The organism is Nocardioides endophyticus (assembly GCF_039543845.1).
Classification (GTDB): domain Bacteria; phylum Actinomycetota; class Actinomycetes; order Propionibacteriales; family Nocardioidaceae; genus Nocardioides; species Nocardioides endophyticus.
The window spans coordinates 339,039-436,306 of sequence record NZ_BAABKN010000019.1; the positions used below are offsets into that span (position 1 = coordinate 339,039).

The window sequence follows — 97,268 nt, forward strand, 5'->3', positions numbered from 1 at the left end:
ACCCGTTCGAGTTCCAGCTGCTGCCGGAGGACTGGGAGCACTTCTCGGTGCTGATGGACCAGGCGCTGCTGCGGATCCCGGCGCTCGAGGAGACCGGGATCCGGAAGTTCTACAACGGGCCGGAGTCGTTCACGCCCGACAACCAGTTCCTGCTGGGCGAGGCGCCGGGGCTGCGCGGCTTCTTCGTCGGCGCCGGCTTCAACTCGGTCGGCATCGCGTCCGCCGGCGGTGCCGGTCGCGCGCTGGCCGAGTGGATCGTGGCGGGCGAGCCGCAGGACGACCTGGTCGCGGTCGACGTACGCCGGTTCGCGCCGCTGCACGCGGACAACGGGTGGCTGAGATCCCGGGTCGCCGAAGTCCTCGGGCTGCACTACGCGGTGCCGTGGCCCAACCGCGAGCTCGAGTCAGCGCGCCCGCAACGTGTGTCGCCCGTGCACGACCGGGTCGCAGCGGCCGGGGCGCTCTTCGGGACTCGGATGGGCTGGGAGCGGCCGAACGTCTTCGGCCCAGCCGGCGCGAGCCTCGACTACGCCTGGCGCAAGCCGGACTGGCTGGCATGGTCGGCGGCCGAGCAGCGCGCGTGCCGCGGTGACGTGGCCGTCTTCGACCAGACGTCGTTCTCGAAGCACGTCGTGGCCGGGCCGGATGCGCTCGCCGGGCTGCAGTGGATCTGCGCCGCCGACGTCGACGTCCCGGTCGGCCACTGCGTCTACACGCCGTTCCTCAACGCCCGCGGCACCTACGAGGCGGACCTCACCGTCACCCGCACCGGCACTCACGCGTTCCTGCTCGTCTCGAGCTCGGCGACGACGGTGCGCGACCTGGACTGGCTGGCCCGGCACGGCGTACCTGCTCGCGACGCCACCGAGGAGTACGCCGTGCTCGGGGTCATGGGTCCGCGTTCGCGAGCGCTGCTGACCGGTCTGTCCGAGGATGACTGGTCCGAGGAGGGGTTCCCGTTCGCGACCAGCCGCGAGGTCCTGGTCGCCGGTGTCTCGCTCCGGGCCACCCGGATGACCTACGTCGGCGAAGTCGGTTGGGAGCTGATGGTGCCCGTGGCGGACGCCGGTGCCGTGTACGACGCGATCGTCGCCGGCGGTGCGACCAACGCCGGCTACTACGCGATCGAGTCGCTGCGGCTGGAGAAGGGCTACCGCGCCTTCGGCCGCGAGCTCACGCCCGACTACGGACCGGTGGAGGCCGGTTTGGTCTTCGCAACCGCGCTCAAGGGTGGGAAGGACTTCCTCGGCCGCGCCGCGCTGGAGGCGCATCGGACGGCCCTCGCCGGTGGCGGCCCTCGCCGACGGCTGGTGTCCCTGGTCGTGGAGTCACCCGCCCCGATGCTCTGGGGCGGCGAGCTGCTGCTCCGCGACGGCGCTCCGGTGGGCCAGGTCACCAGCGCGGCCTGGGGCGAGACCGTCGGCTCCTGCGTCGGCCTCGGCTACCTGCGCCACGACGGCCCGGTCACGTCGGACTGGCTTGCCGCCGGTGGCTTCGAGGTGGACGTCGCGGGGGAGCGGTACGCCGTACGCGCGTCGTTGAGGGCTCCCCTGTCCTGACGGACGCGGGGCGTCATACCAATCGTGGGTCAGGGGCCACGATTTGGATGACGTCCCGCGCGCTTGCTCAACCAGCGTCGAGCACGCGCGACAGGAAGCGCTGAGTGCGCTCCTCGCGTGGATCGGTCAGCACCTCGGCGCCGCCACGCTCGGCGACGACTCCGCCGTCGAGGAAGAGCACCTGGTCGGCGACATCGCGCGCGAAGCGCACCTCGTGGGTGACGATGACCAGGGTCCAGTTCTCGGCGGCGAGGTCGCGGATCACCGCGAGCACCTCGCCGACGAGCTCGGGGTCGAGGGCCGAGGTCGGCTCGTCGAGAAGCAGCACCTCGGGCTTGAGCGCCAGCGCGCGGGCGATCCCGACCCGCTGCTGCTGCCCACCGGAGAGCTGTGAGGGGTAGGCGTCCTCGCGACCGGCCAGGCCGACCTGTTCGAGCAGCTGGCGTGCGGCGGCCGCTGCTTCGTCGCGGTCGCGGCCCTGCACCTGGACCGGTCCCTCGATCAGGTTGCCGAGGACGGTCTTGTGCGGGAAGAGATTGTGGGACTGGAAGACCATGCCGCTGCGGGCACGCAGGGCCTTCACCGCCCGGCGGTACGCCGACTTGTCCGTCGGGGGCGACCCGAAGTCGAGGCTGGCATCGCTGATCCGCACGAGCCCGGAATCCGGGGTCTCCAGGACGTTCAGGGAGCGCAGCACGGTGGTCTTGCCGGAACCCGACGGACCGAGCAGGACCGAGACGGTGCCCGACTCCGCGCTGAAGTCGACCCCCTTCAGGACCTGCTGGTCACCGAAGGACTTCTCCAGCCCGCGCACCTCGATCAGGTCGGTCAGGTGTGAGGTGCTCATGCGACGTACCTCCCCAGTCGACGTTCCAGCGGTCCCTGCACCACCGAGACCAGGTAGCAGACCACCCAGAAGTAGAGCGCGGCCATGGCGTAGAGCGGGAGGTACTCGGTGGTCGCCGCTGCCGTCACCTGCGCCTCCCGGAAGAGCTCGGGCACCAGGACGAGCGAGGCGAGCGCGGTGTCCTTGATCAGCGAGAGCAGGGTGTTGGAGAGAGGCGGTACGGCGATGCGCGCGGCCTGGGGCAGCACGATCCGTCGCATCGACTGCCAGTAGTCCATGCCGACGACCGTGGCCGCCTCGTACTGCCCGCGCGGCACCGAGAGGATCGACGCGCGCACGACCTCCGCGGCGTACCCGCCCACGTTGAGGCTCAGCGCCACGATGGCCGCGGGGTAGGGGTCGAGGTCGATGCCGATCTGCGGGAGGCCGTAGAAGACGATGAACAGCTGGACCAGCAACGGGGTGCCACGAATGACCGAGATGTACGCGCGAGCGATCCAGTCGAGGATCCGGCTCGACGACAGCCGGGCGAGCGCCGCACCGACGGCCAGCACCATGCCGATGACGAAGCTGGCCAGCGTGAGCGGGATGTTGCCCTTGATCAGGCCCACGAACATCGGCCACGCGGTGTCCTTGACCACCTCCCAGGTCGTGCGCGAGTCCGAGGCCTCGACGTCGACGTCCTCGGACCCGCTCTGCACGGTCACGTCGGCGCCGAAGTAGCCGTCGGAGATCTTCGCGAGGGTGCCGTCGTCGGTGAGCGCCTTCATGGCGTCGTTCGCCTGTTGTTGGAGGTCCGCGTCCGACTTCCGGAAGGTCAGCGCCTGCTCGAGGATCTCGTCACCGGCGTCACCCGCGATCTTCACCTCGTCGGTGCCCGAGGTGGCGAGGTAGTCGAGGACCGCGATGTTGTCGTTGACGATCGCGTCGACCCGGCCCTGGATCAGCAGCTCGACGCCAGGACCGAAGTCCTGGACGTACTGCACCTTCGCGCCCGCGTCCTTGGCGACCTGCGCCCAGTTGCTGCTGGCGGTCTGCGCTGTCGTCCGTCCCTTGAGGTCATCGAGCGTCGTGATGTCGTCGTTGTCGACTGCGGTGACGATGACGCCGTGGGAGTAGGTGTACGGCGTGCTGAACAGGTAGCGCGCCTTGCGCTCGGGGTTGATCGCCACCTGGTTGGCGATGACGTCGATGCGGTCGGAGTCGAGCGCGGGGAACAGGGAGTCGAAGGGCGCCTCGACGAACTTCAGGTCCCACCCCGCCTCCTCGGCGACCGCCTTCACCACGTCGATGTCGAAGCCGGTCAGCTCGTTGGTGTCCTGGTCTCGGTAGCTGAAGGGCGGGTAGACGCCCTCGGTACCGACCCGAACGACCGGCCTGTCGCCTTCGTCAGCGGACGCCGACCCCGCGAAACCCAGGAGCGCGGCCGAGATCACGGCGAGCAGGAGCAACGGCCGGGTCAGGCGCACCTGCCTCCCGTACCCGCACCGCCCCGCACTCAACCCTTCAACGTCCAGTGACTAAGAGTGGTTTCGAGCGGACGGTGCGAGGAGCACTAGTGACGAGCCTCGCCACCACCATCCGGCTCAGCGACCAGCGTGGCTGGCGGACTCGGCAGGGTCCTCCAGCGAGTGGCCCTGCTTCCGCTCGCGGCGGTGGAGCACGGTCTGCACCAGGAGCCCGGCGAGCAGCGCACCGAGCGTCCCGAGCGTCTCGTCACCCAGGGTGTCCTCATACGCCGTGTCGATCTCGGTGCCGTGCCGGATGAACGTGTACCACTCGCCGAGCTCCCAGCCGATCGCCAGGATGGCGCCGAGCCCGGCGATCAGCAGCACGCGGGCCCACCCGGGCCGCACCGGCCCGCCGATGAGCAGGCCGATGCCGGTCAGCAGGAAGCACCAGTTCGCGAAGTGGTTCAGGTCGTCCCACCAGACCAGCGAGTCGTAGAGGTCGAGGCTGTTGCCGGTGACGTCGACCAGGAAGCCCAGCATGATCAGCGAGAAGGCGCCGTACGGCGGGGGCTCGTCGGGGCGACGCCGCTTCACGACGAGCCACCACAGCGCCGGGATCAGCAGCATCATCAGTGGATAGGCGATGAGTCGCGCCCCGAACGCCTTGTCGGCGAACCGGTCGATGCCGGGCGCCCACTCGGCAATGGCGAGCTGGCTGACGGTCAGGACGAGGATCAGAGCGGGGACCCAGACGGGGCAGCCGCGTGGGGCTCGGGGCAGGGGCACGCGAGGATGGTGGCAGGAATACCGGGGTGCCGCGCGTCGTTGAGCGGTTAGTTCGCTATTCAACTAAATTGGCGGGCATCCAACTACCTTCAGGAGTGAGCGGACATGCAGTTCGGCATCTTCACCGTCGGCGACGTCACGGCGGACCCCACCACGGGTCGGACGCCGAGCGAGCACGAGCGGATCAAGGCCACCGTCGCGATCGCCAAGAAGGCGGAAGAGGTCGGCCTCGATGTCTTCGCGACCGGTGAGCACCACAACCCGCCGTTCATCGCGTCGAACCCCACTGCGACGCTCGCCTACATCGGCGCACAGACCGAGCGGATCATCCTCTCGACCGCGACCACGCTGATCACCACGACCGACCCTGTGCTGATCGCCGAGGACTACGCCAAGATCCAGCACCTCACCGACGGCCGCGTCGACCTGATGATGGGCCGCGGCAACACCGGGCCCGTCTACCCGTGGTTCGGGAAGGATATCCGCGACGGCATCAACCTGGCCGTGGAGAACTACGCCTTGCTCCGCCGGCTCTGGGATGAGGACATCGTCAGCTGGGAGGGCAAGTTCCGTACGCCGCTCCAGGGCTACACCTCCACCCCGCGGCCGCTCGACGGCGTGGCGCCGTTCGTCTGGCACGGGTCGATCCGCAGCCCCGAGATCGCCGAGCAGGCGGCGTACTACGGCGACGGCTTCTTCCACAACCACATCTTCTGGCCGGCCGGCCACACGAAGCAGATGGTCGACCTCTACCGCCGCCGGTTCGAGCACTACGGGCACGGCACCGCCGACCAGGCGATCGTCGGCCTCGGCGGGCAGTTCTTCATGCGGAAGAACAGCCAGGACGCGGTCGACGAGTTCCGGCCGTACTTCGACAACGCGCCGGTCTACGGCCACGGCCCGTCGCTGGAGGACTTCACCGAGGCGACGCCGCTGACCGTGGGGTCCCCGCAGCAGGTGCTCGAGCGCACGCTCGGCTTCCGTGACTACGTCGGCCATTACCAGCGTCAGCTCTTCCTGGTGGACCACGCAGGCCTGCCGCTGAAGACGGTGCTGGAGCAGCTCGACCTCCTCGGCGAGCTGCTGCCGGAGCTGCGCAAGGGCATGGCCGAGGGTCGTCCGGCCCACGTGCCGGACGCGCCCACCCACGCCTCACTGGTCGCCGCCGCCGGCGGCGCTCACGACTCGACCGTGCACGCGGTCGACGACGTCACCGGCACCACGGACCGAGCGGAAGTGGTGGCATGACGAAGCTCGTCGTCATCAGCGCCGGCCTGAGCATCCCCTCCTCCACGAAGCTCCTCGCCGACCGGCTCACGGCCGCCACGGTCGAGGCGCTGGAGGATGTGGAGGTCACCCACGTCGAGCTGCGCGACCTCGCCCACCAGGTCACCGACCAGCTGCTGACCGGGTTCCCCGGTGCCGAGCTGTCGGCGGCCCAGGAGGCGGTCCGCGCGGCCGACGGGCTGATCGTCGTCACGCCGGTCTTCTCGGCGTCGTACTCCGGCCTCTTCAAGTCGTTCTTCGACGTGCTGGAGATCGGGGCGCTCGACGGCAAGCCGGTGCTGGTCGCCGCGACGGCCGGCACCGCCCGGCACTCACTCGTTCTGGAGCATGCCCTGCGCCCGCTCTTCGCCTACCTGCACGCGGTCGTGGTGCCGACCGGCGTCTTCGCCGCGACCGAGGACTTCGCCGGGACCGACCTGGCCTCCCGGGTGGCCCGGGCCGCGGGGGAGCTGGCCCTGCTGATGGGCAAGGTTAGCCGGGTGGACAGTGCGAGCCCGGTCCGCAGGACCGTCGAGGACGAGTTCGCCGAGCCGACCCCGTTCGAGCAGCTGCTCCGCGAGGCGTCGGGCCGCTAATTGCCTGCGCCGCCGACTGGGTCTCGACACGCCGGTCGCGACCTCGCTAGTGCTGGTAGGTCCCGTGGAGGATCGCGCGCCCGGCGGTCTTGAACGCCAGGTTGAACGACACCACCGCTGGCGAGGCGTCGGAGTCGACGCCCAGGGACTCCTCCTTCACGGCGTGCACGACGAAGAAGTAGCGGTGCACCTGGTCGCCCGGCGGCGGGGCGGCGCCCATGAATGCCTTCGGGCCACCGTCGTTGCGACACATGAACGCGTTGCCGGGCAGGGACGTGCCCTCGGCTCCGGCGCCCGCGTCGAGCGACGCGACATCGGCCGGCAGGTCCACCAGGACCCAGTGCCAGAAGCCGCTCGGCGTCGGCGCGTCCGGATCGAAGCAGGTGACCGTGTAGCTCTTCGTGCCCTCAGGTGCGCCCTCCCAGGAGAGCTGCGGCGAGGTGTTGCCCGCTTCGGCGACCTGGTCGTCCTTCAACGGTGCGCCGTCAGTGATGTCTGCACTGGTCACCGTGAAGGACGGTACGGCGGGCAGCAGGTCGTACGGGTTCGGCGTGACCGGACGGTCGAGGGTCATGGCGCTCCTAACGGACGGTGACGGACAAGGCTCAACGTAGTCCGGTGGGTGAACCCGCGTCACCGGCCCGCGACGAGCAGCCGGGATGATGGTCCGATGGACGACTTCCCCATCTACCCATCGGGACTGCGGCTGACGGGACGACGCGTGGTCGTCGTCGGCGGCGGCCACGTGGCCCAGCGCCGGGTGCCGCAGCTGATCTCGGTCGGGGCCGACGTCCACCTGGTGTCTCCAGAGGTCACCCCGGCGATCGAGGGCATGGTCACGGCCGGGGAGATCGCCTGGCACCAGCGCGGCTTCGCGGCCGCCGACCTCGACGAGACCTGGTATGTCATCGCAGCGACCGACGACCACGACGTCAACGAGGAGGTCTCGGCCGCAGCAGACGCCAGGAGGATCTTCTGCGTGCGCTCGGACGACGCCACCCGGGCCACCGCGTGGACCCCGGCGGTCGGTCGGCACGCCGGGGTGACCGTCGCGGTGCTCGGTCAGCGCGAGCCGCAGCGCTCCGCCGCCGTACGCGACGAGATCCTGGAGGGACTGCGCGAGGGCACGATCGTGGCCCGGCACCAGCGCGACCGTACGCCGGGCGTGGTGCTCGTCGGCGGCGGCCCGGGCGACCCCGACCTGATCTCGGTCGCCGGCCGCAAGGCGCTGATGGAGGCCGACCTCGTGGTCGCCGACCGGCTCGCCCCGCGCGAGCTGCTCGGCGAGCTGCCGGCCGACGTCGAGCTCGTCGACGTGGCCAAGCTCCCGCGCGGGCGGTCGGCGCAGCAGGAGGAGATCAACCGGATCATCGTCGAGGGTGCCCTCGCCGGGAAGCGCGTCGTGCGGTTCAAGGGAGGCGACAACTTCGTCTTCGGTCGGGGTTACGAGGAAGTGCTCGCCTGCCGCGAGGCCGGCGTCCCGGTGACCGTCATCCCGGGGCTGTCGAGCTCGGTCTCCGTCCCGGCCGTGGCCGGCATCCCGGTCACGCACCGCGGCGTCACCCACGAGTTCACCGTGGTCTCCGGCCACCTGCCGCCCGGCCACGCCGAGTCGCTCGTCAACTGGCCCGCGATCGGCCAGCTCACCGGCACCGTCGTGCTGATGATGGCCGTCGAGAACGCGCCCGCGATCGCGGCGGCGCTGGTCGACGGCGGGCGCCCTGCCGCGACCCCGGTCGCCGTCGTCTGCGACGGGACGATGCCGGGGGAGCGGACGGTGCTGGCGACCCTCGGCACCCTCGCCGACGAGCTGGCCGCCCACGACGTACGCCCGCCGGCGATCATCGTCATCGGCGAGGTGGTCGCCGTCGCGCACCCGGCTGCTTTCGGGTTCTGATGGCCAACGTCGTCGAGATCGACGACCCGGCCGACCCGCGGCTGGGCGACTACCGCGACCTCCGCGACGTCGAGCTGCGCAAGCACGTCGAGGCGGAGCACGGACTCTTCCTCGCCGAGGGCGAGAAGGTGGTCCGGCGATCGGTCCAGGCCGGCTTCACGCCCCGGTCCTTCCTGATGGCGCCGCGCTGGGTGGCCGGCCTCGCTGACGTGCTCGAGACCACGGACGCACCCTGCTACCTCGTGGAGGAGGCGCTCGCCGAGCAGGTCACCGGCTTCCACGTGCACCGCGGAGCCCTCGCGTCCTTCGAGCGCCGCCCGCTGCCCAGCGTCGCGGCGGTGCTCGACGGCGCCCGGTCGGTGCTCGTCCTGGAGGACCTGGTCGACCACACCAACGTCGGCGCGATCTTCCGCTCCGGTGCGGCGTTCGGATTCGACGCCGTACTCCTTGCGCCGCGGTGCGCCGACCCGCTCTACCGCCGCTCGATCAAGGTCGGCATGGGGGCCGTCTTCAGCACGCCCTGGACCCGTCTGCCCGACTGGTACGACGCCCTGCCGTCGCTCTCCGCGGCCGGGTTCACCACCGTCGCCCTGACCCTGGCGGACGATGCCACCGCGATCGAGGACGCTGTGGCCGGCGTCGACAAGGTCGCCCTCGTGCTCGGCTCCGAGGGCCATGGACTGTCGCGCCGCTGGGAGCGGTCCGCCGACCGGCGCGCGATCATCCCGATGCGCGCCGGCATCGACTCCCTCAACGTCGCCGCCGCCACGGCCGTCGCCTGCTACATCACCGCTCGACGCTGAGCTCGTAGATGAGCTCGACGCCGTCCTCCTCGTCCCACTGCTCGCCGTTGTGGACGAAGGGGTACTGGCGGATCAGTCCCAGCGACGCCTTGTTGTCATGGGAGATCGTGGCGCGCACGATGCGTACGGCGCGGACCGTCACGCGGGCCACTCGGGCGGGAACTCGTCTGCGACCCTGTCGTGCGCCTTCTGGAGCCTCTTGCGGAGCTTGGTGGGGAGCCGGTCGCCGAAGACGGTGCCCAGGGTGTGGTCGGTCTCGTGCTGCAGGCAGCGGGCCAGCAGGCCGTCGCCGGAGTAGGTCACCAGCTCGCCGTCGAGGCCGGTGCCGGTGACGGTCGCGAAGTCGGGGCGAGCGCACTCGACGAACGCGCCCGGGAACGACAGGCAGCCCTCGTCGTCGGCGTCGAGGTTGCGGTCGCCGACCTCGGGGAGGGTGAGGACGGGGTTGCAGACGACCCCGACGGTCCGCTGACCGTCGGCGTCCGGGCAGTCGAAGACGAACATCGCGACGTCCTCGCCGATCTGACAGGCGGCCAGGCCGACCCCGTCGGCGGCGTACATCGTGGCGACCATGTCGGCGGCGAGGGCGCGGAGCGCATCGTCGTACGCCCGCACCTGCGCCTGGGCCCGGTGCATCACCGGGGTGCCCCAGCGGGTCATCGGGCGGACGGCGCCACCTGTGGGAAGAGGTCCGTGCGGGGCGAGGGGCTCGTCGGGCATGGGGCAGATCCTAGGTTCTCGATATCGTCGCTCGGATGTGCCGTTCCTGCCGGCGTGGGTCGAGGCCTGTGCTTCTGGAGGATCCGGCGCGACTTCTGACCGGTGTGACCGGGCCCACGAGTCAGGCCGTAGCGCTCGTTGTAACTCCAAGTTACATTCAGCGTATGTCAATCCTCCAGAGCCTGCGCCCCGGCGGCAGGCACGGTGTCGCCTCCACGGAGACCCGCGATCCGATCGGGTACGCCGTCGCCGCGCTGAGCCGACTCGCGCAGAGTGACATGCTCGACCGCCTCGGGCTCCGCAAGCAGACCGAGACCGCCGTCTACTCCGCCACTCGTGGCGGCTTCAAGACGACCGCGGCTGCCGGTCGGGCCTTCGCCAAGACCGGCAAGTCGGGGAGCCCCGGCACCCGACCGACCGCGACGGCGGCCCCGGGAGTCTTCGACCTCACGCCGAGCGAGGACGAGCAGCTGCTCGTCGACGTCGTCACCGAGCTCGCCGCCGAGGTGCTGCGCCCCGCCGCGGCCGAGGCCGACGAGACCTGCGTCGCGCCGGAAGCCGTCCTCAAGGCGGGCCTCGACGTCGGCCTACCCATCCTCGGCCTCCCCGAGTCGTTGGGCGGCATCACCGAGGAGCGTTCGGCCGTAGCCGGTGCGCTCGTCGCCGAGGCGCTCGCCCACGGGGACCTCGGCCTGGCCGTGGCCTCCCTGGCACCCGGGTCGGTCGCGACCGCCATCGGGCTGTGGGGGAGCGACGCCCAGCAGCAGACCTATCTGGCCGCCTTCGCCGATGGTGCCGTCCCGGCGGCCGCCATCGCGCTGAGCGAGCCGACCGTCCTCTTCGACGTCCTCGCACCTGGGACGACGGCCGTTCGGACCGAGGACGGCTACGTCCTCAACGGCCTCAAGTCCGCGGTGCCCCGGGGGTCCGACGCCGAGCTGTTCGTCGTCGGTGCCCTGCTCGACGGCGCCCCGGTGCTCTTCCTGGTGGAGTCCGGCACCGCCGGTCTCCACATCGAGGCCGACCCTGCGATGGGCGTGCGGGCGGCCGGCCTCACCCGCCTGCACCTGTGCGACGTCACCGTCCCTGCCGATGCGGTGCTCGGGGCGACCGACGGCACGACGTACGCCGAGTGCGTGCGCCTGTCGCGGCTGGCCTGGTGCGCACTGGGCGTGGGTGTCGGGCAGGCGGTGCTCGACTACGTGACGCCGTACGTCAAGGAGCGGGAGGCGTTCGGCGAACCCGTGGCGCACCGCCAGTCGGTGGCTTTCATGGTCGCCAACATCGCGATCGAGCTGCAGGCGATGCGGCTGCTGACCTGGAAGGCAGCGTCTCGGGCTGCTGCCGGCGAGGACTTCGCCCGCAACGTCGCGCTCGCCCGGCAGCTCTGCGCCGACAAGGGCATGCAGATCGGGCTGGACGGCGTCCAGCTGCTCGGCGGCCATGGCTTCGTCAAGGAACATCCGGTCGAGCGCTGGTACCGCGACCTCCGGTCCATCGGCATCATGGAAGGCGCGGTGCTCATCTGATGGCGATCAAGCTGGACGACCCGAGGAAGTTCCGGCAGCTGACCGGGCAGGCCCACCAGGTCGCGATGAACATGCTGCGACCGATCTCGCGCAAGTACGACAAGGCCGAGCACGCCTACCCCAAGGAGCTCGACATGCTCGCCGCGATGATCGACGGGCTCTCCGAGTCCGGCGCCAGCGAGGGGGCAGGAGCCGCCGGGGTGAAGCGGGACGACGCGCCCGCTGCCCAGGGCGGCGTCAGGAACGGCACCAACCTCGCCTCGGTGATGTCGATCGTGGAGATGTGCTGGGGCGACGTCGGGCTGCTGCTGTCGATGCCGCGCCAGGGGCTCGGCAACTCCGCCATCGCGTCCGTCGCCGACGATGAGCAGCAGGCGCGCTTCGAGGGTGTCTGGGCCGCCATGGCGATCACCGAGCCCGGAACCGGCTCCGACTCGGCGAACATCGCCACGACCGCCGTACTCGACGGCGATCACTACGTCATCAACGGCGAGAAGATCTTCGTGACCTCCGGTGAGCGGGCAGACGCGATCGTCGTCTGGGCGACGCTCGACAAGTCGCTCGGCCGGGCCGCGATCAAGTCGTTCGTGGTGCCGAAGGGCACTCCCGGCATGACCGTCGAGCGCCTCGAGCACAAGCTCGGCATCAAGGCGTCCGACACCGCGACCATCCGGTTCGAGGACTGCCGGGTGCCGGCCTCGAACCTGCTCGGGTCTGCCGACGTCGACACCAAGCAGGGCTTCGCGGGAGCGATGGCGACCTTCGACAACACGCGCCCGCTGGTGGCCGCGATGGCTGTCGGCTGCGCGCGGGCCTCGCTTGACCTCACCAGAGAGCTGCTGTCGCAGGCCGGGGTGTCGGTGGACTACGACCGACCGGCGCTCACCCAGTCGGCGGCAGCCGCCAAGTTCCTCCAGATGGAGGCGGACTGGGAGGCGGCGTACCTCTTGATGCTCCAGGCGGCCTGGATGGCCGACAACCGGCAGCCGAACTCGCTCGAGGCCTCGATGGCCAAGGCGAAGGCCGGCCGGATCGGCTCCGACATCACGCTGTCGTGCGTCCAGCTCGCTGGCCCGCTCGGCTACAGCGAGGCGGAGCTGCTCGAGAAGTGGGCCCGCGACTCGAAGATCCTCGACATCTTCGAAGGCACCCAGCAGATCCAGCAGCTGATCGTCGCGCGCCGAGTGCTCGGGCTGACCAGCGCTGAGCTCAAGTGAGGAGCAGGTGCCCGGCGTGGCACGAGGTCGGATCCGGCGGGTCGAGACCGGTGTGCCGACCGACTACGTCAACAGCGGCGACAGACGCTCCACGTCGTCTGGGCCGTCGAGGTCGCTGATGGCGAGGAACACCGCGTCGACGCCTCGTTCGGCGAGCCTGCCGTAGCGGTCGCGCTGCTCGGCCGGGGTGCCGGCGTGTGTGCGCTCGGCGTACGTCGATGCCTTCGTGCTCCCGCGGAGCCGCTCGACGCGTGTCCAGGTGTCGTCGCGGTCGCGGCCGACGATGGGCAGGTCCAGCACGCTGACCGTGGTGTCGGTGCCCTGGACGGCGGCCAGTGCCCGGTCGACCTGCTCGGTGCGGACGTTGACGGCATCCGCGAGCCGCGCTCCGATGCGGAGGGTGCGCTCACCGGCGCCGCCCAGGATGATCGGGATGTCGTGCGCAGGGCGGGGGTACGACGTGGTCTCCGGGAGTTCGGCAGCCGCTTTGGTCCCGGGAGCCCACAGCGCTCGCATCGTCTCGATGGCGACCTCGACCCGGTCGAGCCGCTGCCCGGCGGGCGGGAAGGGCACGCCGTACGCCGCGTGCTCGCGCTCCCACCAGCCGGCGCCGAGCCCGACGAACGCGCGGCCGCCGGTGACTGCGTCCAGGGTGGCCGCGGCCTTGGCCGTGATGCCCGGCGGTCGGAACGTCACCGGCGTGACGAGCGTGCCGAGCTCGAGGCGGGTGTCGAGGCCGGCGAGCAGTCCGAGCGTCACCCACGGCTCCGGGATCGGCTCCCACGCCCTCCCGACCTGCGGGATCTGGATCAGGTGGTCCATCAGTGCGAGCCCGGCGAACCCGGCGTCGTCGGCGGCGCGGGCGATCGCAGTGAGCCAGGCGGCCGGGTCCTCGCCCCACGGAAATCTTCCGACCTGGAGCACGAACCGCAGCCCCTGAGAGCTGCGTCGCTCCGCGGCTGACGGGGTCGTGAGTCCCAGCGGGCGCTGGGGCGCACTCTCAGGCACACGACCCCAGTCGGTGATGCGGAGCACGGCGTCCCAGCCCTCGAGGTCGAGAGCCGTGCTGGTGACACCGGCCTTGCGGAGCTGGCCGGCGAGGACCTGCGCGGGCACCGGGCGGTCGCGTTGCCTGTTCCGCTCGCGGCACAGCTCAGGGGGAGTGTCGAAGCGCATCACCACGGCCGGGAGGTGCGCGGCGCGGGCCGCTGCGAGCCACGCCGTACGCCGGGAGTCGTCGAGGCCGAGCGTGTCGACGACGGTCGTCAGGCCGCGGCCGAGACGGGCGGCGACGATGCGTTCGAGCAGGTCGAAGGCGTCGGCCGAGGCGTCCAGATCGCTCGGCCCGCTGCCGACCACCCCGCGCAACGCGTCGGAGGAGACGATCTCCTCCGATCGGTAGCGACTTGCCGCCCAGGTCGACTTACCCGCACCGGACGGCCCTACCAGCACCACCAGCGCCGGGTCGGGCAGCACGGGATCGGGCAGGTCGAGGTCCGTCAGTCCTCCGCCCCGGCGGCGGGTGCCTTCTTCGCCGGTGCCTTCTTGACCGGTGCCTTCTTGGCCGGGAGCTTGCCGCTCGGGGACTTCTTGGCGGGTGCCTTCTTGGCGGGTGCCTTCTTCGCCGGTGCCTTCTTGGCGGTGGCGGGCTTGAGCTCGACGACTCGGGCCACGTCTGCTGGGGTCGGAATCTCACCGTCGACAACCGGCGGCTTCGGTGCGGACGGCGGCGTCGGCGTTGGTGTCGGAGACTGCATCAGCCGGTCGGCAATCGTCTGGGCGACCTGCCCGACGACCATGAATCCCAGCGACAGCACCCCCCGGACCTGATCGGCGGCCTTCCTCGCGGCGGCCTCGGGATCGGCGACGGCGCCGCGGACCGTATCGGCCACGGCGTCCTGGATCTTCTCGATCGGTGACTTGTCAGGCATGCCAGGGATTCAAGCACGGCTGCGGGCGGCCCAAGGCATGCCGTTTGGTCACCAACCGCAGAAATCAGGCCGGAGATCTGCGGTGGGTGACCAAACGGCGTAGCTCAGGACACCACCACGGCCGCACCGCTCGGCTCGGCGAGCAGGTGCTGAGGGGCCCGGAAGGCCGCCGCAACGAAGGCGGTGTCGATGGTCCGCACGACCGCTTCGAGCCGCTCGGTGGGGACCAGCGCGATCGCGGAGCCGCCGAAGCCGCCTCCGGTCATCCGGGCGCCGATGGCGCCGGCCTCGACGGCGGTGGAGACGGTCAGGTCGAGCTCCGGACAGGAGATCTCGAAGTCGTCGCGCATCGAGGCGTGCGAGGCAGCGAAGATCCGCCCGACCGACGCCCAGTCGGCAGCCTCCAGAGCGGCTGCGGTCTGGGACACCCGCGTGATCTCCGTGACGATGTGCGTGGCGCGCCGGCGCACCCTCTCGTCGCCGATGCCGGCGACGGACTCGAGCGTTGCCTGACGGAGGCTGGGTACGCCGAGGGCGTCCGCGGCCGCCTCGCAGTCGGCCCGGCGGGCGGCGTAACCACCGTCGACCAGAGCGTGCTGCACCCGGGTGTCGGTCACCAGCAGCGCCAGGCCGGCATCGGCGAGGCCGAGGGGGACCGGCGACGAGGTATCGGAGTCGAAGTCGATCAGCAGCGCCGCATCAGCCGCCGCCAGCAGCGAGATCGTCTGGTCCATCCCGCCGGTCGGGGCGCCGGCGACCTCGGTCTCGGCGCGCATGCAGGCACGGACCAGTCGGTTCCGCAGGTCGTCGTCGACCTCGAGCCCGAGAAGCCCACACACAGCGAGCGCGACGCTGCACTCGAGGGCCGCCGAGCTCGACAGACCGGCGCCGAGCGGCACGGTGCCGTGCACGGCGATATCCAGGCCGGGCACGTCGATGCCGTCCTCGCGCAGCGCCCACAGCACGCCGGCGACGTACGTCGCCCACCCGTCGACCTCGCCCGGTCCGACCGCATCGATGGTGCCGGTCCACGGCTGGCCGTCGTCCCCGCTCGCGATCCGCACGACGCCGTCGTCACGGGCGGCGACCGCCGCGTACGTCGTGTGCGCCAGAGCCACGGGCAGCACCAGCCCGCGGTTGTAGTCGGTGTGCTCGCCGATCAGGTTCACCCGACCGGGCGCGCGGGCGACGACGGTCGCGTCGCCGGCGTACACCTCGCGGAACAACGCGCGCGTCGCCTCGGTCAGCGCCGACGGTTGGCCCGGCTCCACGAACGGCATGGGTTCACCCTAGAGACCGCCGTAGACTGCTGCGACGTGCGGTTCCTCGATGCGACAGCCCCCGGCCACGACCTGACCTACGACGACGTCTTCATGGTCCCGCGGCACTCCGCCGTGGCCAGCCGGTACGACGTCGACCTGGCCACCACCGACGGCACCGGTGCCACGCTCCCGCTGGTCGTCGCCAACATGACGGCGATCGCGGGCAAGCGGATGGCCGAGACGATCGCCCGCCGCGGCGGTCTCGCCGTGATCCCGCAGGACATCCCGACCTCCGTGGTCGCCGACGTCGTCGCGTTCGTGAAGACCCGTGACCTGGTCTTCGACACCCCGATCGAGCTGCGGCCGGACCAGACCGTCGCCGAGGCAGTGTCACTGATCCCCAAGCGCGCGCACCGGGCGGCCGTCGTGGTCGACGCGGGTCGCCCGATCGGGATCGTCTCGGAGGCCGACTGCGCCGAGGTCGACCGGTTCGCTCAGGTCCAGCACGTGATGCAGCCGGTGGCCGTGCGGCTGCGCGAGGACGCCGACCCGCGGGCCGCCTTCGACGCCCTCCACGCGGCGCACGCGCCGATGGCGGTCGCCGTCGACGAGGAGGGCGCGCTGGTCGGCGTTCTCACGCGCACCGGGGCGCTGCGTGCCACCCTCTACAACCCCGCGGTCGATGCGCACGGCGGGCTGCGGATCGCGGCAGCCGTGGGCGTCAACGGCGATGTCGCACTCAAGGCCAAGGAGCTGCTCGACGCCGGCGTCGACTGCCTCGTGGTCGACACCGCGCACGGCCACCAGGACCGGATGCTGGAGGCACTCGCCGCCGTACGCTCGCTCGACCCGCAGGTCCCGGTCGTGGCCGGCAACGTCGTCGATGCCGATGGCACCCGGGCGCTCATCGCCGCCGGCGCCGACATCGTCAAGGTGGGCGTCGGACCGGGCGCCATGTGCACGACGCGGATGATGACCGGGGTCGGTCGCCCGCAGTTCTCGGCCGTGGTCGAGTGCGCGGCCGCGGCTCGAGAACTCGGCAAGCACGTGTGGGCCGACGGGGGAGTGCGCCATCCGCGCGACGTCGCACTCGCGCTCGCCGCCGGTGCGTCCGCGGTCATGGTCGGCTCCTGGTTCGCCGGCACCCACGAGTCGCCCGGTGACCTGATGCACGACGCCGACGGCCGCGCGTTCAAGGTCTCCTTCGGGATGGCCTCGGCGCGCGCGGTCGCCAACCGGACGAGCACCGAGTCGGCGTACGACCGGGCCCGCAAGGGCCTCTACGAGGAGGGCATCTCGTCCTCGCGGATGTACCTCGACCCCGCCCGTCCCGGCGTGGAGGACCTCATCGACGAGATCTGCTCCGGGGTGCGCTCAGCCTGCACGTACGCCGGCGCGACCACGCTCGCCGAGCTCCACGAGCGGGCCGTCGTCGGCGTTCAGTCGGCAGCGGGCTTCCACGAGGGTCGCCCGCTGCCGACGGGGTGGTGAGGGACTAAGCGTCTGGGTCCTTGTCCACCGAGATGACGAAGTCGTCTCCGTGCTCGGTCACCCCAGCAACGACCGCCTGCTCGACGGCATCGGCGCCGTACCTGCGACGCACCATCAACGGATCGCTGCGCAGGTCCTTCATCAAGGAGACGCAGAGGCCGAGCATCACCACGACGAACGGTAGGGCCGCGACGATCGTGATCGACTGCAGCCCGGTGAGGGCGTTGGATCCTCCGACGAGCAGCATCACGGCCGCGACCGAGCCGGTCGCGACACCCCAGAAGATCACGGTACGGCGACGCGGCTCCTGGCTTCCCCGCTCGGACAGCGTCCCCATCACGATGGACGCGGCGTCGGCCCCGGACACGAAGAAGATCGCGACCAGGATCATCACGATGACCGTCGTGACCGTGGCGAGCGGATAGGCGTCGAGCGTGTTGAACAGCTGCGACTCGATCTTGCCGCCGCCGGCCCCCGCGATGTCGGTGCCGGTCTGCTGGAGCTTGATCGCGGCCCCGCCGAAGATGCAGAACCAGACCAGGCTGACCACGCTCGGCACGAGCAGCACCCCGGTGACGAACTGGCGGATCGTGCGACCCCGCGAGATCCGCGCGATGAACATGCCCACGAACGGCGTCCACGAGACCCACCAGGCCCAGTAGAAGATCGTCCACGACTCGAGCCAGGCGTTGACGTCGTCGCCCTCGGCCGCCGTGCGCGCGGACATCATCGGCAGGTCGCCGAGGTAGCTCCCGACCGAGGTCGGGACCAGGTTGAGCATGAAGATCGTCGGGCCGCCGATGAAGATGAAGAGTGCCAGCGCGAGGGCGAGCACCATGTTGATGTTGGACAGCCACTGGATGCCGCGGGCGACACCTGAGACCGCCGACAGGATGAAGGCGACAGTGAGGACGGCGATGATCGCGATCAGTACGGCGTTGCCGACCGTGCCGATCGAGGTGACGATCTCGAGGCCGGTCCCGATCTGGAGGGCTCCGAGGCCGAGCGACGCCGCCGAGCCGAAGAGGGTCGCGAAGATCGCCAGCATGTCGATGACCCGGCCCCAGCCGCCGTTGACCCGCTTGCCCAGGAGCGGCTCGAACGCCGCCGAGATCAGCTGCACCCTCCCCTTGCGATAGGTGCCGTAGGCGATGGCCAGCCCGACGACCGCATAGATGGCCCACGGGTGCAGCGTCCAGTGGAAGAGCGTGGTCGCCATCGCGGTCTGGACCGACCCGGCGTCACCCGTGCCTGGGGGTGCCGTCGTGAAGTGGCTGATCGGCTCGCCGACGCCGTAGAACATCAGCCCGATCCCCATGCCGGCGCTGAACATCATCGCGACCCACGAGACCGTCCGGAACTCCGGCGTCTCGTCGTCACGACCCAGCGGGATGTCGCCGTAGCGGCTGGCTGCCAACCAGACCACGAAGACGACGATCGCGCTCGCCGTGAGGACGAACAGCCAACCGGTGTCCTCCATCACCCACGTCAGGGCCCTGTCGGACGCCGACGCGAGACTGCTGGTGCTGATGAAGCCCCACGCCAGGAACGCGAGCGCGATGCCGGCGGTGACGCCGAACACGACGCGGTCGAGGCCACCCGGTCTGCTCGCGGCCTCCTCGACGGGCCGGTCGAGCGCCGGGTGCGGGATCGGGTCCGCCGCCGGCAGCTTCGCCGCGTCGAGGACCCGTTTGGTCGGACGTTGCTCTTGTGTGGTCACTGGATGCGCCTTCCACGAGATCGCCGGTCCCGAAACCGTGCGTCATCTCACGGTAGCCCTCCGCGACCGCGCTACCGGGAGCTGCGCTCCGAGCGTCCCCGCACGATCCCGATGAACCGCTGGACCCACGGGTCCTCGTTGTCGATCAGCCAGGTGAGCCCGACAGTGGTCGACGGCAGGTCGGTCACCACACGATGGGTGACGTCTTTTCGGTTGTGGAGTCGCGCGATCGACATCGGCACGATCACGACTCCGGTGCCGGAGGCCACGACCTCGACGGCGTCCTTCACGGTCATCGGAGGCCAGGCCAGCTGGTCCGCATCGGGGGTCCAGCCTGACCGATCGGGCAGCACGAGCTGCTCGTCGGCGAGGTCGGCCGTCGTGACCTCGTCGGCCAGGGTCAGCAGGTGCTCGGCGCCCATCACGGCGACGGGCAGCTCCTCGTACAACGGGATGAGGTGCAGCCCGTCGCGGTCGACCGGGAGCCGGACGAGGGCCATGTCGAGCGTGCCCTCCCGGATCCGGTCCTCCTGCTCCTCCTCGGTGAGGGGGACCAGCTCGAGTGGGTCCCGGGCGAAGCGATCGCGCCAGGTGCGCGCCCACTTGTCGGGCGTCGCTCCGCTGACGAAGCCGACCCGGAAGTGGCCGAACGCCTCGCTCACGAGGGCCTCAGGCGGTCTTGGACCGGCCCGCGTACCAGCGCCAGCCCGCCGTGATGATGAGCGCGCCGACGAGCGAGCCGATGATGCCGCTGGCGCGCAGCTCGATGCCGTCGTCGGCCAGCAGGCTGATCAGGAGGCCGCCTACGAACGACCCGACGAGGCCGGCCACGATCGCCATGGTCCAGTCGATGGCGCCGCCGTCACGACCGAGGATGAGCTGTGCGCCGGCGCCGATGAGCATGCCGAAGAGGATGAGACCCAGGATGAGCATGGCCTGATCCTAGGGGTCAGGACGTCTCGCCGAACTGCTCGACTCGGATCGTATCGTTGCGGACGCCGGATTCCCCGAGCAGCCGGGTGGCGTACGACGCGAACCCGACCGAGCCGCAGACGTAGGCGCGCTCGATGCCGGCGACCAGGTCTTCGACCTCGGAGGGGTACGGCGGGGCCGCGACCCGGTCGCCGAGGTTCTCCCGGGTGAGCGCGATGAACGCGCCGTACGTCTGCAGCTCGGCGGCGTACGGCAGGTCCTGCCAGGTGCGGGCGACCACGACCACCTTCAGCTTGTCCTGGAGGCCGAGCCGCCGCGCGTAGCGGGTCATCGCCACGACCGGCACGACCCCGGACCCACCGGCGACGCACACTGCGGGGACGTCGCCCTCCCACACGAACCAGCCCCCGATCGGACCGCGCAGCTCGAGGACGTCGCCGACCGCGGCCTCGTCGTGCAGGAAGCCCGAGACCTCGCCGCCGGGCAGGCACTCGACCATCAGCTCCAGGAGCGGGTCGTCCGGGTCGGACGCGATCGAGTACGACCGCTGTGCGGTGTAGCCGTCGGGCGCGCGGAGCCGTACGACGTAGTGCTGCCCGGGCAGGTGGTCGACCCGGTCCTCGACGTGGAAGCGCAGCCGGACCAGGCGGTCTGTCGGATGGTCGAGCTCGATGATCGTGCCGGTGGTCCACCCACCGGCGGGAGCGGGCTCTGTCACGGGTCGCCCTGGTAGCGCTGCTCGAGCCAGGGATCGCCGCGGTCGTGGTAGCCGTTCTGCTCCCAGAAGCCCGGCCGGTCCCGGTCCATCAGCTCGAGCCGGGTGATCCACTTCGCGGACTTCCAGAAGTAGAGGTGCGGCACCAGCAGCCGGACCGGACCGCCGTGTCCCTTGGCGAGCGGCTTGCCGTCGAACTCCCAGACCACCCACGCCTTGCCGCCGGTGATGTCCTCCAGCGGCAGGTTGGTCGTGTAGCCGGTCGTGGAGTGCGCCATCACGAACGTCGCCTCGGGCCGCGGCTGCGCCGCCTCGAGCAGCGTGTCCACGCTGACGCCGGTGAAGGTCGTGTCGAACTTGGACCAGGTCGTCACGCAGTGGATGTCGCCGAAGTAGGTCGACCCCGGCAGCGCATGCATCTCGCGCCAGGACCAGCTCTGCGGGCTGGCGACCAGGCCGTCGACCGACATCGACCACTTGTCGACATCGAGGTTGGGTGTGGCCTCGGCCGTGAGCGTCGGCCAGCCGCTGCCGGTGTCGTACTGACCCGGAGGCAGCCGGTCGGGACGGGCGGGGCGACGCTTGCCGAGGAAGCCGCGAGTGATGGGCACGGGCCAAGTATGTCGGGTGGGTGTTACATCCGCATGGCTCAGAGGACCGTGATCGGGATGGACTTCCGCGTCTCGAACTCGAACGTTGCTCCGGTGCTGAACCGCGTCACGGCTACCTCGCCGAACTCTGGCGCCGGCTCCGTCCGGCGCACCAGGGTCGCCGTCCACGACTCCGCGTCGCCGGCGACGTCCACGTCGAAGTGCGGGTCGACAGCGCGGACGGCGGCCTGCAGCGGCCGGGTCTCACCGGGGCCGCAGAGGCCGATCCAGGCTCCGTCGGCGGTCGCGTCCGACGGCTTGACCGCCAGCGTGCAGCCGTCGATCGAGGCAGCGACGTACGCCGCAGGGTTGAGCAGCGGGTGCAGCTCCAGCACGCGCAGCGCCCCCTCCGGCGTGTCCGGGAGGTCGAGCGCACGCAGGATCCGCTCAGCGGCGATGCCGGCGATCCCGACGAGCTGCCTGGTCGCGATCTCGGTGGCCTGCGTCTCGTCGGAGGACCGCGCCCGAACGGCGTGCACGAAGGACAGGTTGAGCAGGTGCATCTGGAGGCAGACCTCGTCGGCGATCCGGACCAGCGCCGATTGCGAGAAGGCGCCGAAGTCGACGTCCGCGACCAGGTCGCCGGAGTAGTCGGCGGCGCCCTCGTCGGTCGAGTCGATCGGGGCGAGCTCGACGACTGCGGCCCGGGTCTTCTCGATGACGTGGTACGGCGCGAGCGGGGTGACCTCGGGGTGGGATTCGTCGATGATCACCGTCCACGCACAGTGCGGGTGCTGGTCGGTCGACGCCCGTGGCGGTCGGTGTACCGGGCGGACCTGGGCCTTCGGGTTGGTCGCCACCGCGGTGGCGTCGAAGGTGGGATCCTCGATGTCGTGGCACATCGAGCGCACGTACGGCTCGCCCATCGGCTCGACGTCCATGAGGGCGCCGCAGTGGTCGAGGTGGAACGTGCCGTGCCAGCGGTCCTGCACGTCGTACCGGAAGTCCATGAACTGCGGGGGAGCGCCGATGTCGAGCTGGAGCCCCTTGAAGATCGTGAAGACGTCGGCGCCCTCGTACTTCAGCGCCTTCTGCATCCGCCGCGTGTAGATCGGGCTCGATCCGGCCCATTCCTCGATGGCGACCTGTGCCATCTCCTCGCGGCCCCACGCGGAGATGCACCACGCCATGCCGGACCGGTCGATGAGCTGGCCGATCAGCAGCAGCTCGGGCACCAGGGTCGCGAGCTCGGCCCGGTCGAGGCTGGAGAAGCGGCTGACGGGACGGCTGGTCATCGATCCTCCGGGAGGCGGCATGTCGGAACTAGAACGTGTTGCAGACTAGACGATCGTCGCCTAGTTTGACGCGTGTCAACTCAGTGTGTGATCCATAAGAGGAGGCGTCGTGGCCGAGACGGTCCAGCAGCTGCTGCGCGAGCGCGCGGAGGACGACAACACGGCGGTGCGGTACGGCGAGGAGAGCTGGACCTGGCGCGAGCACGTCGCCGAGGCGTCGGCGGTCGCCGCCGCCCTCCTCGGTGCCGCCGACGAGAGTCGGCCGATGCACGTCGGCACGCTGTTGGGCAACGGGCCCGAGATGCTGCGGGCGATGGCGGCCGCCGCGCTGGGCGGGTACACGCTCTGCGGCATCAACAACACCCGCCGCGGCGAAGGCCTGCTGAAGGATCTGCGACGTGCGGAGTGCCAGATCCTGGTGACCGACGCCGAGCACCGGCCGCTGCTCGACGGCCTCGACCTCGACGGAGTGCTGGTGCTCGACACGTCGACACCGGCATGGGCCGAGCTGGTGGCGGGCGCGGGACCGTTGACCCCGTTGCGCGAGGTCGAGGCGATGGACACGTTCATGATGATCTTCACCTCCGGCACCAGCGGTGAGCCCAAGGCCGTGCAGGTCAACCACCTCATGGTGCTCTTCTCGGGCCTGAACCTGCAGGGCCGGTTCGAGCTGGGCCCGGACGACGTCTGCTACGTCGCGATGCCTCTCTTCCACTCCAACGCGGTGGTGGCCGGTTGGAGCCCCGCGGTGTGCGCGGGCGCCACGATCGTGCCGGAGAAGTTCTCCGCGTCCCGGTTCCTCCCCGACGTCCGCAAGTACGGCGTCACCTACATGAACTACGTCGGCAAGCCGCTCGCCTACGTGCTTGCGACCCCGGAGCAGCCGGACGACGCGGACAACACGCTCCGGGTGGCCTTCGGCAACGAGGCCAGCGATCGCGACATCGACGAGTTCAAGCGCCGGTTCGCCTGTGACGTGTGGGACGGCTTCGGCTCGACGGAGCTCGCCGTCATCATCACCCGCGAGCCGGGCACGCCGAAGGGTTCGATCGGCAAGGGCTTCGACGGCGTCGCCATCTACAACTCCGAGACGATCACGGAGTGCGCTGTCGCCGTCTTCGACGAGAACGGCGCGCTCACCAACGCCGACGAGGCCACCGGCGAGCTGGTGAACACCCAGGGTTCCGGCTACTTCAACGGCTACTACAACGACAAGACCGCGAACGACGAGCGGATGCGGCACGGCATGTACTGGTCCGGCGACCTCGCCTACCGGGATGCCGACGGCTGGATCTACCTCGCCGGCCGTACGGCGGACTGGATGCGGGTCGACGGCGAGAACCTCGCGGCCGCTCCGATCGAGCGGGTGCTCCAGCGACTGGAGGCCATCAACCGGGTCGCGGTCTACGCCGTCCCGGACGAGAACGTCGGCGACCAGGTGATGGCCGCGATCGTCCTCCAGGACGACGCGACCCTGTCGCCCGACGAGCTCGAAGCGTTCCTGGGCGAGCAGGCCGACCTTGCCGCGAAGGCGTGGCCGCGCTACGTCCGGATCGCGACCGATCTGCCGAGCACGGCCACCAACAAGGTGCTCAAGCGAGAGCTGGCGGCAGAGGGTGCGAGTGCCGGCGCAGGCGGCGTGCTCTGGACCCGGGCGGCTCGCGGGACGTCGTACGCCGTCGGGCAGGGCGTGCCGGTCTGACCCGTCGCTACCCGGGAACGCTCCCGCGCGTTGATATCTTGCTCCGGGATCGACCGGAAGGGTGCGCATGGCGGTGACCGTGGGACCTCCTGTGCCCGCGCCCTCGTCGCCGCAGCGTGACCAGGCGGGCGGCGCTGGACGCCACCGTGCCCCCCGGACCCGTGACTTCCGGCGCACGCGGAGCCTCGGAGCTGCGCTCGGGGTCACATTGCTCGGCGCGGTGCTCCCGGGAGCCGGCTACATCTGGTCACGCCGTCGCCTGGGCTACGCCATCCTGCTGCCGTTCCTGGCGGGTCTCGGCCTGACGGCCTACTACGTCGGCGACCTGGGACGGGCCGCTGACCTCGCGTTCGACCCGACCCGGCTCGAGGTGGCCGCGATCGTGCTGGCCGCGGTCTTCCTGGTCTGGGTGTTCGTGGTGGCGACGACCTATCTGATGGTCCGGCCGATCGGGATGCCGCGCCTGGAGAAGGGGCTCGGGGCTCTCGTCGTCGTGCTCCTCTGCGTCCTCGGCGGCCTGCCGGCAGTCCAGAGCATCCGCATCGCGCACAGCCAGGCCGGCCTCGTCAGCGCCGTCTTCGACGGCGAGGAGACCGCCACGGCACCCGACGACGTCACGAAGGCAGACCCGTGGGGAGGCCGCCAGCAGGTCAACGTGCTGCTCCTCGGCGGTGACGGGGGAGTAGGCCGCACCGGCATCCGGACCGACTCGGTGATCCTGCTCAGCATGAACACCAAGACCGGCAAGTCGGTCATGTTCAGCCTGCCGCGCAACATGATGAACGCGCAGTTCCCGGAGGGGACACCGCTGCACGACGCCTTCCCGGACGGGTTCCGCAACGCCGACGGGGTCGGACCCCGGCAACTGGATGCTCAACGCCGTCTACAGCCAGGTCCCCGCGCTCTACCCGCACATCCTGGGCAAGTCCGAGAACGAGGGCGCCGACGCCGTCAAGCAGGCGGTCGCGGGCAGCCTCGGGACCCACGTCGACTACTACGTTCTGATCAACCTCCTCGGGTTCCAGCAGCTGGTCGACGCGATCGGCGGCGTCACGGTGAACATCAACGAGCCGATCGCGATCAACGGCAACACGGACGCGGGGATCCCGCCGACGGGCTACCTCGAGCCCGGACCGGACCAGCACCTCAACGGCTTCCACGCGCTCTGGTACTCGCGCGGCCGGTGGGGCTCCGACGACTACGAGCGGATGCTGCGCCAACGCTGCATGGTCGACGCGCTCGTCGAGGCGGCCGACCCGCTCACGGTCCTGCGGCGGTACCAGGATCTTGCGTCCGCCGGGAAGCAGATCATGCGCACCGACATCCCTCGCGAGCTGATGCCGGCCTTCGTCGACCTCGCCCTGCAGGTCAAGGAGCGTCCGATGAAGTCGATGGCGTTCGTCTCCTCCGACAAGTTCTACTCCGGCGACCCAGACTACGAGTGGATGCACTCGGTCGTCGACAAGGCGCTGGACCCGCGCAAGAAGCCGTCCGGGAACCGCGACGACGCCGGGACCCCGGTCAAGACCCAGGACGCCTGCGGCTACCACCCGGTGGAGTGAGGGTCAGGGCATCGACACGGTGCCGCGCTTGGCGACCCGGGCGACCGTCGGGCTGCCCAGGTAGACGATCTTCAGCGCGCGCTTGCCCTTCGGCAGGTCGCTCACCCGCAGGCGGGCCACGCCGTGGCGGAGCACCACCTTCTGGCGGAAGCCGCCCTGCACCCGGACCTGGACCGCGCCCTCGACTGTGGGCACCAGACGGGTCAGCACGGTGAGACGCAGCTTCACGCCGTGCTTCAGCCGGACCCGCTCGACCTTGATGCGCGGTGTCGCCTTGGCCCGCGCGGTCACCGGAGTGGTCAGTGCCGTGGTCGCGTAGCCGGCCCGGACGACCGTGATGCTCGAGGAGATCTTGGCGCCGAGGTCGGCGCCGCTGACCCGGTACGTCGTGCCCACGGCTCCTGGCACGGGCTGTCCGTCGCGCAGCCACTGGATCGCCGCGGTCGCGTCGGTCGGACGGTAGAGCCCGGGGTCGACCGTGAGCGTCTGGCCGGGCTTGGCCTTGCCCGTCATGGTCGGCTTGCGCTTCGCCTTGATCGTGCCCAGGGCGACGGGGGCGGTCGCGGCCGTCGCGACGGCGATCGGGTCGTAGTAGGCGCGGCTCGCGGTCACCGAGGCGGTGATGGCGCGGCCGGCGAGGTCCGGGGTGAGCTTGAGGGTGCCGGTGACGGCGCCCGCGATCGGCTGCCCGTCGGCGTACCACTGCACGGTCGTGCTGTCGGGTGCGACGTTCCAGGCACCCTGGTTGAGGGTGAGCGTCTTGTCGACCTTCACCACACCGCTCACGGCGGGTGCGGTCGTGCTCGTGAGGACCCCGGGCAGGACGGCTGCGGTAGCGGCGGAGGTGGCTGCCTTCTTGGCGAAGCCCGTCTTGCTCGCCGTGGTCTTGACCTTGATGCTCTGGCCGAGGAGGCCGCCGGTGATCGGGAGCGTTGACTTGGTGGCACTGGGGATCGCGGCGCCGTTGGCGTACCACTGGTAGGAGACCTTGGCGTCGGTCGGGTTCCACGTGCCCGCCGACGCGGTCAGGGTGGACCCCACCTTGGCGATGCCCGAGACGGTGGGTGCCGCCTTGTTGACCAGCTTGAGGTCGTTGAAGTGGATGAACCCGCTTGGCCAGTTGCCGCTCGCCTTGGTGACGGTCGCCCAGGAGAAGTCGCCGCCCCAGCTGTCCTGGGAGATCACGATCTCGGTGGCAGAGACGACCCGTTCGACGTACGCCACGTGGCCGGCGGAGCCGGCGGGACCGGCGTTGGCCTTCCACCAGGCGACGGCGCCGACGGTCGGGACCTTGTCGGTGAGCGACGGGACCGACGTGCCCCAGTAGGTCGCGTTGCCTCCTCCCGACCACGGCCGGGTGTTGGGCAGGCCGCTGCTGACCATCCGGTAGGCGGCGTAGTTGGTGCAGTTGTGGCCGGCGTACATGCGCCAGTACATCTTGTCGTTGACGGCCGCGTAGCCTCCCGAGCCCATCCCCGCCTGGTTGCAGGCCTTGTAGCCGACGCACAGGTAGGAGCTCCGGGCGAACTTCACGCGTGACCTGGTCAGGCCGTCCGCCTTGGCCCGCCGCTGCTCCCGGGCGAGCATCGCGGCCCTGGTGCCTGGGGCGGGAGTGTTGGCACCGGCGCTGGCGGGCCGCCGATCTGGCTTCGCAGCCGCCTCAGCGGCGGTGGGGGCGTAGGCCAGTAGGCCGCTGATCAACGTGGCCACGACGGCGGAGATCAGCGGCGCGCGGAGACGGTCCGGGAGCGACACGGGTGGGAGTCTAGGGACAATTGTCCCCTCGCGTGAATAGTGTGACTCAAAAAGTCAAGCGACACGCCGTAGCGCGATGGTCAAATTACAACCGTGTGATTCCGATTCGACCGGCTCTGAAATGAAGAAAAGGCCCCGTGGAGCCGGGGCCTTTCCAGTGTCCGAGGGGGGACTTGAACCCCCACGCCCTAATACGGGCACTAGCACCTCAAGCTAGCGCGTCTGCCAATTCCGCCACCCGGACGAGTGCGGTGGAACAGTAGCAAAGGCGCGCCCCGAATCTCACATCGGGAGGGTCCTCGAGCAGATGACATGCTGGGGCCATGGCTGACGTAACTGCTGGCACGCACCATGCGGTCCCCGATCCTGCAGGCGAGGTCGTCGACCTGTGCCGTGAGCTGATCCGAATCGACACCAGCAACTACGGCGACGACTCGGGCCCGGGGGAGCGAAAGGCCGCGGAGTACGTCGCCGCGCTGCTCGACGAGGTCGGCATCGAGTCGACCCTGGTCGAGGGCACTCCCGGCCGGACCTCGGTGGTGGCTCGGTGGGGCGGCACCGAGGGTGACGGACTGCTGCTGCACGGCCACCTCGACGTCGTACCCGCCGCCGCCGAGGACTGGCAGGTCGACCCGTTCTCCGGCGAGATCCAGGACGGCTACGTCTGGGGCCGCGGCGCGGTCGACATGAAGGACTTCGACGCGATGCTGCTCAGCATCGTGCGCGACCGGCAGCGGACCGGACGGGTCCCGTCACGTCCGATCACGCTGTGCTTCACGGCCGACGAGGAGGCCGGCGGTCACCAGGGAGCCCAGGAGCTCGTCGAGGACCACCCCGACCTGCTCGAAGGCTGCACCGAGGCCGTCGGCGAGGTCGGTGGCTTCAGCGCGACGGTGCGCGGTCGACGGGTCTACCTGATCGAGGCAGCGGAGAAGGGCATGGCCTGGATGCGGCTGACCGCCCGCGGGCGCGCGGGTCACGGCTCGATGATCAACCGCGAGAACGCCGTGACCTCCCTGGCCGGCGCCGTGGCGCGGATCGGGGCCTACGAGTGGCCGGTGCGCCTGACGCCCGCGATGCGGACCCTGCTGGCCGCCGTGGGCGAGCTGGCCGGCACGGAGGCCACGCCGGAGAACGCCGAGGCGCTGGTCGAGGAGTTCGGGGGAGCGGCCCGGATGATGGGCGCGGTCATCCGCAACACCTGCAACCCGACGATGCTCGGCGCCGGCTACAAGGTCAACGTCATCCCGACCGAGGCGACCGCCCACGTCGACGGACGCTTCCTGCCGGGCTACGAGGACGAGTTCTTCGCGACGCTGGCCACGCTGGTCGGTGATGACATCGAGATCGACTACCTCAGCCACCAGCAGCCGTGGGAGACGCCGTACGACGGGGACCTGGTGGACGCGATGACCCGCTCGATCCTGGCCGAGGACGACGATGCGATCGTGGCGCCGTACCTGATGAGCGGCGGCACCGACGCCAAGCACTTCCGCAAGCTCGGCATGCGGTCCTACGGCTTCGCGCCGCTGCGCCTGCCGGCCGAGCTCGACTTCACCGCGCTCTTCCACGGGGTGGACGAACGGGTCCCGGTTGATGCTCTGGAGTTCGGTGCGCGCGTCTTCGACCGGTTCCTCGACGACGTCTGAGCCGGGTCGGGGTCGCTCGGGCCTCGTCGGCAGTGATGTCAAGCGGTCCGAACGGCGCGGATGATCTTGCGCCGCAGCACGACCCTTCGAGTGCCGTCGGGCCCGATCCGGACGCGGTCGAGCTCCCAGCCGCCGTGCTCGGCCCGCTCCACGAGCAGCCTGGTGACCACGTTGCGGGAGAACTCACGCGAGAAGGAGACCTTGTCGAACTCCCACTCCACCCCAGGGGTGGGCGGGCGGCGTAGCGCACGGCTCAATGCAGGACCCCTATCAGTCGTCGGTCAGTCGCTGGACACGTCGTCCAGGGCGTCGATGATCTCGGCCGGCAGGGTCAGCTCCTCGACCCCGAGAGCTCCCCGCAGCTGCGCCGCGGTCCGGGCGCCGATGATCGGGGCGGTGACGCCGGGCCGGTCGCGCACCCACGTCAGTGCGACCTCGAGCGCGGACAGCCCGAGGCCGTCGGCGGCGCGGGCGACGGCCTCGACGATCCCGGCGCCCCGGTCGTCCAGATAGGGGTTCACGAAGTTCGCGAAGTGCGCCGACGCGGCGCGCGAGTCCGACGGCGTGCCGGTCCGGTACTTGCCGGTGAGCACACCACGACCCAGGGGAGACCACGGGAGCACACCGAGGCCGAGCGCGGCGGCTGCCGGCAGGACCTCCTGCTCGACAGCCCGGTTGAGCAGCGAGTACTCCACCTGCGTGCTCGCCAGCGGCGTCCGGCCGGGTACGGCGCGCTGCCAGGTCGCGGCCTGGGCGGTCTGCCAACCGGAGTAGTTCGAGATCCCGACGTACGACGCCCGCCCGCTGCTCACCGCGTGGTCCAGGGCCGCGAGCGTCTCCTCGAGCGGGGTGTCGTCCGACCAGATGTGGATCTGCCAGAGGTCGACGTGCTCGACGCCGAGCCGCCGCAGGGAGCTGTCGAGCGTGGCCAGCAGGTGGCCGCGGGAGGTGTTGTAGGAGCGGCCGCCCGGGCGGGCGCTGATGCCCGCCTTCGTGGCGAGCACCACCTCGTCGCGTGCGACGACGTCACCGATCAGCGTCCCGATCAGCTCCTCGGACGCGCCGTTGCCGTAGCCCGCGGCCGTGTCGACGAGGGTGCCGCCGGCCTCGGCGAACGCGATCAGCTGGTCGCGCGCCTCGTGCTCGTCGGTGTCCCGCCCCCACGTCATGGTGCCCAGGCCGAGCCGGGACACCGTCAGGCCGGTCGTGCCGACTCGCCGCTGCTGCATGCCGACAAATTAGTCGGAACACCCTCGCGGGACGTCAGCGGCACGCCAGGTGAACGCCCGTAGGGCGGTCACATTAGGCTTCGGCGTCGTGGTGGACTTCCTGCAGGCTGTGGTCCTCGGTGTCATTCAAGGGCTGACCGAGTTCCTACCGATCTCGAGCAGCGCGCACCTGCGGATCTTCCCGGAGCTGTTCGGCTGGGGCGACCCGGGTGCGGCGTTCACCGCGGTCGTGCAGATCGGCACCGAGCTCGCCGTACTCATCTACTTCTGGCGCGACATCTGGCGGATCGCCTCCACCTGGCTGAAGTCGCTGTTCCGGCCGGAGTACCGAGGCCAGCTCGACGCGCGGATGGGCTGGTTCATCATCCTCGGCTCCGTCCCGATCGTGATCCTCGGCATCGCCCTCAAGGACACGATCGAGACCGAGTTCCGCAGCCTCTGGATCATCGGGACGATGCTCATCGTGATGGGCATCGTCCTCGGGATCGCCGACAAGGTCGGCAGCACCGAGAAGACGCTCAAGCAGCTCACCCTCCGCGACGCGGTCTTCATGGGCCTCGCCCAGGCGCTCGCGCTGATCCCCGGCGTCTCTCGGTCCGGAGCGACGCTCTCGATGGGCCGCTTCCTGGGCTACGACCGCGAGACCGCGACGCGCTACGCCTTCCTGCTCGCGATCCCCGCCGTGATCGGCGCGGGAGTGTTCCAGCTCAAGGACGTCCCGAACGGTGAGAACCTCTACGGCTGGGGCCCGACGATCGTGGCGACGATCGTCTCGTTCATCGTGGGGTACGCCGCGATCGCGTGGCTGCTGCGCTACGTGACCACGCACTCCTACACGCCGTTCGTGATCTACCGCATCGCCCTCGGCGCGGCGACACTGGCGCTGGTCGCCACCGGCGTCATCGCCGCCTGAGTGATCCTCAGAGCCAGCCGGAGCGCTTGAACAGCACCCAGAGCCCGCCGGCGGCTGAGGCCATGAGCAGGATGGCGAACGGGTAGCCGTACGTCCAGCCGAGCTCGGGCATGTGTTCGAAGTTCATCCCGTAGATGCCGGCGATCAACGTCGGTACGACGATCAGTGCGGCTCCGGCGGAGATCTTGCGCATGTCGTCGTTCTGCTGCACCGAGATCTGCGCGAGGTGGGCGTCGAACGCGGTCGACAGGAGCGCGTCCAGCGAGTCCACCGTCTCCGCGACGCGGGCGAGGTGGTCGGCGACGTCGCGGAAGAACGGCGCAGCCTCCTCGCGCACCCCGTCCACGCTGCCGGCCACGAACCGGTTGAGCGGGTCGCGCAGGGGAAGCACGGCGCGTCGTACCTCGGCGATCTCCCGCTTGAGCACGTAGATCCGCGCGGAGTCGTTGGTGCGCTGGTCCGAGAAGACCGACGTCTCGATCTCGTCGACGTCGATGATCAGCTCCTCGACCACCGCGACGTACTCGTCCACGACGCGGTCCATCACGGCGTAGACGACGCCGCCCGGGCCGTGAGTGAGCGCCTGGTGGCCGGCCTCGAGATCGGTGCGTGCCGAGTGGAGCTCGTTGCCCAGGCCGTGGCGCACGCTCACCACGAAGTCGTGGCCGATGAACAGCGCGATCTCGCCGGTCTCGACCGCATCCTGCTCGTCGACGTACCAGAGCGTCTTGAGCACCAGGAAGAGCGTGTGCCCGTACCGCTCCAGCTTGGGCCGCTGGTGCGCCGTCACCGCGTCTTCCACCGCCAGCGGGTGCAGGTCGAAGGTGCGGGCGACGTCGGCGATCTCGTCCTCCGAGGGTTCGTGCATCCCCACCCAGACGAAGTCGCCCTCCTCGGTGGCCCGCTTGCGCAGCTCGCCGGGGTCGCCGTGCCCCTCGATGCGCGAGCCCTCGCGGTAGAGGGCGCAGTCGACGATCACGCGCCCACGGTAGTCCCACAGGTACGCCGATACAGTCGCCGACATGGCAACGGTGATCCTGGTCCGACACGGGCGTACGACGGCCAACGCGTCCGGCATGCTGGCGGGCCGGACCCCCGGGGTACGGCTCGACGACACCGGTGCCGAGCAGGCCGCCCGCACCGGCGAGCGGCTCGCCGTCGTACCGCTGGTCGCCGCCGTCACGAGCCCCCTGGAGCGCTGTCGGCAGACGACCAAGGCGATCGTCTCCGCGCAGGCGGGATCGCTGCGCCCGGCGACGGAGCGCGGTCTGACCGAGTGCGACTACGGCGAGTGGCAGGGGCGGTCCCTGAAGGACCTGGCGAAGGAGAAGCTCTGGGCGACCGTCCAGGCGCAGCCGTCCGCGGTGACCTTCCCGGGCGGGGAGTCGATGGTCGCGATGCAGGCGCGCGCGGTGTCCGCCGTACGCCGCCGGGACGCGCTCATCGAGGAGGAGCACGGAGCCGGGGCGGTCTGGGTGGCGGTCAGCCACGGCGACCTGATCAAGTCGATCCTCGCGGACGCCCTCGGCATGCACCTCGACCTCTTCCAGCGACTGCACGTCGACCCTGCGTCGGTGTCGATCATCCGCTACACAGCGACCCGGCCCTACGTGCTGGCGACCAACACCCACTCCGGCGACCTGTCCTGGCTGGCGCCCAAGCCCACGCGCAAGAGCGGGCGGCCGCGCCGGTCGGACGACGCTGCCGTTGGCGGGGGCGCGGGTCTTTCGGCCGCACCCTAGGGTGGTGTCATGGCTCCACTCGTCCACGGATTCGACCCGCCCGAGCGCTTCGTGGCCGGCACCGTCGGCCCTCCCGGACAGCGCACCTTCTTCCTCCAGGCGCGCGCCGGTGCCCGGCTCGTGAGCGTCGCGCTGGAGAAGCAGCAGGTCCAGGCGTTGGCCGAACGGATCGACGAGCTCCTCGACGAGGTCCTCGCGAGCACGCACGGCGACGCGGCGGTCCCCGCGATGGCGCCGCTCGGGCTCGACGACTCGGACCCCCTGGAGCAGCCGATCGAGGAGGAGTTCCGGGCGGGCACCATGACCCTGTCGTGGGACTCGTCCGACGAGCGTCTGGTGATCGAGGTCTTCCCCTACACCGAGGCCGCCGTCCTCACCCCGGAGCAGGTCGCGGACCTGGACGACGAGGACTTCGAGGAGCCGGAGCCCGACGAGGTCTTCCTGGTGCGGATCCCAGCCGGTACGGCGCGGGCGTTCGTGAAGCGGGCCGAGCAGGTGCTCGGCGCCGGCCGCCCCGACTGCCCCTTCTGCGGCAATCCGGTGGACCCCGAAGGACACCTGTGCGTCCGAGCGAACGGCTTCCGGCGGCGTGACCCGTGAGGGCGGCTTGACCGCGGAGTCGCTGCCCGACCTGGAGACGGGCGAGCTCGAGCTGCGCGGGCGGATCATGCCGGCGTCCAACGCGACCTTCCTCGGGGACATCGAGGGCGTCCAGGTCGTCTACAAGCCGGTCTCCGGCGAACGTCCGCTGTGGGACTTCCCCGACGGCACCCTCGCCGACCGCGAGCGCGCGGCGTACCTGCTCTCCGAGGCGACAGGCTGGAACGTCGTGCCCGAGACCTGGCTGCGTGACGGCCCCCACGGACCCGGGATGGTGCAGCGCTGGCAGGAGCCCGACCCCGATCAGGTCGCGGTCACCCTGGTCCGCGAGGGCGATGTGCCCGCCGGCTGGCGACACGTCTTCGACGGCATCGACGGCCAGGACCAGCCCGTCTCCCTGATCCACGAGGACACGGAGCCGCTACGGCGGATGGCCGTCTTCGACATCCTCGTCAACAACGCAGACCGCAAGGGCGGCCACGTCCTCGAGATGACCGACGGACACAGGTACGGCGTCGACCACGGCGTCACCTTCCACGCCGAGCACAAGCTGCGCACGGTCCTCTGGGGCTGGCTGGGGGAGGCGCTGACCGCCGAGGAGCTCGCCGGGGTGGAGCGGGTGCGCACCGCCGTGTGCGGTCACCTGGGCGACGCCCTGGCCGATCACCTCACCGACTTCGAGATCGACGCGCTCCACCGCCGCTGCGTCCGGCTGGGCGAACGTGCGGTGCTGCCCGCACCGCGCGGAGAGTGGCCGGCCATCCCGTGGCCGCCCTTCTGACATCGACTCGATAGGCTTCGCGACATGCGAGCCTGGCCAACCCCGGACATCCCGAACCTGCCCGTGGTCGGCCCGCCGGTGGTCATCCACGACACCCCGTCAGGTGGCTCGGTCACCACCACGCCGGACGGACCCGCGCGCATGTACGTCTGCGGCATCACGCCGTACGACGCCACGCACCTCGGCCACGCCAACACCTACGTCGCCTTCGACCTGCTCAACCGGGCCTGGCGCAACGCCGGCCATGAGGTCAACTACGTCCAGAACGTCACCGACGTCGACGACCCGCTCCTCGAGCGCGCCGAGAAGGTGCACGTCGACTGGCGGGAGCTGGCGGAGCGCGAGACCGAGCTGTTCCGCCAGGACATGACCGCCCTGCGGGTCCTGCCGCCGGCGCATTACATCGGCGCCGTCGAGTCGATCCCGCTCGTCATCCAGCTCATCCAGCGGCTCGAGGCCGCCGGGACCGTCTACCGCGTCGAGGACGACCTCTACTTCTCCGTGACCGCGGACCCGGCGTTCGGCGCCGAGTCGGGCTGGACTCGCGAGAAGATGCTCGAGATCTATCCCGAGCGCGGGGGAGACCCGGACCGAGACGGCAAGAAGGACCCGCTCGACTGCGTCGTGTGGCGTGGCCGTCGCGAGGGCGAACCGTCGTGGGACAGCCCGTGGGGACCCGGACGGCCCGGCTGGCACATCGAGTGCACCGCGATCGCCCAGGAGCACCTCGGCGGCGCGTTCGACGTCCAGGGTGGCGGCAGCGACCTGGTCTTCCCGCACCACGAGATGTGCGCCGGGCACGCGCAGGTCGCCGTCCCCGGGACACCGTTCGCGCAGGTCTACAGCCACGCCGGCATGGTCGGCTACGACGGCGAGAAGATGTCCAAGTCGCGGGGCAACCTGGTCTTCGTCTCGGCGCTGCGCAACAGCGACGTCGACCCCATGGCGATCCGGCTCGCGCTGATGCGCCACCACTACCGCGCCGACTGGGAGTGGGTGGACGCCGAGCTCTGGACCGCCGTCGACGATCTCGACCGCTGGCGCCGCGCGCTGTCCCTCGGTGCAGGTGCCCCGGCCGCGCCGGTGGTCGCCGAGGTCCTGGAGGCGCTGGCCGACGATCTGGACGCGCCCGGTGCCGCGGCCGCCGTCGATCGGTGGGTGGCCGCCACCCTCGGCACCGACGGTCTCGCGGACACGTCTGACCCGGAGGCCGCCGTACAGCTGCTGGCGGTGCTCGATGCCGGCCTCGGGCTCGCGCTCTAGTCGTCGTCCTGGCGGCGCTTGAGGTACCGCTCGAACTCGCGGGCGATCGCCTCGCCGGACGCCTCCGGCAGCTCCGTGGTGTCGCGAGTCTCCTCGAGCGACCGCACGTAGTCGGCGACATCCTCGTCATCCTCGGCGAGCTCGTCGACCCCGCGCTCCCACGCTCGGGCGTCCTCGGGCAGGTCGTCGAGCGGGATGCTCGCCTCCAGCAGGTCCTCGAGCTGACCGAGCAGTGCGAGGGTGGCCTTCGGGCAGGGCGGCTGTGCGACGTAGTGCGGCACGGCCGCCCAGTACGACACCGCCGGGATGTCGAGCTGCACACAGGCGTCCTGGAAGACACCGACGATCCCGGTGGGACCTTCGTACGTCGACTCCTCGAGCTTGAGGCGGTCGACCAGCTCGGCCTCGGTGGCGGTCCCCGTCACCGGGATCGGGCGCGTGTGCGGAGTGTCGGCGAGCAGGGCCCCGAGCGTCACGACCAGCTCGGCCCCGAGCTCGTCACACGCGGCCAGCAGTTCGGCACAGAACCGGCGCCACCGCATGTTGGGCTCGATCCCACGGACCAGGATGATGTCGCGGTCGAGCGTCGGCGGGGAGGCGATCGCGATCTGGGTGCTCGGCCAGCTGACTCGGCGGTGGCCGTTGTCGTCGACGCCGACCGAAGGCCTGTTGACCTGGAAGTCGTAGTAGTCCTCCGGGTCGATGGTGCCGACCACCCGGGCGTTCCACACGGTCATCAGGTGGTCGACGGTCGACGACGCGGCGTCGGCCGCGTCGTTCCAGCCCTCGAACGCCGCGATGACGATCGGATCCACCAGGCCCGACACACCCTCCAGCTCGATCACTCCACCAGCGTAGTCCGCGCGTGGATTTCTGCGGTCGGGACGCTCGGTGTCACGATCTGGGAATGCGGTCCACGTCGTGGACGCTGTTCCTACGCTTGATGCGTGGTCGCGGTCAGCGGCCCGAGAGGAGACCTGCGTGCCGACTGGGAAGCCCCCGTTGCTCGACCTGCGACCCGATGCCACCGAGGAGCTCACCCGCGCCCTCGAGACGCGGATCATGGTGCTCGACGGCGCGATGGGCACGGCGATCCAGCGGGACCGACCGGACGAGGCGGGCTACCGCGGCACCCGGTTCGCCGACTGGCCGAGCGACCTGATCGGCAACAACGACCTGCTCACGCTGACGCAGCCCGAGATCATCGCGGGCATCCACCGCGAGTACCTCGCTGCCGGCGCCGACATCATCGAGACCAACACGTTCAACGCCAACAGGGTGTCGCTGCGCGACTACGGCCTCGAGGAGCTCGGCTACGAGCTGAACTTCGAGTCTGCCCGCCTGGCGCGCGGCGAGGCCGACGCGGTCGCGACGACCGACAGGCCCCGGTACGTCGCCGGCGCGCTCGGTCCGACGACCCGGACCGCCTCCATCTCGCCCGACGTCAACGACCCCGGCGCCCGCAACGTCTCCTTCGACGAGCTCGTCGCGGCGTACCTCGAGGCCGCCCGCGGGCTCGTCGACGGTGGCTCCGACCTGCTGATGATCGAGACGATCTTCGACACCCTCAACGCCAAGGCCGCGATCTTCGCGGTCGAGACCCTCTTCGAGGAGCACGGCCGACGGTGGCCCGTCATCATCTCGGGCACCATCACCGACGCCTCCGGGCGCACCCTGTCCGGCCAGGTGACCGAGGCGTTCTGGGACTCCGTTCGGCACGTCCGTCCGCTCGCGGTCGGCCTCAACTGTGCCCTCGGCGCCAAGGAGATGCGCCCCTACGTCGCCGAGATGGCTCGCCTCGCCGACTCGTTCGTCTCGTGCTACCCCAACGCCGGGCTGCCCAACGCGTTCGGTGAGTACGACGAGGCGCCCGAGGAGACTGCCGCGATCATCGCGGAGTTCGCCGACAGCGGATTCGTCAACATCGTGGGCGGCTGCTGCGGCACCACCCCCGACCACATCGCGGCCATCGCCCGCGCGGTCGACGGCAAGGAGCGCCGTACGCCGGTCGAGGTCGCTCCCGGGATGCGCCTGTCCGGCCTCGAGCCGCTGACCATCACCGAGGACAGCCTCTTCGTCAACGTCGGTGAGCGCACCAACATCACCGGCTCGGCCAGGTTCCGCAACCTGATCAAGGCCGGCGACTACGACACCGCGCTGACCGTCGCCGCCCAGCAGGTCGAGAACGGCGCGCAGGTCATCGACGTCAACATGGACGAGGGGATGATCGACGGCGTCGCCGCGATGGATCGCTTCACCAAGCTGATCGCCAGCGAGCCCGACATCTCGCGGGTGCCGCTGATGGTCGACTCCTCGAAGTGGGAGGTCATCGAGGCCGGCCTGAAGAACGTCCAGGGCAAGGCCATCGTCAACTCGATCTCCATGAAGGAGGGCGAGGAGAGGTTCCGCGAGCAGGCCGCTCTGGTGCGCAAGTACGGCGCGGCCGCGGTCGTGATGGCCTTCGACGAGGACGGCCAGGCCGACAACCTCGAGCGGCGCAAGGCGATCTGCGAGCGCGCCTACCGGATCCTGGTCGACGAGGTCGGATTCCCGCCTGACGACATCATCTTCGACCCCAACGTCTTCGCTGTCGCCACAGGCATCGAGGAGCACGCGGCGTACGGCAAGGACTTCATCGAGGCCACCCGCTGGATCAAGGAGAACCTCCCCGGCGCCAAGGTGTCCGGCGGCATCTCCAACGTCAGCTTCTCCTTCCGCGGCAACAACCCGGTGCGTGAGGCGATCCACGCGGTCTTCCTCTTCCACGCGATCGAGGCTGGCCTCGACATGGGCATCGTCAACGCGGGCGCGCTGATCCCGTACTCCGAGGTGGAGCCCGAGCTCCGGGAGCGGATCGAGGACGTCGTACTCAACCGGCGTCCCGACGCCGCCGAGCGCCTGCTCGAGATCGCCGAGGAGCACAACAAGGCGGGAGAGGTCGTCGAGGCGGCTGCGGAGGAGTGGCGCTCGCTACCGGTCGGCGAGCGGATCACGCACGCTCTCGTGAAGGGCATCGACGCGTTCGTGGAGGCCGACACCGAGGAGCTCCGCAACGAGATCTCCGAGCGCGGCGGCCGACCGATCGAGGTCATCGAAGGTCCGCTGATGGACGGCATGAACGTCGTCGGCGACCTGTTCGGTGCCGGCAAGATGTTCCTTCCGCAGGTCGTGAAGTCGGCCCGCGTGATGAAGAAGGCGGTCGCCTACCTGATCCCGTTCATCGAGCAGGAGAAGGTCGACAACCCTGAGTACGCCACCGCCAAGGACACCAACGGCACCATCGTGATGGCGACGGTGAAGGGCGACGTCCACGACATCGGCAAGAACATCGTCGGAGTCGTCCTGCAGTGCAACAACTTCGAGGTGATCGACCTCGGCGTGATGGTGCCCGCGCAGAAGATCCTGGACAAGGCCGTCGAGATCGGGGCCGACGCGATCGGCCTCTCCGGCCTGATCACGCCGTCCCTCGACGAGATGGTCAACGTGGCCTCCGAGATGCAGCGGCAGGGCTTCACGATCCCGCTCCTGATCGGCGGCGCCACCACCTCGCGCGCGCACACCGCGGTCAAGGTCGATGGCAAGTACGACGCCCCCGTCGTCTGGGTCAAGGACGCCTCGAGGTCGGTGCCGATGCTCGCGGCACTGCTCAGCGACACCCAGCGACCGAAGGTGATGGCCGACGTCAAGGCCGACTACGACTCCCTGCGCGAGCGGCACGCGGCGAAGCACGACCGGCCGATGCTCTCCCTCGAGAAGGCGCGCGCCAACCGCACGCCGATCGACTGGACCGGCTACCAGCCGCCCGTGCCCCGGCAGCCGGGCACGCACGTGCTCAGTGACTACGACCTGGCCGAGCTGCGTGAGTACATCGACTGGCAGCCGTTCTTCAACGCGTGGGAGATGAAGGGCAAGTTCCCCGACATCCTCAACAACCCCACGACGGGGGAGACGGCGCGGGCGCTGTACGACGACGCGCAGGCGATGCTCGACCGGCTGATCGCCGAGAAGTGGCTGACGGCCAACGCCGTCTTCGGCTTCTTCCCCGCGAGCGCGGTCGGCGACGACATCGAGCTCTACACCGACGAGTCGCGCTCGACGGTCCGGACGACGCTGCACAACCTGCGCCAGCAGGGCGAGCACCGCGACGGCGTGCCCAACCGGTCCCTCGGCGACTTCGTCGCACCGCGGGAGACCGGTCTCGCCGACCACGTCGGAGCGTTCGCCGTGACCGCGGGACTGGGCTCGCAGGAGCACATCCAGAGCTTCAAGGACGCGAACGACGACTACTCCGCGATCATGCTGGAGGCGCTCGCCGACCGGCTCGCCGAGGCGTTCGCGGAGCGGCTGCACCAGCGGGTGCGCACGGAGTTCTGGGGCCACGTCACCGACGAGCAGCTGTCCAACGAGGACCTGATCGCCGAGAGGTACGCCGGCATCCGTCCCGCACCCGGGTACCCGGCGTGCCCCGAGCACACCGAGAAGCAGACGCTGTGGGAGCTGCTCGACGTCGAGGCCAGCGCGGGCATCCAGCTCACGGAGAGCATGGCGATGTGGCCGGGTGCGGCGGTCTCGGGCTGGTACTTCTCCCACCCCGACTCGCAGTACTTCGTGGTCGGACGGCTGGCCCGCGACCAGATCGCCGACTACGCGGAGCGCAAGGGCTGGACGGTCGAGGAGGCCGAGCGCTGGCTGTCGCCCAACCTGGGCTACGACCCGGACGACTGACTCGGGTTCAGAGGTCGAGGAACTCCAGCGTGCTCCCGGCCATCAGCACGACCCGGCCGTCGGCGAGCTCGAAGGTGCGCACTCGCGAGGGGTCCGTCACCGGGAGGTTCCGCAACTCGCCGGTCAACGTCGTGCCGGTGACCCGGTAGACGCCCAGGACCATGGTGCCCCGGTTCGTCGTGAACGTGGTCAGCGCCGTGTCCCGGTCCCGGAGCCAGGTGAACGCTCGCGGATCGGCCCCGGCGACCGGCCAGGTCCGTCGCCGCAGTGAGCTGACGTCGACCTGCTGGACGTCGGTGAGGTCGGAGATGTCGAAGAGACCCACCTGCGCGCCCGCTCGCCCACCGCCGGTGAAGGCGCCGGCCTCGCCGACCGCCAGGAGCAGCCCGTCACCGATCGGGTGGAGGTACGAGGTGAAACCGGGGATCTTCAGCGCTCCGAGCAGACGGGGCCGGTCGGGGTCGGAGAGGTCGACGGTGTAGAGCGGGTCGGTGGCGCGGGCGGTGGACAGGATCGCCAGGTCGTCGGTCCATCGGGCGGCGGTGAGCGTCTCGTCGACCCCGAGGCCGTCGAGGCGCCCGCTCTCGACCAGGCGGTCGCCGTCGGCCCGCATCGTGACCACGGAGCTCGACCGAGGAAGGACGCGGCGGGTCCGGTCCCGGGCCACCGTCCCCGGCATGGCTGCCAGCGCCTCGTCCCGGGTGACGGCGACGCGCAGGACGTCGTCGGCCTCGTCGACGGACCAGCGGTCGGCGATCGTGCCGTCGACATGTCCGGTCGCGACGTGGATGGCGCGCGTGCCGTCGAGATCGAGCTGGAAGATCGTGGAGCGCCACGCTGCGCCTTCGGTCCTGGCTGCCGCAGGAACGCACCAGCAAGAACCCCAGCCGCCCCAGCCGGGGGAGTCGACGAGGTACAGGTGGTCGGCCGACTCGTAGGCGATGCTCGTCTGACCGGCGACGCCGATCGTGGCCCGGTCGTTCGGGGCCTCCGCATCGAAGCCGACGACGCTGACGGTCCCGAGGGCGAGCCCCGCGGGTGGGGTCGCGACGTCGTCGCAGTCCAGGAGAGGCAAGGGGCCGTCGCCGTCGTCGTACGTCGGCATCCAGTCGGAGAGCGTCGTGCTGCGGACGAGCTCGCGGTTGTGCGCCAGCGCCTCGCTCCGCGTGACCTTCCCGTGCGGGTACACGAAGTCGAGCGTCGGCGCCGCCGCGGTGAGAACGAGCCGCACCACGGAGCCGTGCTGGCGCACCGACGTGATCGCAGCGGAGTAGGCGACGTCGGACACGATGGTCGGTTCGCTCGGGTCTGCGAGCGACACCGTCTGGACCCGGCTGCCCGGGGGGACGCTGGACCGACCGGAGGCCGGCGCACGGGTGTCGGCGCCGATCGCCACGACCGTGTCACCGGCGAGCAGGATCTCGCCGTTGAGCATCCGAGGGAGAGTGAGCTGTGCGGTAAGCCGGATGGTGTCGCCGGAGGTGTCGTACACGCTGAGGGTGCGGCGATCGACGCGGACGACGCGAGACCCGTCCGTCTTGACCTGGTCGGGCTCGTCGACGTCCACCTCCTGGACGTTCGTGCCGGTCCGCGAACTGTCCTGTGTGTTCAGGCTCAGGTCCCCGAGGTAGCCCATGCTCTGATTGCCTCGAGCGGGGATCGTGAAGGAGCGCGCGGACAAGGGGGCGCTCGAGACGAAGCCCCAGCCGTACGCCGTGACCGCGGCCCGGCCGCGAGCGCGGTAGCTGGACAACAGATCCGCGCAGGACGTCGCGGGGTGGAGGTCGGCGCGGAACGCGCTCGTGCGCAGGTCCGGGGCCGCGAGCGTGGCGTCGTCGTCCGCGTCCGTCCCAGCACGAGTCCCGACGAGGAAAGCGCCGGCCAGCGCCGCGGCCGTCACGCCGGCGAGCAGCGGTCGCAGCACCCGGTGCCGACGCCGGGCGCGGGCCTGTCGCCTGCCTTCTCGCAGCAGCTCCGGGATGGGCGGCTCGGACGTCGGGTAGCTCTCCCACAGGTCCTCGAGGTCGGTCATGTCGTGCCTCCGGTCAGGTCGAGATCGACCAGGTGCTGGTCGACGCTGAGGCGGGCGAGCGACCGGGACAGTCGGCTCTTGACCGTGCCGGGGCGGATCCCCAGCGCGGCAGCCGTCTGCGCCTCGCTGAGCTGGACGAAGTAGCGCAGCACGACGACCTCTCGCTGCTCCTTGGAGAGCGAGAGCATCGCCCGGTGGACAGCGTCGGCGAGCGCCGTGGCCTCGGCCGCGTCCGCAACAGCCGCGTCGGGCAGCGCCTCGCTGACCGGGTGCCGGGAGCGGTGCCGCCACCAGGCGCTGCGCCGGTCCGAGCGCAGCACGTTGAGCAACATCCGGTAGACGTACGCCTCCCGGTCGTCCGCGGCCCGCACCCGGTCCCACTTGCGGTAGCAGAGCAGCAGCGTCGCCTGGGCCACGTCTTCGGCCTCGTGGGACGCCGCGCCGAGGAAGACGGCCGCGCGCACGAGTGACGACCAGCGTTCGGCGACGAACGCGGCGTACTCCACCTCATGCTCCACGCTGGCCCCGTATCGATCGTCCTCAGAAGCTGTCAGGAGGTACGACGCCGGTCCGGGTGCCTTCGGTTCCGCCGAGACGGTCCCTCTAGGGTGGAGTGTCACGTCGCGACGATTCGGAGAGCACCCTGGACACGCCTGCAGCCGTCCTGTGGGACATGGACGGCACCCTGGTCGACACCGAGCCGTACTGGATCGACACCGAGTTCGAGATCGCCCAGCGGTACGGCGGCACGTGGAGCCGCGCGCATGCCCTCAACCTGGTCGGCAACGACCTGCTGGAGTCGGGCCGCTACATCCGCGAGCACATGGGCATCGAGCCGTCGGCCGAGCAGATCGTCGAGGAGCTCCTCGACGGGGTGGTCGCACGGGTCGAGGATGTCGTTCCGTGGCGTCCCGGTGCCCGCGATCTGCTCGAGCACCTGTCCGGGGCCGGTACGCCGTGCGCGCTGGTGACGATGTCCTACCAGCGGTTCGTGGCGCCGATCCTGGCCCAGCTCCCGCCGGAGACCTTCCGGGTCATCGTCACCGGCGACAGCGTGGAGTTCGGCAAGCCGCACCCGGAGCCCTACCTCACCGCCGCCGCCGCCCTCGGTCTCGCGCCGGTCGACTGCATCGCCGTCGAGGACTCCAACACGGGCGCCAAGTCCGCCGAGAGCGCCGGCTGCCTCGTGCTCGTCGTTGAGAACCACGTCCCCGTGCTCGCAGGTGAGCGGCGCGTCTTCGCCGACTCCCTGGTGGGCGTCGACCTCGGCGAGATCTGGGCCGACTACCACCGTTGACAACGTGCCGCGCGGGTGGTCACGGACCTATTCCGGCAGGTCCGGCCCCTCGAGATCGACCGGGTCGGGCCGCTCCGGCAACGGCGGCGGCGTACCGCCCCATGCCGGACAGATCGCCTGGTGGGCGCACCACGAGCACTGTCGACCCGGGTTCGGGCGCCAATCGCTGGTCTCCTCGGCCAGGCGAATGGCATGCCAGACGGCCTCGACCTTGCGCTGGGTGGCGAGCAGGTCCCGCTCATCAGGGACGTAGCGGAGGATCTGGGCGTTGCCGAGGTAGACCAGCTGCAACATGGCGGGGACGATGCCGCGGGTCTTCCAGATCACCAGCGCGTAGAACTTCATCTGGAAGAGCGCCTTCGCCTCGAACATCTCGCTGGGCGCATTGCCTGACTTGTAGTCGACCACCCGGATCGAGCCGTCCGGCGCAACGTCGATGCGGTCGACGAACCCGCGCAGCAACAGCTTCGAGTCGAGCAGAGCCTCGACGTACAGCTCGCGCTCGGCCGGCTCGAGTCGCTGCGGGTCCTCCAGCGAGAAGTAGCGGGTCAGCACGCTGCGGCAGTTGGCGAGCCACGCCGTGATCTCCGGACCGCCCTTCGCACCGAGCATCTCGCTCAGCATCGGCTCCTGCTCGACCAGCGCCTCCCAGGCCGGCTCCAGCATGTCGGCCGCCTGCTCCTGCGTCCGATCGGCGGCCGGCAGGTCGAAGAGGTCCTCCAGCACCTTGTGGATGACGGTCCCGCGTACGGCCTCGGGCGAGAACGGCTCCGGAAGCTTGTCGATCGTGCGGAACCGGTACAGGAGCGGGCAGCTCATGAAGTCACCCGCCCGGCTGGGGGAGAGCGCGCCCAGCACGCTCACGCCGTCGACCGGTGTCGAGACCCGGACGGCCGGCGACTCCTGTTCCAGACCCACGTCGTCACCCTAGGTGAGCCCACCGACGTCGGGGCCGTCGGATAGCCTCACCACGTGCCCGACTCGCCCGCCAGCCCGCGACCATCGGGCACCATCAAGATCGGCACGATCGCGGGCAGCGACGTCCTCGTATCGTCGTCCTGGTTCCTCGTCGCCGGCCTGATCGCGTTCATCGTCGCGCCCCGGATCGAGGCGTCCTCGCCGGGCATCGGCGCCTGGAAGTATGTCGCGGGGTTCGCGTTCGCCGTGATCCTCTACCTGTCGGTCCTGCTGCACGAGGCCTCCCACGCGGTGATGGCGCGGCGACTCGGGTTCCCGGTCGGCTCGATCACGCTCCACTTCCTCGGCGGGATGACCTCGATCGAGGGGGAGGCTCGCAAGCCGCGCCAGGAGTTCCTGATCGCTGTCGTCGGTCCGCTGACATCTCTCGCCGTCGGAGTCGTCGCGGTGGGCCTGTGGTTCGTCACACCGGACGGACTGCTGCTCGTCGCCGTCGAGGGCCTCGCCGGAGCCAACCTGCTCGTCGGCCTCCTCAACCTCATCCCCGGTCTGCCGCTCGACGGAGGCCGCGTGCTCAAGTCGCTGGTGTGGCGGATCTCCGGCAACGTCCACCGCGGCACCATCGTCGCCGGGTGGGCCGGCCGGGTGACCGCGGTGGCCGCCATGCTGTGGCCGGTCCTGCAGTCGCAGGTGACCGGGGTGGAGCCGACGATCCTCGACTTCCTGCTGGCAATCGTCGTCGCGGCGTTCCTCTGGTCCGGCGCGACGGCGGCCATGTCCGCGGCCCGGCTCCGAAGTCGGCTGCCGCAGCTGGTCGCACGCCGGCTCGCCCGCCGTACCCTCGCGGTCCCCGGTGACCTGCCGCTCGCGGAGGCGGTACGCCGTGCAGCGGAAGCCCAGGCCGGCAGCCTGATCACCGTGACGTCGTCCGGTGTCCCGGTCGGCATCGTGAGCGAGGCGGCTCTGGATGCCACCCCTGAGGAGCGTCGCCCGTGGGTCGCGACCTCCGTGGTGGCCCGCTCGCTCGACGATGGCCTGCGACTGCCCGCCGAGATCGCCGGTGAAGACCTCGTCACCGCGATCAGTCGCCACCCGGCGTCGGAGTACCTCCTCATCGAGGACGACGGGTCGGTCTTCGGCGTCCTCACGACGGCCGACGTCGATAGGGCCTTCCAGCGGGGCGGACACTAGTGTTCCGGGGGTGTCCGACACCCCCGAAGCAGCTCCCGCCACCGACTCCGCGCCCGACTCTGCACCCGATGTGGCCACCGAGGCATGGTCCGGGGTCCACCGCGGCCCGTTGCGCGAGGGGGAGTGGGTGCGCCTCCTGGACGGCAAGGGCCGCCGGCACAACATCTGCCTCGAAGCGGGGAAGACCTTCCACACCAACCGCGGCGGCATGTCGCACGACGACCTGATCGGTCGTGAAGAGGGCTTCACGATCACCTCCACGTCCGGCGGCGAGTACCTCGTCTTCCGGCCGCTGCTCTCCGAGTTCGTCGTCTCGATGCCGCGCGGTGCCGCGGTCGTGTACCCGAAGGACGCGGCCCAGATCGTCGCGCTCGCCGACATCTTCCCCGGCGCGCACGTCGTCGAGGCGGGCGTCGGCTCCGGCGCACTCACCTGCTCGCTGCTGCGCGCCGTCGGCCCGTTCGGCCGCGTCACGTCGTACGAGCGCCGCGAGGAGTTCGCCGACGTCGCCCGCCGCAACGTCGAGCAGTTCTTCGGAGCCCCCGAAGGGCAGACGCACCCTGCCTGGGAGCTCACCGTCGGCGACCTCGCCGAGGCACTTCCTGCCTCGGGCGCTCGCGCCGACCGGATCATCCTGGACATGCTCGCGCCCTGGGAGTGCCTCGATGCCGCGGCGGACTCCCTGTGGCCCGGCGGCATCGTGTGCGCGTACGTCGCGACCACGACCCAGCTCTCCCGCTTCGTGGAGACGGTCCGGTTGCACGGCGGGTTCACCGAGCCGCAGGCCTGGGAGTCGCTGGTCCGCGACTGGCACGTCGAAGGTCTCGCCGTACGCCCCGGCCACAAGATGATCGGGCACACGGCCTTCCTGGTCACCGCCCGCCGGATGGCTCCCGGCGAGAAGGCTCCGATGAAGAAGCGTCGTCCGGCGCCGGGTGCCTACGGGCCCGACTACACCGGCCCTCGTCCGGCCGGTGTGCCGGTCGACCTGCCCGAGTAGCCCCACGGCGTCCCCACGCGCCATCGGCGACCCACTTGCGTCCAAATCGTGACCAACTCCCCGAAATGACTACGCCGGTCGTGGGGTCACGCGGGTAGGGTCGAAGTCACAGGAGGTGGCGCTGATGTCGACATCCGATGGCGTTTCCAGTGCGGGGGGCCACACCCCCGCGGAGCTCGCTGAGCAGGTTCGGTTCCTGGAGGCGGAGGTCTCCGACCTCCGGCTGCGGTTGAGCGAGAGCCCCGCGGGCTCCCGCGGGTTGGAGCTCCGGCTCGCGGAGGCCCAGCGCTCGCTGGCCGGCCTGACGTCGCAGAACGAACGGCTGGCCGGCACCCTGCGCGAGGCTCGTGACCAGATCATGAAGCTCAAGGAGGAGGTCGACCGGCTGGCCCAGCCGCCCGCCGGCTTCGGCACCTTCCTGAGCCGCAACGACGACGACTCGATCGATGTCTTCACCGGCGGCCGCAAGCTGCGCGTCAACGTGAGCCCGAGCGTCGACCTCGACAGCCTCCAGCGTGGCCAGGAGGTCATGCTCAACGAGGCCCTCAACGTCGTCGCCGCCCTCGAGTTCGAGAAGGTCGGCGAGGTGGTGATGTTCAAGGAGCTGCTCGCCGACGGCGACCGCGTCCTCGTCATCGCCAACGCCGACGAGGAGCGCGTCGTACGCCTCGCCGAGCCGCTGCTCACCCAGACGATCCGCGCCGGCGACTCACTCCTGCTCGACACCCGCTCCGGCTACGTCTACGAGAAGGTCCCGAAGTCCGAGGTCGAGGAGCTCGTCCTCGAAGAGGTCCCGGACATCGACTACTCCGACATCGGCGGGCTGTTCAGCCAGATCGAGACGATCCGTGACGCCGTCGAGCTGCCCTACCTGCACCCCGAGCTCTTCGTCGAGCACGAGCTCAAGCCGCCCAAGGGCGTACTGCTCTACGGCCCACCCGGGTGCGGCAAGACGCTGATCGCGAAGGCGGTCGCCAACTCGCTGGCCAAGAAGGTCGCCGCACGGCATGGCACGAACGCTGCCGGCCAGGAGGTCAAGTCCTACTTCCTCAACATCAAGGGCCCCGAGCTGCTCAACAAGTACGTCGGCGAGACCGAGCGGCACATCCGCCTGGTCTTCCAGCGGGCCCGCGAGAAGGCCAGCGAGGGTACGCCGGTGATCGTGTTCTTCGACGAGATGGACTCGCTCTTCCGCACCCGTGGATCCGGCGTCTCCTCCGACGTCGAGAACACCATCGTCCCGCAGCTCCTCAGTGAGATCGACGGCGTCGAGCTGCTCGAGAACGTCCTGGTCATCGGGGCTTCCAACCGCGAGGACATGATCGACCCGGCGATCCTGCGGCCCGGCCGCCTGGACGTGAAGATCAAGATCGAGCGCCCGGACGCCGAGTCCGCGCGCGACATCTTCAGCAAGTACCTGACCCCGTCCCTCCCGCTGCACGCCGAGGACCTCGGCGAGTTCGGCGGCGACCGGGACGCCTGCGTCGCCGGGATGATCCGGGCGACGGTCGAGCGGATGTACACCGAGACCGAGGAGAATCGCTTCCTGGAGGTCACCTACGCCAACGGGGACAAGGAGGTCCTGTACTTCAAGGACTTCAACTCCGGCGCGATGATCCAGAACATCGTCGACCGGGCCAAGAAGATGGCGATCAAGGACCTCCTCGAGCACGACCAGAAGGGCCTGCGGGTCTCGCACCTGCTGCAGGCGTGCGTGGACGAGTTCAAGGAGAACGAGGACCTGCCCAATACGACGAACCCGGACGACTGGGCCCGCATCTCCGGCAAGAAGGGCGAGCGGATCGTCTTCATCCGCACGCTCATCACCGGCAAGCAGGGCACCGAGCCCGGGCGCTCCATCGACACGGTCGCCAACACGGGGCAGTACCTGTAGGCAGTCGGCCCGGCGTTTACCCGACGCCGGGCCGGGGCACGGTCACATCATGCTCTGGTTGATGGTGGTGTTGATCGGGCTGATGGCTGCCTCAGTGAGCTGGCGGCTCACCCGACGCTCGTACGACGACGCACGCCACTGACGCTCACGTCGAAGGCTCGGTCACATCCGCAACGGTGGCGCCGAGCGCCACCGCGAACGCCGCTGCGTCCACGGTGATGGCGACGCCGTGGCCGCCCCCGCCGATGCTGATCGGTCCCTCGATCGAGGCGTCCGCGATCACCGGCAGCGGCGTGCGGCTGCCCAGCGGTGTGATGGTCCCGCGGACGTAGCCGGTCACGTCGTACGCCGTCTCCGCGCTCGGCATCGAGATCCGGCTGACTCCCAACAGCGCGCGCAGCTTGGGCCAGGCGATCTCCCGGTCGCCCGGCACCAGCACGAACCGGTGGTCGTCGTCGTTGAGGCGCACGACCATCGTCTTCACGATCTGGTGAGGCTCGACGCCCCGCGCATCTGCCGCCTGGGCCAGCGACGTCACCGGCCCGTGCCTCGTCACCGTGTGCTCCAGCCCGAGAGCCTCGGCTGCGGCGATCGCCCGCGTCGACTGGTCGCTCATACCGGCGACGGTACGGCGCGGCCGTTGAACACGTAGCTCCACGGGCGAGCGACGGCCGGTCCCGGCAGGTACGCCGCCTCCAGCGCCACGACCTCGAGGCCGGCCGCGCGGACGAGTGCCGGGATGTCGCGGCTCAGGTGGCAGCCGCCGGCGACGCGCCGCTCCACCGGATCCAAGCGATGTTGCCACCGCGCCACGGGGAGGTCAGGGGAGCGACCGTGCTCGAGGAAGTGGAAGGCACCACCGGGTCGCAGCACTCGGCGTACCTCCGTCAGTGCCGCACCCACGTCGGGGATCGTGCAGAGCGTGAACGTCGAGAGCACCGCGTCGTACGACGCGTCGTGGGCCTCCAGGCGCTGACCGTCCAGGCCGACCCTGGCGATCGGGACAGACGCCGAGAGCCGTCGCTTCGCCGACATCGACCACCCGACGTCCGAGGGCTCCACGGCGTCGATGCCTGTGACCGCTGCCGGGTAGGCACCGGCATTGAGCCCGCTGCCGAACCCCAGCTCCAGCACCCTGCCAGCGAGACCGGCGCAGACCACGTCCCGCAGCGACATCACGTCAGCGGTCGACAACGCCCGGTCCACGATGTGCGGGACGACGCGTTCGGTCCACAGGCCCATCTCCCCAGATTAGGCGCTCGACGCTCGCGTACGCTCGGCACATGAGCGTCCGACGGGTGATGGGCAACGAGGTCGAGTACGGCATCGCCGTGCAGGGCCAGCCGTTGGCCAACCCGATGGTCGCGTCCTCGCAGGTCGTCAACGCCTACGCCTCGGCCACGATCAAGGCCCGGCGAGCCCGGTGGGACTTCGAGGAGGAGTCGCCGCTCCGCGACGCCCGAGGGTTCGACATGTCCCGGCAGGTGGCGGACTCCACCCAGCTCACCGACGAGGACCTCGGGCTCGCCAACGTCATCCTCACCAACGGCGCCCGTCTGTACGTCGACCACGCCCACCCGGAGTACTCCAGCCCCGAGGTGACCACGCCGCTCGATGCCGTGCTGTGGGACAAGGCCGGCGAGCTGGTCATGCTCGACGCCTCTCGCCGCGCGGGGCTGCTCCCGGGCGGCTCGCCGATCGTGCTCTACAAGAACAACACCGACAACAAGGGCTCGTCGTACGGCGCTCACGAGAACTACCTGATGCGGCGATCCACGCCGTTCGGCGACATCGTCCGCCACCTCACGCCGTTCTTCGTCAGCCGTCAGGTGATCACCGGCGCGGGCCGGGTCGGGATCGGCCAGGACGGCCGCGAGCACGGCTTCCAGCTGAGCCAGCGCGCGGACTTCTTCGAGGTCGAGGTCGGTCTCGAGACGACTCTCAAGCGCCCGATCATCAACACCCGCGACGAGCCGCACGCCGATCCGGAGAAGTACCGTCGCCTGCACGTGATCATCGGCGACGCCAACCTGTCGGAGATCTCGACGTACCTCAAGGTCGGCACCACCGCGGTCGTCCTGGCGATGATCGAAGACCGCTTCATCACCGCCGACCTGACGGTCGACGGCCCCGTGGCGGGCCTGCGGGCGATCTCCCACGACCCGTTGCTGCAGCACAAGGTGCGTCTCACCGACGGCCGTGAGCTGACCGGCATCCAGCTGCAGCTGGAGTACCTCGACCTCGCGAAGAAGTACGTCGAGGACCGGTACGGCGCGGACGCCGACGCCCAGACCGTCGACGTCCTGGCGCGATGGGAGTCGGTGCTCGACCGGCTCGAGCGGGACCCGATGTCGCTCAAGCGCGAGCTCGACTGGGTCGCGAAGCTCAGCCTGCTCGAGCAGTACCGCCAGCGTGATGGGCTCGACTGGGACGATGCCAAGCTGCAGCTGATCGACCTGCAGTACTCCGATATCCGCCCCGAGAAGGGGCTCTACCACCGCCTCGTGGCCAGCGGCCGGGTCGACCGACTCCTCACGGACGCGGCGATCGAGGACGCCATGCACGACCCGCCGGAGGACACGCGCGCGTACTTCCGCGGTCGCTGCCTCGAGAAGTACGCCGAGCACGTGGCCGCCGCGTCGTGGGACTCGGTGATCTTCGACCTGCCCGGCCGTGAGTCGCTCCAGCGGGTCCCGACGATCGATCCACTCCGTGGCAGCAAGGCGCATGTCGGCGAGCTGCTGGACCGAAGTGAGACGGCGGAGGCGTTGTTCGCCGCTCTCACCCGCTGAGTCGGCCCTCAGCGTCACTGCTCGCTCGCTAGGGTAGAGACATGGCACAGGAGCAGAAGCAACCGCGTCGCTCGTCCGAGACCGAGGAGTCCGTCGAGACGGCCCCGGAGACCGACGTCGCCGAGCGCAAGGAGGCGCTCGACAGCGATGTCGACGACCTCCTCGACGAGATCGACGACGTGCTCGAGACCAACGCCGAGGACTTCGTGAAGTCGTTCATCCAGAAGGGCGGGGAGTAGGGGTGGGCGAGCGAAGCCGGCTCACCATCCGATCCTGCGTCCTCAGTGCCTCATGCGCGCACGGAGCGAAGCGGGTACGTGCATGAGCAGTCCGCGTCTCCCGGCCGCGTTCCTGCAGCCGGGCACCTCGTCGTTCTCGGAGTTCCTGTCCGTCCAGGCTCCGGACCTGCTGCCGGGCCGCCGGGCGATCCCGCAGGGGCACGCAGGCGACCTCGCGCCGCACGGCACCACGATCGTCGCCGCGACGTTCCCGGGTGGTGTGATCATGGCGGGTGACCGTCGCGCCACGATGGGCAACATCATCGCCCAGCGCGACATCCAGAAGGTCTTCCCGGCCGATGAGTTCTCCGCCGTCGGCATCGCCGGCACCGCGGGCCTCGCTGTCGAGATGGTGCGGCTCTTCCAGACCGAGCTCGAGCACTACGAGAAGATCGAGGGCAGCACGCTGTCCATGGACGGCAAGGCCAACCGGCTCTCGGCGCTGATCCGCAACAACCTCGGCATGGCGATGCAGGGGCTCGCCGTCGTACCCCTCTTCGCCGGCTACGACCACAACACCGAGGGTGGCCGGATCTTCAGCTACGACGTGACGGGTGGCCGCTACGAGGAGACCGCGTTCCACTCGGTCGGCTCCGGCTCACTGTTCGCGCGCGGCTCGCTCAAGAAGCTCTACCGCGACGACTTCACCGCCGTGCAGGCCGTCCAGGCCGTCGTCGAGGCGCTGTACGACGCGGCCGACGACGACTCGGCCACGGGAGGGCCCGACGTGACGCGCCGGATCTTCCCCGTCGTCCAGGTGATGACCACCGACGGTGGATACCGGATGCCGGACGTCGAGGTCGCGGCCATCGCGGACCGCGTGATCGCCGGCCGGATGGGCCGGCCGGACGGTCCGTCGGCCGCACTGGAGGGGGGTGCCCGATGAGCATGCCGTTCTACGTCTCGCCCGAGCAGCTGATGAAGGACCGGGCCGACTTCGCCCGCAAGGGCATCGGCCGCGGTCGCTCCGTCGTCGCAGTGCAGTACGCCGACGGCGTCCTCTTCGCGTCCGAGAACCCGTCTCAGGCGCTGCACAAGGTCTCCGAGATCTACGACCGGATCGCGTTCGCCGCGGTCGGCCGCTACAACGAGTTCGAGAACCTGCGCATCGCCGGCGTACGCCTCGCCGACATGCGCGGCTATGCCTACGACCGGCGCGACGTGACGGGCCGCGCCCTGGCCAACGCGTACGCCCAGACCCTCGGGACGATCTTCTCCACCGGCGGCGAGAAGCCCTACGAGGTCGAGCTCTTCGTCGCCGAGATCGGGGACACCGCGGCGGATGACCAGCTCTACCGGTTGACCTACGACGGGCAGGTCGCCGACGAGCACGGGTATGCGGTGATGGGTGGTGCGGCCGACGTCGTCGGTGGCTACCTCAAGGAGCACTACATCGAGACCGGCTCGCTCGCCGACGCCTTGCGGGTCGCCGTTGCTGCGCTCGGTCACACGGACGCCGATGACCGGGTGATCCCGGTGGCCGACCTGGAGGTCGCGGTGCTCGACCGCACCCGGAGCCAGCCGCGGAAGTTCGTCCGGCTGCGGCCCGCGCGCCTCGACGAGCTGCTCGTCGGCCGCGGTGAGGCCACCCCGGCCGAGCCGGGGCCCGACGACCTGGGCGGCGGTGTCTCGCCCTCGGACGGCGGTCCCGACGACCCGTCCGACCCGACGGACCAGGTGAGCGGCCACGTCGCTCCGCTGGAGGACCCGCTCACCGGCGAGCCTCCCGTCGCTCCTCCTTCCTGACGGGGGTCTGGGTGTTGCGGCGCGATCGATCGGCGCCGTTTGGTCACCAACCACAGATCGGGAACGCTCCCATCTGCGGTTGATGACCAACCGTGCGCCGGTTGAGCCACGGCCTGGGTGTGTGGAAGCAGCCTGGCCTCGGCCCGCGCCAGGAGTGGGACCGGGATCTGAAGGCGTACCTCCTGATCCCGCTCGAGTCGGCGCTCCGCCTCGACCACGATCGGATGACCGCCGTTCTGGCCTCGCGCCGGCCCGGCGTGCGCATGCTCCGGGAAGCATGGCGCCGAGAACTCGCTCTACTCCGACGTCGGTCGCGACCGGATCATGAACCGATGGCGACGGCTCGGTGGCATCGCGGGTTGGTCAGGGTCTGCGTAGTCAGCACCCCCTCTACCGCGGTTGGTGACCAAACTGCGACCACAGATTGCGCAACACATCCCTGCGAATGCCCAGCTGGCACCTAGGCTGCACTCATGGATCGGCGGATCTTCGGGATCGAGAACGAGTACGGCGTCACGTGCACGTTCAAGGGTCAGCGCCGCTTGAGTCCGGACGAGGTGGCGCGCTACCTCTTCCGCAAGGTCGTCAGCTGGGGGCGCAGCAGCAACGTGTTCCTGCGCAACGGCGCCCGTCTGTACCTCGACGTCGGCAGCCATCCGGAGTACGCCACACCCGAGTGCGACGACGTCGTCGAGCTGGTCACCCACGACAAGGCGGGGGAGCGGGTCCTCGAAGGGTTGCTGCTCGATGCCGAGCAGCGCCTTCACGACGAGGGCATCGCGGGCGAGATCTACCTGTTCAAGAACAACACCGACTCCGCCGGCAACTCCTACGGCTGTCACGAGAACTACCTCGTCAGCCGCGCCGGCGAGTTCTCCCGGCTGGCCGACGTGCTCATCCCGTTCCTGGTGACCCGCCAGATCGTGGTCGGCGCTGGCAAGATCACCCAGACCCCGCGCGGGGCCAACTTCAGCGTCTCGCAGCGCGCCGAGCACATCTGGGAGGGCGTCAGCAGCGCGACCACCCGGAGCCGGCCGATCATCAACACCCGAGACGAGCCCCACGCTGACGCGGAGAAGTACCGGCGATTGCACGTCATCGTCGGTGACTCGAACATGAGCGAGACCACCACCATGCTCAAGGTCGCCAGCTGCGACCTGGTCCTCCGGATGATCGAGGAGGGCGTGGTGATGCGCGACCTCACGATGGAGAACCCGATCCGCGCGATCCGCGAGATCTCCCACGACGTCACCGGTCGCCGCAAGGTCAGGCTCGCGAACGGCCGCGAAGCCAGCGCGCTCGACATCCAGCACGAGTACTTCTCGAAGGCCCGTGACTTCGTCGACCGGCGCGAGATCAGCACCCCGGTGATCGAGGCCGCGCTGGATCTGTGGGAGCGCGGCCTGAAGGCGGTCGAGTCCGACGACCTCGGCCTCGTCGACCGTGAGATCGACTGGGTCATCAAGTGGAAGCTGATCGAGCAGTACCGCGCCAAGCACGGACTACCGCTCGGCCACCCCAGGATCGCCCAGCTCGACCTCGCCTACCACGACATCCACCGCGAGCGTGGCCTCTACTACCTGCTCGAGAAGCGCGGGATGGTCGCCCGGATGACGACCGACCTGAAGATCTTCGAGGCCAAGTCCGTTCCGCCGCAGACAACCCGGGCCCGTCTGCGGGGGGAGTTCATCCGCCGTGCTCAGGAGCGCCGCCGCGACTTCACCGTCGACTGGGTGCACCTGAAGCTGAACGACCAGGCGCAGCGCACGGTGCTCTGCAAGGATCCGTTCCGGGCGTACGACGAGCGGGTGCAGCGCCTGATCGACGGGATGTGAGGCGGACACGACCCGGCGGTCAGGATCCGCTCAGGGTCGACGGCTACTGTGTCGTGGCTGGCAGACCACATCGTGTCGGTCACGCATCGAGTCCTGTACCCGAACCGAAGGTTGATCCTGTGTCACGACGTCTCCGACGCCTCCCGGTCCTGCTCCTCCCGCTCGTGCTGGGCACCACCCTGGTGGCCTGCGGTTCCGACAGCGGCTCCGACGGGGACGACTCGAGCTCGTCCGACGCGCTCCACGGCATCACCATCACCGGTGACGTCGGTGAGGCACCGAAGGTGAAGTGGGACGGCAAGCTCGACGTCAGCAAGACCGAGACCACTGTCGTCACCGAGGGTGACGGCGACAAGGTGGCCGAGGGGGACCAGGTCTCCGCCAACATCTGGATCGGCAACGGCGCCACCCAGAAGCAGGCCTACAGCACGTACGACAAGGGGGGCAAGCCGGAGTCCATTCCGGCCAGCGCCGAGCTCAACCCCGTCTTCAAGGACGCCATCCTCGGGCAGACGATCGGCTCGCGGGTCGCCGTCACGGCCACCGCCGCCGATGCGTTCGGCGAGAGTGGCAACCCCCAGATGGGCATCGGCAACAAGGACACGGTCCTCATGATCGTCGACCTGATGAGCGTCACCACCGTGCTCGACGGTCCGGACGGCAAGGAGCAGAAGGCGCCGTCGTGGGCGCCGGGCCTGGTCACCGACGCTGACAAGGTGACCGGTCTCGACTTCAGCGGGACGCCGAAGCCCAACGGCAAGCTCCGCTCGGCCGCGCTGATCGAGGGGTCGGGCGACAAGGTCAAGAAGGGCCAGAACATCACGGTCAACTACCTCGGCCAGGTGTACGACGGCAAGAAGCCGTTCGACGAGAGCTACAGCGGCGAGCCGGCCTCCTTCGCGATCGGCGTGGGCCAGGTCGTGCCCGGCTGGGACAAGACCCTGGTCGGTGCGACGGTCGGCAGCCGGATGATCCTCGCGATTCCGCCGGCCGACGGCTACGGCAAGAAGGGCAACTCGCAGGCGGGCATCAAGGGCACCGACACGCTGTACTTCGTGGTCGACATCCTGGCTGCATCCTGATCCATCGGGAAGGATCAGCAGCATGAGCAGCACGACAGGCCGGAAGAGCGAGCGCCTGCTGAACCTGCTGATCATGCTGCTGGTCCAGCGGCACTACGTCAGCAAGGACCGGATCCGCGAGTTCCTGTACCCGGATGCCTCCACCGAGGCCTTCGAGAAGATGTTCGAGCGCGACAAGGAAGAGCTGCGCAGCCTCGGCGTACCCATCGAGGTCGGCAACATGGACGCCTACTTCGACGACGAGCCCGGTTACCGGGTCCGCGCGGACCGGCTTTCCCTGCCCGACATCGCGCTGACGCCCGACGAGGCCGCGGTCATCGGTCTGGCCACGCGGGTCTGGCAGCATGCTCGTCTTGCCGACGCAACCACGGATGCGGTCCGCAAGCTGACGGCCCTCGGTGTCGAGGTCGACGAGTCCGCGCTGGACATCGCCGAGCCTCGGCTCTCGGCCGACGAGCCGTCGTTCGACGTCTTCTGGGAGGCCACCCAGGAGCGGAGCGCCGTCGAGTTCGACTACCGCCGCCCCGGAGCGCCGCGCACCACCACTCGCCATCTGCAGCCGTGGGGCGTCGTGCGCTACTCGGGTCGCTGGTACGTCGTCGGCCTCGACACCGACCGCGGTCAGGAGCGGGTCTTCCGGCTCTCGCGGGTCGAGGGCGAGGCCCGTCGTACCGGCACACCCGGCTCGTACGACGTACCGCCCGGCACCGACGTCCGGGCCACCGCCGTCCGGCTCGCGCCGGCGCCGTCGACAGGGGAGGCGGTCGTCTTGGTCCGTCGCGACGCCGGCATCGCGCTGCGGACCGACGCGGTGGCGATCGAGGCCGACGTCCCCGGTCCCGACACCCGCACCGCATGGGACCGGGTCCGGATCAGCCGTGGCAGCCAGGGGGTCGCCGACGAGCTGCTCGGCTACGGTTCGGCGGTGTACGTCGAGTCGCCCGCCGAGCTGCGCGCCGAGGTCGTCGACCGTCTGCGGGCCGTCGTCGACGGTGTCGAGGTGGCGTCGTGAGCGTTCAGCCGGCCGGCGCCAAGGACCAGGTGGCCCGGCTGCTGACGCTGGTGCCGTTCCTGCATGCCCGCGGCGCGGTGCGGTTGGAGGATGCCGCGGCCGCGCTCGGCGTACCCGCCGAGCAGGTGCTCGCGGACCTCAACGTGCTGCTGATGTGCGGACTGCCGGGTGGCTACCCCGACGACCTCATCGACGTCGACCTCGAGGCGCTCGAGGAGCCGGGCGGTGACGGCGTCATCCGGGTGACCAACGCCGACTACCTGGCGCGTCCGCTTCGGCTGACGCCCACCGAGGCCACGGCGATCATCGTCGCCCTGCGTGCGCTGCGGGGCAGCGCCGCCGAGGAGACCCGGGAGATCGTCGACCGGGCGCTCGGCAAGCTCGAAGCGGCGGCGGCCCACGGCTCCGCGGTCGCCCAGATCGACCCCGGCGACACGGCCGGCGGACCCGACCTGGTGCGTCTCGAGGCGGAGCTGCGCCAGGCCACCGCCAGGCACCGGCAGGTGCGCCTGAGCTACTACGTGCCGTCGCGCGACGAGCAGTCCGAGCGGATCGTCGACCCGCGCGGCATCGTCACTGCCCACGGCTTCACCTACCTGGACGCCTGGTGCCACAGCGCCGAGGCGCCGCGGCTGTTCCGGCTGGACCGGATCGCCGAGGCAGTGGTCCTCGACAGCGAGATCCAGACCGAGCCCGAACCCCCGCGCGACCTGGGCAAGGAGGGCTTCTTCGAGAGCTCGCCCGAGTCGATCGTGGCGACTCTCGAGCTCGACCCGGCGGCCCGGTGGGTCGTCGAGTACTACCCCGTCCAGGCAGTACGCCGGCGCCGCGGCGGCCGGCTCGAGGTGGATCTGGTGGTGGCCAACGAGCGGTGGCTCCAGCGGCTGCTGCTGCGGCTCGCGCCGCACGCGCGCGTACTCGCCCCGACGGCGTACGCCGAGTCGTTCGCCGCCGCAGCCGAGGACGCCCTCCGGCTCTACAACTGACCGGCGTACTATTGCCGACGCCAGCAACCAACAGATGAGGTCACGATGCTCAACCCCATGATCGGAATGCCCCAGGGAGCCGAGTGGCTCGTCATCCTGGCAATCGTGGTGCTCGTCTTCGGCGCCGCCAAGCTGCCTGATCTGGCCCGCGGGACTGGCCAGGCGCTGCGCATCTTCAAGGCCGAGACCAAGGGCCTGCGTGACGACGACGAGGACGACGTCAAGGACACGACGACGCCGCCCGTCGCTCCGCCGCCGGTCGAGCTGCCGCCGACGACCCCCGAGCAGCCGCAGGCCGAGGACCGCCAGGCCGACAAGAACAACGGCTGACCCGGGACGCCCCGCACGCCCGTGGCGCTACGAGGTATCTTTCGGCTCTTTTCCGGCAAGCCCGTCCACCCCGTGGGGGAGGACGGCCGGATGGCGCTCTCGGACCACTTCCGAGAGCTCCGCTCGCGCGTCCTGAAGGTCGCGGTCACGTTCCTGGTCGTCTTCGTGGTGTCGTTGTTCTTCTTCGACCGGCTGTACGACTTCGTCTACGCGCCGTACGCGACGGCAAAGGAGTCGCTGCCCAAAGGTTCTAGCCTTGCTACGACCAGCGGCCCCGGCGGCGGCCTGATGCTGTACCTCAAGCTGTGCGGGTTCACCGCCGTGCTGGTCACCTGCCCGGTCTGGCTCTACCAGATCTGGGCCTTCATCATGCCGGGGCTGCACCCGAGTGAGAAGCGCTGGACCCAGATCTTCGTCGCGATCGCGGCGCCGCTCTTCCTCATCGGAGTCGTGCTTGGCTTCGTGACCCTGCCGAAGGGCCTCGAGGTCCTGATTGGGCTCAACCCGGACGGCATCACGAACCTCGTCGACTTCAATGAGTACCTCCAGTTCTTCACCAGGACCCTGCTGGTCTTCGGGCTCGCGTTCGAGATCCCCGTCTTCGTGGTGATGCTCAACCGCGCCGGGGTGGTCAAGGGCAAGACCCTCGCCCAGTACCGGCCGTGGATCATCGTCGGCATCTTCGTGTTCGCGGCCATCGCGACGCCGTCCACGGACCCGTTCACGATGACGATCATGGCGGTGCCGATGGTGGTGCTGTACGGGATCTCCGAGGTCATCGCGCGCGTCCACGACCGCCGCAAGGCCGAGCGTGCACCGAACGCAGGTCTCTCGCCCGACGAGGCGTCGCCGCTGTGACCGACGACGCTCTGCCCGACGATCTAGGCCCGGTCGACCCCTTCGACCTCCCGGAGTGGCTGGGCGTCGCGGAGGTGACCTGGTCGGCGCGCGCTGGTCTGCGCACCGGGTACGCCGTACCCGGTGACCTGCATGCGGAGGGCCAGGAGACGCTCGCGTGCGACCTGCTCGGGGTCGATGAGGCGTACCCGGTCCCGATCGCACCTGACGGCGTACGCCGGCGCGCCCACCAGGCGTGGCGCAACGGCGAGGTCCACCTGGTCCGCCGTGAGGGTCGGCTGGCCCTGGCCGTGCCGGGCACGTTCTTCACCGCCGACCTGGTCCTGGACGCGTTCGCGCGGCTGGCGCGGGCGGTAGGTGCCTCGGCGGACCGCTACACCGTCCAGCTCCGGATCGGCGACTCTGGCCGCTAGGCCGCTCTCGCACCTGCGGATTGGTCACCAACCGCAGATTTCCGGCCTCAGATCTGCGGTTGGTGACCACACGGCGGGTCTCGATGGCTACTGTTCGCCCGTGACCGGCAGCCCGGGCGAGACCGTCCTCCTGACCAACCCGACGTCCGGCAAGGGGCGCGGGGCGAAGGCGCGCGACGCGGCCCTTGCCCGGTTCAAGGAGGCGGGGATGAGCCCGCGCAGCCTGGCCGGCCGGGACGCCGACGAGGCGCTCGACATCGCCCGGCAGTGCGTCGCCGACGGCGTGGAGACGCTCGTCGTCGCAGGCGGGGACGGCATGGTCCACATCGCGGTGCAGGCCGTCGCCGGCACCGCGACCAGGCTGGGGATCATCCCGGCCGGCACCGGCAACGACGTGGCCCGCTACTTCGACCTGCCCCGCAAGGACCCCCGGGCCGCCACCGAGCGGGTCCTGGCCGGCCGCGCCCGGACCGTCGATCTGGCCCGCAGCGGGTCGCAGTACTTCACGACTGTGATGTGCGCCGGGTTCGACGCTGTCGTCAACGAGCGCGCCAACAAGATGACCTGGCCGAAGGGACAGATGCGCTACAACATCGCCACCCTCGCCGAGCTGCGCACGTTCAACCCCCTCCCGTACACCCTCGACCTGGACGGCGAGACGGCCTCGCTCGACGCGATGATGGTCTCGATCGGCAACGGCCCGTCGTTCGGCGGCGGCCTGCGGATCACCGAGGGCGCGGTGCTCGACGACGGACTGCTCGACGTGGTCATCATCAAGCCGATGAGCAAGCGCGCGCTCGTGCGCACCTACCCGAAGCTCTTCAAGGGAACCCACACCACGCACCCGGCCTACGAGCACCACCGCGTGCGGTCCGTCACCGTCGCGGCGCCCGGGATCGTCTCGTACGCCGACGGCGAGCGTTTCGGCCCGCTGCCGCTCACGGTCGAGTGCGCGCCTGGCGCGCTGACCGTCCTGCACTGAGCGGCTTCACCTCGGCCCTAGGCTGGGTGTCATGAGCACCGCGGACGACCAGGAACTCTCGCCGTCCGAGCGGTACTCGTCGTACCGTAAGAAGAAGCTGCATCCGGTCCTGAAGGACTTCGCCGGCCTCTACGACTTCCCGCTCGACGACTTCCAGTACCGAGGCTGCGAGGCCATCGAGGAGGGCCGCAGCGTCCTGGTCGCCGCGCCGACCGGGTCCGGCAAGACGATCGTGGGCGAGTTCGCCGTCCACCTGGCGCTCGAGACCGGCCGCAAGGCCTTCTTCACCACGCCGATCAAGGCGCTCTCGAACCAGAAGTACGCCGACCTGGTCGCCCGCTACGGCGCCGACAAGGTCGGCCTCCTGACCGGGGACAACGTCGTCAACGGCGAGGCACCCGTCGTCGTGATGACGACCGAGGTGCTCCGCAACATGCTGTACGCCGGCTCCCGCACCCTGCTCGGCCTCGGGTTCGTCGTCATGGACGAGGTGCACTACCTCGCCGACCGGGCGCGCGGGGCGGTCTGGGAAGAGGTGATCATCCACCTCCCGGAGTCCGTCGCCCTGGTGTCGCTCTCCGCGACGGTCTCCAACGCGGAGGAGTTCGGCGAGTGGCTCGCCACCGTCCGGGGCGACACCACGGTCATCGTCGAGGAGCGCCGGCCGGTCCCGCTCTACCAGCACGTGATGGTCGGCAAGCGCCTCCTCGACCTGTTCGCGTCCTCGGACGTCGACGCGGCCGCCGGCTTCGTCAAGGAGGGCGCTCCGGTCAACGACGAGCTGCTCAAGGTCGCCCGCGACGACTGGGCCAGCACCCGCATCAAGGACCGGCGTACGCCGCGAGGGGCCAAGAAGACCGGGCAGCGCAACGTCGGCAACGGCCGCCGGGTCTGGATCCCGAGCCGGGTCGACGTCATCGATCGGTTGGACCGAGAGGGCCTGCTGCCGGCGATCGTCTTCGTCTTCAGCCGCGTGGGGTGTGACGCCGCCGTCACCCAGTGCCTCAACGCCGGCATCCGCTTGACGAAACCGGAGGAGCGCGACGAGATCTTCGCGTTCGTCGAGGAGTCCTGCCGGCACCTCCCTCCCGATGACCTGCAGGTGCTCGGCTACCACGACTTCCTCGACGGGCTGACCCGCGGCATCGCCGCCCACCACGCCGGCATGCTGCCGGCGTTCAAGCAGTGCGTGGAGGAGCTCTACGTCCGCGGGCTGTGCAAGGTGGTCTTCGCGACGGAGACCCTCGCGCTGGGCATCAACATGCCCGCCCGCACCGTCGTCATCGAGAAGCTCGACAAGTGGAACGGCGAGACGCACGCGGCGATCACGCCGGGGGAGTACACCCAGCTCACCGGACGGGCCGGGCGCCGCGGCCTGGACGTCGAAGGTCACGGCGTCGTGCTCTGGCAGCCCGGGATGAACCCGCGAGAGCTGGCCGGACTCGCCTCCACCCGCACGTACCCGCTGCGCTCGTCCTTCCGCCCGTCGTACAACATGGCCGTCAACCTCGTGCACCAGTTCGGCCGGACCAAGTCGCGCGAGCTGCTGGAGCAGTCGTTCGCGCAGTTCCAGGCCGACAAGGCAGTCGTCGGGCTGGCCCGGCAGCTGCGCAAGGCGGAGGAGGCTCTGGAGGGCTACCGGGAGGCCGCCGCGTGCGACCGGGGCGACTTCATGGCGTACGCCGGCCTGCGCCAGCGGATCAGCGACGCCGAGAAGGGCGCCAGCAAAGCGCGCAAGGCCGACCTGCGCGAAGAGTCCGCGGCTTCCCTGAAGGACCTGAAGCCCGGCGACGTGATCATGGTGCCGACCGGGAAGTTCGCCGGCTGGGCCGTGGTGGTGGACCCTGGCTGGTCACCCGAGGGGCCGCGGCCGTACGTCGTGACGTCCGACCGCCAGGCCCGGCGGCTCGCGATGATCGACTTCCCGGCGCCCGTGGAGGCGATGGGGAAGGTCCGGATCCCGAAGAACTTCAACGGCCGCAACCCGCAGATGCGCCGCGACCTCGCATCGGCGCTCAAGTCGAAGACGCACGACCTCGCGCCGCCGCGACTGACCAAGCAGCGCGGACGCGACCAGACGCGCACCCACGCCGACGACGAGATCGGCCGGCTGCGAGACGAGCTGCGCGCGCACCCGTGCCACGACTGCCCCGACCGCGAGGACCACGCTCGCTGGGCTGAGCGCTACTACAAGCTCGACCGGGACGCGCAGACCCTGCGCCGCCGCGTGGAGCAGCGCACCAACACGGTGGCGCGCCAGTTCGACCGGGTCTGCGACGTGCTGACCGCGTTGGACTACGTCGAGGGCGACACGATCACCGACCGGGGCCGGCACCTGATGCGGCTCTACTCCGACATGGACCTGGTGGCCGCGGAGTCCATCCGCCTGGGTCTCTGGGACGACCTGTCTCCGTCGGAGCTGGCCGCGGCGCTGTCGGTGCTCGTCTTCGAGGCCCGACGGCCCGACGATGCCTCCTCACCCCGGCTGCCGGGCGGCGCCGTGCGCGAGGTCATCGGCGAGATGGTGAGGCTCTGGGGCACGCTCGACGCCCTCGAGCGCGATCACAAGCTCGACTTCCTGCGGGCGCCGGATCTCGGCTTCGCGTGGGTCGCCTACCGCTGGGCGGAGGGCGACGACCTCGACGATGTGCTCAGGGCCAGCGACCTCGCGGCGGGGGACTTCGTGCGCTGGATGAAGCAGCTCATCGACCTCGCCGGCCAGGTCGCCGGCGCCGCCGGCAACAGCCCGCTGCGGGAGACCGCGCGGCAGGTGGTCAGAGCCCTGCGCCGAGGGGTCGTCGCCTACGACAGCCTCACCGACGACGAGGAGTAGCCGACGGCGTCGTGTGCACCGTTTGGTCACCAACCGATGGTCGCGATGTCAGCTGGCGGAGGCGATCGCCTCGGCGACCGGCGTGTCGCCGCCCATCAGGTCCCACTGCCGCCCGATGCTGCGCCGCGAGTCGAGGACCCCGGCGAGGACCGCGGCGACATCGGCCCGGGTGACGTCTGCCTTCGGGAGCTCCGCCGCCAGGCTGACCAGACCGGTGGCGGGGTCGTCGGTGAGGATGCCGGGCCGGATGATCGTCCAGTCCAGGTCGCTGGCGCGGAGCGCGATGTCGGCATCGCGCTTGGCCTCGACGTAGGCCCGCCACACCGCACCGGTGTGGGCCGGCAGCGGGTCGTCCATGCCGCTCGCGGAGACCTGCACGAAGCGGGAGATCCCCGCCATCCGAGCGCCCTCGATCGACTTGAGCGATCCCTCCAGGTCGACCGTCCGCTTGCGCTCGGCGTTGCCGTCGGGGCCGCCGCCGGCGGTGAACACGACTGCCTCGCAGCCCGCGAACGCCGCTGCAAACGCCGCCGCGTCCTGCCGCTCGATGTCGAGCAGCCGGACTTCTGCACCCTTGCCCTCGAGCTCGGCGCGGTACTCCTCCTTGCGGACCAGCGCGACCGGGTCGTGGTCGGACCGGCGCAGGTCGTGGATGAGGTGGCGGGCTATCTGACCGTGGCCACCGACGATCGCAATACGGCTCATGCGGCCACCGTACGGGTCAGAGCGAGACGAGCGCCTCGGTGAGGCGCTGCACCGGGCTCTCGATGCCCCACTTCTCGCCGAGCTCGGCAACGCGACGCAGGTCGACCGGCTCGGGCGGCAGCCGGGTGGCGGGGGAGTCGAGGTCGATGTCGCGCGCCACGGCGACCACCTGGGGCGCGACGGCGAGGTAGTCGGCGGCCGCCTTGATCTTGCCGCGTGGGCCGGGACCCATGTCGCCGTCGGGATCGGCAGCTGCGGCGATGATCCCGTCGATGTCGCCGAACCGCTGGAGCAGCGTCGCGGCCGTCTTGTCGCCGACGCCGGGCACACCGGGAAGGCCGTCGGAGGCGTCACCGCGCAGGGTGGCGAAGTCGGCGTACTGCCGGGCGTCGATGGCGTACTTCGCGCGGACCCAGTCGTTGGTGACCCGCTCGTGCTTGCCGACGCCGCGCGCGATGTAGAGCACGCGCACGCCGGCCTCGTCGTCGACGAGCTGGAAGAGGTCCCGGTCGCCGGTGACGATGTCCACCGGCTGGCGGGCCTGGCTCGCGAAACTGCCGATGACGTCGTCCGCCTCGTAGCCGTCGGCGCCGACCACGCAGAGCCCGAAGGCCTCCAGGACCTCGAGGATGATCGGCACCTGCACCTCGAGCGGGTCCGGCACCTCCTCGATGTCGGGAGCGCCGCTCCTCTCGGCCACCACCCGGTGCGCCTTGTACGACGGCAGCAGGTCGACGCGCCACTGCGGGCGCCAGTCGTTGTCCCAGCAGCAGACCAGGTCGGTGGGCCGGTAGTCACCCACCAGCCGCGAGATGAAGTCGAGGAACCCGCGCACGGCGTTGACCGGCGTGCCGTCCGGTGCCTTGATCTCCGGAACCCCGAAGAATGCCCGGAAGTACATCGAGGCGCTGTCGAGCAGCATCAGTCGTCCCGCAGAGGGTTCGGTCACAGCGGCATCCTGCCACGGGCCGGGAGTCAGTCGAACAGGTGCGGGATCAGGCTGAGCTCGTGCCCGAGTGTCGCGAACCGGGCGGAGCCGAGGCCCTGTGCGATCGCAGCCTCGACGACCCGTTCGACGGCGCGCAGCCGCAGGGCGAGCTCCTCTCCCATGGGCGAGAGGGCAGCGACGACCCGCCGCTTGTCGCCGGGATCGATGCGTCGCACGACCATCGCGCGCTCGACCAGGTGGTCCATGTGCCGGGTCAGCGTCGCAGCGGGCAGCACGGCCTCGTCGGCGATGGCGGACATCCGGGCTCCGGGCCGAGCCAGCAGGACGGTCATGATCCGCCAGTGCTCAAAGGTCAGACCGGCCTCCGCTAGCGGTGGGTCGAGCTGGCGGCGCAGGGAGCGCTCGGCCTGGGTGAGCAGCAACGCCAGGCTGGGTACGTCCGACGCGGGACGGAGGCCGTCGTGGGCAGCCAGGTCGCCGGTGCTCTCCGTCATCCCGCCTCCTCCCGGCAGTGGGGTTCGTCTCACCCCTGCGAATCCCTCAGCGGAACCGGCGGCGACGCTCTTATCCTAGGCCATCACCGAAGCACGAACGGGCACCTGAGGCCGGTCCGGCACCACCGCACACCGGAGGTCCAGTGGATCCGAGGGCAGTCAAAGCGGGACGTCGGGAGCGAGACGTGCTCCCGATCGCTTTCGTCGTGCCCCTGCAAGGTCCCACCGGCCTCTACGGCCCGTCCTGCCTGGCGTGCGGGCAGCTCGCTGCCGAGCAGCTGAACGCCGGCGACGGCATCCTCGGTCGACAGGTCGAGCTCGTGGTCATCGACTCGGGTCGAGACGCCGAGATCGTGGCCGACGAGGTGGGCGCACTGGTCGACGCCGGTCGGGTCGACGCGATCGCCGGGTGGCACATCTCGGCCGTGCGGCAGGCGATCACGCGCAGGGTCGGCGGCCAGGTGGTCTACTCCTACGCCGCGATGCACGAAGGGCGCGACGACACCCCCGGTGTCTTCATGCTGGGGGAGCGTCCGATCAACCAGCTCCTCCCGGCGGCGCACTGGATGCGCGAGCAGCTGGGGGTTGGACGGTGGGCCGTCGTCGGCAACGACTACGTCTTCCCGCGGGTCACCGGTGCGACCGCTCGACTGGCCCTCGACGGCACGGGCTCGCAGGTCGTCAGCGAGACCTACGTCCCGCTCGGGACGACGAACTTCCGCCCCGTACTCGAGGCGCTCGACCCCCGCCAGGTCGACGGCGTGATCATGCTGCTGATGGGCCAGGACGCGGTGCACTTCAACCGCCAGTTCGCCAGGCTTGGCCTCGACTCCGCGCTCAACCGGCTCAGTCCAGCTGTCGAGGAGAACACACTGCTGGCTGGCGGGGCCGGTGCCCACACCGGCCTGTACGCCGCCGCGGCGTACTTCGACGGCATGGGGACCGCCGAGAGCTCCGAGCTCGCTCGCGGCTACTACGAACGCTTCGGCCAGTGGGCGCCGGCGCTGAACGCCGTGGGCGAGTCGTGCTACGAGGCGATTCTCTTCCTGGCGCGGCTGGCCCGCGTCAGCGGCGGGATCGACGTCGCGGCGGCCGCTGGGATGCAGTCCGGGCAGTTCTACGACGGACCTCGGGGTCTGGTGCGGCTCGACGGGAACCTGTTGGACCAGAACGTCTACCTGGCGGCCGCCCAGGGGCTGGAGTTCGAGGTCCAGGAGCAGATCTCCCGCACCACCTGAGCACGCCGTCATCGGGTGCATCATCGAGCGATGGTGTCGACGGCGGCCGCCCAGTGCGCGTCGGCGAGACCTCGATGCGCCTCATCGGCCAACCGGCGCAGCACGGTGCCGCTCCGCTCGAGGTCGAACCGGTGACAGCCCAGGGTCCCCGCAAGCTCTGGGACCCTGGCGCCCAGGACCATGACCGTGTCGACGACCCGCTTGCCCCCGAGCAGCATCACTGCTCGGTCGGCATCCAACGCCAGCTCCTCGACCAGCAACGGATCTCCGTGCTCGTCGACAGCGGCCGTCCGCTGCCGCACCTGGCCGGCAGGTTCACCGGAGCGCCCGAGCACCAGTGTCTCCCGCAGCGCGAGTGTGGCCCCGTCGGCGACCTGGACCGTCGTCGTACGCCGGACGAGCGCCCCTGCCGCGACCACGAACGGCTCTCCCGCCCAGGTCAGGGTGGCGCCCTGCCCGAGCCGGACGTCGACGTCCCACGTGGCCCGCCCCCCGCGCATGTCGTAGGCCACCGTGCCGGCGGGCTCGATCAGCTCGAGGCCCGCTCCCGGACCCACGTCGATGTGGATCGCGACGGCATCGTCGGCGAGCAGCAGGGCACCGTCCGGCACCAGGGCCACCCGGGCGCGACGTTCGTCGACGGCGAGCAGCATCGGACGGATGACAGGGCGGCCGGGACCACCGCTCGCACCGAGCCCGACCCGGACGGCGCCCTCGTCCTCGGTGCGCCTGACGGAGATCGTCGTCAGCTGCGGGCCGGTCGGCGCGGTCGTCCGCCGGTCAGGCGTGAGCGTGCTCATGCGGATGGGGGTGGTCGTGAGCATGGACGTGCGCTGCCATCGGCCCCGGATCGACCGGGACGAGGTGACCGCTGCGGTGCCGCGCCAGCTCGCCGAGCACCCACGCGACCAGCGCGGCGACAGACTCCGGGTCGGTGCGCGAAAGGGCGACGACGGCCCCGTCGGCGCGGGCGAGGCGGGCATCCGCGACCATCCGGTCGCGGTCGACGCCGACGTACGGCGCCAGGTCGGTCTTGTTGACCACGAGGAGGTCCGCGCGCTCGATGCCGGGCCCGCCCTTGCGGGCCACGTCGCCCCCACCGGCGACGTCGAGCACGAAGATCTGGGTGTCGACCAGCGCCGGCGAGAAGGTCGCCGTCAGGTTGTCGCCCCCGGACTCGATCAGGATGAGGTCGAGCGGTGCGAAGTCCTCCTCGAGCATCTCGACGGCGAGGAGGTTCGCGCTGATGTCGTCGCGGATGGCCGTGTGGGGGCACGCACCGGTCTCGACCGCCCGGATGCGCTCGGGGTCCAGGACTCCGGCCGAACGCAGGAAGCGGGCGTCCTCGTCGGTGTAGATGTCGTTGGTGATGACCGCGAGACGGAGCGACGAGGCGAGCTCGCGGCACAGCAGGGCGATGAGAGAGCTCTTCCCTGTGCCGACGGGCCCGCAGACGCCGAGCCGTAGCGCGCGGTCGGGATGGGTGGTCTCAGGCACTGAACAACCTCCTGGTGGTGGCGGCGTGGTCCTCGGCCCACGCCTCGATCTGTGGTGCTCCGGTGGCGGGGATCTCGTCGGGCGCGGTGAGCGGTGCGACCATCCGGGCGAGCTCCTCGACGGCGGGCAACGCGGAGTGCGCCCAACTGGTCACGTCGTAGGGATCGAGGGGCATCAGCTTGAGTGCCGCGGCGCACACCGTCTGGACGTCGTCGTACCCGACCAGGCGTGCCAGGGAGACCGCGTCGAGGCCCGCGGCCGCTCCAGCCGCAGCGATGGCCACACTGCGAGAGGGATGCTCGATCCCGGCCAGGGCGGCGAGGGCGGCATCACCGGGCCAGAGCCGGTGGGCGAGACGAAGGAAGGCGCGAGCCTGGGTACGCGACGTCGTGCGCATCGCGGCACTCGGCGTCCGGGCGGCCCAGGCCGCCTCCACGGGGGCCGTGGCCAGTCCGCGCACGAGGTGGTGCCGGGCGACGACAGCCGTACTCGCCTCGACCCGCGCGACCGTCTGGAGCCTGGCTCGGAGGTACCCCGGGACGTCCCGCGCCGCGAGGCCCTGAGCCACCGCAGGCTCGAGCTGGGCCGACTGCGTGTGGCCGGCGACCGGGAGGCGCGCGTCGGCCAGCAGCATGAGGAGGAGCTCGGGATGCGGCACGGCCGGCTCAGAACATCGAGTACAGCTGGGCGAGCGGGAGCTCGGTCGCCGGGGCAGGTTCGACGAGCTCGCCGTCGATGGTGATCGCGAAGGTCTCGGGGTCGACCTGGATGTCGGGGAGGGCATCGTTGTTGATCATGTCGGCCTTGCCGATGTCCCGTGTGGGCGAGAGCGGCGCCAGCCGGCGCCGCAGGCCAAGCCGCTCGCCCAGTCCGTCGGCGATGGCCGCGGGCGAGACGAAGGTGACGGCGTGGTCGGCGCCGGTGCCGTCCGCCGGGTCGATCAGGGTGTGCCGCATGAGAACGGGCTGCGGAGTCGGGATCGAGGCGTTGGGGTCGCCGAGCGCGCCCCAGACCAAGGCGCCGCCCTTGATGACGACCGCGGGCCGGATGCCGAAGAAGCGCGGGTCCCACAGCACCAGGTCGGCGAGCTTGCCGGGCTCGACGGAGCCGACCTCGTGCGCGATGCCGTGGGCGATGGCGGGGTTGATGGTGTACTTCGCGACGTACCGGCGAGCACGCACGTTGTCCGCTCGTCCCCCGAGTGAGCCGTACCGCTGCTTCATCACGTGCGCCACCTGCCACGTCCGGCAGATCACTTCACCGATCCGCCCCATCGCCTGCGAGTCGGAGGACGTGATCGACAGCGCGCCGCGGTCGTGCAGCACGTCCTCGGCGGCAATCGTCGTCGCGCGGATCCGGGACTCGGCGAAGGCGAGGTCCTCGGGCACCCGTGGGTTGAGGTGGTGGCAGACCATCAGCATGTCGAGGTGCTCTGCCACGGTGTTGACGGTGTGGGGGAGGGTGGGGTTGGTCGAGCCCGGGATGACGTGCGCGAGCCCGGCGATCTCGAGGATGTCCGGTGCATGCCCGCCGCCAGCCCCCTCCGCGTGGAACGCGTGGATGGACCGACCACGGATCGCGTTGACCGTGGACTCCAGGTAGCCGGCCTCGTTGAGGCTGTCGGAGTGCAGCGCCACCTGCAGTCCGTGCTCGTCGGCCGCACGGAGCGCCGCGTCGATGGCGGCGGGCGTGGAGCCCCAGTCCTCGTGCACCTTGTACGCCCCGGCGCCGGCGAGCGCCTGCTCGGCCAGTCCCGGGGCGCTGACCGTGTTGCCCTTCCCGAAGAGGATCACGTTGAGCGGAAGGGAGTCCAGGGCTCGGTGGACCACGCCCAGGTGCCACGCACCGGGCGTCACCGTCGTCGCCTTCGAGCCCTCGGAGGGCCCGATGCCGCCCCCACCGACGGTGGTGATGCCGGTCGCCAGGGCCTCGACCAGCTGCGATCGCGAGAGCAGGTGGACGTGGATGTCGATCGCGCCGGCGGTGAGGATCTTGCCCTCACCGGAGATGACGTCGGTCGACGGCCCGATGAGCAGCGCGGGGTGCACACCGTCGGCGATGTCCGGGTTGCCGGCCCGTCCGAGCGCGACGATGCGGCCGTCCCGGATACCGACGTCGGCCCGCACGACGCCCCAGTGGTCGAGCACCAGGGCGTTCGTGATCACCGTGTCCAGGGCGCCTTCGGCCCGGGTGGTGGTGCCCTGGGCCATCGACTCGCGGATCGACTTGCCGCCGCCGAAGACTGCCTCCTCGCCCCCGAAGGTGAGGTCTCGCTCGACCTCGATCCATAGGTCGGTGTCGCCCAGTCGGACCTGGTCACCGACCGTCGGTCCGTACAGGGCGGCGTACGCCGCGCGCGTGAGCTCAGCCATCGGCGCGCACCTGGCTCTGCCGCACCTGCAGGCCGGGCACGACCCGTCGGCCCCGGAGCGCGACGACCGCCACCTCGCGAGAGGCCCCGGGCTCGAAGCGTCGGGAGGTGCCGGAGGGGATGTCGAGCCGGAACCCGGCCGCCCGCTCACGGTCGAACTCCAGGGAGCTGTTCACGTCCGGCAGATGGATGTGGGAACCGATCTGGACGGGCCGGTCGCCGGTGTTCAGGATCACCAGCGAGCCACGCTCCTCCGGACGACGGTCGGCGTTGATCTCGACGATCCCGTCGGCGACGCGGATGGCGCCGGGACCGGTGCTCGAGCTGGACACGTGGCTCCTCCTCAGGCGATCGGGTGGTGGATGGTGACGAGCTTGCGCCCGTCGGGGAAGGTCGCCTCGACCTGCACGTCGGAGAGCATCTCGGAGACACCGGCCATCACCTGGTCGCGGCGCAGCACGTCGCGGCCGGCGGTCATCAGCTCGGCGACAGTGACGCCATCGCGAGCCTGTTCGACAACCCAGGTGCTCAACAGCGCGACGGACTCGGGGTAGTTGAGCCGCACGCCGCGCGCGAGACGGTCGCGAGCGACCATCCCGGCAACGGCGAGAAGCAGCTTCTCGGTGTCGCTCGGTGTCAGGTGCACGCGTCAGACCGCCATCGCCGCACGGACGTCCCCGACCGCGTCCGGCCCGCCGTCGCCGCTCGACGTGACGCGACCCGACTCCAGGACGTAGTAGCGGTCGGTCACCCGGAGCGCGAAGCCGACGTGCTGCTCCACGAGGAGCACCGAGAGGTCACCACGCGCGGTGAGTCCGCTGATCACGGCCTCGATGTCGGCCACCACGTTGGGCTGGATGCCCTCGGTGGGCTCGTCGAGGATGAGCATCCGGGGTTCGGTGAGCAGCGTGCGGGCGATCGCCAGCTGCTGCCGCTGCCCACCGGAGAGCAGCCCGGCCCTTCGGCTCAGCAGCCCCCGGAGGGCAGGGAAGGTGTCGAGCACGTCGTCGATCAGGCGCCGGCCGCTGGGCCGCCGGTCCGCGACCAGCTGCAGGTTCTCCATGGTGGTCAGTTGGGGGAAGCAGAGCTGACCCTGCGGCACGTAGCCGAGTCCGCGGCGTACTCGCTGGTTGGGCCGCGTCTTGGTGACGTCGACTCCGTCGAGAAGGATGGTCCCGTGCTTCACGGGCAGCAGACCGACGGCTGCGCGCAGCAGAGTCGTCTTCCCGGCCCCGTTGTGACCCATCACCGCTACCGATGCACCGGGTGACACGACCAGATCGACGTCGTGCACGACGGTGGTGCGGCCGTAGCCGACGCTGACCCCTCTGAGCTCCAGCATCAGGCTTCCTCTCCAGCTGCCTCGGCAGCGACCGCGACGGGGTCGGCGTTCACCGCATCAGCCGTACGGCCCAGGTAGACCTCCTGGACCCGCGCATCGGCCTGGATCTCGACGACCGTGCCGGACGTGAGCACCTTGCCCGCGTGCATGACGGTCACCTTGTCCGCGAACTGGCGGACGAACTCCATGTCGTGCTCGATGACGACGATGGTCCGCTCCGCGCCGATCCGTTTGAGCAGTGCACCTGTCTCCTCGCGTTCCTCGGCACTCATCCCGGCCACCGGCTCGTCGAGGAGCATCACCTTGGCGTCCTGCACCAGCAGCATCCCGATCTCGAGCCATTGCTTCTGACCGTGCGCCAGCACCCCGGCCGGCCGGTGGCGCAGCTCGCTCAGGCCGATGGTGTCGAGCGCTTGCTCGACAGACTCCGTGACGCCACGCCGAGGCAGCGCCAGGCGCCACGCACTGCGGTGCACGCCGCCGGCGATGTCGAGGTTCTGCAGCACGCTGAGGTGCTCGAACACGGTGGCGGTCTGGAAGGTCCGCCCCACGCCGACCCGCACGATCTGGTGCGACTTCATCGCGAGCAGGTCGTGGCCGTCGTACCTGGCCAGGCCGCCGCCTCGGACCAGGCCCGTGAGTGCGTCGACCAAGGTGGTCTTGCCGGCGCCGTTGGGCCCGATCAGGAAGTGCAGCTCGCCCTCGATCAGGGTGAGATCGACGTCGTCGACCGCCTTGAAGCCGTCGAAGTCGACGATCAGTCCCTGGACCTCCAGGTAGTCCATGCCTCGGGTCGTCATGCCGATCCCTCCTTCCGGGCCACGCCGCGTTGCGGGATGGCGGCCCATAGCCTGGGCAGCACCGAGGCGAGTCCCGCGGGGAGGAAGAGGATCACCACGATGAAGAGCGCACCCTGGAAGTAGGTCCACTGGTTCGGGAACGACTCCGAGAGCGCCGACTGGCCGTAGCCGACGGCGAGCGCGCCGAGCGCAGGCCCCAGGAGCGAGGCCCGTCCACCCAGCGCGACTCCGGCGATCAGCATGATCGAGGCGGATGCGCCGACGTCCGAGGGCGAGATGATGCCCGCGATCGGGGCGAACATGGCGCCGCCGATGCTCGCCATGATCGCGGCGACCACGTAGGCCACCAGCTTGATGTTGGCCGGGTCATAGCCCAGGAACCGGACCCGTTCCTCGGCGTCACGCGTGGCGACGAGGAGCTCCCCGAAGCGGCTGCGGTTGAGGTGCCAGACAATGACCAGGCAGGCGATCAGCAGAGCGGCCACGATCATGTAGAGCATCCGCTTGTTCACCGGGTCGTAGAGGTTGTACCCGAAGAACGTCGAGAAGCTGTTCAGGCCGTTGAAGCCGCCGGTCTCGTTGATCGTCGCGACCAGGAGCGTGGCGAAGGCGACGGCGAGGGCCTGATTGAGGATCGCGAAGTAGGAACCCCGGACGCGGCGCTTGAAGATCGCGAACCCCAGTACGGCGGCCACTGCGGCCGGGAGGAGCACGATCACGAGCAGGGTGAAGGCCCCGCTCCGGAACGGCTCCCACCAGACCGGCATCGTGCCGTCGCCGTAGAGCGCCATGAAGTCCGGGACGTTGCCGGGACCGGCGGCCGACAGCTTGAGGTGCATCGCCATCGCGTAGCCGCCGAGGCCGAAGAAGACTCCCTGCCCCAGCACCAGCATCCCGCCTCGACCCCACGCCAGACCGATGCCGACGGCGGCGATCGCCCAGCAGCAGTACTTCCCGAGGTTGCCCAGCCGGAAGTCGCTGAGGGCGGCCGGCGCGACCAGGAGCAGGGCGAGGGCCAGGAGGGCGATGCCGGCCAATCCGCCCCAGGTGCGGAACAAGGCGGCCGTCCCCGCCGTACGCTGCTTCCCGCTCATGCCAGCCCCCTCGTGCGCACGGTGAAGAGGCCCTGGGGGCGAATCTGCAGGAAGACCACGATCAGCGCGAACGTGATGACCTGCGCGATGCTGCCGCTGAACCAGTCGGTCAGGTAGGCCGTCAGCACGCCGATCAGGAAGGCGGCGATCACGGTGCCCTTCAGCTGGCCGAGCCCGCCGGCGACGACGACCAGGAATGCCGGGATGATGTAGGTACTGCCCAGGGTCGGGTTGGTCCCGGACGAGAGCGAGATCGCGACGCCGCCGATGCCCGCCAGCCCCGAACCCACGAAGAAGGTGATCCGGTCCACCCGACGCGTCGAGATCCCCATGGTCTCGGCGAGGTCGCGGTTTTGGACCGTGGCCCGGATCTGCCGGCCGAAGGATGTGTAGCGCAGCAGCGCCGACAATCCCGCGAGCGCGATCAGGGCGAGGACGATGGTGAAGATCCGCGTGTACGGCCAGTTGTAGCCGAAGACGTCGATGCTCCCGTCCAGCCAGCTGGGCTCGTGGACCGGGTCGCCCTGCGCCCCGAACAAGTCCTTGGCGAGCTGCTGGAGCACCATGCTGACACCGACCGTCACCAGCAGGGTGTCGAGCGGACGTTTGTACATCCACTGGATGATCCCGCCCTCGAGAGCCACACCCAGGAGCCCGGCCACCACGAAGGCCACCGGAATCGCGAGGAGGATCGAGACGTCGGTGTTGGTGACGACCTGTTGGGTGAGGTACGTCGTGTAGGCACCGGCCATCAGGAACTCGCCGTGGGCCATGTTGATGACACCCATCTGGCCGAACGTCAGGGTCAGGCCCAGAGCGGCGAGGAGGAGGATCGCACCGGTCGACGTGCCGGTGAGCAGCGGGGTGGTGAAGGCGTCCATGCAGACCTTTCCAGTCGGTGGTCCCGCGCCCTGGTGGGCGCGGGACCACCGCTTGACGAGCTGGTGGGGTGGTTCAGCGACGCGTCACTCCGCGCTCGAGTCCCACCAGTCGTAGCTCTCGAGGAACGGGTCCGGCTCGATCGGCTCCTCCGAGCTCCACACCACGTCGAACTGGTTGTCGGAGTTGATCTGACCGATCAGTCCGGTCTTCGCGATGTGGTGGTTCTCACCGTTGATCGTGACGGTCCCCTCAGGGGCGTCGAACGAGACCCCGTCCGAGGCGTCGTTGACGTCCTCGACATCGAAGGACTTCGCCTTCTCGACGGTGTTCTTGTACAGGTAGAGGGACGTGTACGCCGCCTCCATCGGGTCCGAGGTCGGGCGGTCCGCGCCGTACTTGGCCTGGAACGCCTTGATGAACGCCGCGTTGTCCGGGGAGTCGACCGACTGGAAGTAGTTCCAAGCCGCGAACTGACCCGTGACGTCCTTGCCCATCGCCGGCGCCTCTTCCTCGGCGATCGACACCGAGATGATCGGCGACGAGTCCGGCCCGAGGCCCTGCTCGTAGTAGGCCTTGATGAAGCCGACGTTGGACGACCCGTTGATCGTGTTGAAGACGAAGTCCGGCTTGGCCGCGACGATCTTCGCGACCTGGGTCGACCAGTCGTCGCTGTCGAGCGGGACGTACTCCTCGCCCACGATCTCGATCCCGAGCTCCTCGGCGTACTGCTTGATGATCTTGTTCGCCGTGCGCGGGAAGACGTAGTCGGAGCCGGCCAGGAACAGGGTCTTGACGCCCTTGCTGGCGAGGAAGTCCATCGCCGGGATGATCTGCTGGTTCGTGGTTGCACCCGTGTAGTAGATGTTCTTCGAGGCCTCGAGCCCCTCGTACTGAACGGGGTAGTACAGGAGGCCGTTCGCGCCCTCGACGACGGGCAGCATGGCCTTGCGGGAGGCCGAGGTCCACCCACCGAAGACGGCGGCTACGCAGTCACTGGTGAGGAGCTTGCCGATCTTCTCTGCGAAGACGGCCGGGTCGCTCGCACCGTCCTCCTCGACCGGCTCGATCTGCTTGCCGAGGATGCCGCCGTCGGCGTTGATCTCCTCGGCCGCGAGCAGCAGCGAGTCCCTCACGGTCTGCTCGCTGATTGCCATCGCACCGGAGGTGGAGTTCAGGAACCCGAGCTTGATGGTGTCGCCGGACGTGTCGACACAGCTCGCGGCTCCGGCGCTCGCGCTCTCGACGTCGCCGTCGCTTGACTTCGAACCACAACTGCTCAGAACCAGGGCCGCAGCGAGCACCGCCGCGGAGCTCGCCAGCAGGCGAGCGCGTGAATCGGACACGGATGGACCTCTCGGGGGTGTGGACCGCACCAGGTGCACGACGTTGTGAACCACTTGGGGCAGGACGCTAGGGAGCACAGATTTCGAATTACTACCGAATGGAATTAATTCGATGTAACGCGGTACCGCGTTCAGCGCCCGCGTCACTGCGATCCGGACGCGGTCCAGCACTCGTGCTCTAGTCTGATCGCCGTGAGCCAGTCGGAACTCGAAGCAACGGACCGCAAGATCCTCGAGCTTCTCGCGAACGACGGGAGAATGTCCTTCACCGATCTCGGCAAGGCGACCGGGCTTTCGACGTCCGCGGTCCACCAGCGGGTGAAGCGACTCGAGTCCCGCGGGCTCATCCGCGGGTACGGCGCGAGCATCGATCACGAGCAACTGGGGCTGCCGCTGACGGCGTTCATCTCGATCCGGCCGATCGACCCCTCGCAGCCCGATGACTCGCCAGAGCGAGTGCGTGGCATCCCGGAGATCGAGTCGTGCTGGTCGGTCGCGGGCGACGAGTCCTACATCCTCAAGGTACGGGTGGCGACGCCGGCCGCACTCGAGGACCTGCTGGCCCGCATCCGAGCGGCGGCGAACGTCTCCACCCGGACGACCATCGTGCTGTCGACGCCGTACGAGAACCGTTCCGTCACCTGAGCCGTCGGGCCGCAGACATGCGGATCGGTCACCAACGGCAGAAGTCCGGTCCTGAGGTCTGCGGTTGGTGACCAGACCGCGCAGCCTCGGGGCCAAGGACTCACCCGGAAGCAGGCCCGGGACGACGCCCCAGCGCCTTGTCGTTCTCCCGCAGCAGGCGGGCGGCCTCGGCGAGCTCGGCGCCATTCGACCGGACCGCACGTGCGCCGCGACCTTGCGCGTCGCTCACGAGCCGCGCCGGTGAGACGAGCACGGTGCCGTCGATGCGCAGCAGTCGTACGCCGAGGACCCGCCCCAGCAGCTGGGTCTGGACCACGATGCCGTCGGAGAGGTCACCCGTCGCGTCGGGACGGAGCCGCGGCGCTGCTCCACCAGTGGTCGACCCTCGACGCCAATGACCCGTCCGCGCCGTACGACTCCATTCGCTTCGCCGCCGCCTGTGCCAGAACCTGGATCTGGGCATAGCGCTCCCTTCCCGCTCGCGCACCGAGGACGTAGGCGACACCGACGGCACAGACCGTGGTGAGCCTCATGACCGGTCCGCCCGTCGGCGCAGCGCGGTCGTGGCCGCACTGGCGGCCGACACCGCGACCAGGCTGGCGGCAGCGGCGGCGCCCGAGGCCGCGATCTTGCGCACGGGCAGGTGCATCAGCGGCGCGGCCACCTTCTCCGGGGCCGTCTTCTTGCCGAAGATGCTCATGACCGCGTTCATGACTGCGCCTTCCGGAGCTTCTGGCCGTTGCGGTTGATCGCCGTCGTCAGCTCCTGCTTGGTCATCGAGCTGCGGCCCTGGATGCCTTCCGCGGCGGCCAGGTCGAGCAGCTCTGCCTTGCTGAGGTCGCCCAGCCGGCCCGGTGTCGAGCGGTCGGACCTGCTCTGCGCGACCTCGGCCGCCGTGCGGGCGGTGGAGGTGCGCATCTCCTCGGCTCGCTTCACCGCCGCCTCGGCGCTCGCGGCGTCACGATGGGCGTCCTGCGCGATCTGCTCAGCCTGGGCGCGAGCGCTCTGGGCCGCGGCCTCGGCCGCCTCGGCCGCCTCGTCGGCCCGTTGCCGCGCATCTGCCAGGAGCTCGGTTGCCTCGCGGTAGCGATCCTCGGCCTCGCCCTGCGCGCGCTCGGCAGACTCACGGGCATCCTGGGCGCGCGCCTCCGCGGCCCGCTGCTCCTTCGCCAGTACGTCGTCCGCCCGCTTCTGGGCGTCCTGCTTCGCACGTTCGACCCGCTCGTCGGCCTCGCGCCGCGCCTCGGCTACGCGTTCGTCGACCGCGGCACGCTGCTCCGCGCGCACCTGCTCGACGTACGCCTTCTCGTTCCGAGACGCCTCCTCAGCGCTTTCGGCGAGCTCGTGCGCGCGCTGCGCTGCTTCGAGGGCGTCGTGCTCGGCCTCCTTGGCGCGCTCCGCGGCGTCACGAGCGCGGGCCAGCCGCGCCTCCACCGAGTCCTGACCCGGCAGCGCGTCCTGCAGCGACGCCCGCGCGCTGCGCAGGCTGTCACGGACACCTCCCGTGCCGGACGACCCGCTACCGCGTGGGTCCTCGGTCGATCCGTCGCCAGGCGATATCGCCCGTCCGATCAGCCAGGACGCGTTGCGGGGGATGTCCCGCATCCCCGTCGCCAGCGTCCCTACCAGTCCGTGACTACCGTTCCTGTCGCTCATCGAGATCCCCTCCGCGCTGACCCGCCTCCCTGCGGGCGACGTGTGGCCCACGTCACAACGATCGGTACCCGTCGGGTCTTCGGGCATGCGCCGGGCGGGTCCGAGCGCGAGCGCTACCAGGCCTGCAGCGCCGCCGTACGACGCGACGCCTCGGCCATCTCGGCGGCGCGGAGCGCCGACTCGTCGAGGTTGCCGTGCTCGGCCCACCAGCGCTGGCCCTCGGCGGGCAGCGTGTGGATCGGGTCGTAATACTCGTAGGTCTTGGTGAGCGCGTCCTGCGAGGTGGCCTCTATCGAGGTCCGGTAGTTCTTCGTCCAGTAGGAGATGCCGCGCTCGGAGTCGTAGTCGGCGAGCTGGTGCACCCAGCGCTTCCCGACGAACGGCACGTCGCAGACGATCCGCGGCGTCGCGAACCCAGGCAGGTAGCCCATGATGTGGTGCTGCAGCCGCTGGGCGTCGCCGACCGAGACCCGCCAGTGCTCCGAGTTGGGGATCAGGTCGCACATGTAGAAGTAGTATGGCATGATCTGCGCGCCATCGAGCAGGCGGAAGCACAGGTCGAGCAGCGCGTGCGGATCGGCGTTGACGCCGTTGAGAAGGACGCCTTGGTTGCGCACGTCGCGTACGCCGGCGTCGAGCATCGCGCGGGAGGCCTCGGCGACCAGCGGCGTGATCGAGTTGGCGTGGTTGGCGTGGGTGTGGATCGCCAGCGAGACCCCGCGCGAGCGGGCGACGGTCGCGACCCGCTCGACGCCGGCCCGGACGTCGTCCTGCAGCCAGTGCTGGGGGAGCCCGACCAGGGCCTTGGTGGCGAGCCGGATGTCGCGGATGTTGTCGATCTCGAGGAGCCGGGTGAGGAAGTCCTCCAGCCGCGGCCACGGCATGTTGGCCACGTCGCCACCGGAGACGACGACGTCGCGCACCTGCGGCGTACGGCGCAGGTAGTCGAGCATCGACCCGAGCCGGTCGACCGGCTTGCCCACGAACTTGAGCTTGTCGACGGTCGGGGTCGAGTTGCCGACCAGGTCCATGCGAGTGCAGTGGCCGCAGTACTGCGGGCACGTCGGGAGCAGCTCGGCGAGCACCTTGGTCGGGTAGCGGTGGGTGAGACCCTCGGCGACCCACATGTCGTGCTCGTGCAGCGAGTCGCGGGTGGCGTGCGGGTGCGACGGCCAGTCGGTGCGGCGGTCGGAGAAGACCGGGACCATGTAGTGCCGGACCGGGTCGGCGTAGAACGCCTCGGTCAGCGAGCCGGGGCCGGCCGGTGTCTCGTGCGGCGCGATGGTGTTCATCATCTGCGGCGGAAGCAGCATCGACATCGTGGCCCGCTCGGCCTGGTCGCGCTCGAGGTCGGCGTAGAACCGCTCGTCGACGAGGTCGCCCATCAGCTCGCGCAGCTGCTTGACGTTCTTGACGCAGTGGGCTCGCTGCCACTGCACCGACTCCCACTCCGCGGCGGTGACGTCGCGCCACCCCGGGAAGCGGGTCCAGTCGGGTTCGACGAGCTCGACCCGCTGGTACGGGTACGGCTGACCGGAGTGGTCCTCGACCATGGCTGCGATCGACGTCTCGATACTCATGGAGCGAGGTTAGACGGAGATCTTGCGGTCTGCCAATCGAAACGCCGGACGTTCTCCTGTCGTTACAACCGGCTCCCAAGCAACGTCCGGCGTACGGCGGGATCGGCGGCCGGTACGCCGTACCTGCGGAGGTAGACGGTCTCGACCAGCTCGCGCAGCGGCGGCTCGGGCTCGTCGGCGAGCGGGGCGTCCATCAGCAGCAGCTGCGGCGCGTGCCCGTCGTCGTGCGGCGGCAGGTAGTCGCGCACCGGCAGGAGCCGGCCGCCGAGCCGTTCGTAGAAGACGATCCGGCGCCGGTGCTCCTCGACCAGCTCGGGGGAGAGGCCCGCCTCGTCGGGGTCCTCGACGTCCCAGATGAGCCGGGTGCGGCCGTCCGCGGCCAGCCGCGCGGTCAGCGAGCGCCACATCGTCGAGCCGGTGCCGCGTCCACGCCGCCCGACGGCGTAGTAGCGCAGGAAGGTCCAGCGCGTCTCGGCCAGGTCCCGCACCAGCGCGAAGCCAGCCGGGCCTTCCTCGTCGAGCAGCACCAGCATCCGGTCGACGAACAGGTCGTCGAACGGGACCTGGAGCTCCTCAGGGAAGGCGTCCTCGTAGATGGCACGAACCGCCCGCCGCTGCTCAGCGGTCAGCGTGGCCGCCTCGACCAGGGTCATCGGGTGGCTCATCGCTCCCACACGACCTCTCCGGCCAGCACCGTCGACAGCACCTCGATGTCGCGGATCGCCCTCGGGTCCACCGTAGCCGGGTCGTCGGAGAGCACGGCCAGGTCGGCGTACTTGCCCACGGCGACCGTCCCGCGGTCGCCCTCCGCGTGCGAGGCGTACGCCGAGCCGAGCGTGTATGCCGTCAGCGCCTCCAGCCCCGTGATCGCCTCCTCCGGACCGCACGGCTGGCCGCTGTCGGTGCGCCGGTTGACCATGTCGTGGATGCCGAGCAGCGGGGCCCCGTCCACCACCGGGCGATCGGAGCTGCCCGGCGGCATGATGCCGGCGTCGAGCAGCGACCGGTACCGGTAAGCCCAGCCGGCGCGCTCCGGGCCGAGGGCGCGGAGCATTCCGTCACCGATCTCGCCGACGAACCGCCCCTGCGGCACCGGCACCACGCCCAGCGAGGCTGCGCGAGCCACCTGGTCTGGCCGCGACACCCCGAAGTGCTCGATGCGATGGCGTATGTCGGGCCGCGGCCAGCGCCGTTGTGCCTCCTCGACGGCGTCCAGCACGAGGTCGATCGCGGCGTCGCCGATGGCGTGCGCCGCCACTCGCCAGCCGGATCGGTGGGCGTCGAGGATCCGGGCGTGCAGCGCTGCGGCGTCGTCCTGGAGGAAGCCGCGCTCGCCCGGGGTGTCCGCGAAGTCCTCTGTCATCGCGCAGGTGTGCCCGATGAGTGACCCGTCGCTGAAGATCTTCACGGGCCCGATCCGCAGGCGGTCGTCGCCGAGGCCGGTGCGGATGCCCAGGTCCAACCCCAGGGTGATGTCGTCGCTGGCGTGGGCGGCGAGCGGATGCAGCACGTCGGTGGCCACCATCAGCTCCACCCGCACCGGCAGCCGGCCGAGGTCCAGGGCGCGTTGGTACGCCGCCACCTCGACCGGGCTCTTGCCGATCCAGCCACCACCGACGCCGGCCTCGACGACGCTGGTGATGCCCTGCGACAGGTAGACCCGCCCGGCTCGCTCGATCGCGGCGACCAGGGTGTCGACGGGGTACGGGAGGACCAGCCGGTTGAGCAGCTGCTGGGCCTGCTCCTGGAGCAGCCCGGTCGGCCTGCCGTCACTGTCGGTGACCACCAGGCCACCGGGCACGTCGACCGCCGCCGCGGCGAGGCCGAGGTCGTCGAGGAGCGGACCGTTGGCCACGCACATGTGCCCGGACGTGTGCTTCAGCCAGACCCGCCGACCGGGCGCCGCCCGGTCGAGCGCGTCCCGGTCGGGGTGGCCGCCCAGCTTGTTCTCGTCGTACCCGGCGCCGACGATCCACTCGCCCTCGGGTGCGGCCGCCGCCCGGGTCGCGACGGCGTCGTACAACGCGTCGAGTGACGGCACCCGGAGGTCGACCTCGTTGAGGGACAGCCCGTACCACGCCATGTGGTTGTGGGCGTCGTGGAAGCCCGGCGTCACGACCGCACCGCCGAGGTCGATCGTCCGGTGGGCCGCGACCTCCTCGAGCGCGACGATCCGGTCGCGCCAGATCGCCACCGCTGGAGCAACGGCATCGCCGTCGAGCGTACGGACGCGCGCGTTGGTGAGCAGGAGGTCCGCCTTCACAGCTCGGCTCCCAGCTTGGCCTTCTCCACCCGGTGCGACGCCGTCAGGGGGAGGTCGTCGCGGAACTCCCAGATGCGCGGCACCTTGAACGCCGCCAGCCGCTCGGAGCACCACGCGGTCAGGTCCTCCGAGGAGACGCCGGGCGCCACGACGTACGCCTTGACCTCCTCGCCGCGGATCTCGTCGGGTACGCCGACGACGGCCGCGAGCCGGACCGCGGGGTGGGCGAGCAGCACGTCCTCCACCTCGTGGGCCGCGATGTTCTCGCCGCTGCGCCGGATCATGTCCTTGAGCCGCCCCTCCAGGCAGATCCGGCCCTGGTCGTCGAGCCGGGCCAGGTCGCCGGTGGGGAACCAGCCGTCGACGAACGGGTCCGGGCGGCCCAGGTAGCCGTCCATCATGCCGGGCCCGCGCAGCCACAGCTGGCCACCGACGTCGATCCGCACCTCGCGGTGCGCGGCCGCCCGGCCGAGGCAACCCGAGCCGACCAGCTCGTCGTGGTCGCCGGGGGAGACGCGGATGTCGGCGCCCGTCTCGGTCATGCCGAACGCCTCGAACCACGGCACGCCCCACCGCGCCTCGAGCTCGGCGTGCAGGGCCGGCGGGATGGCCGAGCACTGCACCACTCGCACGCGGTGGGCGCGGTCGGCCGGGTCCGGCGGCATCTTGAGCAGCAGCGTCGGCATCGCGGCGAGGCAGTAGAAGTAGGTCACCTCGTGCTCGCGGACCTTGGCCCAGAACGTCGAGGGGTGGAAGCCGTCGAGCAGGACCAGGTGAGCGCCGGACATCAATGCGGTCACGACGTTCCACTGCGGGTCGAGGTAGAAGAACGGCTGAGCCGTCAGCATCACGTCGTCCGCAACGACGTACGGGAACTCGTCGAGCATCGAGTTGCCCAGCGTGGTCCAGTAGCGGTGGGTGAGCACGCAGCCCTTCGGATGCCCGGTCGTGCCCGAGGTGTACTGCACGTTGACGGGAGTAGCCGGGTCGACCGGTCCCTGGGTCCAGCTGCGGGCCGGGACGAGGTCGTCGACCAGCACGACCTCCGCGAGCGGTGCCAGCAGCTCGGCGTACGACGGCGAGGTGATCGCGACGCGTACGCCCGCATCGGCGACGACGTGGCCGGCGTCGGCGGAGCGGTAGCGGACGTTGAGCGGCACCATCGCCGCACCGATGCGCATCAGCGCCAGCCACACGAGGGGGAACTCCGGCTGGTTGTCGAGCATCACCGCGACCCGGTCACCCGCCTCGATGCCGCGCTCACGCAACACTTGGGCGTACGCCGCGGACCGGCGCGCGACGTCGTGGAACGTCAGGGTCGTTGCCGGTGCGTCGCCCGGGTCGAAGGTCCACGCGGGGCGGTCGGGCCAGCGCTCGGCCGCCACCAGCAGGTGGTCGACCAATGACTGCTCAGCCACGGGTGAAGGCCTCCTTGGGCGCCTCGCCCTCCCCGGACAGGGAGGTCAGGACGGCGTGGTCGACCTCGCGCACCATCGCCTCCTCCAGCGTGGCATCCAGGCCGTGGTCGAGCACCTGCTTCGCGAGACTGAGCGCGAGCGGCGGGCGCTCGACCAGGCGCTGGGCCAGCTCGAGCGCCGCGGCCTCGTGCTCACCGGACGGCACCGCGCGCGCGACCAGCCCGATCCGGGCGGCCTCGGCACCGGTCACGCGGTCGCCGAGCAGCAGCAGCTCCTTGGCCTTCGCCCAGCCGACCAGCATGGGCAGCAGCCGCGAGATCCCACCAGTCACGCTGAGGCCGACGCCGACCTCGGGGAACCCGAACTGGGCGTCCTCTGTCGCCACGACCACGTCGCAGGCCAGCGCGAACTCGCAGCCCGCACCGAGGGCGTATCCGTGCACCGCCGCGACCACCGGCCCGGGGAACCGCCGGGTCAGGCGGGTGACCTCCTGGATCGCCTCGAGCCGGAGCCGGGTCTGCATCGGCGTCTCGACGGGCTCGGGCTCCTTGAGGTCGTGCCCGGCGCAGAAGGCCCGGCCCCTTCCTGCGAGCACCACCACACGTGCGTCCTCCGCAGCGGCGCGGGCCAGGGCTGCGCCCAGCTGTTCGGTGAGCGCGACCGTCACGGCGTTCAGACGCTCCGGCCGGTTGAGGTGCACCAACGCGACCTCACCGTCGCGGCGGTACTCGACAAGCTCAGTCTCGACCCCCATCGAGGCCTCCTTCACGCGTCGCGGCTTCCGATCGATCGATCGATCGGGCATCATGAGCGACCGTAGGTGGTCACCAGGAGAGGGGTCAAGCCGTGCCCAGCGCAACGACCAGCACGTCCGAACGCGTGCAGGATGCCGCCCTCCGCCTGTTTGCCGAGCGCGGCTACCACGGCACCGGCATCCGCCAGCTCGCCGACGCGGCCGGCCTCTCGTCCGCCTCGCTCTACCACTACATGGGCACCAAGGAGGAGCTGCTGGTCGCGATCATGCGCTCGAGCCTGACCGGTCTGCTCGACGCGGCGGAGCAGGTCGTACAGATGGACGACCCGGGGGAGCGGCTGGACGCTCTCGTGCGGCTCCACGTGCGCACCCATGCCACCGCCCCGGAGCAGACCCGCGTCGTCGACGACGAGGTGAACGCGCTCTCCGCCGGCGCCCGCGCCGAGGTCGTGGCGCTGCGGGACCGCTACGAGACGCTGTGGCAGTCCGCGCTCGACGATGGCGTGGCCCGGGGCGCGTTCCGGATCGGCTCGGTGGCGGTCGCACGCCGCGCGCTCCTGGAGATGTGCAGCGGGGTCGCGCGCTGGTGGACGCCGGACGGTGAGCTCGACCTGGACGACCTGCAACGCGAGTACGCCGGTCTAGCCCGTCGGCTCGTCGGCGCGCCGCTGCGACACGCCGAGTCGTGGTGAAATTTTCGCTCGATCTCGGGACGCAGACTGCTGGTCTGACCTGCAGATTCGCGTGTCTGTGCAGGTCATCAGGCGGTTGACATCTAGCGCGATTCGCGACCAAGGTGTGCCGTCCGCTCATGCAGATCGTGGCCGGCGAACCGACGTCCGAGTGGCCGGGTCGGAGGGTGGGGTGCCAACCACTCCTCGGACCTTGTTCGCGGAGGTCGGTCCGCCCCCATGAGAGCGGACGCGGAAGGGGCCCGTGTCCCCTAGACAACAGCCGCGGCCTCGGCAGCCGGTCGAGATCGGACTGGTCCGAAGGGCGCGGGATCCTTCCGGGGACTGCCAGCAGCCGCCAGAGGGCGCCCAACGGCATGCAGCCGTGGTGCCGCTCGGTATCGTCGGGGCTGTGCTGCTCCGGATCCTGGTGGCCTTCGCGTGCGGCGTCGGGCTCTCCCTAGCGTTCGAGCCGGTAGCCGTTCCCGTCGTCATCCCGTTCGCCGTCGCGGGGTTCGTGCTGACGACCCGTGGGCTGCGGCCGAGCCGCGCCCTGCTCGCCGGACTCGCGTTCGGCGTCGGCTTCCAGTTCGTGCTCCTCTACTGGATGCGGGCCGTCGGGACCGACGCGTGGATCGGCCTCTCGATCTGGCAGTCGCTCTTCTTCGCCGTCCTCGGCCTGGTCGTCAACCTGCTGCAGCGCCACCGCCTCTGGCCGCTCTGGGTCGCCGCGGCCTGGGTGACGAACGAGCTCTGGTTCAGCGGCTGGCCGTTCAGCGGCATGCCCTGGGGGCGCCTTGCGTTCGCGGTCGTGGACACGCCGCTGGCCGACGCCCTGCCGTGGATCGGCACCGTCGGCGCGAGCTTCGTGCTCGCCCTCAGCGGCACTCTGCTGGCGTGGGCTGTCGTCGAGCGCGGACGCCTGCGGCTGGTCGCTCTCGGCACGCTGGCCGCACTTGCGGTCGCGGCTCTGCTGCTCCCGCTCGTCGTGACGTGGGACCCGTCCCTCGAAGGAGAGGCGACCGTCGCGGTGATCCAGGGCGACGTGCCCGGCAACGGCGACGACATCCTCTACGACTTCCGCCAGGTCACCCAGAACCAGGTCGACGTGACGACCCGGCTCGCGGCGGACGTGGCCGCCGGACGCGAGCCGCGGCCGGACTTCGTCCTGTGGCCCGAGAACTCGACGGCCATCGACCCCTTCCGCGACCAGCAGACCAACGCGGGCATCCGCTCCGCGAGCGAGGCCATCGGCGTGCCCATCCTGGTCGGCGCCATCGTCGACGCCGGTCCGCAGCACGTGCTCAACCAGGGCATCGTCTGGGACCCGGCCACCGGCGCGGGGGATCGGTACACCAAGCACCATCCGGTGGTCTTCGGCGAGTACATCCCGTTCCGCCGCTACCTCGACGACCTCCAGATCGGTCGCCTCACCATGGTCGGGCGCGACATGCTCGCGGGCACTCGGCTGACGCCGTTGAGGATCGCCGGCCTGGAGGTCGCCGACTCGATCTGCTTCGACGTGGCGTACGACGACGCCATCTACGGCCAGGTGAGCCGGGGAGCGCAGCTGCTCACCGTGCAGACCAGCAACGCCACGTTCATCCACACCGACCAGATCGACCAGCAGTTCGCCATCACCCGGCTGCGCGCCGTGGAGACCGGCCGGTGGCTGACCGTCGCCTCGACCAACGGTGTCTCCGGCGTGATCGCGCCCGACGGCAGCGTCGTCTCGCGTGCGGCCCCTCGCACCCAGGCGGCGCTGGTCGCGACCGTCGGCCTGGACACCGCGATCACGCCGGCCGTGCGGATCGGGCCCTGGTCGGGTCGGGTGTGCATCGCGCTCGCGATTCTGGGACTGCTGCTGGTGCTCGTCCCGTATCGTCGGAACCTCACTCGAGACCAGGCAGAGGACGCAACGGTGCCGTCCGACCTGGTCGCAGCCAACGAGAGCGGGAGCACGTGAGCGGGCGGCATCGGTGAACTCTGCAGGCCCCCAGCACATCGAGGGTCTCGGCCGCGTGGTCGTGGTGATCCCGACCTACAACGAGGCCGACAACCTGGCCTGGATCGTCGGTCGGCTGCGTGCGGCGCAGCCCGCGATCGACGTCCTGGTCGTCGACGACGGGTCGCCCGACGGCACCGGGGCGATCGCCGACGAGCTCGCCGCAGCGGACCCGGCGGTCCGGGTCGTGCACCGGACCGCGAAGGCCGGCCTCGGTGCGGCGTACCTGCACGGCTTCCGGGTCGCTCTCGAGGCCGGGTACGACGTGATCGGCGAGATGGACGCCGACGGTTCGCACCAGCCCGAGCAGCTCGATGGCATGATCGGCGCGCTGCGCGCGGGAGCCGACCTCGTGATCGGCTCGCGCTGGGTGCCAGGCGGAGCGGTCGTCAACTGGCCGCTGCGCCGTGAGCTGCTCTCGCGCGGCGGCAACCTCTACGTCCGCCTGCTCCTCGGGGTGAAGGTCCGCGACGCCACGGCGGGCTACCGCTTGTTCCGACGTACGACGCTGGAGAAGATCGACCTCGAGTCGGTGCAGTCAACCGGCTACGTCTTCCAGACCGACATGGTCGCGCGCACCCTCGCCGCGGGCCTCACCGTCCGTGAGGTCCCGATCGAGTTCGTCGAACGCGTCCGCGGCGACTCGAAGATGAGTGGCGCCGTGGCGACCGAGTCGCTCAAGCGGATCACAGCGTGGGGCCTGCGGGAGCGGGCCGACCGGGTGCGCAAGGCGCTGTCCCGATGACCCGCAAGCGTCGGATGATCCAGGGCGCCCTCTTCGTCGTCTTCGTGGTGGTGCCGCTGGTCGAGATCTACGTGCTCGTCCAGGTCGGTCAGGTCATCGGCGCGGGTTGGACGATCGCCCTGCTCCTCCTCGACGCCGTCCTCGGCACCTGGCTGATCAGGCACGAGGGCGGCCGCGCCTGGCGCGCCCTGCAGGATGCGCTGGCCGGCGGCCGGATGCCCGCCGCCGAGATCGCGGACGGGGCGCTGATCCTGATCGGCGGCACGCTGATGCTGGCGCCGGGCTTCATCACGGACGCGTTCGGGATCCTGCTGATCCTGCCGTTCACCCGGCCGGTCTTCCGCCGTCTGCTCGCCGCGGCGGTCGGGCGGCGACTGCTCCTCGGGGTCGTGGACGTACGACGCCCCGGACCCGGACCCGCTGAGGGGCCCGTTGTCCGGGGCGAGGTGATCGACGACGAGCCCCCTTCACGGGACTAGTGTCGCCGATGCTCGTCAGGCCGTAGCTTTCCGCTTCTTCTGGTTGGCGCGGTGCAGGTGAGCGGGGCCGATCTCGCCGCCCCGAAGCAGCTCAAGCCGCTCCTTGAGGATGTCCTCGAGCTCCTTCTCCGAACGCCGCTCCAGCAGCATGTCCCAGTGGGTGCGGGCCGGCTTCTCGGCCTTCACCTCGGGCAGGATGCCGGAGACGTTCATCGCTTCGCCACCGCAGCGCGGGCACTCCCACACAGCTGGGACGTCGGCCTCGACCGACATCGTGACCTCGAACTCGTGCGCCTGGGCGCAGCGGAAACCAACCTGCTGACGAGCCGCGAACTCAATGCCGCGCTCGTCCTCGAAGCTTTGGCCCCCGAGCCGCGCTCCACGCAGTGTGCGCTCTGCCATGAGCCACCTCCCGAATCTTGTCCCCCGAAAAATTGCCTGTCCGAGACCCACAGGCCCCGCGTACACGACGTCGGTGTACCCGCTCCCATCGGTCTCAATCCGTTCAACGGTAGGGGGAAGTGCAAGATTCCGGGAATCGGGCCCTATGACCGCACTCACAGCAAGTTCTCAGATGGCAGGCTCAGACGACGGTCGGCATCGTGTTGCCGGCTTCCTGGATGCCGCGCCGCGGGTCCACCCGCATCAACAAGATGATGCCGAGGACGAACAGCACCATCAGGGCGAGCAGGGCGGGGCGGTAGGAGTCCGTCCACTGGTGCACCAGGCCGAAGATCAGCGTGCCGATCCAGCTCGTGCCTCGTTCACACGCCTGGTAGAGCGAGAAGTACTCCGCCTCACGCCCGCGAGGGATCAGCTGGCTGTAGAACGACCGCGACAGCGCCTGGGTGCCGCCGAGCACGACTCCGATCGCGACGGCGAGCAGCAGGAACAACGGGAAGTTGTTGTCGGGGATCAGCCAGCCGACGAAGACCACCGCCAGCCATATGAACAGCCCGACCTTGATGACCCGGTAGGCACCGACGCGCCCCGCAAGCCGGCCGAACGCGAGCGCTCCGCCGATGCCGACGAACTGGACGACGAGGAACGCCATCAAGACGGTGCTCTTCTCGAACCCCAGCTCCTTCTCGCCGTACACGGAGGCGGCGTAGATCACGGTCTGGATGCCGTCGTTGTAGAACAGGTACGCCAGCAGGAAGGTCAGCGTCACGGGGTAGCTGCGGAGGTCGCGCAGCGTGTGCCAGAGCTGACCGAAGCTGGCCCTCACCAGTCCGCCGCGTTCAGCACTCTGCCCACCATCTGGGTTGACGGGTGGCCGCGAGCGGATACCGCGCACCGGGATGACCGTGAAGGCGGCCCACCAGATGCCGGCGCTCAGCAGGCTGATCCGCACGGCCATCTCGGTGTTGTCGCTCATCACCGTCAGCAGCACGAAGTTGACGGCGAGCAGCAGCCCACCGCCGAGGTAGCCGAGCGCCCAGCCCCTCGACGAGACCCGGTCGCGCTCATCCGGGTCGGCGATCTCGACCAGGATCGAGTCGTAGACGACCAGGCTGGCGCCGAGGAAGAGCGTCGCGAGCAGCAGCAGCACGGCACCGAACTGCCAGTTGGAGCCGGCCACGAAGAACATCAGCGCCGCCATCGCGCTGCCGGCCCACGCGAAGCCGCCGAGGAGGCGGGGCTTGCTGGCGCTGCGGTCGGCCACCGCGCCGACGATCGGCAACACGATGGCCGAGAGGATCGTGGCGGCGGTGACCAGGTAGAACACCAGCGAGCCAGCCGACACGTCGAGCCCCAAGACGTGCAGGTCCTGCGTGCACTTGATGTGCTTGTCCTCGTCGGTGACGTAGCCGCAGGCGGCCTTCTCCGCCACCGAGGTGAGGTACGGCGCGAACAGGACCGCCGCCGTGGTCGTGACGAAGGCACTGTTGGCCCAGTCGTACCAGTACCAGGCCCTCTGCTCGCGCTGGCGGCTCTGCGGATCGAGGCCCGCTGCGGTCATGACGGCTCCCTCCACTGGCCTCGCCGGACGAGGACGGCCTTGAGTATGTCGGTGCGGTCGGTGAAGAGTCCGTCGACGCCCCGGTCGAGCAGCACCGCCATCTCCTCGGCCTCGTCGATCGTCCAGACGTGCACGTGCCGGCCCGCGGCGTGGGCCCGGCGTACGAGACCCGGCGTCGCGACGAGCAGTCGTCCGCGCCGGTGCGGGATCTGGAGCGCGTCGGCGCCGGCACCCGCCACGAGGGCGGCCAGACGCCCGCTCGGGAGCAGGCGGAAGGCAGCGATCTGACCGGGCGTCGCGCTCGTCGGGACCCGCCCGGCGGTCAGCCGACGAAAGCGCGCCGTACGCCGTCGCGAGAAGGAGCCGACCAGGACCCGGTCCCACGCGTCGCGGGCGGCGATGAAGGCGGCCAGGGCCGGCACGGCGCCTTCGGACTTGAGGTCGATGTTGAAGCGGGCATGTGGGAAGGCGTCGAACAGCTCCGCGAGCGTGGGCACCGCCTCGCGCCCGCCGACCAGGGCTTCGCGAACCTCGCGCAGGCTCAGCGCCGCGATCTCACCGCGCCGGTCGGTGACCCGGTCGAGCACGGAGTCGTGGAACGCGAGCAGCACTCCGTCGCGGGTGACGTGCACGTCGGTCTCGAGGTAGTCGTAGCCGAGCCCGACGGCGTGGCGGAAGGCTGCGAGCGTGTTCTCCAGCCCTTCGATCTCGGGGTGGTACGCGCCCCCGCGGTGGGCGAAGGCGAGCACCGGGCCCGGAGCCGCGTGCACCCGGTCGAGGTAGGCGAACCCGGTCAACGGAGCCTTCGCCGGAGACGTCACGACAGGCAGTATCGCGGACCGGCGAGCGTCCGCGTCCACTCACCACTCGGGCGGTAGCGTCGGGACATGGAGACCTTGACCTGCCCACGGTGCGGCGCGGAGATGGAGACGCGCGCCATCAGCTCGTCACTCGGGGAGGGCGCGGTCAGCTCGTGCCCCGACAACCACGGCGTCTTCCTCGCGCGGGCCGATCTCGGAGCACTCATCGAGGCCGAGAGCGACTGGCACCGCCACGCCGGCCAGCACACCGCGCCGATGCCGCGGATCACGCCCGACATGACCGCCCCGCCCGCCACCAAGCCTCCCGCGCGTGCGTGGGTGGAGACCTTGTTCGACTGACGCGCTGGAGGTACGTCGTCGGCGTGCTGGCTGTAGGACTCAGCCGAGTCGGCGCTTGGCTAAATGTCTCTAAACGTCTCGATGTTGGCGCCGAGGTGGTTGAGACGCTCGGCAAGATCCTCGTAGCCACGGTGGATGACGTACGTCGACCGCAGCACCGATGTGCCCTTCGAGGCGAGCATCGCCAGCAGGATCACCACGGCCGGCCGCAGGGCCGGGGGGCAGACCAGCTCGGTGCCGCTGAAGCTGGTCGGGCCCTCGATCATCACCCGGTGCGGGTCGAGCAGCTTGACCCGTGCGCCGAGCTTGTTGAGGTCGGTGAGGTAGATCGCGCGGTTCTCGTAGACCCAGTCGTGCAGGAGGGTCTGCCCCTCGGCGACGGCCGCGATCACGGCGAAGAACGGCAGGTTGTCGATGTTCAGGCCGGGGAACGGCATCGGGTGGATCTTGTCGAGCGGCGCGTGCAGCTCGGACGGCTTCGTGGTGATGTCGACGAGGCGGGTGCGGCCGTTGAGGGCGACGTACTCCTCGGAGCGGTCGTACTGCAGGCCCATCTCCTCGAGCAGCGCCAGCTCGATCTCCATGAACTCGATCGGCACCCGGCGGATGGTGATCTGGGACTTCGTCACGATCGCGGCGGCGACGAGCGACATCGCCTCGATCGGGTCCTCGCTCGGCGCGTAGTCGACGTCGACGTCGATCTCCGCGAGACCGGTGACGCTGAGTGTGGTGGTGCCGATCCCGTCGACGGTGACGCCGAGGCGCTGGAGGTAGAAGCAGAGGTCCTGGACCATGTAGTTGGAGGACGCGTTGCGGATCACCGTGGTGCCCGGGTGCAACGCGGCCGCCATCAGGGCGTTCTCGGTGACGGTGTCGCCGCGCTCGGTGAGCACGATCGGCCGCACCGGCTCGATGGCCCGGTTGACCTGGGCGTGGTAGCTGCCGTCGGTCGCCTTCACCTCGAGGCCGAAGGGGCGCAGCGCCGCCATGTGCGGCTCGACGGTGCGGGTGCCGAGGTCGCAGCCGCCGGCGTACGGCAGCTCGAAGGTGTCGACGCGGTGCAGCAGCGGGCCGAGGAACATGATGATCGAGCGCGTACGGCGGGCCGCGGTCTCGTCGATGTGGTGCAGGTCGAGGTCGCGCGGCGGCACGATCTCGAGGTCGTTGTCGTCGTTGAGCCAGCGGGTCTGGACCCCGAGGCTGTTCAGCACCTCGAGCAGGCGGTTGACCTCCTCGATCCGCGCGACCTTGCGCAGGGTGGTGCGGCCCCGGTTGAGGAGCGAGGCGCACAGCAGTGCGACCCCGGCGTTCTTGGAGGTCTTGACGTCGATCTCGCCGGACAGCGTGGTCGGTCCGGTCACCCGCAGGTGGGTCGGTCCGGCGCCCACCGCGACGATCTCCGAGTCGAGCGCCGCGCCGATCCGGGCCAGCATCTCGAGGGACATGTTCTGGTGGCCCTTCTCGATCCGGTTGACCGCACTCTGGCTGGTGCCGAGCAGGTCGGCGAGCTGGTGCTGGGTCAGGCCGCGGTGCTTGCGGGCGTCTCGGATGAGATTGCCGATCCGATTCTTGTAGCCCTCAGTCTTGTAACCCTCAGTCATGTCAGCCACGGTAACTCACATATGAGATAACGCAACAACGGCGTGGTGCCCGGGGTGTCGTGGGGGAGTGGCTGTCCTGACAGGATGGCTCCATGCGCGCGACGACGATCCACGGTACCCGAGACATCCGGGTTTCCGACGTACCCGACCCGGTGATCTCCGCCCCGACCGACGCGATCGTCAAGATCGTCGCCGGCTGCATCTGCGGATCCGACCTGTGGCCGTACCGCGGCGACAACGAGATCACGCCCGGCGACACGGTCGGCCACGAGTGCGTCGGTGTCGTTGAGGAGGTCGGCGCCGAGGTGACGTCCTTCCGACCCGGGGACTTCGTCATCGTGCCGTTCGACCACTGCGACAACACCTGCGCGCACTGCCGGGCCGGCGCGCAGGCAGGCTGCGTCAACCTCGGCTTCACCGAGACCGGTCAGGCCGAGTACACGCTGGTGAGCCAGGCCGAGGGCAGCCTCGTGAAGACCGACGGCCGGCCCGCCCCGAGTCTCATCCCGTCCCTGCTCACGTTGGCCGACGTCTTCCCGACCGGCTGGCACGCCGCGGTCTCCGCAGGCGTCCGCCCCGGCGGGACGGCGGTCGTCATCGGCGACGGAGCGGTCGGGCTCTTCGGGGTGCTGTCCGCGTCGTTGCTCGGCGCCGAGAGGGTCGTGGCGATGTCGCGGCACGAGCCGCGTCAGGCGATCGCCCGAGCCTTCGGCGCGACCGACATCGTCGCCGAGCGCGACAAGGCCGGTGTCGAGGCGATCCTGGAGCTGACCGGAGGAGTAGGAGCCGACTCGGTGCTCGAGTGCGTCGGCACCGACCAGGCGATGCAGACAGCGTTCAAGATCGCGCGACCCGGCTCGACGGTCGGGTTCGTGGGTGCGCCGCACGGCATCGAGCTGCCGGTCCGGAGGATGTTCACCAAGAACATCGGGCTGGCCGGAGGCATGGCGCCGACCCGCAAGTACATCCCGGAGCTGCTCGAGCGCGTGCTGGCGGGAGGGATCGACCCCGGCATCGTCTTCGACCTGACGATGCCGCTGGACGACGTCGCCGAGGGCTACCGGGCGATGGACGAACGGCGCGCGATCAAGGTGCTCGTCGAGCCCTGAGTCGATCGTCCAGGCGGCGGCTCAGCTCAGCTGCGGCGGCCTGAGGCGTAGAGGCCGACGCCGACGAGCAGCACGATGCCAGCGACCAGCTCGCTGACGAAGACGGCGTTCTCGTTGTCGAGGAACACCGCGAAGAGGATCAGCAGGATGCCGGCCAGCCCACAGATGCCGAGCAGCGCCTGCTTCGGGAGCGAGCTGTTGAGGCCCATCCCGGCCAGCACGACGACCGTGCCGATGATCCCGTCGCGGTACCCCGCCCACATGCCGCTCGCCTCGGCGCCGTACAGGAGCCAGCTGGCGAGGATCAGGCCGGTGCCGGCCGACAGGATGAGCACCCAGCCGAGCGGTGCCATCACCGGCACCGGGCCGGAAGCCGCGGGGGCTCCGGTGGAGACTGCAGGGGTGCCAGGGGCGGTACGTCGCTCGGGTGTCGCCATGGCGCAAAGCCTAGAGCACACCATCGGTGGGTAGAGCCCCTGGCATGACCTCGCTCGTGCTCGGTCCGCTGCTGCGCTACGTCGACGCCACAAGCGCGACCATCTGGGTGGAGGCCTCGACCGCGACGACGGTGCGAGTCACCGCCGGCGGCCGGGAGGCGGTCGCTCGGACCTTCGCCGTCCACGGCCACCACTACGCGTTGGTCGAGCTGACCGGCCTCGAGCCAGGCAGCCGTTCGCCGTACACCGTCCTGCTCGGTGACGAGCAGGTGTGGCCGTCGAACGACCCGGTGTTCGCCGACTTCCCGCCGTCGGTCATCTCGACACTCGAGCCGGGCAAGCCTCTCCGGTTGGCGTTCGGCTCGTGCCGGGTCAGTGTCGACCACGACGAGGAGGGCACCGAGAAGTTCGGCGTCGACGCCATGCGCGCCTACGCATTGTTCATGGCCGGGATCACCGAGAGCGACTCGGAGGATCCGGGGGAGCGGTGGCCAGACCTGGCGCTCTACCTCGGCGACCAGGTGTACGCCGACGAGACCAGCGACGAGATGCGTGCGTTCATCGAGAGGCGCCGTGATCCCCAGCAGGCACCCTGGTACGAGCTCAAGGACTACGAGGAGTACGCCCATCTCTACCGGCTCGCGTGGTCGGACCCGGCGAACCGGTGGCTGCTGTCGACGCTGCCGAGCGCGATGATCTTTGACGACCACGACATCCGCGACGACTGGAACACCAGCTGGACCTGGCGCCAGGACATGGAGGCCACCAGCTGGTGGCACGACCGGGTCGTGGGGGGACTGGCGTCGTACTGGGTCCACCAGCACCTGGGCAACCTGGGCCCGGAGGAGCGCCACGCCGACGAGCTCTGGAAGCAGATCTCGTCGCACGACGGCCCGGGCGAGCTCGACGTCAGCGATGCGCTCGACGCCCTCGCGGACCGCGCCGACCAGCACCCGGAGACCTACCGGTGGAGCTACTCGCGAGACTTCGACTCCCAGGCCCGCCTGGTCGTCGTCGACTCCCGCGCCGCCCGGGTGCTCGATCCTGAGCACCGCTCGATGCTGGACGAGGGCGAGCTGATGTGGCTGGACGCCCTACTGCAGGGCGACGTCGACCACCTGCTCATCGGGACCTCCCTGCCGTTCCTGCTCGCTCCCGGGCTGCACCACATCGAGTCGTTCGGCGAGGCGATCGCCGAGGGCGCCTGGGGACCACCGGGCATGGTGCTGGGCGAGTGGGCGCGCAAGCGGGCGGACCTGGAGCACTGGGGCGCCTTCGAGCGGGGGTTCCGCGACGTCGCCGAGATCGTGCTGGAGGTCGCGACGGGCCGGCGCGGCCGGGCACCACGCACGATCACGTTCCTGTCCGGGGACGTGCACCACAGCTACGTCGCCGAGGCGTGGCCTCGAGACGGTCTCGCCGCGAGCCGGATCCTGCAGGCTGTCTGCTCACCGATCCGCAACCCGCTGCCCAAGGGGATGCGGGGCTTCACGGCACTCGCGGCCGCACGAGCGACGGGCGCGGTGGCTCGACTGCTCTCGCTCGCAGGACGAGTCCGCCCCGAGCCGATCCGGTGGGCGGTCACCCAGGGGCCCTGGTACGACAACAACCTGGCCGTGCTCGAGCTCGCGCCCGAGGGTATCCGCATGTGGTGGAACGCCGGATCGGTCGTCGACGGCGTCACCGAGCGCCCGGCACTGACCCGGGTCGCGACGCTCGATGCGATCGGCTAGGCCGCGGTGCGGCTCCGAGCGACCGCCGGCACGCAGTCGCACGAGTCTCCACACGCAAGATAGATGTGGAGAGCGTGCCCGCACTGCGGGCACGGCATGTCGTGCGAGAGATGCACGGCGTTCGTCTGGACGGTGTCCCACATGGTGCTACCTCCCCCCGTACCTCGAACCAGTTGTCCGGTCCATCGGCCCGGGCACTGTCAACGTTAGGTATCCGTCACCGGGCGCACCGGGGATCGCGAGCGAATGCCCCAATCTGGGGACGCGCGGCTAGGCCGTGTCTCCCTTATGTGCGTAGCCAGGTGATGATCGCGAATATCGTGGCT

Annotated in this window: 96 protein-coding genes and 1 tRNA gene (1 of these 97 only partly in view); 43 read left to right on the top strand and 54 right to left on the bottom strand. The window is 70.2% G+C overall.

Annotation, left to right across the window (positions count from 1 at the left end):
- Positions 1–1,559, top strand: partial view of a GcvT family protein gene (locus ABEA33_RS16240; RefSeq protein ID WP_345527873.1) — the 3' portion only. 856 nt of this gene lie to the left of the window's left edge; the window shows 1,559 of its 2,415 coding nt (coding positions 857–2,415); its start codon lies off the left edge, out of view; the stop codon is at positions 1,557–1,559.
- Between the two features lie 67 nt (positions 1,560–1,626).
- Here ABEA33_RS16240 and ABEA33_RS16245 read toward each other — a convergent pair whose 3' ends face one another.
- From ABEA33_RS16245 to ABEA33_RS16255, 3 genes are all read right to left on the bottom strand, one after another.
- Positions 1,627–2,406, bottom strand: a complete 780-nt coding sequence (locus ABEA33_RS16245; protein ID WP_345527874.1) for an amino acid ABC transporter ATP-binding protein — start codon at positions 2,404–2,406, stop codon at positions 1,627–1,629.
- Positions 2,403–3,875: an ABC transporter substrate-binding protein/permease gene (locus tag ABEA33_RS16250; protein WP_345527875.1), complete on the bottom strand. Its 1,473-nt coding sequence runs from the start codon at positions 3,873–3,875 to the stop codon at positions 2,403–2,405. The genes ABEA33_RS16245 and ABEA33_RS16250 overlap by 4 nt, the downstream gene beginning before the upstream one ends.
- A 117-nt stretch (positions 3,876–3,992) precedes the next feature.
- On the bottom strand, positions 3,993–4,643 hold the full coding sequence (locus ABEA33_RS16255) for a DUF2238 domain-containing protein (protein ID WP_345527876.1): 651 nt from the start codon (positions 4,641–4,643) through the stop codon (positions 3,993–3,995).
- 105 nt (positions 4,644–4,748) lie between these two features.
- On the opposite strand from ABEA33_RS16255, the gene ABEA33_RS16260 reads away from it, so the two are divergent.
- The gene (locus ABEA33_RS16260) at positions 4,749–5,891 is read left to right on the top strand and encodes an LLM class flavin-dependent oxidoreductase (RefSeq protein ID WP_345527878.1); all 1,143 of its coding nucleotides are present in this window, start codon (positions 4,749–4,751) and stop codon (positions 5,889–5,891) included.
- The gene (locus ABEA33_RS16265) at positions 5,888–6,505 is read left to right on the top strand and encodes an FMN reductase (protein ID WP_345527879.1); all 618 of its coding nucleotides are present in this window, start codon (positions 5,888–5,890) and stop codon (positions 6,503–6,505) included. The genes ABEA33_RS16260 and ABEA33_RS16265 overlap by 4 nt, the downstream gene beginning before the upstream one ends.
- A gap of 46 nt (positions 6,506–6,551) precedes the next feature.
- On the opposite strand, the gene ABEA33_RS16270 is transcribed toward ABEA33_RS16265, so the two are convergent.
- Positions 6,552–7,079 carry a YbhB/YbcL family Raf kinase inhibitor-like protein gene (locus ABEA33_RS16270; protein WP_345527880.1) on the bottom strand — a complete coding sequence of 176 codons (528 nt, stop codon included), beginning with the start codon at positions 7,077–7,079 and terminating at the stop codon, positions 6,552–6,554.
- A 96-nt stretch (positions 7,080–7,175) separates the two neighbouring features.
- On the opposite strand from ABEA33_RS16270, the gene cobA reads away from it, so the two are divergent.
- On the top strand, positions 7,176–8,402 hold the full coding sequence (gene cobA / locus ABEA33_RS16275; RefSeq protein ID WP_345527881.1) for a uroporphyrinogen-III C-methyltransferase: 1,227 nt from the start codon (positions 7,176–7,178) through the stop codon (positions 8,400–8,402).
- Complete coding sequence (locus ABEA33_RS16280) at positions 8,402–9,205, top strand: TrmH family RNA methyltransferase (RefSeq protein ID WP_345527882.1); 804 nt, start codon at positions 8,402–8,404, stop codon at positions 9,203–9,205. The genes cobA and ABEA33_RS16280 overlap by 1 nt, the downstream gene beginning before the upstream one ends.
- On the opposite strand, the gene ABEA33_RS16285 is transcribed toward ABEA33_RS16280, so the two are convergent.
- A complete protein-coding gene (locus tag ABEA33_RS16285) occupies positions 9,189–9,356 on the bottom strand; it encodes a hypothetical protein (RefSeq protein WP_345527883.1) in 168 nt (55 codons plus the stop codon). The genes ABEA33_RS16280 and ABEA33_RS16285 overlap by 17 nt on opposite strands.
- Entirely contained in the window at positions 9,344–9,925 is a 582-nt protein-coding gene (def, locus tag ABEA33_RS16290) for a peptide deformylase (protein WP_345527884.1), read from the bottom strand. The genes ABEA33_RS16285 and def overlap by 13 nt, the downstream gene beginning before the upstream one ends.
- Positions 9,926–10,089: 164 nt before the next feature.
- Between def and ABEA33_RS16295 the strand changes: the two genes are divergently transcribed.
- Both ABEA33_RS16295 and ABEA33_RS16300 read left to right on the top strand, forming a co-directional pair.
- Positions 10,090–11,454 (top strand): acyl-CoA dehydrogenase family protein, encoded by a 1,365-nt coding sequence (locus ABEA33_RS16295; protein ID WP_345527885.1) that lies wholly within the window; start codon positions 10,090–10,092, stop codon positions 11,452–11,454.
- Positions 11,454–12,671 carry an acyl-CoA dehydrogenase family protein gene (locus ABEA33_RS16300; protein ID WP_345527886.1) on the top strand — a complete coding sequence of 406 codons (1,218 nt, stop codon included), beginning with the start codon at positions 11,454–11,456 and terminating at the stop codon, positions 12,669–12,671. The genes ABEA33_RS16295 and ABEA33_RS16300 overlap by 1 nt, the downstream gene beginning before the upstream one ends.
- A 63-nt stretch (positions 12,672–12,734) precedes the next feature.
- Here the strand turns inward: ABEA33_RS16300 and ABEA33_RS16305 are convergent, their stop codons facing one another.
- The 3 genes from ABEA33_RS16305 to galK all read right to left on the bottom strand — a co-directional run bounded on the left by ABEA33_RS16305 (position 12,735) and on the right by galK (position 15,882).
- Positions 12,735–14,147, bottom strand: coding sequence for an LLM class flavin-dependent oxidoreductase (locus ABEA33_RS16305; protein WP_345527887.1), 1,413 nt, complete (start codon positions 14,145–14,147; stop codon positions 12,735–12,737).
- Positions 14,148–14,170: 23 nt separating this feature from the next.
- Complete coding sequence (locus ABEA33_RS16310; protein ID WP_345527888.1) at positions 14,171–14,602, bottom strand: hypothetical protein; 432 nt, start codon at positions 14,600–14,602, stop codon at positions 14,171–14,173.
- A 104-nt stretch (positions 14,603–14,706) separates the two neighbouring features.
- Positions 14,707–15,882, bottom strand: coding sequence for a galactokinase (gene galK / locus ABEA33_RS16315; RefSeq protein WP_345527889.1), 1,176 nt, complete (start codon positions 15,880–15,882; stop codon positions 14,707–14,709).
- A gap of 36 nt (positions 15,883–15,918) precedes the next feature.
- On the opposite strand from galK, the gene ABEA33_RS16320 reads away from it, so the two are divergent.
- Positions 15,919–17,355, top strand: coding sequence for a GuaB1 family IMP dehydrogenase-related protein (locus ABEA33_RS16320; protein WP_345527890.1), 1,437 nt, complete (start codon positions 15,919–15,921; stop codon positions 17,353–17,355).
- A 4-nt stretch (positions 17,356–17,359) separates the two neighbouring features.
- Here ABEA33_RS16320 and ABEA33_RS16325 read toward each other — a convergent pair whose 3' ends face one another.
- The 6 genes from ABEA33_RS16325 to ABEA33_RS16350 form a co-directional block, all read right to left on the bottom strand.
- On the bottom strand, positions 17,360–19,075 hold the full coding sequence (locus tag ABEA33_RS16325; protein WP_345527891.1) for a BCCT family transporter: 1,716 nt from the start codon (positions 19,073–19,075) through the stop codon (positions 17,360–17,362).
- 71 nt (positions 19,076–19,146) lie between these two features.
- A complete protein-coding gene (locus ABEA33_RS16330; RefSeq protein WP_345527893.1) occupies positions 19,147–19,737 on the bottom strand; it encodes a LysR family substrate-binding domain-containing protein in 591 nt (196 codons plus the stop codon).
- A 7-nt stretch (positions 19,738–19,744) separates the two neighbouring features.
- A complete protein-coding gene (locus ABEA33_RS16335) occupies positions 19,745–20,008 on the bottom strand; it encodes a GlsB/YeaQ/YmgE family stress response membrane protein (RefSeq protein ID WP_345527894.1) in 264 nt (87 codons plus the stop codon).
- A 16-nt stretch (positions 20,009–20,024) separates the two neighbouring features.
- Positions 20,025–20,726: an FAD-binding oxidoreductase gene (locus ABEA33_RS16340; RefSeq protein WP_345527895.1), complete on the bottom strand. Its 702-nt coding sequence runs from the start codon at positions 20,724–20,726 to the stop codon at positions 20,025–20,027.
- Positions 20,723–21,334: a sulfite oxidase-like oxidoreductase gene (locus tag ABEA33_RS16345; protein ID WP_345527896.1), complete on the bottom strand. Its 612-nt coding sequence runs from the start codon at positions 21,332–21,334 to the stop codon at positions 20,723–20,725. Before ABEA33_RS16345 ends, ABEA33_RS16340 begins: the two co-directional genes overlap by 4 nt.
- Positions 21,335–21,372: 38 nt before the next feature.
- Positions 21,373–22,608: a hypothetical protein gene (locus ABEA33_RS16350; RefSeq protein WP_345527897.1), complete on the bottom strand. Its 1,236-nt coding sequence runs from the start codon at positions 22,606–22,608 to the stop codon at positions 21,373–21,375.
- Between the two features lie 109 nt (positions 22,609–22,717).
- On the opposite strand from ABEA33_RS16350, the gene fadD1 reads away from it, so the two are divergent.
- Positions 22,718–24,310, top strand: coding sequence for a fatty-acid--CoA ligase FadD1 (fadD1, locus tag ABEA33_RS16355; protein ID WP_345527898.1), 1,593 nt, complete (start codon positions 22,718–22,720; stop codon positions 24,308–24,310).
- A gap of 247 nt (positions 24,311–24,557) precedes the next feature.
- On the opposite strand, the gene ABEA33_RS16360 is transcribed toward fadD1, so the two are convergent.
- Positions 24,558–25,187, bottom strand: a complete 630-nt coding sequence (locus ABEA33_RS16360; RefSeq protein ID WP_345527899.1) for a hypothetical protein — start codon at positions 25,185–25,187, stop codon at positions 24,558–24,560.
- Between ABEA33_RS16360 and ABEA33_RS16365 the strand changes: the two genes are divergently transcribed.
- Complete coding sequence (locus ABEA33_RS16365) at positions 25,180–25,872, top strand: LCP family protein (protein WP_345527900.1); 693 nt, start codon at positions 25,180–25,182, stop codon at positions 25,870–25,872. The two genes, ABEA33_RS16360 and ABEA33_RS16365, sit on opposite strands and share 8 nt — an antisense overlap.
- Positions 25,873–25,875: 3 nt before the next feature.
- Here ABEA33_RS16365 and ABEA33_RS16370 read toward each other — a convergent pair whose 3' ends face one another.
- Both ABEA33_RS16370 and ABEA33_RS16375 read right to left on the bottom strand, forming a co-directional pair.
- Complete coding sequence (locus tag ABEA33_RS16370; RefSeq protein ID WP_345527901.1) at positions 25,876–27,627, bottom strand: CHAP domain-containing protein; 1,752 nt, start codon at positions 27,625–27,627, stop codon at positions 25,876–25,878.
- Positions 27,628–27,785: 158 nt separating this feature from the next.
- A tRNA-Leu gene (locus tag ABEA33_RS16375) sits at positions 27,786–27,871 on the bottom strand.
- A 79-nt stretch (positions 27,872–27,950) separates the two neighbouring features.
- On the opposite strand from ABEA33_RS16375, the gene ABEA33_RS16380 reads away from it, so the two are divergent.
- Entirely contained in the window at positions 27,951–29,276 is a 1,326-nt protein-coding gene (locus ABEA33_RS16380; RefSeq protein WP_345527902.1) for a M20/M25/M40 family metallo-hydrolase, read from the top strand.
- A 38-nt stretch (positions 29,277–29,314) separates the two neighbouring features.
- Here ABEA33_RS16380 and ABEA33_RS16385 read toward each other — a convergent pair whose 3' ends face one another.
- Both ABEA33_RS16385 and ABEA33_RS16390 read right to left on the bottom strand, forming a co-directional pair.
- Complete coding sequence (locus tag ABEA33_RS16385) at positions 29,315–29,497, bottom strand: DUF5703 family protein (RefSeq protein WP_345527997.1); 183 nt, start codon at positions 29,495–29,497, stop codon at positions 29,315–29,317.
- A 60-nt stretch (positions 29,498–29,557) separates the two neighbouring features.
- Entirely contained in the window at positions 29,558–30,505 is a 948-nt protein-coding gene (locus tag ABEA33_RS16390; RefSeq protein WP_345527903.1) for an aldo/keto reductase, read from the bottom strand.
- 88 nt (positions 30,506–30,593) lie between these two features.
- Here ABEA33_RS16390 and ABEA33_RS16395 point away from each other — a divergent pair, with 88 nt between their 5' ends.
- The gene (locus tag ABEA33_RS16395) at positions 30,594–31,418 is read left to right on the top strand and encodes an undecaprenyl-diphosphate phosphatase (protein ID WP_345527904.1); all 825 of its coding nucleotides are present in this window, start codon (positions 30,594–30,596) and stop codon (positions 31,416–31,418) included.
- 7 nt (positions 31,419–31,425) lie between these two features.
- On the opposite strand, the gene corA is transcribed toward ABEA33_RS16395, so the two are convergent.
- Positions 31,426–32,442, bottom strand: coding sequence for a magnesium/cobalt transporter CorA (corA, locus tag ABEA33_RS16400; RefSeq protein ID WP_345527906.1), 1,017 nt, complete (start codon positions 32,440–32,442; stop codon positions 31,426–31,428).
- Here corA and ABEA33_RS16405 point away from each other — a divergent pair.
- The 4 genes from ABEA33_RS16405 to mshC are packed head-to-tail and all read left to right on the top strand — an operon-like array spanning position 32,441 to position 35,804.
- The gene (locus ABEA33_RS16405; protein WP_345527908.1) at positions 32,441–33,160 is read left to right on the top strand and encodes a histidine phosphatase family protein; all 720 of its coding nucleotides are present in this window, start codon (positions 32,441–32,443) and stop codon (positions 33,158–33,160) included. The genes corA and ABEA33_RS16405 overlap by 2 nt on opposite strands.
- A gap of 9 nt (positions 33,161–33,169) precedes the next feature.
- Positions 33,170–33,760, top strand: a complete 591-nt coding sequence (locus ABEA33_RS16410; protein WP_345527910.1) for a DUF3090 domain-containing protein — start codon at positions 33,170–33,172, stop codon at positions 33,758–33,760.
- On the top strand, positions 33,750–34,541 hold the full coding sequence (locus ABEA33_RS16415; protein WP_345527912.1) for an SCO1664 family protein: 792 nt from the start codon (positions 33,750–33,752) through the stop codon (positions 34,539–34,541). Before ABEA33_RS16410 ends, ABEA33_RS16415 begins: the two co-directional genes overlap by 11 nt.
- Before the next feature lie 24 nt (positions 34,542–34,565).
- Positions 34,566–35,804 (top strand): cysteine--1-D-myo-inosityl 2-amino-2-deoxy-alpha-D-glucopyranoside ligase, encoded by a 1,239-nt coding sequence (gene mshC, locus ABEA33_RS16420; RefSeq protein WP_345527914.1) that lies wholly within the window; start codon positions 34,566–34,568, stop codon positions 35,802–35,804.
- Here mshC and ABEA33_RS16425 read toward each other — a convergent pair.
- Positions 35,801–36,649 carry a PAC2 family protein gene (locus tag ABEA33_RS16425; RefSeq protein ID WP_345527916.1) on the bottom strand — a complete coding sequence of 283 codons (849 nt, stop codon included), beginning with the start codon at positions 36,647–36,649 and terminating at the stop codon, positions 35,801–35,803. The genes mshC and ABEA33_RS16425 overlap by 4 nt on opposite strands.
- Before the next feature lie 217 nt (positions 36,650–36,866).
- Here ABEA33_RS16425 and metH point away from each other — a divergent pair, with 217 nt between their 5' ends.
- Positions 36,867–40,529, top strand: coding sequence for a methionine synthase (gene metH / locus ABEA33_RS16430; RefSeq protein WP_425577439.1), 3,663 nt, complete (start codon positions 36,867–36,869; stop codon positions 40,527–40,529).
- 7 nt (positions 40,530–40,536) lie between these two features.
- Here the strand turns inward: metH and ABEA33_RS16435 are convergent, their stop codons facing one another.
- Both ABEA33_RS16435 and ABEA33_RS16440 read right to left on the bottom strand, forming a co-directional pair.
- Positions 40,537–42,561, bottom strand: coding sequence for a beta-propeller domain-containing protein (locus ABEA33_RS16435; protein ID WP_345527918.1), 2,025 nt, complete (start codon positions 42,559–42,561; stop codon positions 40,537–40,539).
- Entirely contained in the window at positions 42,558–43,079 is a 522-nt protein-coding gene (locus tag ABEA33_RS16440) for a SigE family RNA polymerase sigma factor (protein ID WP_345527920.1), read from the bottom strand. The genes ABEA33_RS16435 and ABEA33_RS16440 overlap by 4 nt, the downstream gene beginning before the upstream one ends.
- Positions 43,080–43,174: 95 nt before the next feature.
- Here ABEA33_RS16440 and ABEA33_RS16445 point away from each other — a divergent pair, with 95 nt between their 5' ends.
- Entirely contained in the window at positions 43,175–43,858 is a 684-nt protein-coding gene (locus ABEA33_RS16445; protein WP_345527922.1) for an HAD family hydrolase, read from the top strand.
- Between the two features lie 27 nt (positions 43,859–43,885).
- Here the strand turns inward: ABEA33_RS16445 and ABEA33_RS16450 are convergent, their stop codons facing one another.
- A complete protein-coding gene (locus ABEA33_RS16450) occupies positions 43,886–44,770 on the bottom strand; it encodes a RecB family exonuclease (RefSeq protein WP_425577440.1) in 885 nt (294 codons plus the stop codon).
- A 60-nt stretch (positions 44,771–44,830) separates the two neighbouring features.
- Here ABEA33_RS16450 and ABEA33_RS16455 point away from each other — a divergent pair, with 60 nt between their 5' ends.
- The 3 genes from ABEA33_RS16455 (at position 44,831) to arc (ending at position 48,861) form a co-directional block, all read left to right on the top strand.
- Entirely contained in the window at positions 44,831–45,967 is a 1,137-nt protein-coding gene (locus ABEA33_RS16455) for a site-2 protease family protein (RefSeq protein ID WP_345527926.1), read from the top strand.
- A gap of 70 nt (positions 45,968–46,037) precedes the next feature.
- Entirely contained in the window at positions 46,038–46,967 is a 930-nt protein-coding gene (locus ABEA33_RS16460) for a tRNA (adenine-N1)-methyltransferase (protein ID WP_345528001.1), read from the top strand.
- Positions 46,968–47,091: 124 nt separating this feature from the next.
- The gene (arc, locus tag ABEA33_RS16465; RefSeq protein ID WP_345527927.1) at positions 47,092–48,861 is read left to right on the top strand and encodes a proteasome ATPase; all 1,770 of its coding nucleotides are present in this window, start codon (positions 47,092–47,094) and stop codon (positions 48,859–48,861) included.
- A 145-nt stretch (positions 48,862–49,006) separates the two neighbouring features.
- On the opposite strand, the gene ABEA33_RS16470 is transcribed toward arc, so the two are convergent.
- Complete coding sequence (locus ABEA33_RS16470) at positions 49,007–49,477, bottom strand: aminoacyl-tRNA deacylase (protein WP_345527928.1); 471 nt, start codon at positions 49,475–49,477, stop codon at positions 49,007–49,009.
- On the bottom strand, positions 49,474–50,103 hold the full coding sequence (locus tag ABEA33_RS16475; RefSeq protein WP_345527930.1) for a class I SAM-dependent methyltransferase: 630 nt from the start codon (positions 50,101–50,103) through the stop codon (positions 49,474–49,476). The genes ABEA33_RS16470 and ABEA33_RS16475 overlap by 4 nt, the downstream gene beginning before the upstream one ends.
- A 41-nt stretch (positions 50,104–50,144) precedes the next feature.
- Between ABEA33_RS16475 and dop the strand changes: the two genes are divergently transcribed.
- The 13 genes from dop to ABEA33_RS16540 all read left to right on the top strand — a co-directional run bounded on the left by dop (position 50,145) and on the right by ABEA33_RS16540 (position 64,008).
- Complete coding sequence (gene dop, locus ABEA33_RS16480; RefSeq protein WP_345527931.1) at positions 50,145–51,653, top strand: depupylase/deamidase Dop; 1,509 nt, start codon at positions 50,145–50,147, stop codon at positions 51,651–51,653.
- Between the two features lie 41 nt (positions 51,654–51,694).
- Positions 51,695–51,892, top strand: coding sequence for a ubiquitin-like protein Pup (locus ABEA33_RS16485; RefSeq protein WP_345527932.1), 198 nt, complete (start codon positions 51,695–51,697; stop codon positions 51,890–51,892).
- An 82-nt stretch (positions 51,893–51,974) separates the two neighbouring features.
- Positions 51,975–52,817 (top strand): proteasome subunit beta, encoded by an 843-nt coding sequence (gene prcB, locus ABEA33_RS16490; protein ID WP_345527933.1) that lies wholly within the window; start codon positions 51,975–51,977, stop codon positions 52,815–52,817.
- Entirely contained in the window at positions 52,814–53,677 is an 864-nt protein-coding gene (gene prcA / locus ABEA33_RS16495; RefSeq protein WP_345527934.1) for a proteasome subunit alpha, read from the top strand. The genes prcB and prcA overlap by 4 nt, the downstream gene beginning before the upstream one ends.
- A 473-nt stretch (positions 53,678–54,150) precedes the next feature.
- A complete protein-coding gene (gene pafA, locus ABEA33_RS16500; protein WP_345527935.1) occupies positions 54,151–55,512 on the top strand; it encodes a Pup--protein ligase in 1,362 nt (453 codons plus the stop codon).
- Between the two features lie 119 nt (positions 55,513–55,631).
- A complete protein-coding gene (locus ABEA33_RS16505; RefSeq protein WP_345527936.1) occupies positions 55,632–56,594 on the top strand; it encodes an FKBP-type peptidyl-prolyl cis-trans isomerase in 963 nt (320 codons plus the stop codon).
- A gap of 22 nt (positions 56,595–56,616) precedes the next feature.
- Positions 56,617–57,606 carry a helix-turn-helix transcriptional regulator gene (locus tag ABEA33_RS16510; RefSeq protein WP_345527937.1) on the top strand — a complete coding sequence of 330 codons (990 nt, stop codon included), beginning with the start codon at positions 56,617–56,619 and terminating at the stop codon, positions 57,604–57,606.
- A complete protein-coding gene (locus ABEA33_RS16515) occupies positions 57,603–58,592 on the top strand; it encodes a helix-turn-helix transcriptional regulator (protein WP_345527938.1) in 990 nt (329 codons plus the stop codon). The genes ABEA33_RS16510 and ABEA33_RS16515 overlap by 4 nt, the downstream gene beginning before the upstream one ends.
- A 57-nt stretch (positions 58,593–58,649) precedes the next feature.
- Entirely contained in the window at positions 58,650–58,922 is a 273-nt protein-coding gene (tatA, locus tag ABEA33_RS16520) for a twin-arginine translocase TatA/TatE family subunit (protein ID WP_345527940.1), read from the top strand.
- A 90-nt stretch (positions 58,923–59,012) separates the two neighbouring features.
- Complete coding sequence (gene tatC / locus ABEA33_RS16525; protein WP_345527942.1) at positions 59,013–59,780, top strand: twin-arginine translocase subunit TatC; 768 nt, start codon at positions 59,013–59,015, stop codon at positions 59,778–59,780.
- Positions 59,777–60,193, top strand: a complete 417-nt coding sequence (locus tag ABEA33_RS16530) for a hypothetical protein (protein ID WP_345527943.1) — start codon at positions 59,777–59,779, stop codon at positions 60,191–60,193. Before tatC ends, ABEA33_RS16530 begins: the two co-directional genes overlap by 4 nt.
- Positions 60,194–60,293: 100 nt before the next feature.
- Complete coding sequence (locus tag ABEA33_RS16535; protein WP_345527945.1) at positions 60,294–61,175, top strand: diacylglycerol kinase; 882 nt, start codon at positions 60,294–60,296, stop codon at positions 61,173–61,175.
- A gap of 31 nt (positions 61,176–61,206) precedes the next feature.
- On the top strand, positions 61,207–64,008 hold the full coding sequence (locus ABEA33_RS16540; RefSeq protein ID WP_345527947.1) for a DEAD/DEAH box helicase: 2,802 nt from the start codon (positions 61,207–61,209) through the stop codon (positions 64,006–64,008).
- Positions 64,009–64,056: 48 nt separating this feature from the next.
- Here the strand turns inward: ABEA33_RS16540 and ABEA33_RS16545 are convergent, their stop codons facing one another.
- Genes ABEA33_RS16545 through ABEA33_RS16555 form a run of 3 tightly spaced genes read right to left on the bottom strand, consistent with a single transcriptional unit; the run spans position 64,057 to position 66,156 of the window.
- Positions 64,057–64,713: an SDR family oxidoreductase gene (locus tag ABEA33_RS16545; RefSeq protein ID WP_345527948.1), complete on the bottom strand. Its 657-nt coding sequence runs from the start codon at positions 64,711–64,713 to the stop codon at positions 64,057–64,059.
- Positions 64,714–64,729: 16 nt separating this feature from the next.
- Positions 64,730–65,635, bottom strand: a complete 906-nt coding sequence (locus tag ABEA33_RS16550; RefSeq protein ID WP_425577441.1) for a 5'-3' exonuclease — start codon at positions 65,633–65,635, stop codon at positions 64,730–64,732.
- A 53-nt stretch (positions 65,636–65,688) separates the two neighbouring features.
- Positions 65,689–66,156 (bottom strand): MarR family winged helix-turn-helix transcriptional regulator, encoded by a 468-nt coding sequence (locus tag ABEA33_RS16555; RefSeq protein ID WP_345527950.1) that lies wholly within the window; start codon positions 66,154–66,156, stop codon positions 65,689–65,691.
- A 185-nt stretch (positions 66,157–66,341) separates the two neighbouring features.
- Here ABEA33_RS16555 and ABEA33_RS16560 point away from each other — a divergent pair, with 185 nt between their 5' ends.
- Positions 66,342–67,394, top strand: coding sequence for a substrate-binding domain-containing protein (locus ABEA33_RS16560; RefSeq protein WP_345527951.1), 1,053 nt, complete (start codon positions 66,342–66,344; stop codon positions 67,392–67,394).
- A gap of 20 nt (positions 67,395–67,414) precedes the next feature.
- Here the strand turns inward: ABEA33_RS16560 and ABEA33_RS16565 are convergent, their stop codons facing one another.
- From ABEA33_RS16565 to urtA, 11 genes are all read right to left on the bottom strand, one after another.
- The gene (locus ABEA33_RS16565; protein WP_345527952.1) at positions 67,415–68,194 is read right to left on the bottom strand and encodes an urease accessory protein UreD; all 780 of its coding nucleotides are present in this window, start codon (positions 68,192–68,194) and stop codon (positions 67,415–67,417) included.
- A complete protein-coding gene (ureG, locus tag ABEA33_RS16570; RefSeq protein ID WP_345527953.1) occupies positions 68,175–68,891 on the bottom strand; it encodes an urease accessory protein UreG in 717 nt (238 codons plus the stop codon). The genes ABEA33_RS16565 and ureG overlap by 20 nt, the downstream gene beginning before the upstream one ends.
- Positions 68,884–69,549: an urease accessory protein UreF gene (locus tag ABEA33_RS16575; RefSeq protein WP_345527954.1), complete on the bottom strand. Its 666-nt coding sequence runs from the start codon at positions 69,547–69,549 to the stop codon at positions 68,884–68,886. Before ABEA33_RS16575 ends, ureG begins: the two co-directional genes overlap by 8 nt.
- Positions 69,550–69,556: 7 nt before the next feature.
- Positions 69,557–71,263, bottom strand: coding sequence for an urease subunit alpha (locus ABEA33_RS16580; protein WP_345527956.1), 1,707 nt, complete (start codon positions 71,261–71,263; stop codon positions 69,557–69,559).
- Complete coding sequence (gene ureB, locus ABEA33_RS16585; protein WP_345527957.1) at positions 71,256–71,594, bottom strand: urease subunit beta; 339 nt, start codon at positions 71,592–71,594, stop codon at positions 71,256–71,258. Before ureB ends, ABEA33_RS16580 begins: the two co-directional genes overlap by 8 nt.
- Before the next feature lie 11 nt (positions 71,595–71,605).
- Entirely contained in the window at positions 71,606–71,908 is a 303-nt protein-coding gene (locus ABEA33_RS16590) for an urease subunit gamma (protein WP_345527958.1), read from the bottom strand.
- A 3-nt stretch (positions 71,909–71,911) separates the two neighbouring features.
- A complete protein-coding gene (urtE, locus tag ABEA33_RS16595; protein ID WP_345527960.1) occupies positions 71,912–72,604 on the bottom strand; it encodes an urea ABC transporter ATP-binding subunit UrtE in 693 nt (230 codons plus the stop codon).
- Positions 72,604–73,404 (bottom strand): urea ABC transporter ATP-binding protein UrtD, encoded by an 801-nt coding sequence (gene urtD / locus ABEA33_RS16600; protein WP_345527961.1) that lies wholly within the window; start codon positions 73,402–73,404, stop codon positions 72,604–72,606. The genes urtE and urtD overlap by 1 nt, the downstream gene beginning before the upstream one ends.
- Entirely contained in the window at positions 73,401–74,498 is a 1,098-nt protein-coding gene (gene urtC, locus ABEA33_RS16605; protein WP_345527962.1) for an urea ABC transporter permease subunit UrtC, read from the bottom strand. The genes urtD and urtC overlap by 4 nt, the downstream gene beginning before the upstream one ends.
- Positions 74,495–75,379, bottom strand: coding sequence for an urea ABC transporter permease subunit UrtB (gene urtB, locus ABEA33_RS16610; RefSeq protein WP_345527964.1), 885 nt, complete (start codon positions 75,377–75,379; stop codon positions 74,495–74,497). The genes urtC and urtB overlap by 4 nt, the downstream gene beginning before the upstream one ends.
- Before the next feature lie 84 nt (positions 75,380–75,463).
- Positions 75,464–76,723, bottom strand: coding sequence for an urea ABC transporter substrate-binding protein (gene urtA, locus ABEA33_RS16615; protein ID WP_345527965.1), 1,260 nt, complete (start codon positions 76,721–76,723; stop codon positions 75,464–75,466).
- A gap of 192 nt (positions 76,724–76,915) precedes the next feature.
- Here urtA and ABEA33_RS16620 point away from each other — a divergent pair, with 192 nt between their 5' ends.
- Positions 76,916–77,368 carry an Lrp/AsnC family transcriptional regulator gene (locus tag ABEA33_RS16620; protein ID WP_345527966.1) on the top strand — a complete coding sequence of 151 codons (453 nt, stop codon included), beginning with the start codon at positions 76,916–76,918 and terminating at the stop codon, positions 77,366–77,368.
- A 100-nt stretch (positions 77,369–77,468) separates the two neighbouring features.
- Here ABEA33_RS16620 and ABEA33_RS16625 read toward each other — a convergent pair whose 3' ends face one another.
- From ABEA33_RS16625 to ABEA33_RS16660, 8 genes are all read right to left on the bottom strand, one after another.
- Positions 77,469–77,684: a hypothetical protein gene (locus tag ABEA33_RS16625; protein WP_345527967.1), complete on the bottom strand. Its 216-nt coding sequence runs from the start codon at positions 77,682–77,684 to the stop codon at positions 77,469–77,471.
- 213 nt (positions 77,685–77,897) lie between these two features.
- Positions 77,898–78,080, bottom strand: coding sequence for a hypothetical protein (locus ABEA33_RS16630; protein ID WP_345527968.1), 183 nt, complete (start codon positions 78,078–78,080; stop codon positions 77,898–77,900).
- The gene (locus tag ABEA33_RS16635) at positions 78,077–79,024 is read right to left on the bottom strand and encodes a coiled-coil domain-containing protein (RefSeq protein WP_345527969.1); all 948 of its coding nucleotides are present in this window, start codon (positions 79,022–79,024) and stop codon (positions 78,077–78,079) included. The genes ABEA33_RS16630 and ABEA33_RS16635 overlap by 4 nt, the downstream gene beginning before the upstream one ends.
- Positions 79,025–79,137: 113 nt before the next feature.
- Entirely contained in the window at positions 79,138–80,604 is a 1,467-nt protein-coding gene (locus ABEA33_RS16640; RefSeq protein ID WP_345527971.1) for a KamA family radical SAM protein, read from the bottom strand.
- Positions 80,605–80,666: 62 nt separating this feature from the next.
- On the bottom strand, positions 80,667–81,269 hold the full coding sequence (locus ABEA33_RS16645) for a GNAT family N-acetyltransferase (RefSeq protein WP_345527972.1): 603 nt from the start codon (positions 81,267–81,269) through the stop codon (positions 80,667–80,669).
- Positions 81,266–82,867 carry an amidohydrolase gene (locus ABEA33_RS16650; RefSeq protein ID WP_345527973.1) on the bottom strand — a complete coding sequence of 534 codons (1,602 nt, stop codon included), beginning with the start codon at positions 82,865–82,867 and terminating at the stop codon, positions 81,266–81,268. Before ABEA33_RS16650 ends, ABEA33_RS16645 begins: the two co-directional genes overlap by 4 nt.
- Positions 82,864–84,285 (bottom strand): AMP-binding protein, encoded by a 1,422-nt coding sequence (locus ABEA33_RS16655; RefSeq protein WP_345527974.1) that lies wholly within the window; start codon positions 84,283–84,285, stop codon positions 82,864–82,866. Before ABEA33_RS16655 ends, ABEA33_RS16650 begins: the two co-directional genes overlap by 4 nt.
- Positions 84,278–85,039: an enoyl-CoA hydratase/isomerase family protein gene (locus tag ABEA33_RS16660; protein ID WP_345527975.1), complete on the bottom strand. Its 762-nt coding sequence runs from the start codon at positions 85,037–85,039 to the stop codon at positions 84,278–84,280. Before ABEA33_RS16660 ends, ABEA33_RS16655 begins: the two co-directional genes overlap by 8 nt.
- A 92-nt stretch (positions 85,040–85,131) precedes the next feature.
- On the opposite strand from ABEA33_RS16660, the gene ABEA33_RS16665 reads away from it, so the two are divergent.
- The 4 genes from ABEA33_RS16665 (at position 85,132) to ABEA33_RS16680 (ending at position 88,939) form a co-directional block, all read left to right on the top strand.
- Complete coding sequence (locus ABEA33_RS16665; RefSeq protein ID WP_345527976.1) at positions 85,132–85,731, top strand: TetR/AcrR family transcriptional regulator; 600 nt, start codon at positions 85,132–85,134, stop codon at positions 85,729–85,731.
- Positions 85,732–86,122: 391 nt separating this feature from the next.
- A complete protein-coding gene (gene lnt, locus ABEA33_RS16670; protein WP_345527977.1) occupies positions 86,123–87,676 on the top strand; it encodes an apolipoprotein N-acyltransferase in 1,554 nt (517 codons plus the stop codon).
- A 13-nt stretch (positions 87,677–87,689) separates the two neighbouring features.
- Positions 87,690–88,460: a polyprenol monophosphomannose synthase gene (locus ABEA33_RS16675; RefSeq protein ID WP_345527978.1), complete on the top strand. Its 771-nt coding sequence runs from the start codon at positions 87,690–87,692 to the stop codon at positions 88,458–88,460.
- Positions 88,457–88,939, top strand: a complete 483-nt coding sequence (locus ABEA33_RS16680) for an FxsA family protein (RefSeq protein WP_345527980.1) — start codon at positions 88,457–88,459, stop codon at positions 88,937–88,939. The genes ABEA33_RS16675 and ABEA33_RS16680 overlap by 4 nt, the downstream gene beginning before the upstream one ends.
- Before the next feature lie 15 nt (positions 88,940–88,954).
- On the opposite strand, the gene ABEA33_RS16685 is transcribed toward ABEA33_RS16680, so the two are convergent.
- The 3 genes from ABEA33_RS16685 to ABEA33_RS16695 all read right to left on the bottom strand — a co-directional run bounded on the left by ABEA33_RS16685 (position 88,955) and on the right by ABEA33_RS16695 (position 91,723).
- On the bottom strand, positions 88,955–89,341 hold the full coding sequence (locus ABEA33_RS16685) for an RNA polymerase-binding protein RbpA (protein ID WP_345527982.1): 387 nt from the start codon (positions 89,339–89,341) through the stop codon (positions 88,955–88,957).
- Positions 89,342–89,522: 181 nt separating this feature from the next.
- On the bottom strand, positions 89,523–90,902 hold the full coding sequence (locus ABEA33_RS16690; RefSeq protein ID WP_345527983.1) for an MFS transporter: 1,380 nt from the start codon (positions 90,900–90,902) through the stop codon (positions 89,523–89,525).
- Complete coding sequence (locus ABEA33_RS16695; RefSeq protein WP_425577436.1) at positions 90,899–91,723, bottom strand: glycerophosphodiester phosphodiesterase family protein; 825 nt, start codon at positions 91,721–91,723, stop codon at positions 90,899–90,901. Before ABEA33_RS16695 ends, ABEA33_RS16690 begins: the two co-directional genes overlap by 4 nt.
- Positions 91,724–91,789: 66 nt before the next feature.
- On the opposite strand from ABEA33_RS16695, the gene ABEA33_RS16700 reads away from it, so the two are divergent.
- Complete coding sequence (locus ABEA33_RS16700; protein WP_345527984.1) at positions 91,790–92,062, top strand: TFIIB-type zinc ribbon-containing protein; 273 nt, start codon at positions 91,790–91,792, stop codon at positions 92,060–92,062.
- Positions 92,063–92,121: 59 nt separating this feature from the next.
- On the opposite strand, the gene ABEA33_RS16705 is transcribed toward ABEA33_RS16700, so the two are convergent.
- A complete protein-coding gene (locus tag ABEA33_RS16705; RefSeq protein ID WP_345527985.1) occupies positions 92,122–93,663 on the bottom strand; it encodes a UDP-N-acetylglucosamine 1-carboxyvinyltransferase in 1,542 nt (513 codons plus the stop codon).
- Positions 93,664–93,755: 92 nt separating this feature from the next.
- Here ABEA33_RS16705 and ABEA33_RS16710 point away from each other — a divergent pair, with 92 nt between their 5' ends.
- Positions 93,756–94,772 (top strand): zinc-dependent alcohol dehydrogenase family protein, encoded by a 1,017-nt coding sequence (locus ABEA33_RS16710; protein WP_345527986.1) that lies wholly within the window; start codon positions 93,756–93,758, stop codon positions 94,770–94,772.
- 26 nt (positions 94,773–94,798) lie between these two features.
- Here the strand turns inward: ABEA33_RS16710 and ABEA33_RS16715 are convergent, their stop codons facing one another.
- Positions 94,799–95,209 (bottom strand): hypothetical protein, encoded by a 411-nt coding sequence (locus ABEA33_RS16715; RefSeq protein WP_345527987.1) that lies wholly within the window; start codon positions 95,207–95,209, stop codon positions 94,799–94,801.
- A gap of 44 nt (positions 95,210–95,253) precedes the next feature.
- Here ABEA33_RS16715 and ABEA33_RS16720 point away from each other — a divergent pair, with 44 nt between their 5' ends.
- Positions 95,254–96,942: an alkaline phosphatase D family protein gene (locus ABEA33_RS16720; protein WP_345527988.1), complete on the top strand. Its 1,689-nt coding sequence runs from the start codon at positions 95,254–95,256 to the stop codon at positions 96,940–96,942.
- Positions 96,943–97,268 lie beyond the last annotated feature (326 nt).

What these genes read in the sequence shown, in the direction of transcription:
- ABEA33_RS16245 (WP_345527874.1), bottom strand. Translation starts at nt 2,406, where the DNA reads ATGAGCACCTCACACCTGACCGACCTGATCGAGGTGCGCGGGCTGGAG.
- ABEA33_RS16260 (WP_345527878.1), top strand. Translation starts at nt 4,749, where the DNA reads ATGCAGTTCGGCATCTTCACCGTCGGCGACGTCACGGCGGACCCCACC.
- ABEA33_RS16265 (WP_345527879.1), top strand. Translation starts at nt 5,888, where the DNA reads ATGACGAAGCTCGTCGTCATCAGCGCCGGCCTGAGCATCCCCTCCTCC.
- ABEA33_RS16270 (WP_345527880.1), bottom strand. Translation starts at nt 7,079, where the DNA reads ATGACCCTCGACCGTCCGGTCACGCCGAACCCGTACGACCTGCTGCCC.
- cobA (WP_345527881.1), top strand. Translation starts at nt 7,176, where the DNA reads ATGGACGACTTCCCCATCTACCCATCGGGACTGCGGCTGACGGGACGA.
- ABEA33_RS16280 (WP_345527882.1), top strand. Translation starts at nt 8,402, where the DNA reads ATGGCCAACGTCGTCGAGATCGACGACCCGGCCGACCCGCGGCTGGGC.
- def (WP_345527884.1), bottom strand. Translation starts at nt 9,925, where the DNA reads ATGCCCGACGAGCCCCTCGCCCCGCACGGACCTCTTCCCACAGGTGGC.
- ABEA33_RS16295 (WP_345527885.1), top strand. Translation starts at nt 10,090, where the DNA reads ATGTCAATCCTCCAGAGCCTGCGCCCCGGCGGCAGGCACGGTGTCGCC.
- ABEA33_RS16300 (WP_345527886.1), top strand. Translation starts at nt 11,454, where the DNA reads ATGGCGATCAAGCTGGACGACCCGAGGAAGTTCCGGCAGCTGACCGGG.
- ABEA33_RS16310 (WP_345527888.1), bottom strand. Translation starts at nt 14,602, where the DNA reads ATGCCTGACAAGTCACCGATCGAGAAGATCCAGGACGCCGTGGCCGAT.
- galK (WP_345527889.1), bottom strand. Translation starts at nt 15,882, where the DNA reads ATGCCGTTCGTGGAGCCGGGCCAACCGTCGGCGCTGACCGAGGCGACG.
- ABEA33_RS16335 (WP_345527894.1), bottom strand. Translation starts at nt 20,008, where the DNA reads ATGCTCATCCTGGGTCTCATCCTCTTCGGCATGCTCATCGGCGCCGGC.
- ABEA33_RS16350 (WP_345527897.1), bottom strand. Translation starts at nt 22,608, where the DNA reads ATGACCAGCCGTCCCGTCAGCCGCTTCTCCAGCCTCGACCGGGCCGAG.
- ABEA33_RS16365 (WP_345527900.1), top strand. Translation starts at nt 25,180, where the DNA reads ATGCTCAACGCCGTCTACAGCCAGGTCCCCGCGCTCTACCCGCACATC.
- ABEA33_RS16380 (WP_345527902.1), top strand. Translation starts at nt 27,951, where the DNA reads ATGGCTGACGTAACTGCTGGCACGCACCATGCGGTCCCCGATCCTGCA.
- ABEA33_RS16390 (WP_345527903.1), bottom strand. Translation starts at nt 30,505, where the DNA reads ATGCAGCAGCGGCGAGTCGGCACGACCGGCCTGACGGTGTCCCGGCTC.
- ABEA33_RS16405 (WP_345527908.1), top strand. Translation starts at nt 32,441, where the DNA reads ATGGCAACGGTGATCCTGGTCCGACACGGGCGTACGACGGCCAACGCG.
- corA (WP_345527906.1), bottom strand. Translation starts at nt 32,442, where the DNA reads ATGTCGGCGACTGTATCGGCGTACCTGTGGGACTACCGTGGGCGCGTG.
- ABEA33_RS16410 (WP_345527910.1), top strand. Translation starts at nt 33,170, where the DNA reads ATGGCTCCACTCGTCCACGGATTCGACCCGCCCGAGCGCTTCGTGGCC.
- mshC (WP_345527914.1), top strand. Translation starts at nt 34,566, where the DNA reads ATGCGAGCCTGGCCAACCCCGGACATCCCGAACCTGCCCGTGGTCGGC.
- metH (WP_425577439.1), top strand. Translation starts at nt 36,867, where the DNA reads ATGGTGCTCGACGGCGCGATGGGCACGGCGATCCAGCGGGACCGACCG.
- ABEA33_RS16435 (WP_345527918.1), bottom strand. Translation starts at nt 42,561, where the DNA reads ATGACCGACCTCGAGGACCTGTGGGAGAGCTACCCGACGTCCGAGCCG.
- arc (WP_345527927.1), top strand. Translation starts at nt 47,092, where the DNA reads ATGTCGACATCCGATGGCGTTTCCAGTGCGGGGGGCCACACCCCCGCG.
- ABEA33_RS16470 (WP_345527928.1), bottom strand. Translation starts at nt 49,477, where the DNA reads ATGAGCGACCAGTCGACGCGGGCGATCGCCGCAGCCGAGGCTCTCGGG.
- ABEA33_RS16475 (WP_345527930.1), bottom strand. Translation starts at nt 50,103, where the DNA reads ATGGGCCTGTGGACCGAACGCGTCGTCCCGCACATCGTGGACCGGGCG.
- dop (WP_345527931.1), top strand. Translation starts at nt 50,145, where the DNA reads ATGAGCGTCCGACGGGTGATGGGCAACGAGGTCGAGTACGGCATCGCC.
- ABEA33_RS16485 (WP_345527932.1), top strand. Translation starts at nt 51,695, where the DNA reads ATGGCACAGGAGCAGAAGCAACCGCGTCGCTCGTCCGAGACCGAGGAG.
- prcB (WP_345527933.1), top strand. Translation starts at nt 51,975, where the DNA reads ATGAGCAGTCCGCGTCTCCCGGCCGCGTTCCTGCAGCCGGGCACCTCG.
- prcA (WP_345527934.1), top strand. Translation starts at nt 52,814, where the DNA reads ATGAGCATGCCGTTCTACGTCTCGCCCGAGCAGCTGATGAAGGACCGG.
- pafA (WP_345527935.1), top strand. Translation starts at nt 54,151, where the DNA reads ATGGATCGGCGGATCTTCGGGATCGAGAACGAGTACGGCGTCACGTGC.
- ABEA33_RS16510 (WP_345527937.1), top strand. Translation starts at nt 56,617, where the DNA reads ATGAGCAGCACGACAGGCCGGAAGAGCGAGCGCCTGCTGAACCTGCTG.
- tatA (WP_345527940.1), top strand. Translation starts at nt 58,650, where the DNA reads ATGATCGGAATGCCCCAGGGAGCCGAGTGGCTCGTCATCCTGGCAATC.
- tatC (WP_345527942.1), top strand. Translation starts at nt 59,013, where the DNA reads ATGGCGCTCTCGGACCACTTCCGAGAGCTCCGCTCGCGCGTCCTGAAG.
- ABEA33_RS16540 (WP_345527947.1), top strand. Translation starts at nt 61,207, where the DNA reads ATGAGCACCGCGGACGACCAGGAACTCTCGCCGTCCGAGCGGTACTCG.
- ABEA33_RS16545 (WP_345527948.1), bottom strand. Translation starts at nt 64,713, where the DNA reads ATGAGCCGTATTGCGATCGTCGGTGGCCACGGTCAGATAGCCCGCCAC.
- ABEA33_RS16550 (WP_425577441.1), bottom strand. Translation starts at nt 65,635, where the DNA reads ATGCTGCTCGACAGCGCCTCGATGTACTTCCGGGCATTCTTCGGGGTT.
- ABEA33_RS16555 (WP_345527950.1), bottom strand. Translation starts at nt 66,156, where the DNA reads ATGACGGAGAGCACCGGCGACCTGGCTGCCCACGACGGCCTCCGTCCC.
- ABEA33_RS16565 (WP_345527952.1), bottom strand. Translation starts at nt 68,194, where the DNA reads ATGAGCACGCTCACGCCTGACCGGCGGACGACCGCGCCGACCGGCCCG.
- ABEA33_RS16580 (WP_345527956.1), bottom strand. Translation starts at nt 71,263, where the DNA reads ATGGCTGAGCTCACGCGCGCGGCGTACGCCGCCCTGTACGGACCGACG.
- urtE (WP_345527960.1), bottom strand. Translation starts at nt 72,604, where the DNA reads ATGCTGGAGCTCAGAGGGGTCAGCGTCGGCTACGGCCGCACCACCGTC.
- urtD (WP_345527961.1), bottom strand. Translation starts at nt 73,404, where the DNA reads ATGACGACCCGAGGCATGGACTACCTGGAGGTCCAGGGACTGATCGTC.
- urtC (WP_345527962.1), bottom strand. Translation starts at nt 74,498, where the DNA reads ATGAGCGGGAAGCAGCGTACGGCGGGGACGGCCGCCTTGTTCCGCACC.
- urtB (WP_345527964.1), bottom strand. Translation starts at nt 75,379, where the DNA reads ATGGACGCCTTCACCACCCCGCTGCTCACCGGCACGTCGACCGGTGCG.
- ABEA33_RS16630 (WP_345527968.1), bottom strand. Translation starts at nt 78,080, where the DNA reads ATGAACGCGGTCATGAGCATCTTCGGCAAGAAGACGGCCCCGGAGAAG.
- ABEA33_RS16635 (WP_345527969.1), bottom strand. Translation starts at nt 79,024, where the DNA reads ATGAGCGACAGGAACGGTAGTCACGGACTGGTAGGGACGCTGGCGACG.
- ABEA33_RS16640 (WP_345527971.1), bottom strand. Translation starts at nt 80,604, where the DNA reads ATGAGTATCGAGACGTCGATCGCAGCCATGGTCGAGGACCACTCCGGT.
- ABEA33_RS16645 (WP_345527972.1), bottom strand. Translation starts at nt 81,269, where the DNA reads ATGAGCCACCCGATGACCCTGGTCGAGGCGGCCACGCTGACCGCTGAG.
- ABEA33_RS16660 (WP_345527975.1), bottom strand. Translation starts at nt 85,039, where the DNA reads ATGGGGGTCGAGACTGAGCTTGTCGAGTACCGCCGCGACGGTGAGGTC.
- ABEA33_RS16680 (WP_345527980.1), top strand. Translation starts at nt 88,457, where the DNA reads ATGACCCGCAAGCGTCGGATGATCCAGGGCGCCCTCTTCGTCGTCTTC.
- ABEA33_RS16685 (WP_345527982.1), bottom strand. Translation starts at nt 89,341, where the DNA reads ATGGCAGAGCGCACACTGCGTGGAGCGCGGCTCGGGGGCCAAAGCTTC.
- ABEA33_RS16690 (WP_345527983.1), bottom strand. Translation starts at nt 90,902, where the DNA reads ATGACCGCAGCGGGCCTCGATCCGCAGAGCCGCCAGCGCGAGCAGAGG.
- ABEA33_RS16700 (WP_345527984.1), top strand. Translation starts at nt 91,790, where the DNA reads ATGGAGACCTTGACCTGCCCACGGTGCGGCGCGGAGATGGAGACGCGC.
- ABEA33_RS16705 (WP_345527985.1), bottom strand. Translation starts at nt 93,663, where the DNA reads ATGACTGAGGGTTACAAGACTGAGGGCTACAAGAATCGGATCGGCAAT.
- ABEA33_RS16710 (WP_345527986.1), top strand. Translation starts at nt 93,756, where the DNA reads ATGCGCGCGACGACGATCCACGGTACCCGAGACATCCGGGTTTCCGAC.
- ABEA33_RS16715 (WP_345527987.1), bottom strand. Translation starts at nt 95,209, where the DNA reads ATGGCGACACCCGAGCGACGTACCGCCCCTGGCACCCCTGCAGTCTCC.
- ABEA33_RS16720 (WP_345527988.1), top strand. Translation starts at nt 95,254, where the DNA reads ATGACCTCGCTCGTGCTCGGTCCGCTGCTGCGCTACGTCGACGCCACA.